Here is a 115343-nt window from a genome sequence, read left to right as displayed (position 1 = left end):
AGAAAAACAATTTATGATAAAGAAATGGTATTATTACACTAGTTTAATCGTTATTATTACATTTTTAACTTTGGGTTTCAAACCCTTTAATCTGGAAACCAAACCTTGGTTTTATACAGAAAAAACAGATGGATCGGAATACTTATTTCCATCTCTTGACAAAGATGATTATCCATCACAAACAAAATTAAATGCACCATTTACCGGAAATCGGCTAATTGGCTTTAAAGAAGCAATTGCTTTTAAAGAATCACAGGGAAAATACCGAAAAGTAAATTCAATTGGCTATATGGGAAAATACCAATTTGGTTCTAAAACCCTAAGATCTGTAGGTGTTCACAGTAACAAAGATTTTTTAAAAAATCCAGCCTTACAGGAAAAAGCGTTTATTGCTTTGTTATCTAAAAACAAATGGATTTTACGCAGGGAGATTGAAAAGTATGAAGGAAAAATCATTAACGGAATTGAAATTACCGAGTCGGGAATTTTAGCAGCAGCCCATTTAGGAGGTGCTGGTTCTGTAAAGAACTTTTTCAAAAACAAAGGGAACAGACATTTTAGAGATGCTTATGGAACCTCTTTGAGAAGTTACATGAAAGCATTTGGAGGTTATGATCTCTCTTATATTGAGGCAGATAGTAACGCAACAATTAACGACTAAGTATTAAAAATAAAATCCCGATAAAATTCGGGATTTTTTATGCAATCTACTTTTTAATCTATTAATATTTCTAAGATCTTTATAGCTGCCTCACTAATTTTTGTACCGGGTCCAAAAATAGCAATTGCTCCTGCATCGAATAAATATTGATAGTCCTGCGAAGGAATTACCCCGCCAACAATAACCATAATGTCTTCACGGCCATGTTTTTTTAACTCTTTAATAACTTGTGGAACTAATGTTTTATGACCCGCAGCCAATGACGAAATACCTAAGATATGGACGTCATTTTCAACAGCTTGTTTTGCGGCTTCTGCAGGTGTTTGAAATAAAGGACCAATATCAACATCAAAACCTACATCGGCATAACCTGTTGCCACTACTTTTGCGCCCCTGTCATGCCCGTCCTGCCCCATTTTGGCAATCATGATTCTTGGACGTCTGCCTTCTTGTTTTGCAAAAGTGTCAGCAAGCTGCTTTGCTTTTTCAAAATTTTCATCGTTTTTCATTGCTGCACTATACACACCACTAACAGATTTTATTTGTGCTTTGAACCTGCCAAAAACACTTTCGAGAGCATCACTGATTTCGCCTAAAGTTGCTCTGTTTCTGGCAGCTTCAATAGCAATTTCGAGTAAATTTCCGTGCCCGGTTTTAGCACAATGAATTAATTTTTCAAGTGATTGGTTTACTTTTTCCGTATTTCGGGTTGATTTTATTTCTTGAAGCCTTTCAATTTGTTGTTTTCGTACAGTTTGATTGTCAATATCTAAAATATGCAAAGGATCTTCTTTTTCTAACCTAAATTTATTTACACCTACAATAATATCCTGCCCGCTGTCTATTCTTGCTTGTTTTCTTGCAGCGGCCTCTTCAATTCTAAGTTTAGGAATTCCGGTTTCAATGGCTTTTGCCATGCCACCTAATTCTTCTACCTCTTCAATAAGCTTCCATGTTTTTTCAACCATTTCATTGGTCAGGCTTTCCACATAGTAACTTCCTGCCCAGGGATCGACTGTTTTGGTAATTTTAGTCTCTTCCTGTAAAAAAATCTGAGTGTTTCGTGCAATTCTGGCAGAAAAGTCCGTTGGTAAAGCAATTGCTTCATCCAAAGCATTTGTATGTAAGGATTGGGTTCCTCCAAAGGCAGCAGCCGAGGCTTCAATGCAAGTTCGGGTTACATTGTTAAAAGGATCCTGTTCCGTTAAACTCCATCCGCTTGTCTGGCAATGTGTTCTTAAAATTAATGATTTATCACTTTTGGGATTAAATTGTTTTACCAATTTTGCCCAAATCATCCTTCCGGCTCTCATTTTGGCAATTTCCATAAAATGGTTCATACCAATTGCCCAGAAAAATGATAATCTCGGTGCAAATTCATCAATGGTCATACCTGTTGATAGTCCGGTTCTGATATATTCTAAGCCATCTGCCAGCGTATAAGCCAGTTCGATATGAGCCGTTGCGCCCGCTTCCTGCATGTGGTATCCCGAAATTGAAATAGAATTGAATCTTGGCATTTTTTTGCTTGTGAATTCAAAAATATCGGCAATAATTTTCATTGAAGGTGTTGGCGGATAGATGTAGGTATTACGAACCATAAACTCTTTTAAAATGTCATTCTGTATGGTTCCTGAAAGTTTTTCAGTCGTAACTCCTTGTTCTTCTGCAGCAACGATATAAAAAGCCATAATGGGTAAAACAGCACCATTCATGGTCATGGATACTGACATTTCATCTAATGGAATCTGGTCAAAAAGTACTTTCATATCTTCAACAGAATCAATAGCAACACCTGCTTTTCCAACATCTCCCACAACTCTTTCATGATCGGAGTCGTAGCCCCGATGTGTTGGTAAATCAAATGCAATAGACAAACCTTTTTGACCCGCTGCTAAATTTCTTCTGTAAAAAGCATTGCTTTCTTCTGCAGTTGAAAATCCTGCATATTGTCGAATGGTCCAAGGTTTTTGTACATACATGGTTGCATAGGGACCACGGAGATTTGGTGCAAAACCTGCTCCAAAATCTAAAAACTCTAATTCCTCAATATCTTTTTCAGAATAGCTTTTTTTGATTTCGATTCCTTCTGCTGTAGTAAAGTGATCAATCGTTAATTCTGAATCATGGGATTTTTCATCAGATTCTTCACTTTTGAATTGTAATTTTATATGTTTAAGATCTTTTCTTATCATTGAAATGCTCTTTTAGCAATTTATAACTACTTTGAAAAAGATTACTCTTGTTCTAAACGTTCCTGTTCCAGTTTTTCTGCTAATCTTTTTTCAATTATAGGCGTAATCAATGTTTTTCTGGGTTTTATTTTTACAAAAGGAAACAGTTCTAAATCATGTTTCATTTTGTCTTCAGGGTTTGGATATTTATTCGTGCCTAATAAAACTTCTTTTTGAGTATCGAATAATTCCTGCTCTTTATTGGCACTTTCCTGAATTTTCTTTTTGATAGTACCATCATTCAAAAGTTTTAAAAAACCTCCATTGGATTCAATATCCTTAAATAGGGCGAGACTTTTTTCGGCAAGTTGAATAGTTAAACTTTCGATATAATAACTGCCATCAGCAGGATTATCCACTTTATCAAAATAGCTTTCGTGTTTTAAAATCAGTAATTGATTTCTTGCCAGTCGGTCGCCAAATTCATTGTCTTTATGGTACAAAGAATCGTAAGGCAAATTGGCAACAGCATCAGCACCTCCTAATATTGCCGACATGCATTCTGTCGTGGTGCGAAGCATGTTGACATTATAATCGTATATGGTTTTATTTCGTTTCGTTGGAGTAACCAATAAATGACAATCTAAATCAGGATTGTATTCGGAAGCAATTAATTTGAAAAGCATTCGCAGCGCACGGAGTTTTGCTATTTCAAAGAAATAATTTGTTCCTACAGCCGTCTGAAAGACAATTGGTTTCTTTAAGTTAGGAAAGAGATTCAGGTATTCATTTGCATGTGCAAGACTATAAGCGATTTGCTGGGTTATATTGGCTCCGGCATTTTGGTATAGGCCTGAATCGACACTTAGTAAAGAAAGATTTGTCGTGGCTTTTGAGATGTTTTTTAGGGTTTCAAAATTATTTTTATCATATGACACAAACCAGTTTCCTTCTCGGGCTAAATGCCCAATTGGATCTAAATTGCAATAAAAAACAGCTTTTTTTTGAATGGAAATAGTATCCAGTATTTTTACGAAATCGATTGAAATGAAATTGAAATTAAAGTAAACGATTCGGTTTTCTAAAGGAAGGTTTTCTAATAATTTTTGAATATCGATTTTTTCATTTTGAATGGTAAAACGTAAGCTTTCAGCGCCTCTGTCAAGAGAGTTTAAAGCTCTTTGAATGGATTTTTCAACATCGTAAACAAATATATTTTGGCAGATTTTGAAATTGGAAGCCTGCGTTTTTACTTCAGCAGTTTTATAATCTTCGTCGTAATGATAAAATGGTTTTACCTGAATGTCCTCCGGAGAATTCCAGATTACGGTTTTGTTGTAATCGGCACCATCCAGTTCAAACTGAATTTTTTGTTTCCACTGTTTGGATGAAATCGGAGTAAAATCGTCGAATAGGGTAGTAGCCATTTTGTGTTTCTAATTATTCTTTTTCCTGAATTGTATCGCCTTCAAATTTGATAATGTATATGTCTTCGCTGTCTTTTTTCATGAAATACTTTTCTCGGGCGTATTTCTCTATCTGTTCAGGATTTTTGAGCTGTTTAATCTGTTCCTGATCTTTTTTTATTTCTTCCTGATAATAGGTTTTATTGTCTTTAAGCTCATTAATCTGATCGTTTAAAAAGCGATGGTCGAAATAAGAGTAATTATCTAAAAATAGCATCCATACTATAAAAAACAGCAAGACCCAAACATATTTATTGCTTAGGAATCTGAACCAGGATTTATCTTTGTACGGATTTTTCATTTTAGTTTTTACTTTTAGCCCCGATAGAAGTGAAAATCCTTTTGTGCCGGTGTTCGGCACAAAAGATTGAAACGGATAGCGGGAAATAGCTCCTTATTTTTATGGAATAAATTTACGATAAAAATTATGAAATTCGCTGATTAATTACGGCACGAACTACATCAATTGCTACGGTATTGTATTTATCGTTTGGAATTATAATGTCGGCAAATGCTTTTGATGGCTCTATAAATTGCTCATGCATAGGTTTTAAGGTGTTTTGGTAGCGGTTTAAAACTTCGTCTATATCACGCCCGCGTTCTGAAATATCTCTCTTTAAACGACGAATTAATCTTTCATCAGAATCGGCATGAACGAAGATTTTGATATCGAACATATCCCGTAATTCAGGATTGGTCAAAATTAAAATCCCTTCAACAATCATTACTTTTCTGGGGTGAGTAGAAACGGTGTCGTCTGTCCTGTTATGCTGAATAAAAGAATAAACCGGCTGATCTATGGTTTCGCCTGCTTTTAATGCTTTAAGGTGTTTTACCAGCAACTCAAAATCAATAGCGCGTGGATGATCAAAATTGATTAAGGCTCTTTCATCAAAAGACAAATTATGGGTTTCTTTATAGTATGAATCCTGAGAAATTACACCTACTTCAGTGCCTGGTAATTCATTCATGATTTGATGTACTACAGTTGTTTTTCCGCTTCCTGTTCCTCCTGCAATTCCAATAATTAGCATAAATTTTGATGTTATAAATTGTTTCGCAAAAATAATAATTTAACTGAATCGCTATACATTTAAAATAATTTAACCATATAAGTAACATTAGTAAATTTAAGCTGTAAAATGTTTAAATAAAATGCTACTTAACTGAAATTATATTGCTTATATGATGAAAAATATAAAAAAATCCCGAAAGTAAAAACCTTCGGGATTTCGTGCAATCAGTATAGTTTTTATAAAATATTCTGAATTTAGTAAGCACTTGTAATTATTTATTCTTTTTTGCTTTTATCATCATTTCAAGCTGATCCCAAAGTTCTTCAGGAATTGCTTCTAATAAGTTGAATTGTCCTGCACCTTTTAGCCATTCGCCCCCATCAATTGTAATAACATCTCCGTTTACATAAGCTGAAAAATCAGATACCAGATAGGCTGCCAGATTTGCCAGTTCCTGATGGTCGCCAACACGTTTTAAAGGTACTTTTTTGGCCATATCAAATTTCTCTGCCAAATCTCCAGGTAATAATCTGTCCCATGCACCTTTAGTCGGGAAAGGTCCCGGAGCAATCGCATTAGAACGGATTCCGTATTTTGCCCATTCTACAGCCAGACTTCTGGTCATGGCCAAAACTCCTGCTTTTGCCGTAGCGCTTGGTACCACATAAGCCGATCCTGTCCAGGCATAAGTCGTTACAATATTTAAAATCGTTGCAGATTGTTTGCTGTCTATCCAGTGTTTTCCAAAAGCCAGTGTGCAGTTTTTAGTACCTTTTAATACGATATCTATAACAGTGTCAAATGCATTAGCAGACAAACGTTCTGTTGGGGAAATGAAATTTCCGGCTGCATTATTTAAAAGAACATCTACTTTTCCAAAAGATTTTAAGACTTGCTGAAGCATATTTTCGACTTCTTCATAATGCCGAACATCACATTGAAGCGGTAAACATTTCCCCCCGGTTTCAGCTTCCAGCTCTGCAGCAGTCGTTTTTAGCTTTTCTAAATCCCTGGAAGTAATCGCTACCTGAGCTCCCAATTCTAAAAAATATTTGGTCATTGCTTTTCCTAAACCGCTTCCGCCGCCTGTAACTACAATGACTTTACCTTTTAAAGCATCGTCCCTTAACATTTTATCTGTATAGCTCATACTTTTTTTATTTTACAAAATTAATTAATTTAAATAGGATGCATGCATAATATTGTTATAAATTTTTGAAAAACTTCATATTAGGCATATTTTTTTTGCTGCTGATTCGAGAGTGAAGTTATCTTTTGCGAAGCAAAAGCGTATTAATTTATGGTCTTTATGATCCGAATAGAAGGTTGAAATTGGAATTGCGGCAACACCATGATTTGTGATTAGTTTTTTGCAAAAAGTGACATCATCGTCGTTTGAAATTGCAGCATAGGAAGCAACCTGAAAATAAGTTCCTTCACAGGGTTTTAATTCAAATCGGCTGTTTTGAAGCAGTTTTTGAAAATAATCCCGTTTTTCCTGATAGAATTTCCCAAGTAAATTGACATCCACTATATCTAAATATTCACTTATTGCAGCTTGTGAAATACTGTTAACGCTAAAAACCAAAAACTGATGGACTTTTTTGATTTCTTTCATCAGATATTCAGGGGCAATGGTGTAACCAATTTTCCAACCGGTAATATGAAATGATTTTCCGAAAGAAGAAACCATTATGCAGCGGTCTAAAAGGAAACTTTTGGTATGTGCTGAAATATGCTTTTCTTCGAAAGTGATGTATTCGTAAACTTCATCTGACAAAACAATAATATCGGGATATTTTTCAAGAAGATTTTTTAGCTGTACAAAATCTGCTTCGGTCAGGATTTTTCCCGTTGGATTATGCGGATTGTTGATAATCATCATGCTGCTTTTTCCAGAACAGGCTTTTTCTATCTTTTCCCAATTTGGTGTATAGTCGTCATTTAATGCTACGCGGACTGGCTTAGCTTTGCAAAGTAAAACGGGAGATTCATAAGAGTCATAGCTTGGATCCAGAATAATGACTTCATCTTTTTCTTTTACTAAAGCCAATATAGTAGTAAAAATTCCCTGAGTGGCACCAGTTGTAACTAGAAGTTCGGTATCAGGATTTATAATTCTGTTATAAGAATTCAGAACTAATTTCGCAATCTTATTCATTAATGGTGGAAAGCCAGCCATTGGTGTATATTGATGCACATTTTCCTTTGCCAATCTCGCTATAATGTCTGTTAGTCTTTCATCAACAGGAAAATTTGGAAATCCCTGAGAAAGATTTATGGCATTGTATTCAGCTGCCATTTTTGACATTACTGTAAAAATGCTTGTGGTTACATTTGGGAGTTTACTCATAGAGAAGTTTTTTGATAAGAAACTTGTGAGTGAATTAGATGTAAATTAGTTGGCTAGATAATTTTATTTTATAGGATTGTTTACAAGAATAGGTGCAGAAAACAGAACTCGGACTAATTTACCATTTTGTTTTCCGGGAGTCCATTTAGGGGAATTATTTAGAACCCGAATCGCTTCTTCCTTAGTACCAAAACCGAGATCTCTTAGTACTTTGATGTCACTTAATGAGCCATCTTTTTCAACAATAAAAGTGGTGTATATCTTTCCTTTTAATGTTGTTTGATCTTTTGGTGGAGTAAAGTTCGTATTCAGAAATTTTTGAAGAGCATCATATCCTCCAGGAAATTGAGGTTGCTCATCTAAACCAGCTGTATTATAAATTGTATTTTCATCTTCAGGAATCTTTTTTTCGGTCTTCTTTGATTGAGAAAATACATTTTGGAGGCTGCAAATTAAAATCATAATTAAAAACTTTTTCATAGATGAATTGTTTGAAGTTAGTTTACATTTTATGAATAATAAAAATTGCAGGACGTTTATCAATGTCAATTTTCAACTTCTTCCAATCTGAAACTTTCATGGTTTTGATGAATTCCGTCGGCAACGTAATATCAGTAGCAATACACAGATGTGTTGAAGGATTTAAAATCTGCAAAAGATCTTCAATCAGTTTATTATTTCTATAAGGTGTCTCAATAAAAATCTGTGATTGGTTTTTATCCTGAGATAATTTTTCAAAATATTTTAATGCCGATTTCTTTTCATCTTTATCAATTGGCAGATAACCGTTGAAAGTAAAACTCTGTCCGTTCATTCCAGAAGCCATCATAGCCAATAGAATAGAAGAAGGACCAACTAAAGGCACAACCTGAATACCTTTTTCATGTGCCAGTTTTACAATCACAGCTCCGGGATCAGCAACCCCGGGACAGCCGGCTTCACTCATTAAGCCCATATTTTTTCCTTCTAATAAAGGTTTTATGAAGTCTAAATGTTCGCTCGCTTCAGTTCTTTTATTTAATGTAAAAAGGACTAAATCGGATTGTTTTTTCTGTGGTAAAACTGCTTTTATAGATTTCCTGGCTGTTTTATCATTTTCAACAATATAATAATCTATTAATTCAATACTTCTTTTTACGGTTTGTGGTAAAACGTCCATAGGGTCGCTTTCGCCCATGGTTGTTGGAATTAAATATAATTTTCCAGGAAGTTTCATATGTTAAGTATAGATTATAAAATAAAATACTTTTTCAATTAATGTAGTAATTAATAATTGAAAAAGTAAATTAAGAGTGTTTTTTGATAAGTTTTTGGGCTATTATTTCAGCAACTTCATCCAACATCTGATAGACATTGTCAAATCCGTTAACGGCTCCGTAATAAGGATCTGGAACGTCGACATTTTCGTCTGGAAATAATTCATTTAGAATCAGATTCACTTTGCTTTTGTGTTCCGGAGTTTTGGCAAGGTGCATGATGTCCCTGTAATTTGAATTATCCATTACGTAGATATAGTCAAATTCATCAAAATCAGAAGTCTTGAATTGTCTTCCTTTTTGATGGTCAATGCATAAACCATTTTTTTGGGCAACAGCAATTGATCTTTTATCAGGGGAATGACCCACATGCCAGGAGCCGGTTCCTGCTGAATCAACTATAAAATTTTCTTTTGGCAATTTGGATGCTAAAATGCCTTCGGCTAAAGGCGATCTGCAGATATTTCCCAAACAAACCATTAAAATTTTTACTGGCATGATGCGCGTTTATAGCGTTAATTTTTTGTTGATGTCTTCGACAAATTTTTTGAATTGTTTGTCTGTAGAAACTAAATTATCAACTGTTTTACAAGCATGTAATACGGTAGCATGATCGCGATCTCCAATTTGAGAGCCAATATTTGCCAAAGAAGCTTTTGTGAATTTCTTTGCAAAAAACATAGCCAATTGTCTGGCCTGGACCACGTGTCTTTTTCTGGTTTTTGACTGAAGGGTTTCAATATCCAACTGAAAATAATCAGACACGATTTTTTGAATATAATCAATAGAGATTTCTCTCTTTACATTTTTAACAAATTTCTCTACAACGCTTTTAGCTAACTCAATTGTTACTTCTTTTTTGTTAAAAGAAGATTGAGCAATTAATGAAATAATAGCTCCTTCAAGTTCTCTCACATTGGATTTGATGTTACGGGCAACATATTCAAGGATGTCTTCGGGCATTTCGACACCATCACGGTAAAGAATGTTTTTTAAGATCGAAATACGGGTTTCATAATCTGGCTGATGCAATTCGGCAGATAATCCCCATTTGAAACGGGATAACAAACGCTGTTCGATATCCTGCATGTCAACAGGAGCTTTGTCAGAAGTTAGAATTACCTGTTTTCCGTTTTGGTGTAAATAGTTGAAAATATGGAAAAACACATCCTGAGTACCTGATTTTCCTGATAAAAACTGAACGTCATCAATAATTAAAACGTCAATTAACTGGTAAAAATGAATGAAATCATTACGATTGTTCTTTTTTACGGAATCAATATATTGTTGGGTGAAAATCTCTGCAGAAATATATAAAACGGTCTTTTCCGGATATTTATCTTTTACTTCAACACCAATAGCATGTGCTAAGTGTGTTTTGCCTAGACCAACCCCGCCGAAAATCAATAAAGGATTAAAAGATGTTCCTCCTGGTTTATTGGCAACAGCCATACCTGCAGAACGGGCCAGGCGGTTTGAGTCTCCTTCAAGAAAATTGTCAAAACTGTAATTCGAGTTTAATTGCGATTCAATTTTTAAATTTCTAATCCCAGGAATTACAAACGGATTTTTAAGTTCCGGATTAAGGTTTTTAAACGGAGCATCCACTTCTTGTGGTTTCATTGGCACTCTGTTGGAACTTGGCAGCTGCTCGGTAAACGGCTGTTTGTTTCCATAAGTGTTTTCCATTTTAATTTTATAGAGTAACTTTGCGTTTTTTCCCAGTTCTTTGGTAAGCGCAACTTTCAATAATTTTACATAATGCTCTTCGAGCCATTCGTAGAAAAATTTACTTGGAACCTGAATATATAACGCGTTGTCGGTTAGCTCAACTGATTTGATTGGTTCAAACCAGGTTTTGTATGCCTGATCTTGAATATTGTCTTTTATAAAGGACAAACAGTTTTCCCATACTGATTGAGCAGTTTTAGTCATAAATTCAGATAAATTTTTTTTATTATTGATAAAGATTCTCCTAATAAAAGGGAGCAATTTAATTCCGTATTTCGGGATAACAAATATGTGAACAAATTTCTGTAAAAAAAAATATTTTGCTCTCTAATTTTATAAAATAATATTGTAAGAGGCTTGTGAAAATTAATTTTTTTTAATATATTAAATAATGAAAAATCATCAAACTCAGATACGTGTCCGCTACTCAGAAACCGATCAAATGGGAATCGTATATCATGGAAATTACGTTCCTTATTTTGAGATAGGACGCGTGGAATGGCTTAGAAACAAAGGGATTTCATATAAAAGTATGGAAGAAAGCGGAATCGGGCTGCCTATTGTTTCGATGCAGATAAATTATAAAAAATCGGCGCGATATGATGAACTTTTAACAATCCATACCACTTTCAAAAGTCAGTCTTCAGTCAAGATTGAATTTGACTGCGCAATCTATAATGAAGCGAATGAGTTATTAACAACGGCAGTGTTTATTTTGGTATTTATTTCGTTAAAAACAGGTCGGCCAACTGCTCCTCCGGATTATATTTTAGAATTATTTAAAACACTTGAATAATTGCTGAAACGAGGTGCGTTTTTATATCGATTTACATAATTTTTATATCGATTTCAAACATTAAATCAAAAGTGCTGAATATAGATTCAGCATTTTTTTTTCGGGTTTTTGTTATTATTTTGCCAATTGGCAGTCCGGAATTTTCATCAATTTCCATTTCCTGAGAAGTTATTTCGAGCTTTTTCTCCTTGATTACCCGCATTACCTTATTCATGTTTTTATAATCAAAAGAGATTAAAAAATGGACATCAATTGTTTTTTCGACAATTTCACAAATCTCAAGGGTCATTTGTGCAGTAGTTTTGTAAGCAGCTATTAATCCGCCAACCCCTAATTTTATTCCGCCAAAAAAGCGAACCACAACTACAAGGACATTGGTTAAACCAAAAGACTGGATTTGTCCATAAATTGGCGCTCCGGCTGTATTGCCTGGTTCTCCGTCATCATTTGCCCGATATGAAATTTTTGGTGCAGTACCAATTTGATAAGCATAACAATAATGTACAGCGTGGGGATGCTGCTTTTTTAACCTTTCAATAATTGGTTTTACTTCGTCCTCAGTTTCTATTGGAAAAGCATAGCCAAAGAATTTGCTTCCTTTTTCTTTAAATAATACTTCTTCAGATTCAGAAGCAATGGTTTGATAGGTGTCAATATATTCCAAAAGTACGGTTCTAAAGTATTTGCTTTTCAAATAAATCCACAACATCTTCCTTGCCAACTTGTAAATTCCAGACATGAAGTCCTAAAGCTGCAGCAGCATCGGTGTTTTCCTTTTTATCGTCAACAAACAAAGTTCGTTTTGGAGATAATTCGTGTTTGTTGATGATATATTGATAGGATTCCGGATTTGGCTTTCGTATTCCAATTTCAAATGAAAAATACACTTTTTCAAAACATTGGTAAAAATCCCTGTAAAAAGAGACTCCGCTTTTGTTTTCGAAAGTTGCAATATGGATGGAATCGGTATTGCTTAATAAAAACAGACGGTATTTTTTAGAAAGCATCTGGAGAAATTCTAATCGGTATAACGGAAAATCTGCTAGTACAGCATTCCATGCTTCCAGAATTTCTTCGATTGAGGCATTAGGAAGCTGTGCCTGAAAACCTGCCAAAAAATCATCATGCGAAATATCGCCGGTCTCAAATAACAGATTCAATCGGTCAAATTCAGAATTCCATTCGTTCATGCCTAATTTCTTTAGTCCCGAAATAGTGGCTTCTTTATCTAAATTGATGAAAATGTCTCCAAAATCAAAAATTATTGTATCAATCATAATTTCTAATATATGTTAATTCGTCGTTCTGAATATAGGTTTTGTTTGTGTTTTTCTTTTGAATAAACGGAGCTTTTATTCCTTTACTAAAAGTCGTTTTTCCTGTAAAAACGCGGGCTTCATCCCAAATATTCTGGTCAATGAAAGCCTGTAAAGTTTGTGAGCCGCCTTCGATAATAATGGACTGAATCTGATTTTGATGCAAAACAGCCAAAATTTGCGGTATTATATTTTGATTAAAATTAATTACTTCAAAAGTTGTATTTTCTGTTGGATGGGCAGTTTTAGATTTGGTAAAAACAATCGTTTTAACGCTGTTATAAAAAATAAAACTGTCTTTTGGAATTCTGTTGTTTTGATCCAAAACGATTCTTACAGGATTGTTCCCCGACCAGTCCCTGATATTTAATTTTGGATTATCATCAACTACAGTTTGAGTGCCAACCAGGATTGCCTGTTCTTCGCTTCTCCATTTATGAACCAATTGTCTGGAATAAGGATTGGTAATCCAAACAGGCTGGCGCTTCTGATCAGGTTGTTTTTCAGGCGCTAGAAAACCGTCGAGACTTTCAGCCCATTTTAAGATAATGTAAGGCCGCTTCTTGCTGTGAAAAGTAAAAAAGCGCTTGTTGAGTTCATGGCATTCATTTTCTAAAACACCAACAATTACATTAGAACCGGACTCGATTATTTTTTTTATTCCCTTTCCGGCAACTTTTTCGTTTGGATCGACAGTGCCCACAACCACATTTGGTATTTTATGTTCAATAATCAAATCACAGCATGGTGGTGTTTTTCCAAAGTGGCTGCAGGGTTCTAAGCTTACATAAATAGTAGCTTTTTTGAGTAACGATTTTTTTTTAACAGATCGAATCGCATTGACTTCGGCGTGGGGTTCTCCGGCTTTTTTATGCCAGCCTTCGCCGATAATTTTATCCTCGAAAACAATTACGCTTCCTACCATTGGATTTGGATATGTTGTTCCAAAACCATTTTTGGCCAGTTCGATGCAGCGTTTTATGTATTTTTCATGTATGTTCACATTGCAAAAGTAGTCATTTTTGAGTTTTAGTCTAATGTTAACAGCGGAGTTGTTAAACAATATCAAAAGTATGTTTATTTTTGTGGAAGGCAGAATAAATTTTAAAATGGAAAATTGGATTATCAGAGAAATTAAAAAGGAAGACAATCAGGCAGTTGCCCAATTAATAAGATGGGTTTTTGATGAAATGGAAATTCCGAAAACCGGATCAGCTTATGAAGATCCGTATCTGGATTTAATGTTTGAACAATACAGTAAGCCACAATCGGTTTATTTTGTGGTTGAGAACGAAGGTGAAATTGTAGGATGTTGCGGAATCGCACCTTTGGAAAATGGCGACCCGAAGATTTGCGAATTACAAAAAATGTATTTCTTGCCCAAAACCCGCGGATTAGGAATAGGAGGCAAAATGATCGAAAAATGTTTAGAGCATGCTAAGAACTTTGGTTTTGAAAAATGTTATTTAGAAACAATGCCTTTTATGCATGCTGCCCAAAAATTATATAAGAAGTCAGGGTTTGTGTATTTAGAGGCACCGTTAGGATGTACAGGTCACAATTCCTGCCCGGTCTGGATGTTGAAAGAATTGTAAAATAACACTGTAACAAAATTATTTCTCAATACTTATAGAAAGCAATTTAATTTAGCTAAAAAGCTTGAAATCCCCAATGAAAATCAAACAATACAGAACACAATTTATCAAGGAACTCTCTTCCTTATATGATGCTTACGAAGCTGAAAGTTTTTTTTATCTAATATTAGAAAACAAGTATAATCTTAGACAAATAGATTTGGCTTTGAATCATGAATTATCTTTTTCAGATGCGGATTTAGAGGTTTTGGAATCTTTTTTAAATGAATTGAAAAAAGAAGTTCCGATTCAGTATTTACTGGGGAAAACAAATTTTTATGGATTGGATTTTGAAGTCAATGAAAATGTTTTGATTCCAAGACCCGAAACAGAAGAACTGGTCGACTGGATTATTAATGAAAACAAGATTCTCGACAAAACTAAAAAACTTAAAATACTTGACATAGGAACAGGAAGTGGTTGTATTGCAATTTCACTGGCAAAGAATCTGCCAAATGCAGAAGTTTATGCTATGGATGTTTCGAAGAGGGCTATTGAAACGGCAAAAAAAAATGCAAGGAATAATAATGTCAAGATAATTTTTATACTTAAAAGTGTTTTAGAATTAGAAATCCTGAAATCTAATTTTGATATTATCGTTTCAAATCCGCCCTATGTCCGCCATTTAGAGAAGCAGGAAATTAAAAAGAATGTTTTGGATTACGAACCGCATCTGGCACTTTTTGTGGATGACAATGATGCGTTGGTTTTTTACAGGAAAATTGCTGAATTAGCTCAGAAAAGCCTTTTAGAAAAAGGGCAACTGTACTTTGAAATCAATCAGTATTTAGGAAAAGAAATGACTGAATTACTGGAAAAAATGAATTTTAAAAATATTGAATTGCGAAAAGATATTTATGATAATGATCGTATGATGAAGGCTACTATTTAAAGTCATTTATTATTCATCAGTTTGTCATTCCGTAGGAATCTATTATTCAAAAAGAGAATTCCAAAATTCTAAATTTGGATTCATTTCTTTTATTAAATTTAATTTCTTTTCCCGGGAAAGATTTTTAATTTCTTTTTCTCTTTCAATTGCTAATTGAATCCAGCTAAACTTTTCAAAATGAATTAAAAAGTGTGAATTATATTTTGAAGTAAAACTGTTGGGGTTTAGTTTACTCTTATGTTGTTGTAAGCGTAACTTTAAATTATTTGTAACACCTGTATATAAAACATTTCTGTTTTTATTAGTTAGGATATACACATAAAAAGTATAGATTCCTTCTGTATATTCAATCATTAGTGTTTAATAAAATAAGAATGAGATTCCTACGGAATGACAAACTGTGTGTGAAATTTTCAAAAGATAAAATCTGTGATTCTTTAGCCTATTCATAACGCAAAGCCTCAATAGGATCTAATTGCGAAGCTTTAATTGCGGGGTACAATCCGGAAACTATGGCAACCATAAAACTTGTACCAAAAGCTGCAAAAATTGCCATCCACGGAATCACGAATGCAAAACTCATTGCGGCTGCAAATGCGAAACCGATTAAGATTCCTAATACGATTCCGACTAAGCCGCCAATTTGTCCAATCAATAAAGTTTCGATAAAAAACTGAACAGAAATAGTAATTTTTGTTGCACCCAAAGCTTTACGGACACCAATTTCACGGGTACGTTCTGTAACCGAAACGATCATAATATTCATTAGGGCAATTGATGATCCAAGAATGGTAATGATACTGATAATCCAGGAAGCCCAGCCTAGATATTTAGTGATTCCGAGAATTCTGTTGATTAAATCGTCACTGCGTCCAATTCCGAAATTATTATCACGAACCGGACTGAGTTTTCGAACTCTTCGCATCGTACTGGTTGCATTATCAACAGCCTGGTCTAAAAGTTCTTTTTTAGAAACCATTACACTTATGGTATAGTTGATATTTGGTGCGGTAAATAAAGAACGCGCTACCTGAATTGGAATGAGAACACGTAAATCCTGACTGTTTCCAAAGGTCGATCCTTTTTCTTTTAAAACGCCAATAACTTTAAAACGCGCACCTCGAATCGAAATAATTTTATCAATTGGATTGACATCTTTTAATAAGCCTTTTTCGAAATCGGAACCTACTACACAGGAATACGTATTATTGTCAATATCAAACTGATTGAATGGGCGTCCTGAATTGATTTCTAATCCGGAGTTGCCTATAAAATGTTCGTCCACACCGACAATTGTAATTTCAGGATCTGTTTTTTGATCTGAATATTTGACTTCGGCTTTTGAAGTTGCTGTAAATGAAAGAGAAGTTTCGGTAAACGGGTATTTGTATTTGTTTTTAAAAGCGACAGCTTCAGGGTATGAAATAATCGGGTTGATGATTTCGCGTTCATTTCCGCCACGGTTTTTAACGGTATTTTCGTATTGATTAATGTTGAAAGTGTTCGCTCCCATAGATGCAAAATTAGTCGAAACCGTATTTTCAAGTGCTGTTACAACAGTCAAAATCCCAACCAAAGCTGTAATTCCGATAGCGATAATCAATACCGTAAGAATAGTTCGCAGCAATTGCGTTTTGATAGAACCAAAAGCAATCCGGATATTTTCTTTAAATAGTTTTAGCATCATGACCAATTTGACACGAAAATACGTTTTTTGTTACAAGTTTGTTTTCGAACCCGTATTATTTATTTTAAAAAGTAAGATATTTGCAGGCGATTAAATTTAAAGAAATAACATCAAAGGGTTTTTAGAATCACCAATTTAAAAAATAAAAAATCTGGAAACCTAAAATCTAATAATCTAAAAAAATGGCTTCAAAACCAAGCATACCACAAGGAACAAGAGATTTTTCACCTGCGGAGGTGTCAAAGCGTCAATATATTATTCAAACGATAAAAACTAATTTTGAGAAATTTGGGTTTCAGCCAATTGAAACGCCTTCGTTTGAAAATTCAGATACTTTGATGGGAAAATATGGAGAAGAAGGTGATCGTTTGATTTTTAAAATATTGAATTCGGGAAATTTTTTCTTCAATAAAAATAAAATTGAATTGCCGGAATCTTTAGAAGTGCTTCAGACTAATTCGGCAGAAACAATTAATCTTGATCAAAGAATAGAACTGAATAAATTTACAGGGAGAATTTCAGAAAAAGCACTACGTTATGATTTGACTGTTCCCTTTGCAAGATATGTTGTACAGCATCAAAATGAAATTGAATTTCCATTCAAAAGATATCAAATTCAGCCGGTTTGGAGAGCAGATCGCCCGCAGAAAGGACGTTTCAGAGAGTTTTTTCAATGTGATGCCGATGTAGTAGGTTCAAAATCCCTATGGCAGGAAGTAGAATTGGTTCAGTTATATGATACCGTTTTTACTGCTTTGGGTTTAGAAGGTGTGACGATAAAAATCAATAACAGAAAAATATTATCCGGAATTGCTGAGGTAATTGGAGCATCTGATAAATTAATCGATTTTACAGTAGCTTTAGATAAGCTTGATAAAATTGGTGAAGACGGGGTTAAAAAAGAAATGATTGAAAAAGGAATTGCTGAAGAAGCGTTGGTAAAAGTACAGCCTCTGTTTGGTTTTTCAGGAACCTTTGCGGAGAAAATCAATCAGCTTTCAGCATTATTAGCTTCGTCTGAAGAAGGTATGAAAGGTGTTGAGGAACTTAAATTTATTTGTGACAATGTTGCTGTTTTAGGCCTTTCAACCGCAATTTTAGATCTGGATGTAACCTTGGCCCGTGGACTGAATTACTACACTGGTGCTATTTTTGAAGTAGCAGCTCCAAAAACAGTTTCGATAGGTTCAATAGGAGGTGGTGGAAGATACGACGATTTGACGGGTATTTTTGGTTTGAAAAATATGAGCGGTGTTGGAATTTCTTTCGGTTTAGACCGAATTTATCTGGTTTTAGAAGAATTGCAATTATTCCCCGAAACAGTTGCTGCGACATCAAAAGCGTTGTTTATTAATTATGGAGATAAGGAGGCTTTGTATGCTTCGCAGGCAATCCAGAAATTGAGAAAAGAAAATATAAAAGTAGAGTTGTATCCTGACAATGTGAAAGTTGGTAAACAATTTCAATACGCAGACAAACGTTTGATTCCTTTTGCAGTAATTGCAGGAGATCAGGAAATTGCTTCAAATTCGTATTCGCTTAAAAATTTAGTAACAGGTGAACAGGTTTCAGTTGACTTTGAGGGATTGAAAAATGCGTTACTTGCATAAGCTGACAGTAAAGTGTTCTGTAACAGATTGAAGGCGGTATAATTGTCTTTTGATTGAATAAATTAGCACTCATCAGCTTAAATATTTTTAAAATCTACGTCAATTAATTTGCGGAACAGGAAAAAAACAGTTTATTTTGCGGCCTTAAGTTACGGGCGTAGTTCAAGGGTAGAATAGCGGTCTCCAAAACCGTTGATGGGGGTTCGAATCCCTCCGCCCGTGCAAATACAAATAGTAAATCGTAATTAAAATAAAAAAAAGCTTCGTCAATTTGATGAAGCTTTTTTTAATATAAGGTAAACTTGAATTAATAATTTATATAAGCCGAGGCTAACCCTTAAATTCAAACTTTGATAGGTTGTAACAATGATTTGGTTTCGGTCTCAAATATATAACAAACGAAAACGTAATAGTCTTAAAATTATATTAAATTTTTCTTTAAGAAATAGTGTCTTAGAGTGGAATCTAATTTTAAGAGTGACAATTTGACATTTTAGAAGATTTGGCAGTACTTTTGCAATCCAACAGAAACAAATAAAATGAAGTTTAAAAATATTTTTAAAAATAAAAGTAATATGACTACGGAAAATACAGAATTCGATCAGGAATTAGATGAATCAACTATAGAGAATAACGCTAATGGAGAGCAATTAATTGTTGAAGAATTAAGTGTTGAGGAGCAGTTAGCCCAAGACTTAGCTAAAGAAAAAGATAAGTTTTTGAGATTATTTGCTGAATTTGAAAATTACAAAAAAAGAACTTCAAAAGAACGTATCGACTTGTTTAAAACTGCCAATCAGGAAGTTTTACTTGCAATGTTGCCTGTTTTGGACGATTTTGACAGAGCTGCTGTGGAAATCAACAAATCTGAAGATGAAAACTTAAAAAAAGGTGTAGAGCTGATTCATGAAAAACTAAAAAGCACTTTAGTTGGAAAAGGCTTAGAACAGGTTGAAATTCAGGCTGGTGATGCTTTTAATGCAGATGTAGCTGAGGCAATTACACAAATTCCGGCTCCGTCTGATAAATTGAAAGGGAAAATTGTTGATGTTATTGAAAAAGGGTACAAATTAGGAGACAAAATTATTCGTTTTCCTAAAGTTGTTGTTGGAAACTAAAAAATGCAAATAGGAATTTCAGCTCATTTTTGGAATTTGGAATTTTAAAATTTGGGCACAAGCGCTAGCGAACTGGCGAAGCAATTTAAACCTAATTATGAAAAAAGATTTTTACGAAATACTGGGCATTTCAAAAAATGCTGATGCTGCCGAAATTAAAAAAGCATACCGAAAAAGTGCTTTAAAGTATCATCCGGATAAAAATCCAGGTGACAAAGAGGCAGAAGAAAACTTTAAACTTGCGGCAGAGGCTTATGAAGTTTTGAGTGATCCGCAGAAAAAAGCAAAGTACGATCAGTACGGTCATCAGGCATTTGATGGTTCCGGCGGATTTGGAGGTCATGGCGGTATGAATATGGATGACATTTTCAGCCAGTTTGGTGATATCTTTGGAGGCGGATTTGGCGGTTTCGGAGGCGGAGGCGGAGGTCCTCGTCGTGCTAAAGGAAGTAATCTTCGAATTAAGGTAAAACTGACTTTAGAAGAAATTGCAAATGGAGTTGAGAAAAAAGTAAAAGTAAAACGTAAAGTTCAGGCTAAAGGCGTTACCTACAAAACCTGCTCGACTTGTAACGGGCAAGGTCAGGTAATGCGTGTAACTAACACTATTTTAGGAAGAATGCAGTCTGCATCTACTTGTCCTACATGTGGTGGTTCTGGGCAAATTCTTGATAAAAGACCTTCTGAGGCTGATGCTCAGGGTATGGTTCAGGAGGATGAGACAGTATCAATCAAAATTCCTGCAGGGGTTACTGATGGAATGCAGTTGAAAGTGTCTAACAAAGGAAATGATGCTCCCGGAAACAGTATTCCTGGGGATTTAATCGTTGCCATCGAAGAGGTTGAGCACGAATTCTTAAAACGTGAAGGTGAAAATGTCCACTACGATTTGTACATCAGTTTCCCTGAAGCAGTTTTAGGAGTTTCTAAAGATATAGAAGCAATCAATGGAAAAGTTCGTATCAAACTGGAAGAAGGAATCCAATCTGGAAAAATCTTAAGATTAAAAGGAAAAGGTATTCCAAGTTTAAACGGATACGGAAACGGGGATTTATTAGTTCACGTAAACGTATGGACACCAAAAACCTTGAACAAAGAGCAAAGGCAATTTTTTGAAAATGCTTTAAATAATGAACATTTTGTTCCTAATCCTGAAAAATCTGAAAAATCATTTTTTGAAAAAGTAAAAGATATGTTTTCATAAACTATACTTTATAAATAACAAGTAATTATAAAACCCATTCTACTGTAAATTTAGAATGGGTTTTTTCTTTATTCTGACAAAGATTCAATACGAATTATTTACTTTTACAGGCGCAAAGCCAGAATAGTCAAATTGACGCAGAAAATCTAAAAAATCGCATGAGCAACTTACTAGAAGTCCATAAAGTAGTAAAACGATATGGTGACTATGTCGCACTTAATGAAGTTTCATTAAATGTCCCAAAAGGCAGTATTTACGGATTGTTAGGTCCAAATGGTGCAGGAAAAACGTCCCTCATCCGAATTATCAATCAAATTACCCTGCCCGATAGCGGTGAAGTTATTCTGGATGGAGAAAAACTACAGCCAAAACATGTGCAGACAATAGGGTATCTTCCGGAAGAAAGAGGTTTGTACAGTTCGATGAAAGTAGGCGAACAATGTTTGTATCTCGCACAAATGAAAGGGCTTTCTAAAACTGAAGCGAAGCAACAGCTTGATTTTTGGTTTGACCGCTTGGGAATTCAGGGTTGGTGGAACAAGAAAATTCAGGAACTCTCTAAAGGAATGGCGCAAAAAATTCAGTTTGTGGTTTGTGTTTTGCATAAACCAAAATTGTTGATTTTTGATGAGCCTTTTTCGGGTTTTGATCCAGTAAACGCCAATGTTATTAAAGACGAGATTCTGGCATTGAAAGAACAGGGTTCTACGATTATTTTTTCGACACACCGAATGGAAAGTGTTGAGGAGCTTTGTGATCATATTGCCTTAATTCATAAATCGAATAAATTAATAGAGGGAAGGGTTAGCGATGTAAAACGTGAATTTCGAACGAATAGTTTTGAAGTTGGAATACTGACCAATAATGTGGAAGGTTTGATGTATGATATTACTCAGAAGTTTACCGTTTCACAGGCTAATTTTAAATCTTTAAATGACGATTTGAAATTAAATATTCAGATTGGAAATGCAGCGCCCAACGAATTGTTGAATGTATTGACACAACGAGGACAGGTAACACATTTCGTTGAGAAAATCCCGGCTATAAACGATATTTTTATTCAAACTGTAACTGAAAATAAAAATTAAACTCCAATAATTAAATTCCAAATTCCAATTCTAAATGTATTCATTTAAAATCTGTGATTTAAAATTTGAAAATAAAAAATATAGATGAGTATAATTTCATTAATTATAAAAAGAGAATTTATTGCCAAAGTCCGTAATAAGTCTTTTGTTGTTATGACTTTTTTGAGTCCGGTATTATTTGTAGCAATTGCCGGATTTATTGGTTATCTGAGCTCTATGAAAGCTGAAACCAAAAGAATTGCGATTCATGATGAAACCGGACTTTTTGCTGCTGATTTTTTAAAAGAAAATAAAAAAGGAGCAGAATTTAGATACCTCAATTTATCTGAAATTGATGTAAAAGCTTTAAAAGACAGTATTACAAAAGAAAATTTCAGTGGATTAATTGTTATTCCTAAAACAAAAAATAACAAAGATTTAGAAACTAAAATTGAGTTCATTTCGAATAATAGTCCGAGTATTTCTTTTATTGAAAGTACTCAGGATATCATCGGAAATAAAATCACGAAATTAAATCTTGAAGAAGCTAAACTGGATACTTTGGCCATTCAGAAAGCGCAGTCAAATGTCAATATTCATTTGATTAAAGCTTCCGGAGAAGAAAGTTTGAAAGGCCTGAATGAAATTAAAATCGGAATTGGAGGTGCTTTTGGATATCTGATTATGATGTTTATTATCATATATGGAAATATGGTAATGCGAAGCGTAATTGAAGAAAAGACAAACCGAATTATAGAAATTATTATTTCATCTGTAAAGCCATTTCAATTGATGATCGGTAAAATTGTAGGGACTTCGCTTGCGGGCTTGTTACAATTTATAATATGGGCTATAATTGGCTTAGGATTGATGTTTGTCGCATCGGCATTTTTTGGAGTCAATGTTGGACCAACTGCAAGAGTTTCTCCTGAATTAATGCAAGCAGCGCAACATGAACTTTCAGGTTCTATACAAATGTATATCGCTGAATTATGGAATTTACCTATTGCCAGCATTTTAACCGGCTTTATAATTTATTTTATTGGGGGCTATTTTCTATATAGTTCATTTTATGCAGCGATTGGGGCAGCCGTTGATAATCAGACTGATTCGCAGCAATTTTTGTTGCCCATCATAATGCCATTAATCCTAAGCGTTTACATTGGTTTTTTTACAGTTGTAAATGACCCGCACGGAAGTGTTGCTGTAATTTTTTCAATGATTCCGCTTACGTCGCCAATTGTAATGTTAATGAGGCTTCCTTTTGGGGTACCCTGGTGGCAAATCGCAATTTCGGTATCATTATTGTTTGCTACATTTTTTCTTGTTGTGTGGTTTGCTGCCAAAATTTACCGCATAGGTATTTTAATGTACGGCAAAAAACCAACATGGAAAGAATTGTATAAATGGCTTAAGTATTAAAATTCCAAATTAATTGGTTTTTGGAATTTTTTAAAATTGAAAATTACGAAGTATGAGTAAGATACTAATTATAGAAGACGAAGCAGCAATCAGAAGAGTTTTGGTAAAAATTTTATCAGAAGAAAATGATTCGTATCAGGTGGATGAAGCTGAAGATGGTGTTGCCGGACTTGAAAAAATAAAAAACAACGACTACGATTTGGTTTTGTGTGATATCAAAATGCCAAAAATGGATGGTGTTGAGGTTTTGGAAGAAGTAAAAAAGGTAAAACCAGAAATTCCGATGGTCATGATTTCCGGGCATGGCGATATGGAAACTGCGATTCAAACGATGCGTTTAGGAGCTTTTGATTATATTTCAAAACCGCCGGATTTGAACCGCTTACTTAACACCGTTCGTAATGCTTTAGATAAAAAACAATTAGTAGTTGAAAATAAAATTCTGAAGAAAAAAGTCAGCAAAAACTACGAAATGATTGGGGACAGTGATTCTATTAATCATATTAAAGTAATGATTGATAAAGTGGCTCCAACAGAAGCAAGAGTTTTAATTACTGGGCCAAACGGAACAGGTAAAGAATTAGTAGCGCATCAGTTACACGAAAAAAGCGAGCGCTCTGCTTTTCCTTTAATTGAAGTAAACTGTGCTGCTATTCCGAGTGAATTGATCGAAAGTGAGTTGTTTGGACACGTAAAAGGAGCATTTACATCGGCAGTAAAAGATCGTGCGGGAAAGTTTGAAGCAGCTGATAAAGGAACCATTTTTCTGGATGAAATTGGAGATATGAGTCTTTCTGCACAAGCTAAAGTTTTGCGTGCATTACAAGAAAGTATGATTACAAGGGTTGGTGCTGATAAAGACATCAAAGTGGATGTTCGTGTCGTTGCCGCAACCAATAAAGATTTGAAAACAGAAATTGCAGAAGGTCGTTTCCGTGAAGATTTATACCATCGTCTGGCAGTAATTTTAATTAAAGTTCCGCCATTGAATGAAAGACGTGATGATATTCCGGCTTTGATTTCGCATTTTGCAGAAAAAATTGCTTCGGAACAAGGAAACGCAGTGAAAGTATTTTCGGCCTCAGCTATAAAATTATTGCAGGAATACGACTGGACAGGTAATATTCGTGAACTTCGAAATGTGGTTGAAAGACTGATTATTCTGGGAGGAAGCGAAATTTCTGAAACTGACGTGAAAATGTTTGCGAGCAAATAGTGATTTAATTTTTCAATCTGAAATCTAAAATCATAAATCTAAAATTTAGAAATGAAACTAAAAAAAATAAACGAGAAATTACAAGATGCCTTAATTGAGAATGGTTTAACAGAAGCAAACATATTGCAAATGGAAACTTTTTCGACAATTAAAAGCGGTGCAGACTGTATGATAATTTCTCCTGCGGGAACTGGTAAATCGACAACCATTGTATTGAATGTAATTCAGCAGTTAGCAGGTAAAAATGAAGAGTCTCCGCGGGCTTTAATCGTTGTTGAAGACAAAGAAAAAGTTCTGGCAATGGAAGCACTTTTTGAGAAATATGGTAAATATACCAACCTTGAAGTTTATGGAGTTCATGACAAAGGTGATATGGATTATGATAAAAACTACATTTCGACCGGAATTGATGTTTTAATAGGGACCCCAACAAAGTTGAATGATATGTTTAGTACCGCCGGTTACAATGTTAATCGTCTTAAAATGTTTATTCTAGATGATGCTGATCCGATTTTGAAACTACGTCATGAGCCAAAAATAATGCGGATTTCGAACAGTATCGCTAAAACACAGCGTCTTATTTTTGCAGAGACACTTACGGAACGCATTGAAATTTTAGCTGATAAAATGCTATTGGAACCTTATTTCTTTGATATGGATGAAGAGGGTGAAGTAGAGTTAGACGAAGAAGAGGATCAAATAGAAGAGTAGTAGAGCTTTTACGATATCCATGGAAATGATAAAAACACTTAAATTTTTAATGATTGTACTTTTAGCGTTCTTCGTTGTAATTTATTTGATTATTGTTTCTTATGTGTATTTCAATCAAATAGGAATGATTTTTCAAAATACTGCTCTTCCTAAAGAATATCAATTTGAATATCAGAGTAAATTTGAAGAGTTAAACATTAAGTCATTTGATGGTGTAAATCTTCATGGACTTTTATTTAAAGCAGAACATTCCAAAGGTTTGGTTTTTTATCTTCACGGAAACGCCGGGACACTTGAAACCTGGGGCAGTATTTCTAAAATTTATACTTCATTAGGATATGATATTTTTATTTTGGATTATCGAAGTTTTGGGAAGAGCGAAGGCAAAATAGAAAATGAAGATCAATTAAATAAGGATGTTGCAGCGGTTTATAAAGTAATGAAGCAAAGATATTCAGAAGATAAAATTATCATTACAGGTTATTCTATCGGTTCAGGTCTGGCTACAATTTTGGCTTCAGAAAACAAGCCAAAAGACTTAATTCTGCAATCTCCTTACTTTAGTTTTACAGAATTATCAAGCAGCAGAGTTCCATTTTTTCCTGACTTTATGAAAAAATTTCATTTAGAAACTTTTAGATATTTGCCAAAAGTAAAAGCGCCTGTTTATATTTTTCACGGAACTGACGATCAATTAATTCCTTTTGATAATTCTGTCCGGCTAAAGAACCTTTTAAAATCGAAAGCCAATTTTTATCCTTTGAAGAATCAGGGCCATGTGGGGGTAAATGAGAATGATGATTTTCAAAATCAGCTAAAAATAATTTTATAATAAAGAAAAAAAATAATAATAAAATACAATGTCATGGGATTAATGAAAGCATTTTCAGGAAGCGAAGTATTAGCACTTGCTTTGCAGGAAAGATTAGAAGCAGCTGGTGTAGAGACTGTAAAAAAAGATAATATCCAATCAGCAAGATTAGCTGGTTTTGGGCAAACCGATTTGGCTGTTGAAATTTTTATTCAGGAAACCGATTTTGCAAAGGCAAATCCAGTTATTGAAGAATTTAGAATGAGTATCTAAAATTTTTTTTTTTAAGTCTTAGTAATTTATTCAACTTTAAAACTAGGACTAAGGACTAACAACTAAAAAACAATGCAATATAAAATGTTAGTGCTCGACATGGATGATACCTTGTTGACAGATGATCATAAAATTTCAGATTTAAATAAAAAAGTACTTCTGGAAGCTCAGGCAAAAGGTGTTTATGTGGTTTTGGCTTCTGGCCGTCCAACATCTGCTATGACGGCTTTTGCTAAAGAATTAGAACTAGATTTAAACGACTCATATATTATTTCGTTTAACGGAGCTGTAATCAGTACGGTAAAAGATGATGTTATCTTATTTGAACAATGTCTGACGCCGGAACAAATTCATGATTTATACGATTACAGTGTAAAAATGAAAACGCATATTATCACGTATCTGGATGGTGAAATTATAAGTGAAACGGATTCTGAATATATCCAAATAGAAAAAGAAATTACCGGATTGCCGCATAATAAAGTTTCTAATTTTAAAGCAGCCGTTACAAAACCTGCGGTAAAATGCATCTTGCTGGAAGAACCTTCTTATTTAAAAGAAGTTGAGCAAGACTTAAAAGCGGCAATGCCACATTTGAGTGTTACTATGTCAAAACCATTTTTTCTGGAAGCAGCACAATACGGAATTGATAAAGCAGCAAGTATCAAAATATTGGCAGAGAAATTGAATATTCATCAAAGCGAAATTATTGCTGTTGGAAATGCAGGAAATGATCTCACTATGATAGAATATGCCGGTTTGGGGGTTTGGGTTGATAATGTAACACCTGAATTGCGAGACAGGGCAAATGTAATTGTAGCGTCAAATAATGATGATGGTGTTGCTGAGGTGGTAGAGCGCTATATATTGGTATGAAAATACAGCAATCTTAAGCAAAAAAAATCCGAAATTTAGTTTTAAATTTCGGATTTGTATTTTATAAATTCTTCGGAATTATTTTTTAGCTACAGAAACAAAATATTTATTTCCGTCACCCATAGTTAATTTTACGCGTTCATCACAAAGGTCGATTGCAAAACTGTCGCTTTCATAACAGCTGCAGGTGGTGTTTTTGTCTTTAGACATTTCAGTTTTACAGTTGTTATTTTTAAATGTTGCCAATTGTGGTGTATATAAACTTACCAAATCAGTAGAGGCGGTAACAAGCGAAATGATACTAGCAGAATTGGTATTTGTAATTCTGTAAACGATTCTGTCAGTATAATTAACTTCATTAACAACTACTTTTCTGATATAGGTATAAGCAGTAGATCCTTCTCCTGGCTCTTTAACTTCAAATTTAAATCCTACAGCACGTATGGCTATGTCAAATTTTTGTTGAGAGTTAAAACTGGCCCATGTTGTAAGTGTGCTGATTGTTGGAAACGGATTTGAACTTGCAGCAGGAGCGTTTGTTTGTGCCTGTACATTAAAAAAAGTTAAGAACATTAAGCAGATTGTGGGCAAAAATGCTTTCATATGGTTTTATAAGTTTAAAAATTTGCCTACTCTAAAATGGTTTTCGGCTTTCCCATTGTCTTTTTGAAAATTTTAAAACGTCGTAAATCGAATAATCTTATGTTCAGATTTAATTTTTTTTAATCAAATTTCGCTTTGTGAATTTAGGTTTAATATTTATCTCAGCAAAGGAAAAAGTAAGAAAAAATTAAATTCACAACTAATTTTATGTATTTAATCGGATTTATTTGCTTTTTGTCGATTTTTTCTTTCAAATTTGATTTTCCAACTTTAAACTTTTCTTCCAAAAAAATAACATCAATTTGAAGTCTTTAAAAAAAATACCTATCTCTTATTTATACAAAATGAATCTCTGTTTCGTTCAATCTGTTGATTTATAATATATTATTGATTTTATTATGAAGAAATTTGTGTGTAAATTTGCAAACTCTTCGATTGAAGATGTAAATATAATAATCTTACTACTTAAAACGTAGTGTATTCCTATGGAAAATAGAAAAAAAGTTGCTTTTTATACGCTTGGGTGCAAACTGAATTTTTCAGAGACATCTACAATTGCCAGAAATTTTAATGATGAAGGTTTTGACAGGGTAGATTTTGAAGAAGTTGCGGACATATATGTTATTAATACGTGCTCTGTAACAGAAAATGCTGATAAACAATTTAAGCAGGTCGTAAAAAAAGCAATGAAACTTAATGATAAGGCTTTTGTTGCCGCTGTAGGTTGCTATGCACAATTGAAACCTGAAGAATTAGCAGCTGTAGATGGTGTTGATTTGGTTTTGGGAGCTACTGAAAAATTTAAAATTACCGATTATATTCATGATTTAAGTAAAAACGACATGGGTGAGGTTCATTCATGCGAGATTGCTGAAGCCGATTTTTACGTTGGAAGTTATTCCATTGGCGATCGTACCCGTGCCTTTTTGAAGGTTCAGGATGGTTGTGATTATAAATGTACTTATTGTACGATTCCATTAGCACGAGGAATTTCAAGAAGTGACGCTTTAGAAAATGTATTACAGAATGCAAAAGAAATTTCGGCTCAGGATATTAAAGAAATTGTCCTGACAGGAGTGAATATTGGCGATTACGGAAAAGGGGAATTTGGAAATAAAAAACACGAGCATACTTTCTTAGATTTAGTACAGGCTTTGGATAAAGTGGAAGGAATTGAGCGTTTGCGAATTTCATCAATCGAGCCTAATTTACTTAAAAACGAAACAATTGAGTTCGTATCTAAAAGCCGTACTTTTGTACCTCACTTTCATATTCCCCTGCAATCTGGCAGTAATGATATTTTGAAATTAATGAAACGGCGTTATCTGCGTGAAGTGTATACAGACCGTGTAAACAAAATCCGTGAAGTAATGCCAGATGCGTGTATTGGTGTTGATGTAATTGTTGGTTTTCCGGGAGAAACAGATGAGCATTTCTTAGAAACATATCATTTTCTTAATGAAATGGATATATCCTATTTACACGTATTTACTTATTCTGAAAGAGATAATACTGAAGCAGCTGATATGCCGGGTGTTGTTCCTGCTAATGTAAGGGCAAAACGAAGTAAAATGCTCCGTGGATTGTCGGTTAAAAAACGCCGCGCTTTTTACGAAAGCCAATTAGGATCTAAAAGAACTGTTTTATTCGAAAGCGAAAACAAAGAAGGCTATATTCATGGCTTTACCGAAAATTATGTAAAAGTAAAAACACCGTGGAATCCTGAATTGGTTAATACTTTACAGGAAATTAATCTCACTAAAATTGATGAAGACGGAAGTGTTCGTCTGGAGTTTTTAAACAAACTGGCAGAAGTTTAATTCACAGAATATTGTCATTTCGACGTAAGGAGAAATCATACTAGAAGCTCCATGAAGTTTGGCTTCAATCTTTGTAGAGTCCCGCGTGCGATTTCTCCTTACGTCGAAATGGACATATAAAAACAAAAAAGTCCTTGATAAAGGACTTTTTTGTTTTTATAAAAAATTATTTCTCATTCTCTTCCGAAACCAATTTCAAAGAATTGATATAATCTGAATCAAATTCAATCACTCTTATTTTTTCTGGATTAAAACTGAGTTCACCTCCAAAAGAGCCTCTGATATCCAGGAAATCAATGGTCAGTATTTCTTCATTGACTTCAATAAGCTTACCTAAATAAACCGATTTAGGTGATTTTTTTACAATCTGAAAAATACCATATTTGTTGCTGATGTAGTGTAAGATGCTACTCAAATCTTTAATCGGGATAATATCTTCGGCATTTGTTTTTAAGCCTTTCAGGCGAATTACTTTTTCATTGAAAACCAGTTCTTCGTCTCTTTCGATTGCCTCAATGTTTTTGTTTTTTAAAATCACAAAGCCATCAAGTATAAAGTCGATTGGATTGTTTTTAAGCAAAATCCAGTCGTCTGAATAATCAATCAAGAAACCGGTAAAGATTTCTTTTTTATCTGTAAATGCAATTGAAACCAATTGTCTTAAATATTGTTCCATTTTATTTCTTTTTTAAATTCCGTGGGTCAAGTATCAAATTTCAATTTAAGATAAGTAAAAGAATTGGAATTTGGAATTTCAGTATTGGAATTTATATTTTAAATTAAGGATTAGTAGACCAGATACTGCTGTTTTTTATGAACACCCTACGGTTTAATTTCAGTTGAGCGATTATTAATTCGGCAATATCCTCAGACTGCATTACTTTTTCAGGATTTCCATCAGTAAGATTTAAATCTTTTGCCATATCAGTTGCAACCGTACTTGGTGTTAAGGCAGTGACCCGAATGTTGTGTTTTCTGAGTTCCTGCATCAAAGAATCGGTTAAGCCCAGAACGGCAAATTTTGATGCACTGTAAGCACTTGTCAATGCATTTCCGTTTAATCCCGCTGTTGATGAAATATTAATGATATCGCCTGTTTGTCTTTCAATCATATTAGGCAAAACAGCGCGTGTGGTATAATACGTTCCCATTAGGTTCACCTGAATAATTTTTTCCCATTCGGATGGTTCTAATTCCATAAATTTTCCAAAAGAAGCGATACCCGCATTATTGATTAAAATATCAATAGTTTTAAATTCAGCCAGGGCTTTTTCTACTGCTGTGTTGACAGAGTTTATGTCTGCAACATCTGCTGTTAGTGCTAATGACTTAACTCCAAAATTCTCAATTGTTACGGCTAATTGTTCAACATCCAATTGGGTTCTGGAAATTAGGATTACGTTTACGCCTTCTTTTGCAAGGGCAATTGCAATCGCTTTTCCAATTCCTTTACCAGCTCCTGTAATCAGGGCATTTTTATTTTTTAAGTTTGTCATGAGTTTTATTTTTAGAAATGCAGAAAGCATCTGTTCAGTACTACAAAAATACAGTTTTTGCGTAGCGAAAAGATGCTTTTTCTGTTTTCTTAATCTAAGTTTAACAGCTTTTGTTATTCTTTTAAAACCATGTCAATACACATTACGGCTGCCAGAATTAATTGTCTAAGTGGTGAATCAGCAGCTACTGTTTCTTCAATTTGCAATGCATAATTATCGGCACTGGTAAAAAATTCTTTGCCTAATCCTGCCCATTTTTTACTTACCTGAGCCAGCTGTTTGTTTTCGTGTGAGAATTTAAAGTCCCAGCCTGTCCATTTTCCCTGAAGGGTTGCAACAGGTTTTTCATTTTTGTCTAATATTTCGAATTTACCTCCAATAGAAAAGAATTTCTGTTTAAAAGTTCCAACTAATCTGTCTTTCTCATCAAATATTTCAACAGTAGAACGAAAAAATGCAATACCACGTTTTACTGAAATCAATTTTTCACCAGAAGCGGTAGTAATTTCAACATTAAAAGGTGTCATTCTTTTGTAATCCGTGAAACGTAATATTTTAGTAAAAATGCCTAAACTGTTTTCTCTGCAATGCATGATGATCTGATTATTCGCAGGATCATAAATGTCATAATTGTTTGAGGCTTTGAACATTCCGATATGTTCTTTTACAAGAAATAAATTTTGATTTAAGATTGGGTTCATGAAATTTTGTTTGAAATATAGTTTATATGTTTATTTAATTATTCTAATAAAAATTTAGCCTGAACTGAACTTGAAATCTTTATTTTTTCAAATTCAATATTACTCTCATAATTTAGACTCCTATTCCCATATATTTTTGAAGAGTAACCTCTTACTACGACTTCATTTAATTGTCCTGTAAATTGATTTGGCATATTTTCAAAGTTACTTATTTCAATGGCATTTCCAACTTTTTGATTTAAAGGTTTTGAAAAACTTTCAGCAGTCTGTTTTGCATTTAATATCGCCTTCCCGTTTATTAGGAGCTTAATCTTCTCTTCGTCTGTATTTTCTACCTTTTCAATTCGAACGTTTGAAATCCCGATTTCTTCCAGGCTTATAAAAACCTTTGCAGTTATATTAGCATCAGTAACTAAAACAGAATATGATTTTGATTTGAAAATATCAGTTTGTTTCAGAATGTAATTCTTAAAATTACTGGACATATAATTAAGACTAACATTTTTTTCTGTATTGATGCCAATTGATTCCAATTTCTGAATCATTTCTTTTTCTATTTCTTCGACAGATTTTTTGCCTTTAAAATCTTTTTCCATTAAAAGCACATTTATCCATATTTTATCTGGAATGACTAATGTGTCTGCTTTGCCGGAAACTTCAATAAAATGTTTATCTATTGGAGTTTTAGTTTGAGAAAATGAATTGATTGAAACAAGTATAAAAAGTGTTAAAAGCTTTTTCATAAGGTGAAATTTAAATGATTAATATTTTATTATAATTGATTTGTCTTATTGTTAATTCTTTTTGCTAATAATGACAATAACCCCATTGATTGCCTGATTTCCATAAATTAAAGTGGCATCATTACCTTTTAGAACTTTTATTTCTTCAATATCACTCGGGTTTATTTTAGAAAATTGGCTGGAGTTTATGATTTCTCCATCTAAAATATACAAAGGCTCTTTCAAAAGAGATCGGGAAGGAACGCAGATTCTAATTTGATTAGGAGAAACTGTTGGCTTAACACAATTTGAAGAAACTTTTATATCAGAAATAGTGTCTTTAGATTTAATGAAAGTTTTTGGTACAATTTTCATTTTTGCAAAATTATTTTCATGTTTTCTGGTGACAGTTTTTCCCTGCGCTTTTAATACAAAAGATAGAAGCATAGATAGGGCTAATGAAATAAGTTTTACGTTTTTCATGCAAGTAAATTTTAAATTTTTAAAATGTTTGTTCGCTATTTATTCAGAGCAGGTTTTCCAGTTTTAGTTGTGATGATAACAACTCCTTTTCTTCCTTTTTCACCATATTTTGAAGTAGCTTCCAGATCCTGAAGGATGGTAATGGATTTGATTTCCTGTTTGTTTAAAGGAGAGTAAGGGCTTGTGGGATTTTTTCCGAATAAATCATTTTCCGAATAATAAATCCCGTCAATAATGTACAAGGGTTCATCGAGAACAACCAGTGATTCCATGTTTTCCGGACTTAAATTAGGAAGTTCGTCCTGCATCATTTTATCTCTTTTTGAATCATCACTGTGTGCCATAGCGTTGCCGTTAAGTACAATCAATGGTGCTGCTTTTTTAGCTTTCTCCTCTTGTTTGTCAGCGAAGGCAGTTTTTGCAGATTCTCTTTGTATTGTTTTTGAATAATCTAAACTTTGATCAGCTTTGTCAGTTTCTGTAAAATCTTCTTCTTTTGAGTGTTCTGTTTCTGAAACTATGGGAGATGGCATAAAAACTGTATTGGGCGTAGTTACAATAACTTCGTTCAAACCATTTGTTTCCTTGTTTACGATATCCTGCTGTTTCTTAATCTGATTTTCTAAAATACGTTTGCCTTCTTCTCCTGAAATTATTTTAGGATCGTTTTCGATAACAGCATTGTCTTTTATTTGGTTTTGAATGGTCTCTTTTTTAGTTTTATTTACAACTGCTTTTGGTGTTTGAATTTCAGTGTTTTTATCTGTCTTAAAAAATTGAAAGCCAAGAGAAAGTAATAGCATAAAAGAAGCTGCAACTGCAATTTTCTTCCATAAGGCAATGGTTTTTTTGTCTTCTTTTTTGTCCAGTTTATCTTCTACACGCGACCAGATTTTTTCCATTCCCGGAAAATCTTTCTGTTCCGAGTTGTGTGCGGCTTCTTTGAATTTATCGAATATTTTATCGTGATTGTCCATGACTATTTTGCTTTTTGATAATACAATTTATTTACTAATTCCTTTAGCTTGGTTTTTGCCGCATTGAGCTGAGATTTTGAAGTACCTTCAGAAATATTCAGCATTGCGGCTATTTCCTTATGTCCGAAACCTTCAATGACAAAAAGGTTAAAAACCGTTTTACAGCCTTCCGGAATATGGTTTAATAAATTGAGTAAATCTTCTTCTTCTAATAGGTTGATCTCATCTGTAAAAGGTTGCGAAATGACTTTTACATCATCAAGATACATATTGAAATTGGTATTCTTTTTAATAGTGGCCAAACAGTGATTAACGGTAATTTTTCTGGCCCAGGCCTCAAAAGCTTTTTCTTCTTTGAGCTGGTCTAATTTTGTAAAGACAGTGTAGAAAGCATCAGCAAGTGCTTCTTCAATTTCTTCTTCTTTCTTTAGGTATCGTTTGCAAACGCGATATAATTTTGGAGCCATATGCTCATAAACCTGACGCTGGGCCTCACGGTTCATTTTTTTGCAGTTAGTAATTAGCGTTTCGTTTATCACAATTTTGGTCTTTAATTATAAAGAGAGCGAAAAAGGGAAAAAGGTTGGGACGAGGTGAAAAAAAATAAATGGTTATTTGTAGAGATGAACAGCCGTGTGTCTAAAATGCAATTGTTGTGCGAGTTTTTTGTGAATCTTTGTGTTATAATTTTACCGCAAAGATTCGCAAAGAAATTAGTAAAGGTGCGCAAAATAAATTTTGAAAGTTTTGTGTGTCTCTGAAGTCTTTCGTGAATCTTTGTGGAAAAGCTCTTTCACAAAAAAATACAAATTTCTACTTAACCGGCAAACTCAATTTAAAAATCTTCGTTTCTAATAAATCAGTATCATTATCCTCACAAAGCAAAAACTCGATTTTATTCTTTTCTTTTTTGTAGAGTGTCAAGCCTTCAAATTTATGGGTTGAAGTTATTTTTTGAGTAAAATCTATTTTCATGGTTTTAAGGTCTATTCTTCCTATAAAACTTCCCAGGACTTCGCCGTCATCATAAGTTGATTTGGTATTCTCGGCTGTTGATAGAAAATAAATTTTGTCTTCGACCAGGATGGCATCGGTAAAACTGGAACGGACACCTTTTATTTTTGGCAATTTGTAATTGACAGAAATCAGGGCAAATTCTTCACCAAGATTTTTGGCGTGAATCGTAAAAATGGTGTTTTTGTTGGAAAGGCCGTTGCCACGATTGAATAAATACCAGTTTTCGCCATCAAAAATAGCACCTTCAAGATTGAAATCTTCCGGTTTTATATCGCCGAAATTTTGCATGAGCGCGTATAAATCAACGAGATTGTTTTTTTGTAAAACGGTTTTTGATTTTAAATCAAATTCAATCATTTTGTTGCGGTTTTCAGTTGATCCTGAACCAAAAATATAAAGTGTATCGTTATGATGTGTTAACGATTCAAAATCCGGTTTTATGTTTTTTGGGATATTTTGCGATGGATTGTCAATTAGGGCATGCTGACTTAACTGTTTATTATGCATGTTGTATTCGTACAGAAATCCGCTGTTGTCGCCAATAACGTAAAGCGAATCATTATTGAGAAATAATCCTGATGCTGAGCCGATTCCGATGATTTGAAATAATATTTCTAATGTGAATTTTTCCATGAAATGCTGTTTTGATAACCATTTTGAGGTTATTTTTTATTTATTAATTCTAATGTTTTCTGATTAATAATTTGTTTTATTTTTTGAAGTTCATTAGTAGAAACACACCCTCCAACACTAATATATACTAAATTATTATCGTCAGTAATATTTTTGTTTTGCTTTTCTGCTTCATATGAGCTATCTAATCCACTGATTAGATATACTGGAATTCCTTCATTGTAGAGCAGAGTAGTAATTTCAATAGCTCTTTTTAATATAGCATTCTGAATATTTTTGATGTCTTTTGCGTATTTAAAACCAATAGTGCATTCTAATAGACTACAAAATGATATTGCTTTTAAGGGGATTTCATTTTCTGTTTCAGGAATTTGTTCTAAGTTGTCGAAACACTTGCCGTAAATTTTATGGTGAATTTTTTGGTCAGGATCATCATTTTGACTGAAGACCTGAATTCCTAATAAAAGTAAAAGTATTAGAAATTTTTTTTTCATCATGCAGATATAAAATTATTAAAATGAAATAGTTCTTTTAAAAACCAATGCCTAGCCCTGATTACTTCACTTAATTCTATTTAATCGGAGTTCAGTGAACTTCGTTTGCAATGAAAATACTTTGAAAAGAAAATGCATTTTTTCCTGACAGGACGAAGCGACCAGCGGAAGCTTTGTTATGGCTTTGGAAAAAGCAGTTTATTGATAAGTATTGTAATGGATAGCAGGAATATGCTTCGTAAAAATAGTATATTTATGATATAAAAAAATTAAAAATGAAAGCAATAGATCCAAAAGATTTTAAAGTTACAGATAAAATAAAATTGTCCAAAATTCCGACTCTGCTTGATGTTGAAGCGAGTGATGATGAAAAAGAAGAGAAACTGGATAAAGTACAGGCAAAACTCAGCGATCTGCAGGATGTGATGTATTCGCACAACAGATATGGTGTTTTGATCTGCCTGCAGGGAATGGATACGTCAGGAAAAGACAGTTTGATTCGGGAAGTTTTTAAGGAATTTAATCCGCGTGGAGTGGTGGTGCATAGTTTTAAAACCCCTAATTCTAGTGAATTAGAACATGACTATCTATGGAGACATTATATTGCTTTGCCGGAAAAAGGGAAGTTTGCCATTTTTAACCGTACACATTATGAGAACGTTTTGGTAACGCGTGTGCATCCGGAATATGTTCTCGCTGAGAACTTGCCAGGGATTAATTCGGTAGAGGACATTACGCCTAAATTCTGGAAAAAAAGAATTAAGCAAATCAATAATTTTGAAAAGCACATTACGGAAAACGGAACTATTGTTATGAAGTTTTTTTTGCATTTAAGCAAAGAGGAGCAGAGAGAGCGGTTATTGCGCCGTTTGGAAGAGGAAAAACATCATTGGAAATTTTCGCCGGGAGATTTAAAAGAAAGGGAACACTGGAAGGAATACCAAAAATATTATCAAGAGACGATTAATAAAACTTCAACTGATTATGCGCCATGGTACATAATTCCTGCAGATGACAAGGATATGGCGCGCTATATTGTAGCTAAAATTATCTTGGAAGAAATGCAAAAATATACCGATATTAAAGAACCGGAGCTTGATGATAAAGTTAAAGCTAATATAGAAATGTATAAAAAACAATTAGGAGAAAAATAATCAATATTATTACATTTCATTATGAGTAAAAAACTAAACCCGACAGATTGAGAAAGTCTGCCGGGTTTTACCAAAAAAAATAAAAATAAATTGAATTTAGTTTTTACAATTCAAAACCATAAGCTACACGAAGCCCAATTTGATTGGTTTTAAATTTGTTGTAATCTTCATATCTTAAACTAATATCAATATGTTTTCCAGCGTATCCAATACTTGGAGCCCACAAAATAGAAGTCTCATTATATCCGTTTGTTACAGCAAAGCCTGCACCTATTTCTCCCATAGCGTAGAACTGATCTTCCCAGAAGAAAGCTTTGAAACCAGCTTTTGCAGGAATAAATCCTAAATCTGGAGCATCATTACCAACAAATAAATTTGTAAAACCAGTTGTTAATGTTAATGAAGTTCTTTTAGATAAATCGTATTGAAGTCTCACATCACCTCCAAGAGCCCAGTCGTAGTCATCACCATCTGTTGGAATTCCAGCGCTGACACCAAATCCTAATTTAAATTTTTGATCGTAGTTTTCAATTTCTGTTGATTGTGCAGATGCTGTTTTTACAGATAACATTGCAAGGGCTGCAACAAATAAAATTCGGATGTTTTGTAAATTTTTCATGCATGTATTTTTTTAATTACTATGATGTAAAATTACTTTTGAGGTAGTGCTGAGTAGTTATATAATTTTGAAAAATCGTTATATAATGTGAATATGTTAAAATTTTGATATAGCTTTCTCTTCTGTTAACCCTTTATTTTATTGGGATTTAAAGTTTTTACATCAAAAATATTTCATAAGGTGTATTTTTAATTTTTGATTAAAATGTTAAAATTATGTAAGTATTTTTTTGCTTCTGAAGTGAAATTGATTAAAACTGAATATTTGAAGAGAATCAAAAGCATCTGTTTATCTTTGCAGGCTAAAAATAATGTAAAGTGAATTTAAAGCAATACACAAAAGAGTTCTCATACAATTTAAGGCTTGCATATCCAGTCATTTTAGGAATGGTAGGGCATAACTTAATTGGTATGGTCGATAATATAATGGTAGGCAAATTAGGAAGCACTGAGCTTGCAGCAGTTTCTTTAGGGAACAGTATGATTTTTATAGCAATGTCTTTAGGCATTGGATTTTCGACAGCTATAACACCAATCGTGGCTGAAGGAGATGCCGAGAAAAATGATAACAAAATTCGTTCTGCATTCCATCATGGCCTGTTTTTGTGTACCATTTTAGGATTAATGCTTTTTGGGTTAATTGTTTTGGCAAAACCAATAATGGAAATGCTGCATCAGCCTCAGGAAGTAATTATACTTGCCAAACCGTATCTGGACTGGGTTGCTTTCTCACTCATTCCGTTAATCATGTATCAGGGTTACAAACAGTTTGCGGACGGACTATCCTTAACTAAATATTCGATGTACGCCATGATTATGGCAAATGTACTCCACGTAGGTATGAATTATGTTTTGATTTACGGAATCTGGATTTTTCCGAAGATGGGGATTATAGGAGCAGCTATAGGAACTGTAATTTCAAGAATATTTTTAGTGATGTTCATGCACATTATGCTCTCCAGAAGAAATGATCTTAAACATTTCTTTAAAGATTTTAGTTTTGAGGAAATTAAGAAAGAAACAATAAAAAAAATAATTAGTATTGGTTTTCCTTCGGCAATGCAGATGCTTTTTGAAGTAGTATTGTTTACCGCTTCGATCTGGCTGTGCGGAAATATTGGAAGAACCAGTCAGGCGGCTAATCAAATCGCGCTGAGTCTGGCTTCTATGACTTTCATGTTTGCAATGGGTTTAAGTGTTACTTCCATGATTCGGGTGAGTAATCAGAGAGGATTGCAGGATTATAAAAAGTTAGTAATTGTGGCACGCTCAATTTTTTTACTGGCAATTATTATAGAAAGTGTTTTTGCCGTTTTGTTTGTGGCTTTCCATCAATTCCTGCCACATATTTTTCTGAATATGGAAAACACGATACAGCTTACAGATAATACAGAAGTTATTGCAATTGCTTCTAAACTATTATTAATTGCAGCCGTTTTTCAGATTTCCGATGGGATTCAGGTAGTTGTGTTGGGCGCATTGCGCGGATTGCAGGATGTAAAAATCCCTATGTACATTACATTTGTGGCGTATTGGATCATTGGTTTTCCTGTTTCATATTATTTAGCAGAATATACTCCTATGAAAGCAGCAGGAGTATGGGTTGGACTTTTGGCAGGACTAACTTCAGCTGCATTTTTTCTCTACATTCGCTTTAATTACTTAACCAAAAAATTAATCAAAAATTAAGTTTCAAATAACTACATTTGGAGCTTTAAAAAATAAATTATTATGGAATTACCAAAATTTTTACTTGGAGATAATACTGATTTTCCCGACGATATTTTTATCATACACCTTGATTACCCAAGATTTATCATCAATCTTAAAGATGATGAGGTAGAATTTCTGGAAGAAGCAGAAGATCTTGATGAAGCCGAATTAAATGCAGAAATGGAAAGCTTAATTGAAAAAGCAAATGATTTTTACGACCGTGAAATAAATCGTTACGAAGAGTAGAAATGCACTGCAGTAGAGACGCACTGCTGTGCGTCTCTACCTAAATATATCATTCAAAATTGTTAAATGAAAAAACTACGTTTTTTAAAACCGGTTTTAAATTTTATTTTAACCGGATTGCTAATTACTACCTTAAGCAGGATATTTTTATTTTTTATTTTTAAAGACAGGGTAGTAGAAACACCCAATTTCTGGTATATTTTTCCAATCGGCTTACGAATGGATTTAATTTTACTTTGTTATTTGTCTTTTCTGCCTGCGGTTTTAATTACCTTTTTGCCTAACAAATGGCTCAAGTTTACCAATTCATTTTTGGTAATTTATAGTTTTATATTCCTGTTTCTGATTCTTTTTGTAGAATTGGCTTCACCGGATTTCGTAAAACAATATGATACACGTCCGAATAAGATTTTCCTTGATTATCTGATTTATCCAAAAGAAGTTGTGGGGATGCTTTTAAAAAGTTATCTGACTTCTATTGTTGTTACTTTCCTGATTTTATGTACGGTTATTTATTTGGCATTCAAAAAAGGAAAACAATTTTTCCATACAATCGCCACAGATTATAAGTTCAAATTAATGGTTTTTCCTTTGGTGGCATTTTTATTGTTTTTCGGGGCTCGTTCAAGTCTGACTTCAAAACGTCCTATTAATGCCAGTAATGCAGTTTTTTCGACTGATCAGCTTACGAATACGTTGGGCTTAAATTCTTTTTACACCGTTGCCTTTGCTGCTTATTCGATTAAAAACGAAGGAAATACCAAGATGTACGGTAAAATGGATGAAGCAGAAGCGATTGCCCGTGTAAAGAAATATATGATTGCGGGACCAAATGATTTTACTGATGCAGAGATTCCTTTTCTACATGTACAGCAGCCTGATTCTGTTTTGAAGAAACCATACAATCTGGTTATATTTCTTCAGGAAAGTTTAGGTGCGGAATATGTTGGAATCCTGGGCGGAAAACCATTAACGCCTGAATTTGATAAATTATCGAAAGAGGGTTTGCTGTTCACGAATTTGTATTGCACAGGAACAAGAAGTGTTCGCGGAATAGAAGCGGTTGTGACCGGTTTTTTGCCTTCACCATCAGAAAGTGTAGTAAAATTAGGGAATTCTCAACAAGGTTTTTTTACTTTGGCGGATGCCTTAAAGCATAAAGGTTACGATACGAGCTTTATCTATGGCGGAATGGCGAATTTTGATAATATGGCCTCATTTTTTAACGGAAATGGTTTTGAGGATATTGTAGATCAGACAGATTTTGAGTCAGATGGAAATAAATATGTTTTCAAAGGAACCTGGGGTTATTCTGATGAAGATTTAGTGACCAAGGCAAATAATTATTTTAAGTCAAAAGGAAATAAACCTTTTTTTTCATTAATGTTTTCAACTTCAAATCACGAGCCATTTGAATATCCGGCAGGAAGAATCAAACCGTATGATAAAAAGCCTGCAACAGTTAATAATGCCATGAAATATGCTGATTTTTCTATCGGGAAATTCTTCGAAATGGCTAAGAAAGAACCGTATTTTAAAAACACGATTTTTATTGTAATTGCCGATCACAATACGAGAACCTACGGGAAAAATTTAGTGCCGATTAATAAATTTCATATTCCGGCATTTATTATGGGACCGGGAGTTCCAAAAGGAGCTGTTTATAACAGACTGGCAAGTCAGATCGATATTCCGCCAACATTATTGGGATATTTAGGAATTCCGTTTGAAACGCCGATGGTTGGGCGCAATTTGAATAAATTAGATCCAAAAGTGCAAGGAAGATCGATTATGCAGTTTAATGATATCAATGCATTTAGGGTTGAAAATCAGGTGGTGATTATGCAGCCAAATTTGAAACCCCTGCAATTCGAAATTAAAAATGATACAACATTAGTTCCTGTAAAATTAAACGAAGAATTAGCAAAAGATGCCTTAGCACATGTTATCACTGCGGGGAATTTATATAAACAAAATAAGTACAAGCTTAGGGATACAAAAAAATAGGTTTGAATTTATTTATAAAAAAGCTGTTAGGTGTAATTTCATACTTAACAGCTTTTTTTTGTATTAAAATTCAAACGAAAAGGGTAACAAAAAATAATTTAATTGATATATACTAAATTAAAAGGCGTAACCCGAAAAGCCAACGATAGAGTAGGGGCAATTAAATTATTTATTATGAAAACTTTACAACAAAAAAGAAAAGTTGAGGTATTAAAAGTGCTGTTAGTTTTTCTCTCTGCCGCTTTTTTTATGAGCTGTAACAACGAATCTGTTGAAGATCAAAACCCTGAATTGTCAAACACAGAGCAGCAAAACCAGCCAAACACTAAAAGATATTTGCCTCACTATGAAGGAACTATTGTACGGGCTTGGGGGGCACATAATATTGATTGCAGCCAGCCAGAAGGGTTTTGTAATTTTGTTCGTTACGATTGGATAACTTATGGCTTTGCGAAACCAGACCCTGAAGGAACACCAGTACGTGTTACAAATGAAAAAGGAAATTTTGTGATGGAAATTCAAAAAAGTGCTTTGACTGAAGAACATAAAAAAGTGCTATTACGAAATGGAAGAGTTTATCTAATACCTGAAGGACAAACTATACAACCGGAATTAGTTAAATCCCTAAAATTCAATTCAGACATTTTAGTTCCTGGTAAATATGCTATTCAGGAAAGTGAAGAAGCTTATACCATTTCGATTAATGTGAAATAAATGAATTTAAAAAGCAATTATACGCTTTTTTTATATTTATCCAATAAAAGCTGAGCGGCTGCAAAAGGTGATATTTCATTATTTTGCACCGCTTTTTTATTTTGTTCCAATAATGAAATAATTTCAGGCTGATTGTAGAAATTTTGTTTCAACTGTTCGTTAATGGTTTCGATCATCCAGAATTGGTTTTGTTCGTTTCTTTTTTCCTGAAAGAATCCGGTTTCTTTAGTCATTTCAAAATAATCCAGAATGCTGTTCCAGACATCCGAAATTCCTTCTTTTGTAATAGCACTGCAAGTGGTTGCTTTAGGCAGCCAGTTTGACTTTTTTGGAGGAAATAAATGTAGCGCACGATTAAATTCAGCTTTTGCATGATTGGCTTTGTTGATGTTATCGCCGTCTGCTTTATTGATAACGATGGCATCTGCCATTTCCATTATGCCTCGTTTAATGCCCTGAAGTTCATCACCAGCACCTGAAATTTTCAATAATAAGAAAAAATCGACCATGCTGTGAACGGCAGTCTCACTTTGACCAACTCCCACAGTTTCAATAATTATGTTGTCAAAACCTGCTGCTTCACATAAAATAATGGTTTCTCTTGTTTTGCGGGCAACACCACCTAAATTTTCTCCGGAAGCACTCGGACGGATAAAAGCATTTTCGTTTTTTACTAAATTTTCCATTCGGGTTTTATCTCCTAAAATACTGCCATGAGAAATAGTACTGCTTGGATCAACGGCTAATACAGCAACTTTTTTTCCTAATTCAGTCAAAAAAGTCCCCAAAGCTTCAATAAAAGTGCTTTTTCCAACACCGGGAACACCTGTAATTCCTATTCTAATCGATTTGTTGGCATTGGGTAAACATCCTTTAATAACTTGATTTGCTTTTTCAATATGTTCTGGGTTTGTACTTTCGATTAAAGTAATAGCACGGCTGAGAGATGTTCGGTTTCCGGAAAGTATTCCTGAAATCAGTTCTTCTGCGGATGGCTGTTGCCTGCGTTTGTTCCTGATTTGAATGATAGCCGATGCATTGGTGATTTCGGGAGATGAAATTCCAGTCTTTTCATTTAAACTGTCGGCCTGCTTATTTGAACTTGACAAAATATTTTTTTTGTATTGTAAAAGTACTGAAAACAAAAACAGTTTCAAAAGCAGAAAATTGCATTGGAAACTGTTTTTTGTTAAAACACGAATTCATTTTCTCACGTTTAAATTCGTGCTAATTTTTGAAATCTGTGTTTGATTAATATGCTGCAGTAAATCGAACCTGATGGTGTTTTGGAGTTTCGATTTCATCAGCAATTACAACCGCTAAATCTTCTACAGATAGAATACTTCTTTGTTCCTCATTAAAAACAGGATTTTCCAGACCTAAACGGTATTTTCCTGTTCTTCCTGTTTTAGTTCCTGCATGCATTTCAATTGCAGGGCTAAAAAAGGCCCAGTCTAATTCTTTTTCTTCTTTAATCGTTTCTAAATAATGTCTGGCAGCATTGGCACCATCATAAATTTCTTTAGGAAAATCAGGAGTATCAATAAGCTGTACCCCTGGAGCAACATATAAACTTCCAGCACCCCCAATTGTAATAAATCGTTTTACACCAGATTTTTTAACTGCATCCTGAATTGCTTTTGAACCTTTAATCGAATCTTCATAAATATTCGGATTTGCCCAACCCGGATTAAATGCATTAATAACGGCTTCATGTCCTTTTAAAATTTCAGACAATGCATCTGCATCATAAATATCTGCAGCGATCCAGGTTGCATTTGTAGTGTCTTTTGGTGTTCTTGCGATAGCAGTAATTTCATGCTTTCTGTCTGCTAATTCATTTAAGATAGCTGTTCCAACGAAGCCAGTAGCTCCAATAAGTGCAATTTTCATAGATATATAAATTTATTTAGTAATAAAAAAAGTTACAGTTTTGTTTAAAAAAAATGTTTTAAAATTGAGCTGAAAAATCTTCCAATGAAATACCTTCCAGCTGTTCACAGACCTTTTGATTCATTTCAGAATACAAAACATCAAGGTTCTGATTGATTTTTTTTCCAACAGGACAATCCGGATTGGGCTGGTTTTTGGCATAACCTAAACCGATATTCTCAAAAGTCATTTCAAATATTTCTTTTAAACTAATATTCGAAGCCGCTTTTGATAATTTTGTTCCTCCGTTTTTTCCTTCCTTGCTTTCTACAATATGATGCGCTTTTAGGTTTGCTATTTCTTTTCTGACCAAAACCGGATTCAGGTTCATACTTCCAGCAATAAACTCCGATGACAAATAATCATTCGGGAATTTAGTGAGCAAGGTTAAGATGTGAACTGATATAGCAAATTTGCCTGAAATCATACTGTAATAAATTATGTTACAAATTTAAATCATTTTTTAGAACAAAAACTAATTTTAACTAAAAATTAATTTAGAACAGTAAAACTATAAAAATGAACAAAACGAAAATACACATTATTAAAATCAATGATGTGCATTCTCCTGGTTGACTATTTTGATTTTCGGATTTTTTATAGTCGAAAAATATACCCAGGAAATAAAAAGAAGCTGCATAGGTATTCTAACCCATAAATAGGATACGCCTTCGCCAGTGTAGTCGGCAGTTCGTAAGTTAACATTGTGAATTGCGGCATAAACATTAGCAGGGAATAGTAAAATGTAAAATAAAATAAGCAGTTTTCCGGTTATGACTTTGGTCGTGGGAAGCAGTATTCCAATTGCTGCGATTAACTCTATAACGCCTGTAAAAATTACAATCACCTCTGGCCAGGGTAAAAAAGGAATCATCATTGTCATTCCTTTAGTAAAAACAAAATGACCTATAGCGGTAAATACAAGCATAAGTGCCATAGCAACTCTGCCTGAAAATCTAAGTTCAAGACGTTTGCTTGTTATCCAAATAATAAGTAATGTAAGCGTAAAAGCTCCAAAGAGCACAATTAAGGTTTCCATATCTTTTTGATTTATTATACAAAGTTGCATACTAATGAAACCTAAAACAATGAACCTGGGTTAATAAATGCGTTTTCGTATTCGGCTTAAAGCTTGTGGAGTAATACCAATATAGGATGCAAGGTATTTTTGAGGTATCTTTTGAATTAATTGAGGCTGCTCTGTGAATAAGTTGCGATATCGTTGTTCTGCTGACTCGTTCAACAATGATAGTTCTCTTTTTGATTTTTTTAGAAATAATCCTTCGCTCGCTAACCTTCCAATTGTATTACCAATTTCAGTCAGCGCATAAATGTCCTGAAGATCATTGTGAGAAATGCGCCAAAGTATTGTGTCTGCAAGAGTTTCAATAGTGTACTTTGCGGGGAATCTGGTAATGAAAGAATCATAACCACTTACAAATTCGCCATCAAATCCAAAAGTAAATGTGAGGTCTTTGTTTTCTGAGGGGACATAAAATCTAACGATTCCTTTTTCTACAAAAGAAAGATAATTTTCAACATGACCAGTTTGGAGTATAGCTGTTTTCTTTGGAAATTCCTGACGGATGAGTTTTGAGGAAAAGGTATTCCAGTCTTCATCAGAGAGTTTTACCATTCGTTCGAAATTATCTCTTATTTGCTGCATTACTTTAGAGTTATAGATTAAAAGTAACAAAAAACTTAAAGGAGTGCTATAATTTGTTTACCTGAACAGCAAATAAAACCCTATTTTTGTAATCAGGCATTGATATGAACAACTTTATTTTAATATTTATCTTTTTATTTTTAGGATTGCTTTTGCAAAGAGTAAAAGGATTTCCGTCTAATATTTACAAGGTTTTAAATAAAATTGTCATTTATTTATGCCTTCCTGCCATCACTTTATATCATATACCAAAAATTAAATGGAGCAACGAATTGTTGTTTCCCATAGGAGCGGGTTGGATTACTTTTATTCTTGCATTTGTATTTTTTCATTTTTTAGGGAAGAAATTAAAATGGTCTAATAAACTAATTGGCTGTCTGATCCTAACTGCGGGATTAAGCAATTCGTCATTTTTAGGTTATCCCATAATTGAAGCTTTATTTGGCAAAAAAGGTTTAGAAACTGCTGTTCTGGTAGATCAGCCCGGAACATTTGTGGTTGTTTCAACATTAGGTGTTTTTGTAGCAGCATTTTATTCTAAAGGAAGCCCCGATACTTGGAGTATTATCAGAAAAATAGTCCTATTCCCTCCGTTCATAATGTTTGTTCTTGCTTGTTTGATGAATGTTTATGACTATGATTTAGATTTGGATATCCAATCCATATTGTTAAAAGTGGGAAGTTTTGTAACACCTCTCGCTTTATTATCTGTCGGATTACAACTCAATTTTGACCGAAAAAGCCAGCATTGGAAATTTTTGCGGCTTGGACTTTTCTTTAAGCTTATTCTGGTTCCGTTTGTCATATTAGTATTATATGTTTTTATTTTCAATCAGCATTCAGAGCCTATTAAAATTACAATTATGGAAACCGCTATGGCACCCATGATTACAGGCGCAATCTTAGCTTCGACTTATGGCTTGAAGCCAAAATTAAGCAGTATGATGGTGGGTTTTGGGATTCCGGTTTCGTTCTTAACCCTTGCTATTTGGTACTTTATCATTAATTTTATATAAATTTTGATGGCTAATTTGTTTTACCGGATATGAGTTCATCTACCCAAACGGCTGACATCGATAGCTGTATTTGTTAAACGTTTGAATACTTATTAAAATAAAAAAACGAAGCAGTGTAGTCATAATTCTACAGTAAATTTATTGTTTATAAAGTCATAAATAGGAGTTTGCCCATCTTCATAAAAAGTTTTTTGCGCTAGCTCCTGAACATCATTTGTAGATAAGAAGGCCATTATTTTACCATCTTTGAAATTTAAATTTTGTCCAATTTCAGTCAATTCAAACACTTTTGAATTGACTGAAATAGTAACAGGATAATTAAACGCCTTATTCGCTTGTGCATCGGTAAAACTTATATTTTTATGTTCTTTATTGGAAATATATGAGGCTCCATTTTTTTTGTTATGGAGCATCAGGGATAAATCATTGTCTATAATTGTTATTTCAGATATTGTTTTAACCATAATCTATGATGTATTTCTCTTTTTCGTTGTCAAATGAATGAAACGTTATTTATAGGACTCTTTAAATTTTCGCTCACTTATATACAGTCTTTTATTAACCGTTTCTAAAGGTTTATTATTGAAGAATACTTCATAACCGCTATTATCTTCGCTTATTTTTATCTGAATTTCATTATCTCCGGTATTGTCATTTTTAAACTGTTCGTTGGTTTTTTGCGAATCAAAAAAAACTCTGCCTTCAAATTTTTCTCCTTTGCCTGTTTCCCAAAAAAAAGTAATTGCCCTTGGGATAGCCCTTTCTCGTTTAGCAGGGTTTAATGATATAGGTCGAACTGCAATTTCAGATTCTGCATTAAAGTATTGAGTCATGACTTCAAAAAGTCGGAAATTTGGTTTTGTAGAAGTTATTACAGGACGCCAAACATATTTTTTACGGTAATTATCCCATTTTGCAGGGCTCGTATCTGGAATCATTCGGGTGTTTCTTATTTGCTGTCTTGAAACTGTGATTTTAGTTGAAAATAATTTGTCCTCTAATGCTTTGTCGTCTTTTACAGCTTCTGCCTGATAACGCCCCAGTTCTTTTTGAGTTGCACCATACCGCAGCCAAACCACAACCATTCCTTTTGGTCCAAAGCCAAAAATTAAATCACGAAATTCTGTATAAGCTCTTTGATCGAATTTTCTCTCATATACATATTCTTTCAGATCTTCGTTATATTCTGAATCTTCATTATTGCAATAAAATCTTTTGGTTAAATCCTCCATTGTAGCCACAGGAAAATCTACATTCAAGCGGTAAAAGGTATCTTCATATTTAGCATAATAGGTAATATCTGCCCCAATAGGGGTACCATACTGTTCTGTCCAGGAAGCGTGTGAGTCTCCCCATTCTCCTGAAGAACCTCCATACGGGAACGAAGCCCCTCCCTCTTCCATGGTTTTTATTTTATCATAAACGGGTTCTATTAAATATTTATCCTCAGGGTGGCACATTTCTACGTGAAATTGTGGTAATTCTTTTTTCATTTGACAACTAATTAATTGGGTAAAAGCAACAGCTACTAAACTACAATGTGATATTAATTTCTTTATTTTAGCCATGATGTATTTCTCTTTTTCTATATTTTTGTTCCAAGGCGCCTTCTTTAGACGGTGCCTGACTTTCGCGTGTTTCCAGTCCAAATTTATTGGCTTTTACGGACCAGTGTAAGTATTCGTTTCGTAAGGTTTTTAAATCCTCGGGATTTATATAATCCAGATACGATATTTGTCGTAACTCATTTAAGTATTCCTGATCTAATGTTGGTTTGTTCCTTATATAATCATTTCGTAAATCACTGCAGGATTGCATGTAATCCATTAACTGATTGTAAACTCCCTGCAAAAAAGGATTGTTTATTTCGTGTTTCTTTTCAATTTTAGTAGTGTCATATTTCACCCCAAAATAACCGGAGAAAAAGAACATTTTTTTTAGTGGTATTTTGTTATAGATGTTGCGTAGACTTTTTCTTGTACCTACAACGGTATAGAATGTTTCGGAATCATCAACGCTTCCTTTTTCTTCTGTACCTAAATCTGAATCCCTAAGAATGCCTGCAGTAATTTGATAGGGTTTATACCACCCTTCATTAATTACTATTTGTCTAAATTTTTCAATTTCATTATCCGTATCATGAATTACCCTGTTGTACACTGATTCTCTTTTGTAATACAAAACAGAAACTTCGTCTTCGAGATCATTATAAGCACCGCCTATGTCACAATGTACGCCTGGAAGGGTATATTCTAACCCATTTAATCCTGCACTGGTAATATCAGTAAGGTCAAAATTTTCGCGGTATTCATCATCGGCCGAAAGCTGAAAAACAAAATGTGAATTTTTAATGGCATTAAGATCTAAATCGCTTACATCATTGCCATGATAAATCCCGTAAGAAGCAACAGTATCATAAAGTCCTGTAAAATTGAATTTAATTTTTTTTGGATTAATTTCGTTTTTTAATAAGCAGGCTGCAAAATAGCCGTGTTTGTCTAATATAGGGCTGTAAGGTACCTTAAACCTAAAATATGCAGTTTCCATTCCCTGGTAGCTATGAGGTGTATTTACCGTTATGTTGTTCTCCCGATCTGTGTTAAAAATAATAGCAGGACTATTGGCAACATGCAAAAAATGTCTGGCAGCTGCCGCACCACGGCTAAAACCAAAAACATTTATTTTTAATTCATCGATTTGTTTTGTTTTGTATTGTTGTTTCGAAATTTTTTTCCCAGCTTCAACACAAGCCTTAACTACTTTCGCCATTACCCCTCTATCGCCCATACCCAGGGCAACATCCGGAAAAATATCATCACTCTCTTTATCAAAAGTTCCTATTCCTTCTATATAAATTTTTTCTTGAAAAGGAACATCAGTAGCTACGGTATCATAACCTCGTGCGACGTTCGAGAAATCATTGGTATAACTATCGTCTTTATGATTCGATTCTTTATAATTTTTACCTTCTATTGTATTGGTTTTATTATTTTGTGTACCATCAAAAAAAATATTTAATGTAATGGTAATACTGTTACCCATAGAATCAGCAGGATCCAAAGGCTCATAATCGTGATGAAAAATGCCATCTTCACCACCGTGCCAATTATTGTTTTGAGCAGCAATAAAGTCTATTACCCTCGGTTGCGCGTATATCAATATTGTCTGTTGCGGTCTTTTTTAAGGTACCATCAATAATTCTTGTAATACTCATGATTAACCGTTTTTAGATATTTCTCCGCTATGGTTATTTACATTTTTGGTACCTCGTACATTGATACTTTTTTCGGTACTATTTAAAAACACTTCCTTGGCCATTTCTTTAATGTCTTTACTCTCTGTTTCTTTATTTCCTTTTATCCATTCAAACATACTTCCTACAACATTTAAGGTAAAATTTATCCCGATAGAAATAATTTTTGAACCTGTAATCGTTTCGGTATGATTTCCGCCAGTGGTGTCCATTTTATTTGCACCAACATTTGTGTTCATGTTTTGTCCGGCATTCATGTTAATATTCTCACCAGCATTAAACGTCATGTTTTTAGGCGCATCAAATTCGATATTACCTTTTCCATCCATTGTATAGCGGTTTCCACTTGGGTCTTCTATCAAAATACTTCCTTCAGCATCATTAAAAACTATTTTTGTACCTGATCGTGTGTGAATTACTTTTTTATCGTTTTCTCCTGAATTATATCCCGAACTTTCACTTCCGTTATATTGTGTTCCTAAAACATATGGTTTCTGGGCATTTCCTCCTTCAAATCCTACCAGAACTTCTTCATCAATTTCGGGAATAAAATAAAAACCTTTTCCTGATCCAGAGTGTGGCTGTACCATACGAATCCAGTCGCTTGTAGTGCTTCCGTTTGCCCAATTGAACTTCACTTTTACACGTCCCAATCCTTCAGGGTCATTATTGTCTTTTATCTTCGCTGGCTGTGTTTCAGCTTTGGCAAATACATGTACATCTGTATAATATGGTGCCCCAACATCGGCCGGGATTGCTTTGAAGTTACAGGAATAATTGCCGTGTACCTGCGAAATATGTGTTACTTCTATCACAATGAGTTCATGTTCTACGGTTTGGTTTACTATGGTAAAAACCTGCCCAAGTCCTAATGGGAAATAAGACATGCCGCCATAATATACACTATTTGCATCACTGCCTGCAGTTTGCAGTTTGACCATTTCTTGTATTTCTTCGCTGTTTTGAGCATTGGCTGTGTAAGCTCCAATACTCAGTTCTGCCTGTGTAACGGTTCCCTGATTATGACCGACGATTGACGAGAAACTATCCTTACTGCCTGTAGAGGTTCGGGCAGAAGCATTACGAATATTGGCTGCAAGGGTATAATCATAACCTCCCAATGAAATTTTATGCGAAGCCATATTGGCCTGTATTTTAAAACTATGTAACGAAGCTCCGTTGATGAGTTTTATATTACTGGATTTGGTCTGTCCAAACTGCATTCGCATTCCGTCAAAATAAAACCATTGTCCGTATCGTTTGGCTAATCTTTTTAAAAATTCAAAATTCGTTTCATTATACTGTGCCATACATTTGAATTCCTGAAGATAAGTCGATTTTATAGAATCTCTCTGGTAAAACTCTCCTGGTCCTTCTGCTAAAATACTCAGTACGATATCATCCATGCCAAACTGTTGAAACGTTCTTGATTTTTTCATATCATCCAGAACTATGCTATGACTTATGCCTTTTACGTGTAGTCCTACCGCACTGCCGTGAAGATCAACAGAGGAAAGTTCTGTAATGATCCCTTTGCTCATCAACTTAATTCCGGTAAGGCTTTTAAAGGTAAAAATAACTTCATCACCCAGATAATCCCTCAAAGCTTTTGCCTGATCTGCCGGGTTTATTATCGCTTTGCCTGTATATTGCCAGACAAATGAAAAATGATGATGATCTGCCATTTTTTGATTTACCTCTAAATCATAATAAACAACATTTTGGGTAAAACTTCCTATAGTAATATGAACTTGTTCTGAGAAATGTGACATATAAATATGTTTTTGCTTTTTGGATTAGATATTATTTGAAGGTAATTTTAAGTGCTTTGTATGTAAAAATAATCTGGCAAACCTATATTTTCTAGAAGCCCTTTACAATACCCACTTTTAGTGATATTCGAAAAAATGCAGGAAAATCAAATTAAAAATATTCAAAACCCTTTTTAGTAAGAATTGTATGTTTTTCTGAATATGAGATACATTGCTGATAAAACCAGCATAGAGTATGTTTATTATTATAAGTTCTTATTTTGCTTTTAATTGGAGTTCTCCCTTATTTCGTTCTAATATCCAAAAGAAAAATAATATTAATTTTAAATTGATAGAAAAAGTAGAGTTTAGTTTTTTTTAATTATTTTTTTGAGTAATTTTAGGGGAACTAAAAAAATATAATTATGTCAACATTACGATTAGGCGATATAGCACCCGATTTCCAGGCCGAAACAACACAAGGGACAATTAATTTTCATGAATGGTTAGGTGATTCATGGGGTGTTTTATTTTCTCACCCTGCCGATTTTACTCCGGTTTGTACCACTGAATTAGGAACTGTAGCCAATTACGTTCCTGAATTTACAAAAAGAAATACTAAAGTTATTGCTTTGAGTGTTGATGGCTTGGATTCCCATAAAGAATGGATTAAAGACATCAATGAAACGCAAAATACAGAGGTCAATTTTCCAATCATTGCAGACGAAGATAAAAAAGTAGCAAATTTGTATGATATGCTGCACCCAAATGCAAGCGATAAATTTACAGTGCGTTCTGTTTTTGTAATTGGGCCTGATAAAAAAATCAAACTGACTTTAACGTATCCGGCTTCGACAGGAAGAAATTTTGACGAATTGCTTCGTGTTATAGACAGCTTACAGTTAACTGCAAACTATAGCGTAGCTACGCCGGCAAACTGGAAAGACGGACAGGATGTGGTAATCGCACCGGCAATTCCGGATAGTGATATTCCGGCAAAATTCCCAAAAGGCTATACACCAATCAAACCGTATTTGCGTTTGACGCCACAGCCTAATAAATAAGCTTTTCTTTAGCTTCAATAATAAGGTGCTAAGTTTCGGAGATTTTTTTATGATCCTGGAAAATTAGCACCTTAACTATTCATGGAACATTTTAGGGAGAAAATCTTAGAAAACTTATGAGATATTAGCTTCTAAGAGGCTTTTTCAACAACTCAGCCATTTTTTTCTTATCTCCAACTACCCATATAATATCGTTTAGCTGTAAAATTAAACTGGATTCAGGATTTAGAATTCGGTTTCCGTTTCTCTCGATTCCCACTACCATTCCACCGGTTTTACCTCTAAACTGTCCAATGCTTTTTTCTGTAAACTCGTCATTAGAAACTTCGAGCTGGCGCAGCACAATTTCTGATTCTTGTACATTTTTAGGAGCTTCAATTTCATTCTGGGTCAGATATTTATTAAATTCAGTAATCTGAGCATCGGTACCAATGACACAAATTTCATCACCTGGGAATAAACGCTCGGTTTTAGTCGGAATTGCAATTGTGATTTCACCGCGTCTTATGTAAGCAATATTGATTCCCATCTGCTCACGGATATGCAGTTCTTCTAATGTTTTTCCGGCCAGGTTTGATTCTTTTCCAATTTCAAAAATAGACATGTGTCCGTCCCATGGCATTAAATTGGCATATCTTCTGTCTATCTTTTTATTTTCACGATCATTTAAATTCTTCAAAAAGTGATTTTCAATTTTATGATATTGCTCGTTTAATTTTTTAGGGAATATCTGGTAAGCAGCAATGGCAATAATCAAGGCAACAAAAGCAACTGTTGGCGAAAAGAATATATTTAATAAAAATCCAACAAAAAATAATCCAATACTCATTCTGATTAAGATTAGCATCAGGAGAGCCCCGCGATATTTACGTTCTTCCCATAATCTTTCAACTTCGTCCACTTTGACACGGCGCAGTGAAAGTGCCCATAAAAACGGAGCAATTATAACTAAAGTCAATAAAGCTGCTAATGTATTTCCAAATCGGGTATCAGCTACTGAAGGTGCCACAAATTTAGATGACAATAAAATGATTGCGGTAATAATTATCGTATGAAGAATAATTTGTGTTATCGAAGAACGCAGTACAATTTGCCAGGTACTGACCGATTTAATTGCCTGAGCATTTACACTGTAACGATTGATGTTTTTGACCCATTTTTTCGGCATTTTTTGTTCTAAAGCATGAGCGAACGATTCTGAATACTTAATTAAAAAAGGCGTGGTAAAGGTTGTAATGGCAGAAACGGCTACAATTATGGGATACAGGAAATCGCTTGTAACTTTTAGTGTCATCCCAAGTGTAGCAATTATAAAAGAAAATTCCCCAATTTGGGCAAGACTCATTCCGGTTTGAACCGATTGTTTCAAAGGCTGACCGGATAATAAAGCCCCAAATGAAGAACTCAATGCTTTTCCAAAAATAGTCACTAGTGTGATAATCAAAACCGGAAGTGCAAAGTCAACTAATGTTGCAGGATTAATTAACATTCCTACAGACACAAAGAAAACTGCTCCGAATAAGTCTTTAACAGGCTGAATCAAATGTTCAATTTTTTCTGCCTGAGTAGTTTCGGCAATAATAGACCCCATTATAAAAGCACCTAATGCAGGAGAAAAACCAACATTTGCAGCAAAAATCACCATCATTAAACACATGGCCAGTGAAATGATCAGCAGCATTTCATCTGTTAAAAGATGTTTAGCTTTTTTGAGAATGGTTGGGATAATAAAGATTCCGCCCAAAAACCATATAATTAAAAAGAATATCAATTTTAAAACAGATTGCAGTAAAGCACCACCTGAAACTTCATTACTTACAGCTATGGTAGATAACAAAACTAGCATCAGAATTGCAACAATATCTTCAACAATAAGAGCCCCGAAAACAATTCCAACGAACTTTTTTCCTTTAACACCTAATTCATCAAATGCCCTGATGATAATTGTTGTAGAAGAAATCGAAAGCGTAGCCCCAAGAAAAATACTGTCCATTTTTCCCCAGCCCATCCATTGTCCGACACAATAACCTATGAGTGTCATAAACATAATCTGCGTTATGGCCGTAATAGATGAGGTTCCTCCAACCTTCATTAGTTTTTTAAAACTGAACTCAAGTCCTAAACTAAAAAGTAAAAATATGACTCCAATTTCTGCCCAGACTTCGACACTTTTCATGTCGGTTATTGAAGGGAAAAAATCAAAATGGTTTCCAGCTAAAAAACCAGCAATCAGGTATCCTAAAACCAGAGGCTGTTTCATTTTTTTAAAAATAAGTACAGCAATTCCGGCAGTCATCAGGATTAATCCCAGATCACTGATTAAAGGTTGTAAATGGTGTGTAGTTTCAGCAGCGGCGTTTAAGGCAATCATATAAAAGGCAATATTTTTCAGGAGCTTAACCCAGCTTTCCATTTCAAGCTTTTATTCAAAAACGCTATTTTTTAAACAGTTTCAGTAGCTTCCGCTGGTCGCTCTGTACCTGGAAAAAAATATGGTTTTTTCACAAAAGGCTTTTCATTTCAAATGGAATTCACTGAACTCCTATTAAAAATAAAAGTTAAGTGAAGTAATCTGGGCTAATACTCGGTTTAAATAAAAAAAGCTATCCGGATAAAGATAGCTTTTTTTGAGAAAATATTTTAGGTTTTATTTTAAATTCCTGTATAATTGCTAGGGGTAATAGCCATTAATTCTGCTCTTATCGAATCAGAAACTTCTAAAGTTGCAATAAAATTATGAATGGCATTTTTATCGATTGCTTCATTGGTTCTTGTTAAGCCCTTCAACGCTTCATAAGGATTAGGATAGGCTTCACGACGCAGGATGGTCTGGATTGCTTCTGCAACAACTGCCCAGTTCTTTTCTAAATCTTCGGCAAATTTACTTTCGTTTAAAAGTAATTTGTTCAAACCTTTCAAAGTAGCTTCAAAAGCAATAATAGTATGTCCTACAGGAACTCCGACATTTCTTAAAACAGTACTGTCAGTTAAGTCACGCTGTAATCTTGAGATTGGTAATTTAGCAGCCAAATGTTCGAAAATAGCATTGGCAATTCCTAAGTTTCCTTCTGAGTTTTCAAAATCAATTGGGTTTACTTTATGCGGCATTGCTGATGATCCAATTTCTCCTGCTTTGATTTTTTGCTTGAAATAATCCATTGAAACATACGTCCAGATATCACGGTCTAAATCGATAATGATATTGTTGATTCTTTTTAAACCATCAAAAAAAGCAGCAAAATGATCGTAATGCTCGATTTGAGTAGTTGGGAACGAATGCTGTAAACCTAAGCCGGTTTCAACAAATTTAGTTCCAAACTGTTTCCAGTCAATTTGTGGGTAAGCTACGTGATGTGCATTAAAATTTCCTGTTGCTCCTCCAAATTTCCCCGCAAACGGAATATTGAACAACAAACGCATCTGCTCTTCTAAACGCTCTACGAAAACTAAAATTTCTTTTCCTAAGCGGGTAGGAGAAGCCGGTTGTCCGTGCGTACGTGCCAACATTGGAATGGCTGCCCATTCCACACTTAATTCTTTCAATTTTGCAATTAAAGAAACTAAGGTTGGCATGTAAACTTGTTCAAAAGCTTCTTTTGTAGAAAGCGGAATGGCCGTATTGTTAATGTCCTGGGATGTTAATCCGAAGTGAATGAACTCTTTGTATTGAGACAAACCTAATTTTTCAAAAGCATCTTTGATAAAGTATTCCACCGCTTTTACGTCGTGGTTGGTTACTTTTTCAGTTTCTTTAATCCAAAGTGCATCTTCAGTAGAAAAATTCTTGTAGATATTACGAAGGCTTTCAAATAAATCAGAATTTATGCCCTGTAATTGCGGCAGCGGAATTTCGCATAAAGCAATAAAGTATTCCACTTCAACTAATACACGATACTTTATTAAAGCTTCTTCAGAGAAGAAAGGTGCTAAATTTTGGGTTTTACTTCTATATCTTCCGTCAATTGGTGATATAGCATTCAATTCGTTTAGAGTAGTCATCGTTATGTTGTTTTTTCGAAAGGTGCAAATATAAGGTATTGTTAAAACTTCTGAAAATTACTGAAGCTATTATTATCGCTTAAATTATGGTTTTGAAAATTTTATCCCAAATCGTAAAATAGAAACCATAATTATGCGATTCGTTTTTATGATGATCATTGTGGAATTTTGTAGTTGAGATCCATTTTGTAAAAGAGTTTCTATACCAAAAATCCGGAAATATGTCTGTCTTTAAATGACCAAATATGCCGTACGACAAATTTAAAATAAGGTAAATAATGATGCTTAAAAAGTTGAACTTTAAAATCGTAATTAGAAACAGCCAAATCATACCAAAGCCTAAAGTTTCAACAGGATGCAGTACATAAAGGCTGTAAACACTGGTATCAACATGTGTGTGATGAAGCCTGTGAATAGGGTTAAACCATTTTAAGCGATGCACCAGAAAATGAAAACAGAACATAAAAAAGTCCATTAAGACAATCAGTAGCAAAGTATCAACTACTAAAGAAACAATTGATTCTGAAAAATCTATTTTCAGGATTTCTAAACGATACATTTCAAACCCCATTATTGTTATAAACGTATTGCAAATGAGAGTTGAAAATATCCATTTGCGATCAGACTTTTTTAAAACGGTATTCTCCGGTTCGATTATTCGTCCGATTAAAACCGAAATAGAAATTAAAACTAAGTTTTCAATCAGGAAGAAAACAGACAGAGAAACCAGATTGAATTCTGCTAATTGCTGCAGCCAGCTTTCAAAAATCATTTTATCTTTTCTAAATTCAATAGTTTATCTCTTAGATCTGCTACTCCTTCTGAAGCAAATTTTGCAATCGTTTCAACTTTGTTTCTAATATTCGGAATTGCAATTGGCTTCGGATCAATATAAAAAACCGGTGTAATACTATAGGTGTAACTTATCAGACCGGCAGCAGGATAAACCTGCAGGGAAGTTCCGATTACGGCAAAATAATCAGCGGTTTCGGTTATGGCAATCGCTTCTTCAAGTGCAGGAACATCTTCGCCAAACCACACAATATGCGGGCGGAGCTGGTGTCCGTTTTCATCCAGATCACCCGTTACTAAATCTTCAGTCCAGTCTAAAATCAAATCACGATTTTTGGTACTTCTGACTTTTAGCAATTCTCCATGCAAATGTAGAACTTTAGAACTTCCGGCTCTTTCGTGTAAATCATCAACATTTTGAGTGATGATGTAAACATCAAAATCTTTTTCTAATTCGGCTAAAATTTTGTGTCCTAAATTAGGCTCGACTTCTATAAGCTGTTGGCGCCTTTTATTATAAAAATCTAAAACGAGTTCCTGATTTTTATGCCATCCTTCGGGAGTGGCTACTTCCATTACGTCATGGCCTTCCCATAATCCGTCGCTGTCTCGAAATGTTTTGATACCGCTTTCAGCACTTATTCCGGCTCCGGTAAGCACCACTAATTTCTTTTTCATTATTGTTGCAATTATTTAGGTAATTGATTCACTTCTAATATCCGTACCATTGTTGGTTCAGACTTTGCCAGACCTTCTCCGTCAACCTGATTTACATTTTGAAGAAAGATATGAAGTTTTTTTTGCTTTTCCCAAAGTGTAATATCATAATTAGGTTCCCATTCGCCTATTGCGGTTGAGGTTAAATCGGTTACTTTCCAATTGCTTTCTTTATTTAAATTCGTGTAAGCCATTGAAACTTTGTTTTCTCTTTCGCTGTCTCTAAAAAGAAGGTACAAATAGCGGTTTTTTCCTTCTTCCTTAAGTAATAAATCAGGTCTGGAAATCGGGATTTTTTTGGTACCGCCACCTCCCAGAGAAAAAGAAGCTGTTCGAAAACCGGTATTTGATTTTTTCCAGCTACCATTTTCTAAATAAACAATCTGAAACTGCGGAATATTATTTTCGCTCCAATAATTAGCGATATAAGGGTTTCCGTTTTCATCAGCCGTCATCGAAGTTTGGTTGATCAAACTCGATTTTTCCGGAATTTTCCAGGCAATTTCTGCCGATGTGAAAGTTATTGGTAAATTATATTTTTCTCCATTTGATTTTTCCCAAGTCAAACCGCCATCAAAAGAACGGGCATAACAAATATCGTGATTAGTCGAAACATCCCAGCTTTCTCTCCAAACCCATGAAAGATGTATGGTGCCTTTTTTATCTACTTTGGCTTGCCAGTAAGCACTTCTTTTGTCTTCACCGTTTAATAAATTGCTTTGAATTTGTGACCATTTTTTGTCTTTTAAAGCATAGGAATTAATAATCATATTACCTCTTCCTGAAGATCCTGAACGATAAAAAAACAATAAATTTCCGTTTGGTAAATTATAAAATTCAGGATACGTCACTTTTTGTTCGGCAATACCGGTCATTGATTCTTCTCTGTCCAAATCTAAACTTAAGGGTGATTTGCTTTTCGCATATCTAAGTTTTGTGTCGTGATGATCCCAGCTTACATGAAGATATCCATCTCCGTCTACAGCAATACTAATACTGTTATGTGCATCTTTTGAATTACCGGAATAAGGTGTTTTTACGATTTCCCAGTTAGCAGAATTTAGTTTTCTTTTGCCTAAAACTACTGAACCATCTGCGTCATAATAAGCTGTGAACTGAAGATCTTTAAAAGAAGTTACAGCATTTTTTCTGAATTTAACGGTATTAACAGAATTATTGCTCCAGCCATAGCCGACTGGAATTTCTTTTGATGATTTTGTTGCACAGGCAAAAAGGGTAAGAGATAAAGCAAATAGAATACTCTTGTATAAAGACTTGTTCATTCAGGTTATTTTTATGAGGCGGTTAGTAATTAGTAAAAGTAACCGATTTTAATAATACTATCAATTAAAGCATACCAGTTTTGGATTGCAGGGCTTTAGGTCATTTTTTCGATATGATAAAATATTACTATTTTTGCGCCAAATAAAACCAAAATGATTGATTTAGATTACCTCGCTTTTCTTGAAAATATACTAACTGATAACCGTAAGGAACGATTTCTGCATGTTCTGGAAAACCGTACCAAACATTTTACAGTTGCAGTAGAAGATGTGTACCAAATGCATAATACAAGTGCTGTAATGCGCAGTTGTGAGGTTTTCGGAATTCAGGAATTGAATGTTATCGAGCAGCGTTTTGGGAAACGAATTGATAAAGAAATTGCTCTTGGAGCCCAGAAATGGGTTGATATCAACAGATTTGATTCGGTTGCTGGGTGTCTTTCAGATTTAAAAAGCAAAGGCTACCAAATTATTGCAACAACGCCTCATGAACAGGACTGCATGCTGGAGGACTTTGACATATCAAAACCAAGCGCATTATTTTTTGGTACAGAAAAAGAAGGATTGTCTGCAGCAATTATGGACAATGCCGATGGTTTCCTGAAAATACCAATGGTTGGTTTTACCGAAAGCCTGAATATTTCGGTTTCTGCGGCTATTATAATTCAAAACCTAACCAACAGACTTCGAAGATCAGATATAAAATGGCAGTTGTCTGATGAAGAGATTTTAGAAAAGCGTTTGGATTGGGCGAAAAACTCCATAAAAGATATTAAGCGTATCGAAGCGCGTTATTACGAGGAGAATTCCCGATAAATTTTCTAAATACGGATTCCTGCAAGGTTTTTAAAACCTTGTAGGTTTGTTATGTTGTTGGTTTAAATACCTACAAGGTCAAAAAAGACCTTGCAGGAAATAAAATGGCGCTATCTCTTTAAGAAAAGAATAAATCCAAGAATACTCACAACCAAAATGGTTAATGCAGCCAAGGCCATCGTCAGGTCACGGATATTTTTTCCAGCCCAGTCCATAAATAAAAATTTGTGAAGGATGGCAAAAGAATACCCTTCAGCCCGGTCTGAGTTATTGATAACCGCAGCTAATCTTGATGTTGAAGTTTCGATAAAGTAAGTTGTTTTTTCAGGTGTGTCATACGCTAATTTTACGACCGGAAGTCTTTTATTGACAAAACCGTATTCTCTGCTTTCAAAGTCATTCAAAACTTTTGATTCCAATAATTTTATATTTTCAAATGAAGGCTGAGAATCATCTTCTGACGTATCAATCATTTCGCAGCACGAAGCTTTTGGTGCCCCATCGGTAAAATAATAAGCTAGAAATTCGGCATATTCTAAATCCAGGTTTGGCGCAATTTTATTTGTTGTTGCGTTGATGTAAATGACTTCAGACTTTTGATCTTTACTTTTATTCCATTTAGAATCTGATTTTGGTTTTTTGAATTTTTTTGTTTCTTTTTCAACCAACTGACAACGATAATAAATTGTGTCGTTTAGTGTAATAATGCTCATGTTTTGAAAACGATTCCAGTCTAAATTGAGCTTGTTATTGGCTCCGGGAATTTCTTTGGTTTCAAAAGTAGGTTCGTAAACCATTTGTGATAAAGTATAAGGCTCCCATTTTGTAGTGGCATGATAAGCACCGCTAAAAGCAAAAGTCAATGTAAAAAGTGAAACCCAGATTCCGATTTGGCGATGGTATTTTCGGAGTCCTTTTTTAGGTTGTACACTATCAGTTTTTTTAAATTGTTTCCACAGTAAACCGTAAATTAAGATTCCGCTCAGGGCAGAAAAACCAATAATTGAGAGAAGGAAAATCATGGTAATGATTCGGACACTGTTGTTTGAAATGGCATCTATAAAGGACCAGTTATGAAAAGTGTCGAAAAACCAGATAAACCATTGTCGTGAAGCCGGATTGTAAGTGGCCAGTTTTCCGGAAGAAGTTTCTACATACACTTCCATAGTATCCGGACGATCAAAACTCAATTTATAGACAGGTAAATAACGGTTTACATATTTGTATTGCGAATTAAATTCCGTTACAATTTCGCTCTCTTTTATGGTGCTTTTTTGATCATCCAGAAAATATCTGGATAGCCATTCGGCATATTTCTGATCTCCGTTTTCTAGTTTCTCAGCTGTTGCCGCATCAAAATACCATAACTCGCCAATTATCGTTTTAAGCTGGTAATACGTTTTATTGTTGAAGGAAATAATTCTGAAATTTTTGAATTGTGTCAGTTCATTTTTCTGTAAAACTTCCTGAATCGAAAACTGCAATTGATTTTTATTAATAGTTTGCTGTTCCAGTTTGTCATGGGCAATTTCAGGTTTAAAAAAATGCGCCATAAACGGATGCATCAAACCTGATAATGTCCAGAAAATTACCGGAATAATTGTAATTAAACCAATAGCACGATGCCATTTGTACATATGCTGTTTGATTTTCTTTACGATTTTAGAATCCTTCTTTTTGGATTTTTTGGCTGTTATTTCTTTACTCATTGTTCCGTTTTTTAGCCCCGATCGAAGTGGTATCCTTTTGTGGTGGGGTTCGCCACAAAAGATATAGCGTAGAGCGGGATTAGCTTCTAAAAATTATTTTTTTAATGATAAATTATATTGTATTCCGAATACAAATGTTCTTGGTGCTGCCGCTGTGTAGGTTGGCTGAGCATTTGCTACGTTCGTTCTCGAAACATTATAGGCGTATAATTTGTCAGTTAAGTTCATTACGTTTCCATACACTTCTATGCTTTTCCATTGGTAACCAATTCTGGCATTGAATAAATTATAGCCGTCATATTTTACAGTATTAATCTGATCCTGATAATAACTGCCTACAAGCTGCCATTCGATGGAAGTTCTTAAGTTTGGAAGCCAGTTCGGGTAATAACTTAACTCTGAATTACCTGACCATCTTGGAGCAGCCGGCATTTCTTTTCCGTTTAAATTCTGTACCGGATCTGACGGCTTGTCTGAAAGTTTAAAATCGATATAAGTATGCTGTGCGTAAGTTCCGCCAAGACGAATATTCAATTGTTTAGAAGGTCGGTAGGAAGCACCAAACTCAATTCCTTTATGACGTGTTTCTCCGGCTGAACGATAATCGGTTGAGTTATCAGGCAGTTTAATACTTAAAAGTTCGTTTTTACCTTCCATATAATAGAAAGCATAGTCAAAATTTAATTTATTTTGAAAGAAGGAAAGCCATCCGCCAATTTCATAGTTCTCGAAATCTGCCGGTTTTAAGTTGTAATAAAACTCGGCAGGAACGCCTGTTGAACCGCCAGTTCCAGGTTTAGCCCTGAAAATTGAAGTGATTCCCGGAGGTGCGAAACCTTGTGAATAGTTACCGTAAAAGCCAGCAAAATCAAAAGGGTTATAATTGGCTCCGGCTTTAAAAGTCATTTTGTCATAGACTTTGTTTCCGGCAGAATTGTCCAGGGAATTCTCATAATCTATTTTCATGTTGTCATAGCGCCCTCCAAAACTAATAACTAATTTTTCAATTGGGTTAAAACTCAATTGAGCATATTGGGCATAGTTGTAAATATCAGCCGAATAATCAGCTAATTTTGAGTCTGGATGCTCGGCAATAATTTCGTAGGAATCTACCGTTTGTTTTCCGGCTTCTCCCGGATTTAGATTAGCTTTTAAATCGATAACATATGACCAGTAGGTAACAGGGGAATAATCATGAAGAGCTCCTGCAACCAGTTTAGTATTCAGGAATTCAAACTTTTGAGTATGCTGTCCGATTGCTCCATAACTCTTGAAGTTATTTGAATTGACTTCACCTTTTGCAGTTGTAGGATTTACAGCCTGATTCCATTTGATTCCGTAAGAAGGATTTTGGCCTAATTTGTTATCGCGTAAATAAGCGGTAATGTAGCTGCTTGAATTGCTGTTCCAGTCGTGCTCTAAAGTTAGTCGGGTTCTTAAAGCATCCGATTTTCTGTATGTAAAATCAGTAGTGCTTTTATAAGTTCTGTTATTGAAAGCTTCCTCGTTAACACTTCCGCTCATATCCGAATAATATTTTCCATACATGGTATTGCTGATCAGTCGGGTAGAAGGTGAGATGTTGTAATCTATTCTGGCATTCAGATTGTCTTTGTTATAATCAGAATACGTCATCCAGCCATTTTCCTGTAAACTCGATATTCCGGCAACATGAAAACCAACTTTTCCAATAGTAGCACCACCGGTCGCCTGAAATCTTCTGTAACCATAATTATCGGCCTGAATTCCAAATTTAAATTCGGGATCAAGAGGTGGTTTTAGCGAAATTAAATTGATAGTTCCGCCCACAGCTTCAGAACCATATAAAGAAGAAACCGGGCCTTTTACCACTTCAATACTTTGTAGGTTAAACTGATTAATCTCTAATAAAGCATTGTGATTGAAAATTCCCATGGGGCGAATGGGCAGACCGTCTTCCAGATATAAATAATAGGCGTTGGTTGTCATCGGCTGACGAATCGACATCATATGCTGTTCGTTTCCTAAATTGACCATGAGAACTCCCGGTGTTTTGTTTATGATTTCGTAAACCGCAGTAGCTTTGGCTTCGTTGATGGTTTTGGCTGTCAGTTTACTAATAGCAACAGGTGTTTCTTTACGTAAAGTTGCGGTACGATTTGCAGTTATAAAAACGTTTTCAAGTTCTTGTGACTTGGTTGTATTCTGTTCTGTTTTATTTTGTGCAAGCACACATTGCCCTATAATGAATAGGGTAAGGTATATTTTTTTCATTTTAAATGATATAAATTTTAAAAAGTAATGTCTTTTCCTGAAGTTTAAAACAAGAAAAAGTCTTCTCAATTTTTTAATTGAAAAAGGATGCTAAAATTTATATAAAACAGGATGGAGGATGAAAAGTATTATTGGAAACCGAAATAGGTTTCGCATCAAAAGAAGCAAAAAGTTGTATTGCTGATTCGATTGGTGTAATTAATTTGAAATTAGCTATTGGTGAATTTTGAATGTAAACAACTTCAACTTTTTCTTTCAGGTTGTTTTGAATCTTTTTTTCGTTGTCGGCATATTTCTTCAGACTTTTTTGAAGTTCACATCGGCCGTTACACGAATTAAAGATCATTTTGCGCTGAACACAAATGGTTTTTGCAATTTCTTCCTGATTTAATTTGAATGAGGTATAAACAAAGAAACTGCCAAAAGAAGGAACTAATAGCATGCAGGAAAGAAATAGGATGAGTAACTTTTTCAAAATTTGTTTCTTTAATTTAATATTTTAAAGCGTGTAATTTAAATTTACACTCCATCTGTAATTGGCTTCGATTTTACCATTCGATAAATTTTGGTTAACAGGGAGCATCGTATTTATACCAATTGAAAATTTATCTTTTCCGGCTTCGATACCAAATTTTCCAAACAAAATATCCCCGGCTGTATTGGGTAAATCCAGTCCGTGTTGTTTATTGGTTTGGTAAACTTCGCCAGCAAGACCGGCTTGTGGAACCAGTTGAAAATCGTCAAAATCAAATAAATAAAATATGGTAGCAGCATAATTAAACTGATCGCCGTATTGGTAGTTTTTGCTGTTTTCGGTTTTAAAAATATAATTTAAAGTAGTATTTAAACCTATTTTTTTTCGGTTAACGACATATTCAGACACCACAGAATAGTCCCAACTTCCGGTGCCTAACTGAAAACTCTGGTTGATGCTTCCCAGATTATTCGCTTCTGTAAATTTACCAGTCGGGATTTTAATTCCCGCTCCAATATTTATTTTATGGGTAAAAACGGCACTGTCCTTTTTAGTTTCATAAAGTTTGTACAATCCCATAATAGTAACATCTCCCAATCCTTCAATGCTTTCGGTTCCTGCGGTTAATTCTCTTTCATGGAAATGATACGGGACCAGTGCCGAAATCTGGATTTTTTCGCTAACAGGAATCCTTGCCCAGGCCTGAACCGTATTGAAATTTTCATCAATCCACGGAGAATTGGCAAAAATCCCGTCCCGGCTCGTATAACTTTGTTTGAAATATCTTAAACCAACAAAATTATTATTCAGCATCGAACTAAATCCCATACTTCCGCCACTTGCCGAACACCCACAGGCATCACAGTCAAAGTTTTCGAACAATAAACGCTTAAAGGTAAATATCGAAGTACTGTCTTTTTCTGTAAAACTAAAGGCTGATAAACTAACTATCAGGGTACAGATTACTATTAAATTTTTCATTTTAATTGTTTTTAGGAGCTAATCCCGCTATTCGTTCCAATCTTTTGTGCCGAACCCCGGCACAAAAGGATTTTCACTGCTATCGGGGCTAGGGTTCTGGTTTTCATTATATATTTAGAATTCAGAAAAACGTTTGTCCGTTAAATATTCATGATCGGTTAACGTTTTAAGAAAAGCTATTATTTGTTTTTTATCGGTCTCAGAAAGTGTGATTCCAAATTTTCCGTTTTGTTTTAAAATCGGGTCAAGTGTATTTGAGTTTTCAATTCCGGACGCATAATGATCTAAAACGCCTTCAAGAGTTCCAAATCTTCCGTCATGCATGTACGGTCCTGAAACTTCGACATTTCGTAAACTAGGGACTTTAAATTTGTAATAATCACTTACCAGTTCAGTTACTCTGTAGCGTCCAACATCATTAACAGCCTGATTTACTGCGAGGCCGTTGTTTCTAAACGAATTATCCGTTTGTAAATCGGTTGCGTGGCAGGAAGCGCATTTAGATTTAAATAAATCGTAGCCTGCTAATTCATCCGTGGTGAAAGTACCACCCGATTCATTTCGTCTGTATTTATCAAATTTTGAATTGGATGAAATGATCATTACCATAAATTGAGACAACGCTTTCAGCATGTTTTCGGTGGTGATCGCGCCGTCGTCAAATGCCTGACCAAAGAGTTTTTGATATTCCTTGTCGGCTTTCATCATTTTTAGGATGGCATTCAGATCACCATTCATTTCGATAATACTCGTCAGCGGAATAATGGGTTGTAAATCTAAATGATCTGCTGCTCCGTCATACATAAAAATGCTTTGATAGGCTAAATTCTGAATAGGTGGTGTGTTTCGTGTGCCCTGAGCATTATCAACGCCATGGCTCACCGTGTGTCCGTGGTGCGTAAAAGCGTTGGCCTGAATATGGCAGAATCCGCAGGAAACAACGCCATCAGATGCTAAACGCCCATCATAAAACAACTTTTTTCCTAGTTCGAAGCCTTTTTCCGTTGGCGGATTTAAGGCAATATTATATGCCAGATCCGGAAAGTTGGATGGAACTTTAAATTCCAGCGGAATATTTACATATTCATCTTCCTGATCTGTACAGCTCCATAATAATGAAAGTATTAAAAGGAGAAAATATTTTATCTTCAACATGATACTATGGTTTTAAGAAGCACAAGAGTTCCGGATTAGCCCCGATAGAAGTGAAAATCCTTTTGTTTTTTTCTTTAAAAAACAAAAGATTGAAACGTATAGCGGGACATTCGTCTGTGCAACCGAAAGTCTTGTGCTCCTGAAAATAAAATTAATCGTTGTGTACGTGGTCAATTTTGAACATCGCACGGATGTTTTGGGTAATCAGCGGTAAGTTTGCCCCGCCCATAATCATGGCGCCCATTCCTCCCATATTGTTGTCTGAAAGTTTGATTTTGTTTTGGCCGTCAATAATTTTAGAAAGATCGGTAACAATGTGTATGGCAGGCGTGATGTCAGAACGAACCAATGCTTTTGTAGGCAAGTCCAAAGTTACGTCGGTATAATTATAATCGGTTCCGGTTTTTCCGGTGTGAATCATAAACGGTGTAGGATTTTCAACCGTGGCTGAGGTAAATGTTCCTTCGAAAGCAAGGAATTTATAGCCTGCTGCCCATGACCACATTAAATCAGCAGCATCTGCCTGAGCCAGAAAATCGCCCTGACCTGAAGCACCTAATTTCCATTGTTCTTCATCAACCCCAATTCCGAATTTTACTTTTACGTAATCTCCGGCCGGAATGTCAGTCAGTTGAAATTGTTGACCGGCAGCAGTAGATTCGTCAGCAATAAAATAACTTTTACTTTTTGGGTAAGTTAATGTTGTACCATCTGCTTTTGTGAAAACTACGTTGCTGACAATATATTTTACAAGGCTGATTTTTAAAACTTCATTGTTAGAAGTTGTATTGCCCTGAGTATTTAAAATAAGGTCGTTTGCACCGTAAGCATTGTCAAATTTTAAAGTGATGTTTCCATTTCCGGTTACTGCATTGTTGTCATCATCATTAGAGCAGGAAAATAAAGATATAGAGAGTGTTACAATAGCTAATGCTTTGTATAAAGTATTTTTCATTTTAAGAATTTTATATAATTTAATTAAATTTTGGATGTGCCTAAACACATTTCATTGCTTATTCAAACAATGAAAAATGATTTCAGTTTTGAAAATGAAATCGTATTTAAAAATTATATAAAATAGGATGGAGGATGAAACAGAACATTTGAAACCGAAATAGGCTTCTCATCGAAATTAGCATAAAGTTTTGCTTTTAATTCGATTGGTTCTATTAACTTAAAATGACTTACAGGTGAATTTTGAATGTAAACAACTTCAACTTTTTCTTTGAGGTTGTTTTGCATCTTTTTTTCATTGTCGGCATATTTCTTAAGACTTTTTTGAAGTTCGCAACGACCGTTACAGCTATTAAAAACCATTTTTCGCTGAACACAGATGGTTTTTGCAATTTCGTCCTGATTTAATTTGAATGAGGTGTAAACAAAGAAACTGCCAAAAGAAGGAACTAATAGCATGCAGGAAAGAAATATGATCAATAACTTTTTCAAAAGTTGTTTCTTTGTTTCGTTTGCAAAAATACATTTTATTCGTTTTAGAAAGAACAAATATTATTTTTTTTGCATAAAAAAATCCCCAACTACTTTTGTAATTGGGGATATAGAATGTATTACTTTAGAAATTGTTATTTCACAAGAACCCAAGTGCCATTAGCAATTAGGCTTTCTGCTTTTTTAAATTTCATTGTTTCCGTTTTTCCTGTAGCAACTTCCTGAACCGTTACAGTGTCATTTCGGTTAATTTTTGGCATATCCCTAACGATAGTTTCCGTAACCTGACGCTGTTGTGTTTCTCCAGCTTCACGATTAATATCTTCGCTGTTAGGAATTTCATCTTTGCTTAATTTGAAATTTTCTTTTTGACGAACTTCTCTTGCTTCGTGAATTTCAGGAACGTTTTGAGCAGGCAAATCACCTTTGAATAAGAATGAAATAACTTCTTTATTTACGTTATCCAACATTCCTCTAAACAAATTGAAAGCTTCCAGTTTATAAATAAGCAATGGATCTTTTTGTTCGTGAACTGCTAATTGAACAGACTGTTTCAATTCGTCCATTTTGCGTAAGTGCTTTTTCCAGGCTTCATCAACAATAGAAAGTGTAATGTTTTTCTCGAAATCAGAAATCAACTGAGCACCTTCGCTTTCATAGGCTTTTTTCAGATCTGTAACAACGTTTAAAGTTTTGATTCCGTCTGTAAATGGAACTACAATTCTTTCGAAATGATTGTTTGGCTCTTCAAAAACGCCTTTGATAATCGGGAAAGCTTCTCTGGCACTTCTTTCTGTTTTTTCTGTATAGAAAGCCAAAGCTTCTTTGTACACTTTTCCGGTGATTTCGATTTCAGATAATTTAGAGAAATCAGTTTCAGCAATCGGAGACGTGATTCCGAAGAAACGAATTAAATCAAATTCAAAATTTTTGAAATCGTTATTTACTTTGTTTTGGTCTACAATCAATTCGCAGGTATCATAAAGCATGTTGGCGATATCCAGTTTCAACCGCTCTCCGAACAATGCGTGACGACGACGTTTGTAAACAACTTCACGCTGAGAATTCATTACGTCATCATATTCTAATAAACGTTTACGAACACCAAAGTTATTTTCTTCTACTTTTTTCTGAGCGCGTTCGATAGATTTTGTCATCATAGAATGCTGAATTACTTCTCCTTCTTTCAGCCCCATTCTGTCCATTACTTTCGCAACTCTTTCAGAACCAAATAAACGCATTAAGTTATCTTCAAGAGAAACATAGAATTGAGAACTTCCTGGATCTCCCTGACGACCAGAACGACCACGTAACTGTCTGTCAACACGACGGGAATCGTGACGCTCTGTACCAACGATTGCTAAACCGCCTGCAGCTTTTACTTCCGGAGATAATTTAATATCGGTACCACGACCAGCCATGTTTGTTGCGATAGTTACAACACCGGCTTTACCGGCTTCTTCAACGATTTGTGCTTCCTGCTTGTGCATTTTAGCATTCAATACGTTGTGTGTGATTCCTCTCATTTTAAGCATACGGCTTAATAATTCTGAAATCTCTACAGAAGTTGTTCCAATCAATACGGGTCTTCCTGCTTTTGATAATTCGGTAACGTCTTCGATTACGGCATTGAATTTTTCACGTGTTGTTTTGTAGATGTAGTCTTCCTTGTCATGTCTTGCAATTGGACGGTTGGTTGGAATTTCAACAACATCCAGTTTGTAAATCTGCCATAACTCACCCGCTTCAGTAACAGCAGTACCTGTCATACCAGCCAATTTGCTGTACATTCTGAAATAATTCTGTAATGTAACGGTTGCAAAAGTTTGAGTAGCAGCTTCGATTTTCACGTTTTCTTTAGCTTCGATTGCCTGATGAAGACCGTCTGAATAACGACGTCCGTCCATGATACGGCCAGTTTGCTCATCGACAATCATAATTTTGTTGTCCATGATAACGTATTCTACATCTTTTTCGAATAGAGTATACGCTTTTAAAAGCTGTGTCAGCGTATGGATACGCTCACTTTTTACACCAAAATCCTGAAACAGTCTTTCTCTCGCTTCAGCTTCAGCATCTTTATCCAGTTTTTGTTTTTCGATAGCAGCAATTTCAGTTCCAATATCCGGTAAAACGAAGAAATCCGCATCAGTATCTCCTGATAAATATTTGATACCATTATCAGTTAATTCTACCTGATTGTTTTTCTCTTCAATCACAAAATACAAAGCTTCATCCACTTTGTGCATTTCACGATTGTTGTCCTGCATATATTGATTTTCAGTTTTTTGAAGCAATTGTTTAATTCCTTCTTCACTTAAAAATTTAATTAATGCTTTATTTTTAGGTAAACTTCTGTAAGCTCTTAACAATAAGAAACCACCTTCTTTAGTATTGCCTTCTTTGATTAATTTTTTAGCTTCAGCTAAGAAACCATTCGCTAACTGACGCTGTTGTGCAACTAAGTTTTCGATTTTTGGCTTCAATTCGTTGAATTCGTGGCGATCTCCCTGAGGAACTGGTCCAGAAATGATAAGCGGTGTTCTGGCGTCATCAATTAGTACAGAGTCAACCTCATCGACAATAGCAAAATTGTGTTTTCTCTGCACTAAATCGCTTGGTGAGTGCGCCATGTTATCTCTTAAGTAATCGAAACCAAACTCGTTGTTGGTTCCGTAAGTGATATCAGCATCGTAGGCTTTTTTTCTGGCTTCAGTACTTGGCTGGTGGTTATCGATACAATCAACAGATAAACCGTGGAATTCGAATAAAGGCGCTTTCCATGTGCTGTCACGTTTTGCTAAGTAGTCGTTCACTGTTACTAAGTGAACTCCGTTTCCTGTTAAAGCGTTTAAGTAAAGTGGAAGAGTAGCTACCAAAGTTTTACCTTCTCCCGTCTGCATTTCGGCAACTTTACCTTCGTGCAAGACCATACCGCCAATCAGCTGCACATCATAGTGAATCATGTCCCAGGTTATATCTTTCCCTGCAGCATTCCATTTGTTAGCCCAGATTGCTTTATCGCCTTCAATCGTAATATATGGTTTTGCAGCAGAGAATTCGCGGTCTTTTGCAGTTGCAGTAACTTCAATGTGTGAATTCTCTTTGAAACGACGAGCCGTTTCTTTTACAACAGAAAATGCTTCAGGAAGTAATTCCAATAGCGTTTTTTCTGAAATTTCATAAGCTTCTTTTTCAAGAGCATCTATTGCATCATATAGGTCTTCTCTTTTATCGATGTCTTCAATCTTTTCAACCTCCGCTTTAAGCGAAGCAATTTTAGCATCTTTTTCAGATCTCGCTTCTTTTATTTTATCTTTAAAGTAAACGGTCCTGCCTCTTAATTCGTCGTTTGACAGACTCATTAAAGGGGCTTCGAATGCTTTAATTTTATTTAAGTAAGGTTGTAAAGCTTTAACATCTTTCTGTGATTTATCACCTACAAAGACTTTAATAATACTGTTTATAAAACTCATGATTTATTGTATTTCTATTTTATGTAAAATAATGTGTATTTGAACCAAAAAAAAAGCCTCTGTGATGAGACTTTTTCATTTGGTTTATTTTTTAATATTCATCCTCATTCCAAAGATAATCTTCGTCTGTTGGATAATCAGGCCAAATTTCTTCCATTGATTCATATATCTCTCCCTCGTCTTCAATCGACTGTAGGTTTTCCACTACTTCTAAAGGAGCTCCTGCTCTGATAGCGTAGTCAATAAGTTCGTCTTTGTTAGCAGGCCACGGTGCATCACTTAAATAAGATGCTAATTCTAATGTCCAATACATCTGTTGTCGATTTAGTTTGTGCAAAAATAAATTTTTTACTGAAAAAGACAAGTAAAAAATGATTTATTTTAATAAAATTTAAGAACGTTTCTGGTGAATTCCAAAAATTAAATTACAAAACCCAAAAAAAAGCTCTGATAGTTGGAATTTGGGATTTCAAAAATTGGAATTTAAAGAAAATTTATTTCCTCGGAATCCATTTCACTTCCTCCGCTTTAAGGTCAGACGACAACTTCCGTGCCAAGACAAAAAGGTAGTCAGAAAGTCGGTTTAAGTAGCTAATTGTGATTTCCGGTACAGGTTCATTATGGCTTAAATGTACTGCTAATCGTTCTGCACGGCGGCAAATACAACGCGCAATATGACAATGTGACACTGCTGTGTGACCGCCTGGTAAAATAAAATGAGTCATTGGTTTTAGGCCTTCCTCCATTTTATCTATTTCATTTTCCAGTAATTCAATATCAGAATCAATTATGCCAAGGTTTTGTAATCTGAGTTTGCCGTTTTTCAAAACTTCTTTTTCCTGAGGGGTTGCCAAAATGGCACCGATAGTGAAAAGCCTGTCCTGAATTTCTATTAAAATTGACTTATAATGAGAATCGATTTCCTGATCACGAATTAATCCTATATAGGAGTTGAGCTCATCAACGGTTCCATAACTTTCAATTCTGATATGGTCTTTTGGGACACGGGTTCCTCCAAAGAGGGCAGTTGTACCTTTATCGCCTGTTTTGGTATATATTTTCATTTTTTAGAAGCTAAGATTCTGTGATACTAAATTTTTTTGAAGATAGTCTAAATTAGAAATCTATAATTATTTTGATGTATCGCTTTCGATCAGGCCATCCCGTAAACGAATAACACGGTGTGCATAAGCCGCAATATCTTCTTCGTGAGTAACCAGAATTACAGTGTTTCCCTGAGCATGAATATCGCCAAAAAGCTTCATGATTTCTACAGAAGTTTTACTATCTAAGTTTCCTGTTGGCTCATCTGCCAGAATGATAGAGGGTTTGTTTACTAATGCCCGGGCAATAGCAACACGCTGTCTCTGTCCTCCTGAAAGCTGATTGGGCTGATGGTCCATTCTGTCTGCAAGATTTACTTGTTTTAAAACTTCAGTCGCGCGAACAACTCGTTCTGATTTAGGATGTCCGGCATAAATCATTGGCAAGGCAACATTGTCTAATGCAGTAGTTCTTGGGAGAAGGTTAAAGGTCTGGAAAACGAATCCGATTTCTTTGTTTCTAATTCCGGCCAATTCATCATCACGCATCTGGCTAACGTCTTTTCCATTCAAAATATAGCGTCCTGAAGTTGGAGTATCTAAGCAGCCCAGTAAGTTCATTAAAGTAGATTTACCTGAACCTGACGGCCCCATTAAAGCTACATATTCTCCTTTATTAATTTCTAAATTAACACCTTTTAAGACATACACAATTTCATTTCCAAGTACAAAATTTCGCTTAATGTCAGTTATTTTAATTAATGGATTTGCCATTTCGTTTTACAATTTTGGATTTAAAAGTACAAAACACTTTTTAATAAAAAGTATAAGTAGTTTAGAATCACATTTTGTTACAAGGCATCTTTATTAATAATCTAATTATTAGGTTTGATATTATTACAGTTTTTTTAATAAATTTTATATAATTATCATTATTTATGATGTTTTATATTTTTAAAAGATATTTAATTTTAAAAACATGATAATAATGTAATTTATTTTGTTTTTATGTGGAGTAAATTTGGATATCTAATAATTAAATAATCAAAATTATGAAAAACATACAACTTTTATCAGGTATTGTATTAATTGCATTAGGTTTTACATCATGCAAAGACGAAAAACAAGAACAGGCAAAAAAGAAAATTGATTCTTATGTAGCATATGTTGATTCAGTAAAAAATGTAGCAGAAGAGGATTTGAAAGCTGACTGGAAAGATGTTGAAGCTGAATATGAAAGAAGAGCAGAAAATGCACAAGCAGCTCTTGCTGATCTTAAGGATAATACTGCTGAAACTGAAAAAATCAATGAAAGTAAAATTAAATACGAAGAGTTTAAAAATCAAATGGCTGCTAAGCTTGCGCCTGAGGTAACTCCGAAACAAAAATTGCGTAATTCATTATTTGGAGAAGGAAAAATAGGTGACGATATGAGTTTTGCATGGGTAAATGCTAAAAACATTCTTAGTGTTTACGATCAATTTGTGAATACTGTACAAAATAATAAAGACAGCTACTCACGTGAAGACTGGGATGAAATCAAGTTAATGTATGAAGCGCTTGACAGCCGTAAAAATACAGTTGAAAAAGAAGGTTTGACAGCTGAAGATAATCGAAAAATTGCCGGCTTAAAAATAAAATTTGCACCAATGTATACTGTAAACAGAATGGGCGCAAAATCTGAAGAAAACGCAGCAGCAAAAAAATAGGTTAGTTAGGTTTATTTTAGTTTTGAAAATGACAATCAGAAATGGTTGTCATTTTTTTATGCCCGAATTATAAAATGTTCTTTTTCCTGCTCGTGCCTGAAAAATACAAATCCCCATTGAAAAGTATCTATTGTCACTTTTACTTTTGGATGTTTTTTTATGGTTTCCCAGGCTTCTTCCATTTCAGAAGACCAATGAATATCATCAAAAATCCAAACAGAATCGTTGTCGATTGTTGGCAGTAAAAGGTCGAAATAAGCTAAAGTCGCTTTTTTAGAATGATTTCCATCAAAATAAATTAAATTCCAATCACAAATGTTTGCTGATCCATCTTTCAGAAATTTGCTAAATTCTGAATTCACAAAGTCAAAATTAAAATCTGGAAATTGTTTATTAAATAAATTTTTCGCGACTGATTGTGTATTTTGACAACCTTCAAGGCTAAGCAAAAAAGATTCTTTATTTCCCAATGCAATAGATGAACTCGCTAATCCTAAAGAGGTTCCAATTTCTAAAACATTTTTCGGCTTAAAATAATTGGTAACTCGAAATAACAATTCTGCTCGCTTTGGCGAAATTCCAGCTGTTTGTGCAATTTTAGAAATTTGTCTTCTATTGGTTTTAAAAACTCTAGAACCTGCTCCAAAATCAGTTACTTCAATGAAATTTTTATTTCCTATAAGCGCTTTTCTATATTTTTTTAGAATTGCATATTCAGGTTTGCTTTTCTTATCGTAAAAACATTTTGTCAGTAAATTAAAAACAAACGGCGAATGAACGGCATGTTCGTTTTTAGAATGCCAAAGAAACTTTAGATATGATTTTATTTGGAACAGCATTTTTAGTTTTTCAATATTGGCTCAATTCATATAATAGAGCCAATATTGATATATAATTTAGTTGTTTACTGAAATTAATTTAACATCAAAAATAAGTACAGATCCTCCCGGAATCCCTCTGTAATCATAAGGTCCATATCCCAGATGCGATGGGATCAAAAGAATACCGCTGCCACCTGTTTTAAAATAAGGAATTCCTTCTGTCCAGCCCTGGATTACTTGTTTTAAACCAAACGAAACCCCTTCAGGTTTTCCCTGATCGAAGACAGTTCCGTTAGTGTAATATCCTTTGTAAATTACTGTAACGTTAGAAGAAGCTGTTGGTTGTGTTCCTTCGCCAGGCTCATTAATAACATAATACAAGCCTGAACTGGTTTTTTGAGCTGTTAAATTATTTTTGGCAATGTAATCGGTAATTTCTTTGTCATTTTCTGCCATAAAGTCTTTAGGCGGTGTATATGAATCATTTTCAGGACTTAGGCATGAAAAAAGTGTGAAAACCAATAGGGTAGATAAAAGTTTTTTCATTTTATATTTGTTTAGTTGATATTACAATGTTGTATTTTGATGGATTATTCCTTGAATTATCCTTCTATTTTAGCAGAAAGCTCAAACCAGCGTTCCTCTTTCTGTTCTATCTTATTAATGATATTTTGTAATTCGTTTCCTTTTTTCTCAATATCGGCATCAGCAACTTTTCCGTCAGAGAATAATTGTTCGATTTTGGTTTTCTCAATTTCTAAATCTTTTATTTCCCGTTCAATTTTTTGATACTCTTTTTGTTCATTAAAGCTTAAATTTCCAGTCGGATTATTTTGTTTCCAGTCTTTCTTTTCGGCTTTGTTTTCTTCTTTCTGGGCAATATCGGCGCCGTCTTCATAAGCACGGAAATCAGAGTAGTTCCCTGGAAAGTTTTCTATTTCTCCTTGTCCTCTGAAAACAAATAAATGATCGACAATTTTGTCCATGAAATAACGGTCATGCGAAACCACAAGCAGACATCCGGGATAATCTAAAAGGAAACTTTCTAAAACATTCAAGGTTACAATGTCCAAATCATTTGTTGGCTCATCCAGAATTAAAAAGTTTGGATTCTGAATCAAAACAGTACATAAATAGAGACGTTTTAATTCGCCACCGCTTAATTTTTCGACATAGTCATATTGTTTTTTTGCATCAAAAAGAAAACGTTCCAATAATTGTGAAGCCGAAATCATCCTGCCTTTGGCAAGCGGAATGTATTCGCCATATTCTTTAATGATATCAATAACACGCTGACCTGGTTTTGGATTGATTCCGGATTGCGTATAATAGCCAACTTTTATAGTGTCACCTTTTACAACACGACCACTGTCTGGTGGAATTGTTCCTGTCAGCAGGTTTAAAAATGTTGATTTTCCTGTTCCGTTTTTACCAATAATCCCGATTCTTTCCCCACGCTGAAAATCAAAACTAAAATTATCCAGGATAACCTTGTCTTTAAATTTTTTAGAAAGTTTATGAAGCTCAATAATTTTGCTTCCCATTCTTTCCATATTAATTTCAAGTTCGACTTTATTTTCCTTTCTTCGGCTTTGGGCTTTTTCTTTTATAATGTAGAAATCATCCTGGCGCGATTTAGATTTGGTTGTCCTGGCTTTTGGCTGGCGGCGCATCCATTCTAATTCTTTTACAAATAAGTTTTTAGCTTTGTCAACACTGGCATTTTCAGACGTAATTCGTTCTTCTTTTTTCTCTAAATAGTACGAGTAATTTCCTTTATATTGGTATAATTTTCCATTGTCTAATTCCAAAATCTCGTTGCATACGCGTTCTAAAAAGAAACGGTCATGCGTTACCATAAAGAGGGTAATGTTTTCTTTAGCAAAATAACTTTCAAGCCACTCAATCATTTCAAGGTCTAAGTGGTTGGTTGGCTCATCCAAAATCAATAAATCCGGTCTGTTAATTAGAATTATAGCAAGTGAAAGACGTTTTTTTTGTCCTCCGGAAAGATTTTTTACTTTAAGTTTGAAATCTTCCAGTTTTAATTTGAATAAAATTTGCTTGTATTGTGTTTCAAAATCCCAGGCATTATGCTGGTCCATTCCGTCAAAAGCTTTTTGATAAGCTTCTTCGTCTTCCGGGTTTTCAAGTGCTTTTTCGTAAGCTTCAATTATTTTAAGCGTTTCATTATCAGAAGCAAAAATACTTTCTTCGATAGTCAGTTCGTCCTGAAGATTATTATCCTGGGAAAGAAACGCCATCCGGATTCCTTTTCTTAAAACTACCTGCCCGGTATCTGGCTCATCCAAACCGTTAATAATGCTCATGATGGTTGTTTTTCCGGAACCATTTTTAGCTATAAAAGCAATTTTTTGATCTTTGTTAATTCCGAATGAGATGTTGTCAAAAAGTGTTCTTTCACCAAATGATTTTGATATATTTTCTACAGATAAGTAATTCATGTTGTTAGGTTGTTTAAAATCAAATAGTTGTAATGTTTTTAAACATACAGGTCTCTAATTTGTCTTTAAAAGACTGATTTTTTTCTATTTAAGCGGCAAATATACCCTTTTGAACGTAACAAAAAAAGATAGCGCAAGGCTATCTTTTACTTTGAATCTTTAATTACTTAAATTACACAAATTTTTCGATACCATAAAAAATGATAACTGTATAAATTGCTGATTACTTATTTGTTATTTTATTTTATCAAAGGCCTGTTGCAGATCTGCTTTGATATCATCAATGTGTTCAATTCCGACAGATAATCTAAGCAGTCCAACGAATACCCCTGCTGCTTTCTGCTCCTCAGTGCTTAACTGCTGATGTGTTGTGGCCGCTGGGTGGATAATCAGGGATTTTGTATCGCCCACATTAGCTAAATGACTGATCAGTTCTAAGCTGTCAATAAAGTCATCTGCTTTTGTCACATCACCTTTTATTTGAAAGGAAAGAACAGCACCGTATCCTTTTTTAAAATATTTCTGTGCATTGGCATAACTTGGTGAACTTTCAAGTCCCGGATAATTTACTTTCTCCACCTGAGGATGTGCTTCCAGCCATTTCGCAATTTCTAATGCGTTGTCAACATGACGCTGGACACGAAGGGATAAAGTTTCCAGTCCCTGGATCAACTGAAAAGAATTGAATGGAGAGATAGCAGGACCAAAATCGCGAAGTCCCTCCACGCGAGCACGGATAGCGAACTGAATATTACCAAATGGGCTGTTTACACCAAATACATCGGAGAAAACCATTCCGTGGTAACCCTCTGAAGGTTCTGAAAATTGTTTGAATTTTCCATTGCCCCAATTATAAGTGCCTCCGTCAACAATAATACCGCCAATACTTGTACCATGACCGCCTATCCATTTTGTTGCAGATTCAACCACTATCGAAGCGCCATGCTCTAAAGGCCTGAATAAATAGCCTCCAGCTCCAAATGTATTGTCAACAATCAAAGGAAGATCATGTCTTTTAGCAACATCCGCAATTTTATCAAAGTCCGGGATATCATAACTTGGATTTCCAATTGTTTCGAGATATAATGCTTTTGTGTTTTCATTAATCAGAGACTCAAAAGCTTCAGCAGTTGTCTCATTTGTGAATTGAACTGTAACGCCGATTCTTTTGAAGGCTACTTTGAATTGATTGTAAGTACCACCGTAGATATTGCTGCTGGATATAAAATTATCTCCGGCTTCTAAAATGTTGTTCAACGCTATAAATTGTGCCGCCTGACCAGAGGCAGTTGCCAATGCAGCAACACCCCCCTCTAAGGCTGCAACACGTTTTTCGAAAACATCAGTTGTTGGATTTTGAAGCCGGGTGTAAATATTTCCAAATTGCTTCAGTGCAAACAAGTTGGCGCCATGCTGGGCGTTTTCAAATACATAGGAGCTTGTTTGATATATTGGTACTGCCCTTGATCCTGTTGTAGGATCCGGAATCTGTCCTGCATGAATCTGAAGTGTTTCGAATTTTTTTGAATTTTGGGTTGATGACATTTTTTTATATTTAATAGTTAGAAAATTCTCAGTTATATAAAATGTGAAGATATTGACTGCCAACACTAGTTGTAGTGCAATTTACGACTTTTGATAAATTACTTTAGCAATTCTGAATCTAATTGTAATTTTTGCGTTATCTGGCCAAATTTCACTTTTACAATAATCGTTATTTACCCCGACATATCCCCTGAAACACACTTTTTTAAACTTAATAAAGAAAGTTTTATTGTTTGCGAAATGTAGCAACATACCTTAGCAACGCAAATTAATTCACAAATAATATTTAATCAGTATTACCTGAAGTCAGGTAATTTTTTAATGTATATAGCTTATAATTAGTTGTTTATGATTACGCAAAACAGTCTTAATATTTAAAATACAATATTTTTCTTACTTTTGTGTTGCGTTTTAAATTTGATTAAGCATAATTGATTGATTATAAAATAATTACAAATGAAAAGAAAACTACTTATCGGATTGCTCTGCCTTTTTAGCACTCTATCACTATTTGCCGAAACAAACAATTTAAATATTCCTGTACCAGATTCTGAATATCAGGCATTGGTAGATTTCTATAAAGCAACAGGTGAATCTAACTGGAGTAATAAGTGGAATACAAGAGAAAATAATCTCCATGAAGTTGCCTGGTACGGTATAACACTCGAAAATGGGCATATTATAGGTATTAATCTAAATAATACAAGTGGGATATCCGGTACAATTCCTGCTTCTTTCGGGAATTTAAAATACCTTAAAACACTTTCACTGTACGGAGGAAGTTATGGAAAAGATTTAAATACGACTGATTTAAGTGTTTTTTCAGGGTTAGAAGAACTGGAAACTCTTGATTTACGATATTGTAAATTAAAAGGAAACATACCTGCATCATGGAATAAGCTAAAAAAACTTAAAACATTGTATTTGAGTGAAAATGCTATTACAGGTTTCGCACCCGAATTTGGTGAACTCACAAGTTTGGTTACAGTTGATTTGTCCGGAAATCAAATTCAGGTTCTTATAAAAGAGGTAGAAAATTTAGCAGCATTGACTTCTTTAAATCTTGCGAATAATAAACTTAAAACAATTGTTGGTTTATTAAAAAATCAGGTGAGTCTGGAATTAAATTCTCAACAAGTAAATATTGAGAATTTGATTTATAAAGGTGTTGATCTAAAGATTGATAATCTCCCAAACGTTATGCTGTATAACAAAACCAAAAGTGATTTTTCAGCAAGAAGGCAATATATCGTTTATGTGCGGGGTAGCCAGATTGGAACCGCCATAACGGTTGCAGAAGATGGCAGTTTAACGATTCCTTCGTCCTATCTGGCAAGTATAAAAAGTGGCGACGAAGTCTATTTGTACCAGCAATATGACGGTATTGATGGCGGCGCATATTACAGCCGTTTTTATTTGTCTAATATAAAGGTAAGCCAGCCGGCAGTATCTGCAATAGAATATCAGGCATTGGTTGATTTTTATAATGCCATGAACGGCAACAACTGGAACATCAAATGGGATGTAAATGAAAATAATCTTAATGAAGGTGCATGGAATGGTTTAAGCATTGAAAACGGGCATATTACAGGAATTAATCTTAGTAACACCAGTAATGTTTCCGGGGCAATTCCGGCATCTTTCGGGAATTTAAAATATCTTAAAAATCTTTCGCTTTATGGTGGGAATTATTCAAAAAACCTGGGCACTACAGATTTAAATGTGATTTCAGAATTGCAGTCTCTGGAAACCATTGATTTAAGATATTGTAAGATTACAAGTGCGGTCCCGTCTTCATGGAGCAAATTAAAAAAACTAAAAACGATGAATCTGGGTTACAATTCCATTACGGGATTGCCCGAAGAAATTGGCGAAATCGAAAGTCTGGTTACACTGGATATGACTTCAAATAAAATACAGGCCATTCCTGTTTCGACAGGGAATCTTGAAAATTTAGTGACTCTAAATTTATCTTCCAACCAAATTGGAGTTTTGATTAAAGAACTGGAAAACATTAATACTTTAAAAACAGTAGATCTTTCTGCTAATAAAATTTCGACTATTCTGGCATTGTTGAATGCTCAGGTTTATCTTGAACTCAATTCGCAAAGCATCAGTATGGAAAACTTTATTTATAAGGGAACAGATGTTAAGGTTGAAAATTTTCCGAATGTCGTTTTATACAACAGAACCAAAAATGATTTTTCGTCAAGAAGAACTTTTAATTTGTATTTGCGGGGAAGCCAGGTTGCTACAAATCTGCAGATGCAGCCAGATGGAAGTCTTACTATTCCGGTAAACTATCTAGGGTCGCTAAAATCAGGGGACGAATTGTATTTGTACCAAAATTACGACGGATCAGGAGGTTCGTATTATACTAAAATTTATTTCCCTGATTTAAAAGTAGATCAGCCTACAATTCCTGATGCAGAATACCAGGCTCTGGTTGATTTTTATAATGCAATGAATGGCGCCAACTGGACCAATAAATGGGATATTACCCAAAATAGTCTTCACGAAGGCGCCTGGTTTGGGGTAAGTATTGAAAACGGCCACATCACAGGATTAAACCTGAGCAATAATTATGGCGTTTCAGGAGCAGTTCCGGCTTCTATTGGTAATTTAAAATACCTGAAAAACCTTTCCCTTTATGGTGGGAATTACAGCAAAAATCTAAGCACTACAGATTTAAATGTGTTCTCTGAATTAGAGTCCCTGGAATCCCTGGATTTGAGATATTCTCAAATTAAAGGTGATATTCCTGCAACGTGGGCGAATTTAAAAAAGCTGAAAACAGTTTATTTAGGGTATAACAATCTTACAGCTTTACCGGAAGAAATAGGAGCAATGGAAAGTCTGGTTACGCTGGATATTGCATCAAATAAAGTAAAAGCAATTCCGGTATCTATAGGAAATTTGACCAATTTGGTAACGCTTAATTTATCTTCGAATTTAATAGAAGTTTTGATCAAGGAGCTCGAAAATATCACCACTTTAAAAACAATAGATCTTTCAAGTAATAAAGTTTCAACTATTGTGGGTTTACTAAATTCTCAGGTATATCTTGAACTGAACTCGCAAAGCGTAAGCAAAGCCGGTTTTATTTATAAAGGAGCAGATGTTAAGATAGAAGATTTTCCAAATATCGTTTTATACAACAGAAACAAAAATGATTTTTCGTCAAGAAGAACCTTTAATTTGTATTTACGCGGAAATGTAGTTGTGAATAATTTGCAAATGGCAGAGGATGGAAGTATTCTTATTCCGGCAAAGTATCTGGCTTCCTTAAAAACCGGTGATGAATTGTATTTGTATCAAAATTACGACGGATCTTCGAGTTCGTATTATTCAAGGGTTTATTTTACAGATTTAAAAGTGGATCAGCCCAAAATTCCGGATGTAGAATATCAGGCACTTGTTGATTTTTATACCGTAATGGGCGGTACAAACTGGAACAATAAATGGGATGTTTCTGCAAATAATTTACATGAAGGGGCATGGTATGGAGTAAGCATCGAAAACGGACATATTACGGGATTAGACCTAAATAATAATTATGGTGTTTCTGGCGCAATTCCGACTTCTATTGGCGATTTAAAATACCTAAAAACACTTTCCTTATACGGCGGTAATTATGGTACCAATTTAAGCACTACAGATTTAAATGTTTTATCAGAGTTAGAATCACTGGAATATTTAGACTTAAGATACACCAAAATTAAAGGTGACATTCCATCATCGTGGGGTAAACTCAAAAAGTTAAAAACTTTATATTTAGACCATAATGCACTTACAGCTTTGCCTGCACAATTTGGCGAAATGGAAAGTTTGGTTACCGTTAATTTATCAGGAAATCAAATAAAAGCAATTCCGGCTTCTACAGGTGATTTAACAAATCTGGTAACTCTTAATTTGTCTTCAAATCAAATTGAAGTTTTAATTAAAGAATTAGAAAAATTAACCGCTTTAAGAACTTTGGATTTATCAGGCAATAAAGTGGCAACAATTTTAGGATTATTATCCAGTCAGGTTTATCTGGAAATGAACTCACAAACTTTAAGTATTGCAAACTTTTTATATGAAGGAACAGATGTAAAAGTAAGTAATTTGCCAAATTCGGTTTTGTACAACAAAGCTTCGAATGATTTTTCGGCACAAAGACAATTTAGATTGTATGTAAAAGGATCTCAGGTTGGAAGCAATTTAACCGTTGCCGGAGACGGAACAATCACAATTCCTGCAGATTATCTGGCAACTTTAAAAACCGGGGATGAACTCTATTTATATCAGCAATATGATGGCGCTCAGGGTGCAGCTTATTATTCTAATATTTATTTTACAAACGTAAAAGTAGATCAGCCAAAAATTCCGGATACTGAATATCAGGCTTTGGTTGATTTTTACAATGCAATGGGGGGCAATAACTGGAACAACAAATGGATAACAGCTGAGAATAATTTGCATGAAGGTGCCTGGTATGGAGTAAGCATTCAAAATGGGCACATTACCGGACTTAATTTAAATAATACCTCAAATGTTGCAGGAGCGATTCCGGTATCTTTTGGAAACCTGAAATATTTAAAAAACCTTTCTTTATATGGTGGAAGTTATACGAAAAATTTAAGCACAACAGATTTGGGAATTCTTTCCGGATTGGAAGCTTTGGAGTCTTTAGATGTAAGGTATGCGAATTTAAAGGGCGTAATTCCATCTTCATGGAATAAGTTACAGGCTTTAAAAACTTTATATATCAGTAACAATACTATTGAAGATATAAGTGAAGTTGTAGCCGCTTTACCACTTTTAAAAACGGCTGATTTCTCTTATCAGACTATTACGATTCCAACGATAGAAGTTGGGGCAAATGAATTGGTAATAACACTTCCAACATTAAGCACGTTTTTATTTAGTTCAAATGGCGGTGTTATCAACAACAAAAATAATTTTACGCTTTTTATTAATGGTGTAAACAAAACATCGAATTATTCGAACAGTGAAGGAAAACTGATTTTTAAGGATATTGCGTTGTACGGAATTAAATTAACTGACAAGCTTAGGATTGTGCAGAACGACGGAACTGCTCAGGGAACTTCCATAAATTATACACAAGTTGTGTTTGGAAAACCATTGACAGACGAGGAATTTGAAATCCTGAAGAAAATCTACGCCAGTACAAATGGTGCACAATGGACTCAAAAATGGGATATCAGTCAAAATAAACTGCATGAAGTAAGCTGGTACGGCGTTGGCACAAGAGATGGTCACGTGGTGTCGTTGAGTCTGGCAGGAAATAATCTTTCGGGAACGCTTCCGGCAGAATTGTCTGATTTGGCATATCTGGAAACTTTGAATTTACAAACAAATGCGATAACAGGTTCCATTCCGGCAAACTTAGGGAATCTTCAAAATTTAAAAACGATAAATTTACAATCCAATAAATTCGAGGGGACTTTACCAAATTTATCAGGAATTTCAGGATTGAAAAAACTATCTGTTTCAGGCAATTTATTCAAAGGAACTATTCCCGGACATTTGAATGATTTTATCAACATCGAACAAATCGATCTTTCGAATAATAGTTTTGATGATTTAGAAAAACCATTTACTTATAATCCCGATCTTGTTTATGTAAACCTTAGAGGTCAGATTATTGCAAAAGATGAATATTTGTATTTGCGAGGCGATGAAATAGTGGTTGATCTTCCATCAATAACAACTTATAATGAAGAAGACCAGGATTTCAGTGGAAAATATTTGTTTGAACTACAAGCCAATAATTTCAAAATATCCGAAGCAACGGCAGTAGATAACACACTTACTTTTCAAAATATTGCCATTTCGGGTATTCCGGCCGGAGCCAAAATTACGATTTGGCAAAGAACAGGAACTTCACAGGGAACGTATTTACAATTCAAAGGAGTTGCCGACGGTTCTGAAACGCCTTTAATCGAAACAGAATACAATGCCTTGACAGCATTTTTTCAAAGTGCCGGAGGAACAGGCTGGAAAGAACCATGGGACATTTCTTCCAATAATCTTCACGAGAAGAAATGGAAAGGTGTTATTACGAATGACGGACATGTGATTTCTATAAGTCTGACAGATAATAATCTTACTGGAAATATCAGTCCAGAATTAGGCAAGTTTACAGAATTGCAAAATCTTACTTTAAATCGTAATAAGCTGACAGGAACGATTCCGGAAAGCGTAACTAAAATTACAAAATTAAAAACAGTTGATCTTTCTGAAAATGAACTGACGGGAATTGAAACAGCATTTGCGGTAAACGTAACTATTAAAATGGATCGTCAGAAAATTAATTTGGGAGAATTGCCCTTAACCTTAAACGCGACAATTACAGACAGAAAAATAAATCATTACGATCATACAAATTCGTTGTTTAATGCAACGCAATCGTATAATATGACACTTAAAGATTATTTCCAGATGGTTACAATTCCAGAGGACGGAATAAAACTGACCAGTATTTTAAGCGAATGGAATGTACCGAATAATCAGACTTTAGAACTGAGACAAATTGCAGGTTCAGCCAGAAATAGTGTATTAACTTATACAATTACCTACAGAGAAGGTGATGCGAATCTGGACGGAATTGTGAATATTCTTGATATACAATCTTCATTGAATTATACGCTAAGCCAAAAACCAAAATTCTTTAATTACGGTGCTGCAGATTTAAACAAGGATAAAAACCTGAATATTCTGGATATCATTTCGCAGATTAACAAAATTCAGGAAGGAACTCAGGAGAAAAAAGCGAACACAAGCAAATTGGCTTCAACGGAAAATACGGTTTTAAGTATTGAAAATAATACGTTGTTTATCGAAAGTGAAACCAATTCTGTGGCAGCATTTGATATTCGTTTGAAGGGAATTTCGAAAACGCAGGTAACAGAATTACTTTCTGCAATTGGATATACCGCATCAATTGCTGAACAAAATGGTGAAGTAAGTATTATTGGTTTTTCGATGGATAAAATCTTGTCCGGCAAACAGGCGATTGCAAAGCTGACTCCAAATGCAATAATTGTTTCGGCTATGATTTCAGATAATGAAGCAAACGAACTTCGTTATAAAATCATTGGTAATAATTTGGGAGTTGATGATTTTGATTCAGAAAAAAACAATACAGTTGTAAACTATCCGAATCCGTTCAGGGAACAGACTACAATACAATATCAACTAGAAGAAAACGCAGACAAAGTATCGCTGATAGTTTACGATATCAAAGGTCAGATTGTTCGGGTGCACGAAAATTTAGAAACTTCGAAAGGAAAACATGAACTGAACTTTTTACGAAAAGACCTTTCTTCAGGGATTTATTTTTACGCAATTGAAATACAAACTTCTTCAAGGCCGAGACGATTAACTGGAAAAATGATCATACAATAAAATGAACGAAATGATATATAACAAACCCGAACCCATGAAAATTAAACTTTTTCTTGTATTTATATCTTTATTTTTTGCAACGCTTACTTTTGGACAAAACAGCCTGAAAGTGCTAAACACAGCTGCCGGACCAGGAGATAAGTCCAAAATAATAATTGACCTTACAAACGCAGCTGAAGTTGTTGGAGCCGAATTTACACTGACCGTTCCGCAGGGATTACTGGTTTCTGAAAAAGAAGGCAAAATCATCGAAAGCAGAAAAGGCGATCATGCCATTTATGTCAATATCGAAAAGAATAATCCACAAAATTACCATTTTATCATTCTTTCGCTTACAGGAGAATCTTTTAAAGGAAATAGTGGTGCCTTATTAGAAATACCTATTGAAATACCTTTAAATTATACAGAAGGCCAAACGTACAATCTGAGTCTTTCCACGGCTGTTTTAAGTTCTAAAAATGCGGTTGATATTGGTTCAAACCATACAAACGGGATACTAACAATTGCAACGGCACAATTTCCGGATTTAACCATTTCTGGTATAATGGCAAGTGAAACAAAAATCACTCCCGAAGGAAAAATTACGGTTGCATGGAACGTTGATAATATCGGAGAAAAAATTGCTTCTGGCGGATGGATAGAACAAGTTAGTATAGTATCTGATGCGACAGGTTTAGAATATAATCTGGGAACGGTTTTGTACAATGAGGATTTAGACAAAAAGAAATCCGTAAGCAGAAATGCGACTTTTAATCTGCCTAAAGTTTTAGGAATTGACGGAAATGTAAAAGTCAAAATTAACCTGATTGCCAATACTTCGGTAAAAGAACCAGAAAGTTTAAAAGCCAATAATAAAATTACGGCTACGAATGCTATTGTCTTAGAAAAAGTATTGTTCTTAACTTTAGACAAGAAAAGTATTGCCGAAAATTCGACAGAAGTTATTCGTGCAACCTTAACGCAGAGCGGCGACAGAAGCACGGATAAAACCTATGATATTCTAGCATCTCAATTGGGTCAATTAGGATTTGATGCAACAGTAAAAATTGCAAAAGATCAATCGTCTGTTGTGTTTTACATTAAACCAACAGATAATATGGTAACTGACGGAAACAGAATTGTAAAATTAACGCTGTCGGGAAATGATTATACACCAGTTTCTGATGATATCGAAATTATTGATAATGAATTTTCGCTCATAACGTTAACGCCTTCAAAAGTTTCTGCAACAGATGGTGATCTCATTACGGTCACTTTAGAAAGTGATTTTGCGAAAAGTACTGATACAAAATTTACGATTTCGGCAGACCAGAATTCACGTTGGACTGTTCCGGCAGAAATTGTACTTCCTGCGGGAAGCAAAACATTTTCTTTCGATATAAATGTAAAAAATAATAAAATTCCTGAAGCCACGGTAACTGGAAAAGTGACTTTGAGAGCTGAAGGTTTTCAGGCAGGAAATACAGAAGTTGTTTTAAAAAGTTCCAATATTCCGGGTTTTGAACTGGAAATAAGTCCAACAACAATTTCAAAAGCCGATGGCGTTTATGCGACTTATGCCACCATTAAACGTTTAGACAAATCGGATATTGCGACCAATATTCGTTTAAAACCAAGTATTGCAAACGCCTTGATTTTGCCGGATGTTATTGATTTTCCTGCCAATGTTAATCAGAAAAAATTTAATATTGGTGCGATAAACAACGGAATTGTAGATGGTACGAAAACGGTAAACGTTGCCGCCGAAGTGTATATTTCATCCTGTAATTGTACCGTTCCAGCCGGAAGCGGTGGAAGTACAATCAGCAAAAACATCACTATTCTGGACAGTAATGGACCAACTTTAATCCTTAAAGCAAATCCATCAACGGTAAAAGCAGGGGCAGAGAATGTAGCCAAAATTACAGTTGCCAGAAATACGGTCGATACATCAACACCAATTGTAGTAAAGCTATCAAGTGATTCACCAACAATTGTTACAATGCCTGCAACTGTCACAATTCCGGTTGGAAGTGAAAGTACAGAAGTTTGGATAAGCACTAAAATTGATGTAACAAAAACAGGCGATCAAACGGTACGTTTAGCAGCCGAAGCCGACAGTTTTGCATCTGGTTTTTCGTGGATATTAGTTACAGATCAAAATAAGCCTGACGCTATCATTAGCTCCGTAAATACGGTATCTGAAACGGGCGGAGGTGAAAATATCGAAATTGAGGTGACGGTAACCAATCAGGGATTTGCTTCTTTTACCAAAGGATCAAAGGTTGAATTTTTTCTTTCGAAAGACAAACAGGTTAAAAACGGAATTCTTTTATCCAGTATTGATGTTACTAATGATATTGAATCAGGAAAAGGCATTAACCTAAAACAATCGGTTAAACTGCCGCAGCAGGCGGGTAATTATTTTATAATTGCAACGGTTAACCGTGATCAGAAACTAAACGAATTATCCCTTGCTAATAACGAAACTTTTGCTGCGATTAAACTGAACGCCAGTTATTCTGCAATTGCAGCGGTAACAAAAACAGTGTATAAATCGGCAGAGATCGTTCACATTACAGGATCGGCAAAAATGCTGAACAATTCGGCAGCAGCAAATAAAGAAGTAGAAATCACCATTGCAAACGGAACTTTTGTTCGCTCGTTTATCGTAAAAACAAATGCATCAGGAAATTTTGCTTACGATTTTGAACCATTAGAAGCAGAAAGCGGACATTATGCTTTGAGCGCAGGATATCCGGGGACTGTTAATGCAACGCAGGCAGAATTTGATATTGTTGGTTTTGAATGGACTAATAAACCAACAGATTTTTTAAAGTGGGATGTTGTTACACAAACGCCTTATAAGGGAGAATTCAGATTAAAGAATAATACTAAAACGACATTAACTAACATAAAAATTGAACTTCCAGCAGATGCCGGATTTACAATTCAAACTGATCCTTTAACCTTGTCTGCAGGACAGGAAAGTATTTTATCCTATATGATTCTGACAGATAAAGCTTCGGCAGAACAAAAATATTACAACATCAATTTTACGATTTCATCAGATGAAGGAGCAAAACTGGCCGGACTGGCTTTTTATCATTGCAAGGCGCAATCGGCAAAATTAATTGCAAATCCGGTGAGCATCAATACCACGATGATTAAAGGCACTTCTCGTTATTATGAACTTTCTGTTTCAAATTCGGGAGGTGTAAATGCAGAAAATGTTAAGGTTGATTTGCCAAAACTAGACTGGATGAAATTAAAAAGTCCGCCTGTTATTGAAAAGATTGCACCAAATGAAATTGTCAAAATAATACTGGAATTAGCACCAACAGACAAACAGCAGTTAAATGTACCCTTATCAGGAAGTTTGGCGCTGAATCCTTCAAACGGGGGCGGAATTAGTATTCCTTTTAAAATAGAAACTGTTTCTGAATCTACAGGTTCTTTATTGATCGATGTGGTTGATGAATATACCTATAACACCGAAAAAGCTCCACATTTAAAAGGAGCAAAAGTAGTAGTTCGTCATCCTTTTTCGGGGGTTATTTTAGCAGAAGGAATTACAGATGATAACGGAATTTTCCAGACTCCGCAAATTCCTGAGGGTTATTATACCGTAACGGTAACGGCAGATAAACATGACTCTTACCAAAATAATTTACTAATAGATCCGGGAAAAGTAACGACACAAAAAGTATTTATTTCTTATCAGGCTGTAAGTTACGAATGGGTAGTTAAGCCAACAGAAATTGAAGATCAGTACCAGTCAGATTTGGTGGTGAAATTTGAAACAAACGTACCAAAACCTGTAATTGTAATTGATATTGATAATCCGGTTTTAAATCTAAATGTAGGCGAAAGCAGAATGAGTTATGTTACTGTCACCAATCACGGATTAATCGCCTTATCAAATGTGAAGGTAAATATAGACAGTCAGGGAGATTTCAACTTTAAGCTAATGATTGAAAAATTTGATGTTTTAAATCCTAAAACCTCAATTATTATTCCGGTGCTTATTACAAGACCTGTATCCAGTTCGAAAAGTGCCAGTGCCAATCAAACCTGTAGTTATAATTTAATTACAAAAGGAACTTATGTTTGCGAAACAGAGCAGGACATTGCGGCATTCAAACCGTATTACGTATTGACCTGTTCTACTCCAAGTGCACCGACAACCGGAGGCGGAAGTCCTAATTTTAACGGTGGTGGATTTGGGCCTTTAATTCCAATAGGAAATGCTTTTGGCAACATCATCACGGCACTTCCTACAGTGTGTGATAATCCTTGTATTACGTCAGTAATAGGAATGGTGTTTGGTTGTGTACCTGTTCCGGCTTTAAACGTTGCCGGATGTCTTTTAGGGCTTGCAACCGTAAACGGAGACGGAGTAAACCAGGCAATTGCGCTTGGTGGATGTATTCCGGGACCTCCGGGCTGTATTTTTGGTATGGTATCAGTACTTAAAACCTGTATTTATGATGTGGTTTCGTCAGGTAAATCGGCTAATAATAGCTTTTTAGATACGATGTACAATGATTTTTATATCATGGACAATGCGCAAAATGCATTAACAAACAGATTAAAGGCATATCTGGGCAACGACAGAATATTACAAAGCACCTATTTTCATGCTTTTATGAAAGAAGTTTCGATTAGTCTTGATGCTCAAAAAGACTTTACAGCTGCAGATGTTGCCAGAATAAAAGCGAATCTCTCCGGCAGTGATATTACCAATCAGGAAATAGATAATTTCTGCAGCAGATGGAATAAAACAGTCGAAGCATGGAATAAAGGTATCAAAATTCCTAATGTGCAATATCCAGACATCATCAATAAAAACGATATTGAAGAATACGACAGGACAAGAAAAATTTTAATCGATCACTATCAAAAAAGAGGTTTTATTTCTGCAGAAGAAATGTACAATAAAGATATGGCTGATATCAAAGAATATACAGATGAAGCCGCTTCTAAATCATCAGTTTGTGCTACAGTAACGGTTAAATTTTCTCAGAAAGTAACGATGACCAGAGAAGCTTTTGAAGGAACTTTAACGATGAACAACGGCAGCAGCGGCAACACAATCAAAGACATTAATTTAGACTTATTGATCAGAGACGAGGCCGGAAATGATATGACGCATTTGTTCCAAATCAACAAAGACGCTTTCCTGAGCGGAACCGGACTTGTTGGCCCTCAAAGCAGTAAAGCAGGGACCGTTATTTTTATTCCAACCAAAGAAGCAGCACCAACTGTGCCAAAATCATATTCTTTTGGCGGAACATTATCCTATACAGATCCAGGTACTGGTGATAAAGTGACGGTTCAATTATTTCCTGTAACACTTGAAGTAAATCCAAGTCCCGACTTAGTAATGCATTATTTCATGCAGCGTGATATTTTGGGAGATGATCCTTTAACGGATAAGGTCGAGCCAATCGTTCCTGCTGAAATGGCCTTGTTAATTAAAAATGAAGGTTACGGAATTGCTAAAAATGTTCAGGTAGAATCTGTTCAGCCGGAAATTATAGAAAACAAAAAAGGGCTTTTAATAGATTTTGAAATTGTTGGAAGCAACTTCAACAATGAACCAAAACAATTAGGTTTATTGAATGTTGATTTTGGAAATATTGAGCCTCAGAAAAATGCTTTGGGACAATGGTGGTTTACTAGTTCATTGCTTGGACATTTTGTTGAATACGATCTTCAAATCAAACATTTAAGCAGTTACGGAAACAAAAACCTAAGCCTGATTAAAGCATCATATGTTCACGAATTGATAAAAAGCGTAAAAGCGTATCAGGCAGGACATGACAACGTTGGCGATTTCTTAGTAAATGATATTGCAGATACAAAAGATACTCCGGATGCCATTTTTTATTCAAATGGAGAAAGTGATGAGGTTTATAAAGTAAACACTGGGACAGTCTCTAATGTTATTACACCAAGTCAGTTAACGACGACTTTAACCATGAATTCCTCTAAAACAGGATGGAATTACGGTAATTTGGCAGATCCGGGATCTGATCGATACAAGCTTGAAAGAGTAGTGCGAATAAGTGATAAACTTGAATTACCGCTGGAAAATTTCTGGCAGACATTTGTAACGTTAAAAGACGGATTAGAACCCAAATACGAGAACAATCTTCACTTTCTTGATAAAATATCAGGATTAGAGAAATACACACTTTATTATACACCAATAAATACAAATGTCCCAAAAGTAATTTCGTTTGGGAATATCCCTTCGACCATTACAAAAGTGCTGGAATCTGTTCAGGTGAACTTTAATAAAGCGATTGATCCGAATACTTTTACATCGCAAAATATTACTTTAATTCACCAGGGCAAAAAACTAAATTTTGATGATAGTCTGATAGGAAAAGTGAACGATTCTACTTTTGTTTTAAATACAAAAACTATTGCAATTGCCTCAGGCTATTATGAATTAACCGTGCAATGTGCAGGTATAAAAGATCCGGAAGGAAATGAAGGAAATGAAGGGAAAAGTGTTTCGTGGATTCAGATAATTGGTGAACTGGGAATTGTCCAGTTTAAGAACGATCAAACACAATCACAGTCTTTAAATAGTGTTGAAATTCTGTTTAATAAACCAGTTAAACCAGCACAGTTTACAAGAGACAAATTGAAATTAAACGGAAATGCACTCGATAATATTTCGATTGTTACGGATGATAATCTGAAATATACTATTGTTGGATTAAGTGAATATAACAAAGAAAACGGTGATTATGAATTGACAGTGGATTTGCCTTCGATAAAAGCAGAAGACAATACACAGGGATTAATCGTACAGTCTCAAAAATGGAAAGTAGATATCCTGCTTCCCGAAGTGAAAAGTTTTACACCACAATATCAGGGTGCTGTTAACAGTCAAAACGTAACAGAAATGTTGGTTACTTTAAACAAACCATTAAATACTTTTGATAAAAATTGGGTAAATTTATTTAAAGGGAGTTTGAATTTGAATGCCATTGTTAGCGTAACAAAACAAGATGATTTACATTATGTGATCTCTGGTTTGGGAGCATATACACAAACTGCAGGAGGTTATAAAATTGTAATTGATCAGTTTAATTTCCTGGATCTTTCGGGGAATTTCGGAAGCGGAACTTCAAGTACAAACTGGACGGTGAAATTTGACAAACCACTTAAGCCGACAAACCTTAGCGTAACGCCGGACAGAGGAATTTCAACATCAGATAATATAACATCGGGCAACGATTTGCAAGTTGCGTTTACCACAGTTGAAAACAAACAAAATGTAGAATTGTATGTAATAACGCCCCAAAGCAGAATTTTAGTGAGCAAACAATATCAGGAAACGCCGAAAGAAATCTTTATTCCCATAAATGGATATAGTGGTAAAAATACTTTTGAAGCCATTGCTTATGACGAATTTGGAAACTCAAGCGACGTAGTGCAGATAGAAGCATATCTGGATAATGTTGATCTTGGTGCTGCAATTTCTCCTTTAAGTTTAAACAATACCTGTTCAGAAACCGATGCGTTAGCCGTAACATTTGACAGTGAAATTACTGCTTCGGCATTTACAAAAGATGCTTTATTAGTCAAGCAGGGAGGAATTTCTGTTTCGAATGAAAAACTGACTTTGACTAAAATTTCGGATAAAGAATTTGAAATTAGTGGAATCGAAAAACTAAGCGGAGATCATACGTTTGGAATTGATTTATCAAAACTGAACAAAAAATCGAGTGGTTTACAAGGAAAAGGAATCGTTTATAAAAATGTAGAATCTTCTACTATTTATGCAGAAATAAGCGGTGACCTTATTATTACCGAAGCAAATTCTATTACCACCTATACAGCAACGCAGAATATGGGGACATATCAGTGGAATGTAACAGGCGGTGAAATTTTGGAACAAAAAAATAATACTGTGACCATTAAATGGAATGAAAAGGGAATCCAAAATCTGTCACTTTCATATTCAACATCAGCATCTTGCAACAAAACGATTTCTATAGAAGTAAAAGTTGATGCAACGTTGTCAATTGATACTCCAGTTGATAGCAAAAACGGTTTGATTATGTTTCCGGTTCCAAACAACGGAACCTTTACTCTGGCATTGTCAGGTAACGAAGGATTTTTTAAATTAGCAATATATGATATAAATGGCCGGGCTGTTTACAAGCAGGATAAGGTAGAACTTTCGGATAGTATAAAAAGTACTATTTATACAAATTTAAAGTCAGCGGGAATATATTATCTCATCGTACATAACAGTGAGAAAATGTACAAAGTTAAATTTCTCATTAAATAGAAATTATGTAATAAAGGGATGAGCATTATTGCTCATCCCTTTATTATTATGTTATAAGGAAAAGTTGGAAATCAACATTATTCAATCCCTTTCTATTAACAGTTCTTATTTGAGAAGTGATTCAGAGGACATAATTTTAGAAAAGTAACCTGTTATGATTCCATTATCGAATTATTTATTAATATATGAATTCAGTATTGAACTTAGATCGAAATAATGTATTTGTTGTCTGATATTGAGAATAGGTTTTCTAATTAGAGCTTCGTTGGTTAAATAGTAATGTAAACCATCTTCAGTTGTGATTCCTTCTACTTGATGAAAAGAAAGTTTAAGGTTTATTTTTCGTTTGTTTCCTGATAGAAAATCATAATTTTTGAAATCGTACAAGAGATATATGAAAGGTTTTCCTTTTGTTGAATAACCACAAAGTGCAATTAGGTTTTTTGATTCTAAGTAAGTAGCGCCTGTAACTAACCCTCTTGAATCTAATGTTTCTTTTAATTGTGCTGTGTGATTTCCGGGTTTATTTGGTAAACTATAAATACTGGTTTTTGATGACTTCCATTTTTTTGTAAACAGATAAATGCTGTCTTTTATGATAATAAAAGCTTCGCAATCAAAATCAGTTGTGTTTGCTTTTTTTTTATCAAAGTCGGTTTGATCAGAGTAAGAAAAAGAAATTGTTTCAATGATTGGGTCTTTTTCTAAAAATGTTTTTTTTTGTATTTTAAGAATCTTTAGGTCAGTTCTGTTTCCGGAATAATTATTTCCAAAATCCCCAATATAGATATACGAACTGTCTTGCGAAATCTCTTCCCAGTCATGATTTATAGCATTTTTCAGAATTATTCTTTTTTTAATTTTTCCTAATGAGTCTAATCCGTAAATAGTTTTATCATGATCATCGTTGTGAGTCCATAACAAATGGTCAAAAGCAATAAGCCCTGATGTTTCTTTAATAGAATCATTCAAAAAAAATGAATATTCAGGTTTTATGTTGATTTTTTTGTACAAGCAACTTCCATCGTTTAGAGTTGCATTAGGATTGTAATTTTTTGAAAGAGGATCTGTACATCCTAGAATTTGACTATAAGTTGTAAAACTGAAAAAGAGTAAAATAAATAAATATTCTTTCATAATAACGATGCAATAAACTTAAATTTTAAAAGTTATCCTTTAGGTATTTGTTGACAATTTATAAATAATTACAAATTATTGTCTAAAAGAAAATTATTACCACCCAAGATATTGTCAGAAATTTAACGCTAAAAAAACGAATATGATTTTTTTAAGTTCTTAAATTAAGTTAAATTTATTTTTTGATTTAAATTTCAAAAATGACTATAATTTGTAATGGTTTGTATGTAATTGATAATGAGATTAATGTATTTTTGTATAAGCATTGTTCATTTTACAGCGGTGTTTTTAAGTATATAATTTAAAAAATGTCAATACATTTGCACAAATTTTATATTATTTCTAATTCTTAAATATGGGGGTTAGACTAGCGAAGCTGTATATCAAAGGTATTTATTTTCAAAATTACAGGGAAAAAATACTGTTATAAATTTTTAAAATTATAATTTTGATTTTAACATTTAGAAATTATAATTTGTTTTTAGAAAATTGTAAATGTGATGATAATTGCGCTAAATATGATATATGAAATGTATAAATACTGAGAAGAATAACTTTAAAAATAATTATAAATAAAAAATCCCAAAATTACCTGACTTATGAAAAAAATATTTTTAGCCTTATTATTAATTACGACAGTTTCACAGGCACAATATAGATTAAGATACGACAAACTTTTTATGGAAGTAGGAGTAGGAATGGCTGTTCCCTTAACTCAAATTTCACCGTCTGGAGAAAACAGACCGTTAGCATTGGTTCATGGTCAGGGAGGATTCCGTTATATGTTTAGTGAGAATGTAGGTGTTATGGGGTTATTAAGTTTTGATCAGTATAATTATGGAAATCAAAAGAGTGATCAGTTAATAGGAAGTGCAGAACTTTGTTATAATTTGGGCAATCTTATTGAATTGTCAAGAAACACAGGAGGACAATTTGGATTACTGGTTCATGCAGGAGCAGGTGCAGGAGTAATGTCAAGCAAATATTTCAATCGCGATAAGATAGGCGCTTTACTGATTGGTGCAAGACCTTATGTTTTTATAAATGAAAAAGTTTCCTTTTTTGCAGATCTGACTTACAAATCTACGTTATCACAAAAAATTTATTACAATGGTAGTTTGATTGGAAAAGATATAACAGGGAGTAATCTTGGGCTTACTTTTGGTTTTATGGTTGCTTTGGGGCAAAACCGTTTCCATGCAGATTCAGCATATTAGGCGAAAGAATTGTTAAAATATTTTCACATAAAAGAATCATGAAAATAGGAATTACTTTTAGCGCCTTTGATTTACTTCATGCGGGACATATTACAATGCTGGAAGAGGCTAAGCGTCAATGTGATTATTTAATTTGTGCATTACAAACAGATCCAACATTAGATCGTCCGGAAAAGAACAGACCAACTCAAACTGTAGTAGAACGTTACATTCAATTAAAAGGGTGTAAGTTCGTCGATGAAATTGTTCCTTATGCAACAGAACAGGATTTAGAAGATATTTTGAGGTCTTTTAAAATTGACGTACGAATTTTAGGAGACGAATACCGGGAAAAAAACTTTACCGGCCGTGAATATTGTGAATCAAAGGGAATTGAATTGTATTTTAATACCCGGGATCATCGTTTTTCAAGTAGTGGGTTGCGAAAAGTAGTAGCAGAAAAAGAAGCATTAAAGGTAATTTAAATAAAATGAAAAGTAACACAAAAATTTATATTGCAGGCCATAAAGGAATGGTGGGGAGTGCAATTTGGAGAATACTTGCTGACAAAGGATTTACAAATCTGATAGGAGTTTCGAGTAAAGAACTTGATCTTCGAAATCAGCTGGCAGTTCGGGATTTTATAGCTAAAGAAAAACCCGAAGTAATTATTGATGCGGCGGCAAGAGTTGGTGGGATACTAGCTAACAATGATTATCCTTACCAGTTCATTATGGAGAATATGCAAATCCAGAATAATCTGATCGATTCGGCTTTACAAAATAATATAGAAAAATTTATCTTTTTGGGGAGTTCATGTATTTATCCAAAATTAGCACCGCAGCCTTTAAAAGAAGACTATTTACTAACTGATACTTTAGAGCCTACAAATGAATGGTATGCAATTGCCAAAATTACAGGTGTAAAAGCATGTCAGGCTATTAGAAATCAATTTGGAAAGGATTATGTGAGTTTGATGCCTACCAATTTATATGGGACACACGATAATTTTGATTTAAACACCTCTCATGTCTTACCGGCAATGATTCGTAAGTTTCATGAAGCTAAAGAAAATAATCATGCTCCTGTAACACTTTGGGGCAGCGGTACGCCAATGCGTGAGTTTTTATTCGTAGATGATATGGCTCAGGCTGTTGTTTTTGCTTTAGAGAACAAATTACCTGATTATTTATATAATGTTGGAACAGGTGAAGATTTAACCATTAAGCATTTGGCAGAAACCATTCAAAAGATTACAGGCCATACAGGAGAAATTATCTGGGACTCAACAAAACCAGATGGAACGCCCAGAAAATTGATGGATGTTTCAAAAATGCATAATTTAGGATGGAAGCATAAAATAAATTTAGAAGAAGGAATCCAAAAGACGTATAATTGGTTTTTGGAAAATAAAGATGCTTTTAAACAAGTAAAAATGTAGTTTTAGATTAATAAAAGTTAGGAATTAAGAATGTAATATATTAACTTGAAAAGAAAATGTAACTAAAAAAACAATAAATGAGTACACAAAAAGTAGCCCTTATAACAGGAATCACGGGTCAGGACGGATCTTATTTAGCAGAATTATTATTAGAAAAAGGATATCAGGTACACGGAGTTAAAAGACGTGCATCTTCTTTTAATACACAGCGAATTGATCATATTTATCAGGATCAGCATGAATCACATGTAGATTTTAAGTTGCATTATGGAGATTTGACAGATTCTACTAATATTATTCGAATAATTCAGGAAGTACAGCCTGATGAGATTTATAATTTAGGTGCGATGTCTCATGTAAAAGTATCTTTTGATTCTCCTGAATATGTAGCAAATGTGGACGGTATAGGTACTTTAAGGATTTTAGAAGCAGTAAGGATTTTGGGATTATGTGAAAAAACCAGAATTTATCAGGCTTCTACTTCAGAGCTTTATGGTGGTATGGCAGAAAATAAAAATGAAAAGGGTTTCTATGATGAAAACTCTCCATTTTATCCGCGTTCTCCATACGGTGCTGCTAAAATTTATGGTTTTTGGATAACAAAAAATTACCGCGAAGCTTATAACATGTTTGCCTGTAACGGTATTTTGTTTAATCACGAATCACCAAGACGTGGTGAAACTTTTGTTACCCGAAAAATTACTATGGCAACAGCAGCTATAGCAAAAGGAAAACAGGAATGCCTTTATCTGGGAAACCTAAATTCACAAAGAGACTGGGGACATGCAAAGGATTATGTCGAAGCAATGTGGAGAATTTTACAACAAGATACACCAGAAGATTATGTAATAGCAACAGGAGTTACAACTTATATTAGGGATTTTGTAATCATGGCTTTTTCAGAAATTGGAGTTACATTGACTTTTGAAGGAGAAAACGAAAATGAAGTGGCTAAAGTAGCATCTTGTAATAATCCACTTTATCAGTTGGAAATTGGTAAGGTAGTAGTGCGAGTAGATCCGGAATATTATCGCCCGACAGAGGTAGATTTGCTAATTGGAGATCCTACAAAATCAAAAACAAAATTGGATTGGAAGCCTCAATATGATTTGGCTGCTTTGGTGAAAGAAATGGTCGAGAGTGACCTTAAAATAATAGGATAGTTCTGAAATAATTATAAAAAATATCTATATAAAATACTTGTTCTTTATATTTTAAAAAGAATAGAATTACACTAAATTAAATTGTCGCACAACAAAACTATAGCAAAGAATACTTTCTTTCTTTATTTTAGGATGCTCCTAACAATGGGAGTGCAATTATATACATCACGTGTAGTTTTAAATGTATTGGGTATTAATGATTATGGTATCTATAGTGTTGTAGGTGGAGTTGTAGCACTTTTTGGCTTTTTTAATGCTGCAATGTCATCAGCTACTCAAAGATTTTTAGCAATTGATATAGGAAAAAATGATAATCATAAGCTTAATAAAACTTTTAATACAACACTCATAATACATGTTTGTATCGCTATCCTGGTTTTTATCGTTGCTGAAACGTTTGGATTATGGTATTTAAATAATAAATTAAACTTTTCAGTAAACAGAGTTTATGCGGTAAGCTGGTTGTATCAATTTTCAATCTTTAGTGCCCTTATAGGTGTAATTCAGGTGCCATTTAATGCATTAATAATTGTTAAAGAAAAAATGAAAGTTTATGCATTAATGAGTATAGTTGAAGTTACTTTAAAATTATTAATTGTGTATTTTTTACTAATTGTAAATTTTGATAAACTCATATTGTATTCTATACTCATTTTTGCAGTTAGTTTATTGATAGGGGCAGCCTATTGTATATTTTCATTTAGAAATTTTCCAGAAACTAAATTTAAATTTTACACTGACCTGAAGTTTTATAAAGAGCTTTTTTCTTATAGTGGATGGAATCTATTTGGTAACATTGCTGGGGTAGCTAAAGGTCAGGGAACTAATGTTTTGTTGAATTTCTTTTTTGGAACAGTTGTAAATGCCGCATATGGAATTATGTCTCAAGTGCAAAGTGCAGTAAGCCTATTTGTTACAAATTTTCAGTTGGCGGTTAATCCGCAAATTTACAAGAGTTATGCTCAGGGAAATATAGAACAAATGCAAAAGCTGATTTTTCAGGCATCAAAATTTTCATATTTTCTAATGTTTATAATGGTTTGTCCGATAATATTCAATATAGATTTTATATTAATTTCCTGGCTAAAAAAGCTGCCACAGTTTACAGTAGTTTTTATTATTTTTATTTTAATAAATTTATTGATAGAATGTCTTTCAGGGCCTCTTATAACAGGGTCTCTTGCAACAGGAAAAATAAAGTGGTACCAAATTGTTGTTGGGAGTACATTATTTTTAAATCTTCCAATTAACTATATAGGCTTTACAAATTCATTCGGGCCAACATTTTTTTTGTATACCTCTATTACGCTGTCTGTTGTCACATTAGTATTAAGATTGGTTTTTTTAAAGAAGATGATTAATTTAGATATTTTATCATTTTTAAATAATGTAATTGTCCCGGTATTATTTGTTTCCTTCATCAGTCTTCTTGTATTATATTGTCTTTACTTATACTTAGGACAATCAACAAATGTTTTTGAATGTTTGTATGTGACATCTATTATAATAATCATTAATTTTTTGGTAATATTTTTCGTAGGATTACGAAAAAATGAGAAAGCTGCAATATTTAATTTGATTAAAAATCAATTAAAAAAATAATGAAAACTTACAAAAACTCTATTTTTAATAATAATTTATGTACTGGATGTGGAGTCTGCATTTCTGAATCTAAAGGCGATTTAAGAATGGAATGGGATGAGTTTGGATTTTTAGTTCCTGTGGCAACAAACAATGATATATCTAATGATGTTCTTAAAGTGTGTCCCTTCAATTCTAACCCCGAGGAAGAGGTAAAGGATGAAGATAAATTAGGTGAAATTTTTCTTGAAAATTCAACCAAGTATGATGATAAAATAGGGCATTTTGAGAACTGTTATGCAGGTTATAGCATTCAACACAGGGAAACATCTTCTTCAGGTGGTATCGCAACATATATATTTGAAGAATTACTTAAGCAAAAAATCGTAGATCATTTATTTATTGTTAAAGAGATAGAAGGAACATATGAATATCAGTTGTTCAACAATCCTGAGGACATTAAGGCTGTTTCAAAAACTAGATATATTCCAGTTACTCTGGAGAAATTATTTTTACAAATCGATAATATTGAAGGTAAAATTGCGATATCTGGCGTGGCATGTTTTATTAAAGCGATCCGTCTTAAACAGCATTATCATCCTCAACTTAAGGAAAAAATCCCATTCTTGGTAGGTATCATATGCGGAGGTTGGAAAAGTAGATTTTTTACTGATTTCTTAGCTCAAAAGTCAGGGATTAATAGTGATTATCGCAATCAGGAGTACAGAATAAAAGATAATAAAAGCACTGCTTTAGATTATTCGTTTGGAGCTTACGATAATAATTCTAAGTTTCACGAAATTAAGATGTCTACTGTTGGGGATATGTGGGGTACTGGCTTATTTAAAGCATATGCTTGTGAATTTTGTACAGATGTGCTTACAGAATTAGCTGATATTTCGCTGGGAGATGCATGGCTACCTGAGTATCGTTCTGATGGAATGGGCAATAGTGTAATTGTTACACGTAGCTTTATTGCTGATGATTTGATAAAAAGTGGGGTGCAGAGAGGGGTACTTTCTGTTGTTTCGATAGCAAAGGAAAGAATTATTGAATCTCAAAGTTCTAGTTTTAAACACAGGCAAAACGCAATAGAATTTAGAAAGAAATTAGCTGTGACAATTGGCGAAAAAAAATTGCCATATTTTAGAAAACGAGTATCTAAATCAATTAGCTTTATGTATGCATTAGTTCAGATACAAAGGTTAATAACGAGAAGAAAAAGTTTAGAATACTGGAAAAACAATCCAAATTTAAACACTTTTAATCATAAAATGAAGAATAAACTTATGGTATTGTCATTTCTAACAAAAGCTTGTCGTAAGCTAAAAGGGTGATATAGCTTTTATTATAAAAATTTATTACAAAGACTTTATAAGGTGATAACAAAACCACAGCATAAAAACTAAATATGAGAATAGGGATTTTAACGCTTCCTTTGCATAAAAATTATGGAGGAATACTACAAGCTTATGCTCTCCAAAAGTATTTGAATAACATGGGGCATGAAGTAATTCTGTTGGACAGACAATGGAATAAGAACTATTTGGATCATTTGAAAGAAATAATAAAAAGAATATTTTTTAGAAAAAAAATAAATATCGAAAAAGAGATAGGAAAGCACACTTCATTTTTCATCAATAAATATTTTAATAAAACTAAAATATTAAATTCAGAAAGCAAGTTAAAGAATGCAGTTGATAAACTTAATCTGGATGTTGTGATTGTAGGGAGTGACCAGGTATGGAGATTGGAATATACAAAGGCTTTTTCAATGAACTATTTTTTCGATTTCTTGAATGAATCAGAAATTAAAAAAATGTCATATGCCGCTTCTTTTGGTGAAGATACGTGGGGACATTCTGAAAAAATCACAACACAAATTTCGGAATTGTTATCAAAATTCAATGCGATTTCTGTAAGGGAAGATTCTTCAATTCAGTTGTGTAAAGAAAATTTTGATGTTTTAGCTGAACATCATATTGATCCGACTATGTTATTAGAAATTGAAGAATATATTAATTTGGTTAATATAGAAAAAGAGCCAAAAAGCAATGGGGATATTTTGGTGTATATGCTTGATATTGACAATGATAGACAAAAAACAATAGATACAATTGTAAATCACATAGGAGGAGTTTTATTTTCTGTAAATGTCAAGTCTGTAAATTCAAATGATAAAATTGAAGACAGAATATACCCTCCTGTTACCTCGTGGTTAAAAGGATTTCAAGACGCTAAATTTGTAATTACAGATTCTTTTCATGGAACAGTTTTCTCAATACTGTTCAATAAACCTTTCATTGCTTACGGAAATCCAGGTAGAGGCTTGTCCCGCTTTAAATCGCTTTTTAGGATGTTTGGTCTGGAGCATAGATTTATACTTAAACATGATGATTTAAATATTAGCCTTTTGAATGATGAAATTGATTGGCATGACATAAATTCCAGGTTGTCGGATTATCGTTTAAATTCAAAAGAGTTTTTTAAAAAAAATATTTAGATTTTGAATATGGTTCCGCAAATATCAGTAATAATTCCGCTTTATAATAAAGAAGATTCTATTAAAGCGACAGTTGATTCAGTTTTAAACCAAGCATTTAAAAATTTTGAATTACTAATAATCGATGATGGATCAACAGATAATAGCCTAAAAGTTTTATCTGAATTTGATGATGATCGAATTAAAATTGTAACTAAAAAAAATGGTGGCGTTTCTGAAGCAAGAAATTATGGTGTAGAAATTTCGAGTACTGAATATATCTTTTTTTTAGATGCTGATGATATCATTTCTGATTTTTGCTTATCTGTTTTCATTGATTTGATAGAAAAATATAAAAATGCATCAGTTTTTGTTGCCAACTTCAAAGTTATAAACCCAGATCAAACGGAATATATATATTGTAAAGGTAGAGAAGAGTTTTTAGTAAAGAATAATTTTAAAGCTTTATGGGATACGACAGTATTTCCTCGTACAGGATCAATGGTAGTTAAAAAAAGTTGTTTTCTGGAGGTTGGCTTTTTTAATACGGATATAAGTTTATACGAGGATTTAGAGTTAATTCTTAGGTTATTCAGGATTTATAAAATTGCTTACTCTCCCAAAATTGTTTTAAATTATATATGCGAGTTCAACACATTAAGTAAAAAATTATCTCCACTGAAAAGAGAGTTTTCATATTATGCAGATTATCAGGATAAAGGTTTTTACGAGAAATTGATAATTTCTGAAGTCATATATAAATCATACAAGAAAAGAGTCAAGTATAAAGACACTGAAGCTTCTCAGTTTTTAAAAAATAAGTTTAATAATTTCTACATATATATAATAATTGCTTTTTTATCTAGAAAAAAAATCAATTTTATAAAAAAAGTGAATGCTAAATTTTTCAATATAAAATAATCTATGTTTATATATATATTAAAGTTTATGTTTAAAGATTTATATTTAAATATAAAACAGGCTATAATAAATTATAAGGTTAAGAAAAAAAATCCAACCTTAAAATGGTCAGGAAATGTTAAAATCAATAATTGTAAATTTGGACGTTATAATTTTTTATTAAATGCAATTGTAACAAATTCAAGTTTCGGGGATTATTCATATGTTGCTAAAAATACTTCTGTCAATAATTGTAAAGTTGGTAAATTTTGTTGTATTGGTCCCAATGTTCAAATTGGATTAGCAGAACATCCTGTAAAAGATTTTGTTTCTGTTCATCCTGTATTTTATAGTGATACTTCCAGAATGGGTTATACTTTTGATAAAAAATCTTATTTTAAAGAATATAATGATACAATAGTGGGAAATGATGTATGGATTGGTGCTAATGTAATTATAAGGGGTGGAGTTAAAATTGGTGATGGAGCAGTAATTGCTTCCGGATCTGTTGTAAGTAAGGATGTTGAAGCTTTTACTATAGTTGGAGGTGTGCCAGCTAGAGAAATAAAAACCAGATTTGAAGATGACGAAATTGCTTTTTTAAAGGAATTTAAATGGTGGGATAAAGAGACTGATTTTTTAAAAAATAATTATTTTTTGTTTCATAATATTGAAAATTTGATGAATAATTTTAGAATAGATTATGCAAAGAAGTTGTAACTATATTTACAAAAGTATAATGTTTGTCTTAGGAATAAAGTAAAGCTTTAATAGTGTATAATAATCTATTGTAGTGATAAAATTTTAGGAGCAAATCCTGCTAAATTTATAAGGAAGATAATTAATGAATAATAGAATAATATATGATTCAGCTATAACTGGTCATCATTCAGAATATATTTCACATTTGGTAGATTATCTTTTGAAGTCTGAATCAAAAGAGATTTTTTATTTTATTGTGTCAGAGGAATTCAAGATTCAGTTTTTTAATATTGTTGATAAAACCAAGGGCAATCCTTCAATTGTATGGGAATTTATTCCAAAAAAACAATGTGATTTTTTTCAAAGCTTACCACTATATAAGCGTTCATTTAAAGAACTGGCAATAGTGGACTCGTATGCTAAAAAATTTAACGCCCAAAAAGTTCTTTTGCTTTATTTTAATATTTTTCAATTAGCTTTAATTTTTAAAAGGTACAGTTTTGAAATAAGCGGAATTTTATTTTTGCAATTTTATCGAATGCAAAAAAATACGTTTTCTGAGAAATTAAAGTATTATCGAAAATATTTAATAACAAAATTATATAGCAGAAATTCAAAAATTAAGACAGTTTTTGTACTAAATGACGATAAAACAACTGCTTTTTTAAATAAAAAGTTTAATACGAATAAATTTAAAATGCTTCCAGATCCAATACCGCAATATGATCAAGAAGCAGGATTTAATTTATACGAATATTATAAAATTCCTCAACACAAAAAAGTTTTATTACATCCTGGAGCAATCGATCACAGAAAAGGCACCTTTGAAATCATTGAAGCTATTGATTTGTTGCAAGAAAATGAAACTGGGGAATATGCTATTTTAATTGTGGGTAGAGCTAAGCCTGATGTTGAAAAACTTATCTTAGAGAAATTAGCAGTATTAAAGAATACAAACTTCACTATTGTTTTTGATAATTCTTTTGTGTCAAACGAACGGTTAAAATCACTTTTTATGCAATCTTTTGCAGTATTAATGCCTTATAAAAACCCGGAAGCTTCAAGTGGGATTTTAGGGCATGCTGCTAGTTTGAATAAATGTGTAATCGCTCCATACAATGGTTTGATTGGTGATATAGTTAAAGACAACAAATTAGGATTGCTAATTAATAAACCCACTGCAGTTGATATTGCAAGTGGTATTGAATTGCTGTCTAATTGCATTGTTAATAGAGATTTATCTTCTGATTTTGTAGCTAAGCATAGTAATGTCTTTTTTGCAACCACCTTACTTAAGTATTTAAAATGAGAATAAAGAAATTTTGCACTTATTTAGGTATTTCATTAAGTATAATTGGAGTTCCACTGGGAATGTATTGTAATTTTTTATATCCTTTTACTGAGTGGTCTCCAATATTCATGTTTGCTTCTGTAGTTTTAATAATTTCTTATAGAAATTTACTTTTAGGGAAACTGCCTTCTTACAACAAGACATTTACCTTAATTATTATCTTACAGGTACTGATGTTAATATATGGAGTATTTTCAAATGAACTAACTTCACAGTTTCTCAGTTTTCATCTTTATGTCCTTGCTCTTATTATAGCTTTATCTAGCAATGACAATAACTCTAATTACAATAGTGTTATCTTAATTACTTTTATTATTTCTTGTATATGTACTTGTTTTGGAGCATTTTTTATGTGGAAAGGTCTTATTTCTGGAGAAGAAGCTTGGGAGCTTAAGCAAGATAATGAAAATTATGCACTTGAAGCTTTTACTGCCGCTAACGGAGCAATAATTAATTTTGTTTGTATTCTTTGTCTGAATCTTAGAAATAAATTACTAAAAGTACTATTACTATTATTTTCAATCTTAGATATTTATGTAATATTTATGTCTACTAAGAGGACACCAATATTTGTTTTGCTATTGATTATTGCCTTATATTTATATAAGACGGGTATTATAGATAAAAAAATATTTATTAAGTCATTTAAGATTTTTTCACTTCTTATTATTTTATTATTGATAGCCTATATTAATATTGGTGAACTTCAAAAATTATTAGATAAATTTAGTTTAGATTTTTATAATGGAGTGCTTAATATTTTAGGAGATACGGACGTAAAAGATTCTACTGGATCTGCAATTTCTCGTTATAAATCTAGAGAATGGGCATTTAATTACATTAGTAATGAGTTTGTTTTTTTTAACTATATTGTGGGTGGCGGATATATGATAAGATGGATTGATAACCCTCTATTACAATCTTATTTGGATATGGGTATAACCGGATTTATTTTGTATCTATATATTGTTGTAATTTACCCTATAAAATCTTTTTTTAAATTAAAAAATACGATTTCATTATTTGCCGTTCTATTATGTATTTATAATGTTGTATCGACTTACAGTTCAGGCCATCCCTATGCATATATTAAATATGTTCCCATAGTTTTTCTAGCCTTTATTATGAACTTAAAAAATAATGGATTAATAAAAAATATCAATTATTCAAAAATTAAAGTAGAATAATAAAATAAAGATTTTAGACTTAATTATTATTGAGAATTTTATGCATAAATCAGCAATCATTTACCACTATTTGGCATTGTATCGATTACCCATTTTTCAACAGTTGATGAAGTCAAAAAAAATTGAGTTTACTATTTATTCTGGAATTGATAGTGAGATAGACATTAAAAAGATAGATGTTTCCCTATCAATTTTGCCAATAGATAGTGGTGGTTTACGATGGAAATTTTTGAAAAATAAATGGCTCTTTAAAAATAAATTTTTATGGCAATTTGATCTAATAAAAGTTGTTCTTTCTGAAGATTATGATTCTTTTATTTTTTTAGGTTCACCATATCATATTTCTACATGGATCGCGGCAATGATAGCTAGATTAAGAAGAAAGAAGGTCTTTTATTGGATGCATGGTGTTTATAAAGATAAAATTACCTTAATTGATTATTTGAAACTTTTTGTTTTTTATAAAATAGCTAATGGATTTTTTTTATACGGTAACAGATCATTCGAAATTTTAAATAAGTATAGAATTAAGCCAGCAGAAAACATTAATATAATATATAATTCTTTAGATTATAAAAAAAGTTTTGAATTTAGAAAAGAAATTGAACAAATAGAAATATTTGATTACCGAGTTAAATACTTTAATGATAAAACTACACCAATTATTGTTTTTATTGGCAGGCTAAATTATACTAAACGACTTGATATGTTAATAGAAGCCCAAGATAATTTAAGGAATAAGTATAAAAAAAACTTTTTTAATATACTTATAATTGGTGATGGTGAAGAAATGTTAAATTTAGTTGAACTATCCAAAAAAAAAGAAGTTAGAAAAAAATATTTCTTTTTTAGGGGCTATTTATGATGAAGAAATAAATAGTCATGCATTAATGTATGCAGATCTTTGTGTTACTCCGGGCGAAGTAGGTTTAACAGCAATACACAGTTTGTCATATGGAACTCCTGTAATTTCACATGATAATTTAAATCTTCAAATGCCAGAGGTAGAGTCAATTATTAAGGGTGTTAATGGAGATTTGTATAAATACAATAGTATAGAGAGTTTGTCTCAGGTTATTGATAGTTGGTTGTCGGAAAACCCAATTAAAACTCAATCAATTGCAGAGGATTGTTATGCAATTATTGATAAATTCTATAATCCAAATAATCAATTAAAAATTTTTGAATCGGTTTTGTTAAATAATAAAATTTCATAAATGAGTATTATTTTAAAATTAAAAGAGCATGATGCTTTAGCTCTTTCATATCGATTTTTTAAACGCCTTTTTGTTAGATATGTATATGGATTAAAACATGTTCACCAAACATTTAATATAGGCGGAAATTGTAAAATAAGTAAAGATTTTGTGGCAAATGAATATACTTATGTTGGAAATAATTGTTTGATTTATCCTGGTGTCTCAATTGGTAGATATAGTATGTTGGCACAAAATGTACAGATAATTGGGGCAGATCATAACTATGATATACCAGGTCTACCAACCACATTTTCTGGTAGACCAATATTAAAGAGAACTATTATAGGACGAGATGTTTGGCTAGGGGCTAATACAATTGTAATGGTTGGTGTGACTATAGGTGATGGAGCAATAATTGCTGCAGGTTCAATAGTTACAAAAGACATACCGCCATTTTGCGTGTTTGGTGGCATACCAGCAAAATTTATAAAAAAGAGATTTTCTTCTGATGAAGATGAATATCATCATTCCCAGATGTTAGATGGGCCTATACTTAAAAATGTAAGAAATAAACCTATCAAATTAGAATCTAATGACAAATTCTAATATATCACATACCAGACTTGATCAGTTTGATCCAAGTGTTGGTCTTAATAGGGGTGTTTCAAAATACAAAGAAATATTTTGGTATATAATCAAAATGTTCTTTTTTCTTTCAGCATTACCTTACCCTTCGCAATTTAAATGTTCTTTATTACGTTATTTTGGTGCAACAGTTGGAGAAGGAGTAATAATTAAGCCTAGGGTAAATATTCACTTTCCATGGAAATTACAAATAGGTAATAGTGTATGGATTGGTGAAGAAGCATTTTTGCTAAATTTTGAGTTTTTGAAAATTGGTAATAATGTCTGTATCAGTCAGCGGGCATTTTTGTGTGGAGGAAATCATGATTACAAAGTGCCTTCTATGCCTTATAGAAATGGTATAATAACTCTTGAGGATGGATGCTGGGTAGGGGCAAATGTTTTCGTAGCACCTAATGTGATTATCGGTTTAGATACAGTTGTTATTGCAGGAAGTGTGGTTACTAAACCTTTAGAACCAAATAAGATTTACGGAGGAAATCCTGCTAAATTAATTAAAGATCGTTGGTAAATTTATAAATATGAAAGTTTCCATAATTACAATTTGTTATAACCGCCAAGAAACTATAGCAGCTGCTGTAGAGAGCGTTTTAAATCAGGATTATAAAAATATTGAATACATTGTTGTAGATGGTAACTCATCAGACGGAACTAAGCAAATTATTGAATCCTATTTAGATCGAATTTCCAAATATGTATCAGAACCGGATAAAGGAATGTATGATGCAATTAATAAAGGATTAGCCATGGCAACAGGAGATGTAATAGGATTAATGCATTCTGATGATGTCTTTTATGATACAGGTGTTGTTTCTAAAATAGCAGAAATTTTTAAGAATAATTCTGATATTGATGCGATATATGGAGATGGTATTTATGTTACAAATGATGATCAGCAGAAAATAGTACGTAACAGAATTGGTGGTGATTATGATTATAAAAGATTAAAATCAGGATGGTTGCCGCTGCATCCTACAGTTTATATTAAAAAATCCGTTATAAACAAATATGGGTATTATAATTTGGACTTTAAAATCGCCTCAGATACAGAATTTTTATTGCGCTATTTATTCAAATACAAAATAAATATCACTTATCTCAATACCTATATAGTAAAAATGAGAATGGGTGGGTTAAGTACCAATTATAAAAGAGCTTTTGAAGTCTTAATAGAAGATTATAATATATATAAGTATCATAAGTTATCGGGAATAAAAGTTGTTTTTCAAAAAAAGTTCCTTGCTTTAATGCAATACATAAAAAAATAAATATACTTTATGAAGATTTTAGATACTTTATCACGCCATCGCCTCTCGCGTTATTTCAAACTTTTTTTTGTGGTGTGGGATGTAATACTTTTAAATTTTGCAATAGTATTGTCTTCGTGGGTTCGGTTTGGTAATCTGGACAAACTTTACCTTAAAGAAGTGCAGACCGTTTCTTTTCTAACCAACTTGATATGGATAGCGTTGTTATTGCGTAATGATTCTTATCGAATAGTAAGAGTAGAGCCATTGGAGTCTATTTTGAAAAGAACTACTAAAAAGTTTGCTTTTCACATTGCTATAATTGCTTTTTTTGTGCTGTTTTTAAAATATTCACAAATTTCCAGGCTTCGATTATTATACTTTTATGCTTTTTTCTTTGTTTTATTAATGTTGTCCCGTTTTTTATCTATGGAGCTTCTAAAATATATCCGTGCAAAAGGATATAATTTTAAAAATGTAATTATAGTGGGGGCAAATGATACTGGCGAACGAATGCGTAAAACATTATCAAAAGATTTAACATATGGTTATCGTTTTTTAGGTTTTTTTGATGAAAAAATAGATCCATTTGCTTTCATTTCTTCACCGGTATTAGGGGGATTTGAAGATGTAGAAAAATATTTAATCACTAATCATGTAGATGAAGTGTACGTAGCATTGCATATAGATAATGTTAGCGTGATCAGTAAACTCATAAAAATTTGCGAACACCACATGGTTCGTATTAAGTTTATTCCAGACTTTCAGTTATATACAAAATCAAGTAAAGTAGAAATTTCATTTTACGAAAACACACCTGTTTTAATGTTTCGAAGAGAGCCTTTGGAATATACCGTTAACAGGTTACTTAAAAAGGGATTTGATATTGTTTTTTCTTTAGGGGTCATACTTCTGATTTTTCCGTGGTTGTTTCCAATAATAATGATTCTGATTAAAATAGAATCTCCCGGACCTGTGTTTTTTAAACAGGAACGTTCAGGCCGTGATAATGAATCCTTCTTTTGCTGGAAATTTAGAAGCATGAGGGTTAACAAACAGGCAGATAAATTACAGGCAGAAAAAGGAGACTCACGCATTACCAAAATTGGTGCTTTTATTCGTAAAACGAGTATAGATGAGTTACCTCAGTTTTTTAATGTATTTTTGGGCGATATGTCAGTAGTAGGCCCGCGTCCACATATGGTCAATCATACTAAACAATATACTGATCTGATTGAGAATTATTTGGTACGCCAATATGCAAAACCAGGTATTACCGGGTGGGCCCAGGTAAATGGTTACAGAGGCGAAACCAGGGAACTTATTGATATGGAAAACAGAGTTGAACATGATATTTGGTATATCGAAAACTGGAGTATATTGTTGGATATTAAAATTATTATTAAAACAGTTATTAATGTATATAAGGGAGAAGAAAATGCATATTAAAGCTTTTTTATTAATTAAAAATACTTAACTTCAATAAATAATCACGACAATTGAATTGATATTTCAAGTACTTCAGAAAAAGCTAAATGTTAATTAATTATTGTCCTATAAATCTACACTTCTAATGAATTTTAATTTTTTTAAACTTATACAGAAATCTTTATATGTTTTAATAGTTTTATTATTTTTTTCATGTGCTTCTAAAAAGAAAATTGTTTATTATCAAAATATAGATGGTATTACTACTTCTAATTCTATTTCTTATGAAGTTAAAATACAACCAGATGATTTACTTATGATAATAGTTTCTGCTGAAGATCCTGAAATTGCGATTCCATTTAATTTAAATTCTGCCGCAGTGCCGAATCCTTCTAATTTGCAGGCTTCAGTTGGGCAACAAGTTATGCAGTTTTATTTGGTAGATAGTAACGGAAATATTGAATTCCCTGTTTTAGGAAAATTACATGTGGGAGGAATGACAAGGACAGAAGTGTTACAGTCTTTGAAGGATAAAATAGGTTTTTATATTAAGAATCCAATTATTAATATGCGAATTATGAACTTTAAGATTTCGATACAGGGAGAGGTTAATATTCCTGGTACATATTCAATCGAGTCTGAGAGAATTACATTGATTGAAGCTTTAAGTAAGGCAAAAGATTTAACCATTTACGGTAAAAGGAATAATATTCTTGTTATACGTGAAATTAATGGCGCGAAATCATTTAATAGGGTTGATATCACAAAGGCAGATTTTATAAATACTCCTTTTTACTATTTGGCGCAAAATGATATTGTGTATGTAGAACCTAATAATACTAAAGTGAATGCCTCGGCCGTAGGACCTAATACTTCTGTTATTATATCAGCAATTTCTATTTTAATATCACTTTCTGTTCTGCTATTTAAATAAAAAATAAACAAAGACATAAAACAATGCAAGATTTTTATAATGAGCCTTTAGAGGATGAGATAAGTGAAGTGAATCTTCGGGAACAATTTGATAAATATTTAATTCATTGGAAATGGTTTATTTTAAGCGTTATGCTTTGTTTGATCTTATCATTTTTATACTTACGCTACACTACACCAAGTTATGAAGCAAGTACTTCTATATTGGTGAAGGATGAAAAAAAAGGAGGGATGCTTTCAGAATTATCTGCTTTTTCTGATTTAGGCCTAAGTGGTGGTTCAGTTAATAATGTTGATAATGAGATTGAAATTTTAAAGTCAAGGACATTAGTTGAATCAACAGTCAAAAAACTCAATTTGAACATTAGTCTTTTAGTTGAAGGAAATGTAGTAGATCGAGATATTTACGGAGCTAGCCCAATTAGTATTGATTTCCTCAATAAAACCGAGCTATTCGATGAAGCTAATGTAACTTTAAAATTAGATTTATTATCTAAAGATAGTTTTTCCTTAGAGAATGTAATTATGGATGAAACTATAGTAGAAAATGTTATTTTGTCATCAAAAAAACAATTTAAATTTGGTGAAAAAATACCCACAAATATAGGCGTGTTAATTATAGGTAAAACCGCATTTTACAAACAAAATAATGTTTTGAACAATAAGCCAATTAGAATTAATATTCGTCCACTTGAGAGTGTAACGGCAAACTTTAGAAAAAGTTTAAAAGTAGAATCTATAAGCAAGACAAGTAGTGTAGTTAATGTATCTATAACAGATCCTGTTCAGAAAAAAGCTGAGGATTTTCTGGATAATATGATACAAATATATAATGAAAATGCTGCTGAGGATAAGAATTTTATTTCTGAAAACACATCTAAATTTATTTCTGAACGTCTGGCATTGATTACACAAGAATTAGACGGCGTAGAACAGGATGTAGAAAGCTTTAAAAAATCAAATCAGTTAACAGATATTGAATCTGAA

The 115343-nt window shown here is 33.7% G+C and carries 101 protein-coding genes and 1 tRNA gene (1 of these 102 only partly in view); 46 read left to right on the top strand and 56 right to left on the bottom strand.

Annotated features, from left to right (window positions below; genetic code table 11):
- Positions 1-13 precede the first annotated feature (13 nt).
- Complete coding sequence (locus tag K8B81_RS12275) at positions 14-661, top strand: peptidoglycan-binding protein LysM (protein ID WP_223681840.1); 648 nt, start codon at positions 14-16, stop codon at positions 659-661.
- 53 nt (positions 662-714) lie between these two features.
- Here the strand turns inward: K8B81_RS12275 and scpA are convergent, their stop codons facing one another.
- The 10 genes from scpA to dnaA form a co-directional block, all read right to left on the bottom strand.
- Complete coding sequence (gene scpA, locus K8B81_RS12270) at positions 715-2856, bottom strand: methylmalonyl-CoA mutase (RefSeq protein ID WP_223681838.1); 2142 nt, start codon at positions 2854-2856, stop codon at positions 715-717.
- A 41-nt stretch (positions 2857-2897) separates the two neighbouring features.
- Positions 2898-4262, bottom strand: a complete 1365-nt coding sequence (locus tag K8B81_RS12265) for a methylmalonyl-CoA mutase subunit beta (RefSeq protein ID WP_223681837.1) — start codon at positions 4260-4262, stop codon at positions 2898-2900.
- 13 nt (positions 4263-4275) lie between these two features.
- Positions 4276-4602, bottom strand: a complete 327-nt coding sequence (locus tag K8B81_RS12260) for an FtsB family cell division protein (protein ID WP_223681836.1) — start codon at positions 4600-4602, stop codon at positions 4276-4278.
- Positions 4603-4726: 124 nt separating this feature from the next.
- A complete protein-coding gene (gene udk, locus K8B81_RS12255; protein ID WP_223681835.1) occupies positions 4727-5335 on the bottom strand; it encodes a uridine kinase in 609 nt (202 codons plus the stop codon).
- 253 nt (positions 5336-5588) lie between these two features.
- Positions 5589-6467 (bottom strand): SDR family oxidoreductase, encoded by an 879-nt coding sequence (locus tag K8B81_RS12250; RefSeq protein WP_223681832.1) that lies wholly within the window; start codon positions 6465-6467, stop codon positions 5589-5591.
- Between the two features lie 75 nt (positions 6468-6542).
- A complete protein-coding gene (locus K8B81_RS12245) occupies positions 6543-7670 on the bottom strand; it encodes a methionine aminotransferase (protein ID WP_223681831.1) in 1128 nt (375 codons plus the stop codon).
- Between the two features lie 63 nt (positions 7671-7733).
- A complete protein-coding gene (locus tag K8B81_RS12240) occupies positions 7734-8150 on the bottom strand; it encodes an energy transducer TonB (RefSeq protein ID WP_223681830.1) in 417 nt (138 codons plus the stop codon).
- 22 nt (positions 8151-8172) lie between these two features.
- The gene (locus K8B81_RS12235) at positions 8173-8886 is read right to left on the bottom strand and encodes an SAM-dependent methyltransferase (RefSeq protein WP_223681829.1); all 714 of its coding nucleotides are present in this window, start codon (positions 8884-8886) and stop codon (positions 8173-8175) included.
- Positions 8887-8956: 70 nt separating this feature from the next.
- Positions 8957-9424, bottom strand: a complete 468-nt coding sequence (locus tag K8B81_RS12230; protein WP_223681828.1) for a low molecular weight protein-tyrosine-phosphatase — start codon at positions 9422-9424, stop codon at positions 8957-8959.
- A 9-nt stretch (positions 9425-9433) separates the two neighbouring features.
- Positions 9434-10861 (bottom strand): chromosomal replication initiator protein DnaA, encoded by a 1428-nt coding sequence (gene dnaA, locus K8B81_RS12225; RefSeq protein WP_223681827.1) that lies wholly within the window; start codon positions 10859-10861, stop codon positions 9434-9436.
- A gap of 187 nt (positions 10862-11048) precedes the next feature.
- Here dnaA and K8B81_RS12220 point away from each other — a divergent pair, with 187 nt between their 5' ends.
- Positions 11049-11453 (top strand): acyl-CoA thioesterase, encoded by a 405-nt coding sequence (locus tag K8B81_RS12220; RefSeq protein WP_223681826.1) that lies wholly within the window; start codon positions 11049-11051, stop codon positions 11451-11453.
- Between the two features lie 31 nt (positions 11454-11484).
- On the opposite strand, the gene K8B81_RS12215 is transcribed toward K8B81_RS12220, so the two are convergent.
- From K8B81_RS12215 to ribD, 3 genes are read right to left on the bottom strand one after another with little or no spacing between them, the layout of a single operon-like run.
- Positions 11485-12117, bottom strand: coding sequence for an IMPACT family protein (locus K8B81_RS12215; protein WP_223681861.1), 633 nt, complete (start codon positions 12115-12117; stop codon positions 11485-11487).
- A gap of 10 nt (positions 12118-12127) precedes the next feature.
- Positions 12128-12730: an HAD family hydrolase gene (locus K8B81_RS12210; RefSeq protein WP_223681824.1), complete on the bottom strand. Its 603-nt coding sequence runs from the start codon at positions 12728-12730 to the stop codon at positions 12128-12130.
- Complete coding sequence (gene ribD, locus K8B81_RS12205) at positions 12723-13772, bottom strand: bifunctional diaminohydroxyphosphoribosylaminopyrimidine deaminase/5-amino-6-(5-phosphoribosylamino)uracil reductase RibD (RefSeq protein ID WP_223681823.1); 1050 nt, start codon at positions 13770-13772, stop codon at positions 12723-12725. The genes K8B81_RS12210 and ribD overlap by 8 nt, the downstream gene beginning before the upstream one ends.
- A gap of 106 nt (positions 13773-13878) precedes the next feature.
- On the opposite strand from ribD, the gene K8B81_RS12200 reads away from it, so the two are divergent.
- Entirely contained in the window at positions 13879-14364 is a 486-nt protein-coding gene (locus tag K8B81_RS12200; RefSeq protein ID WP_223681822.1) for a GNAT family N-acetyltransferase, read from the top strand.
- 76 nt (positions 14365-14440) lie between these two features.
- Complete coding sequence (gene prmC / locus K8B81_RS12195; RefSeq protein WP_223681821.1) at positions 14441-15295, top strand: peptide chain release factor N(5)-glutamine methyltransferase; 855 nt, start codon at positions 14441-14443, stop codon at positions 15293-15295.
- Between the two features lie 42 nt (positions 15296-15337).
- On the opposite strand, the gene K8B81_RS12190 is transcribed toward prmC, so the two are convergent.
- Both K8B81_RS12190 and K8B81_RS12185 read right to left on the bottom strand, forming a co-directional pair.
- On the bottom strand, positions 15338-15649 hold the full coding sequence (locus K8B81_RS12190; RefSeq protein ID WP_223681820.1) for a GIY-YIG nuclease family protein: 312 nt from the start codon (positions 15647-15649) through the stop codon (positions 15338-15340).
- A gap of 88 nt (positions 15650-15737) precedes the next feature.
- The gene (locus K8B81_RS12185) at positions 15738-16982 is read right to left on the bottom strand and encodes an ABC transporter permease (RefSeq protein ID WP_223681819.1); all 1245 of its coding nucleotides are present in this window, start codon (positions 16980-16982) and stop codon (positions 15738-15740) included.
- A gap of 182 nt (positions 16983-17164) precedes the next feature.
- On the opposite strand from K8B81_RS12185, the gene hisS reads away from it, so the two are divergent.
- From hisS to K8B81_RS12130, 11 genes are all read left to right on the top strand, one after another.
- On the top strand, positions 17165-18592 hold the full coding sequence (gene hisS, locus K8B81_RS12180; protein WP_223681818.1) for a histidine--tRNA ligase: 1428 nt from the start codon (positions 17165-17167) through the stop codon (positions 18590-18592).
- A gap of 151 nt (positions 18593-18743) precedes the next feature.
- A tRNA-Trp gene (locus tag K8B81_RS12175) sits at positions 18744-18814 on the top strand.
- A 317-nt stretch (positions 18815-19131) separates the two neighbouring features.
- Entirely contained in the window at positions 19132-19710 is a 579-nt protein-coding gene (locus tag K8B81_RS12170; RefSeq protein ID WP_223681817.1) for a nucleotide exchange factor GrpE, read from the top strand.
- 97 nt (positions 19711-19807) lie between these two features.
- On the top strand, positions 19808-20914 hold the full coding sequence (gene dnaJ, locus K8B81_RS12165) for a molecular chaperone DnaJ (RefSeq protein WP_223681815.1): 1107 nt from the start codon (positions 19808-19810) through the stop codon (positions 20912-20914).
- 158 nt (positions 20915-21072) lie between these two features.
- Positions 21073-22002, top strand: coding sequence for an ABC transporter ATP-binding protein (locus K8B81_RS12160; RefSeq protein ID WP_223681813.1), 930 nt, complete (start codon positions 21073-21075; stop codon positions 22000-22002).
- An 84-nt stretch (positions 22003-22086) separates the two neighbouring features.
- The gene (locus K8B81_RS12155) at positions 22087-23403 is read left to right on the top strand and encodes an ABC transporter permease (RefSeq protein ID WP_223681812.1); all 1317 of its coding nucleotides are present in this window, start codon (positions 22087-22089) and stop codon (positions 23401-23403) included.
- A 52-nt stretch (positions 23404-23455) separates the two neighbouring features.
- A complete protein-coding gene (locus K8B81_RS12150; RefSeq protein ID WP_223681811.1) occupies positions 23456-24619 on the top strand; it encodes a sigma-54-dependent transcriptional regulator in 1164 nt (387 codons plus the stop codon).
- Between the two features lie 51 nt (positions 24620-24670).
- A complete protein-coding gene (locus tag K8B81_RS12145) occupies positions 24671-25330 on the top strand; it encodes a DEAD/DEAH box helicase (RefSeq protein ID WP_223681810.1) in 660 nt (219 codons plus the stop codon).
- A 49-nt stretch (positions 25331-25379) separates the two neighbouring features.
- Positions 25380-26162, top strand: a complete 783-nt coding sequence (locus tag K8B81_RS12140; RefSeq protein ID WP_223681808.1) for an alpha/beta hydrolase — start codon at positions 25380-25382, stop codon at positions 26160-26162.
- Positions 26163-26195: 33 nt separating this feature from the next.
- Positions 26196-26414, top strand: a complete 219-nt coding sequence (locus tag K8B81_RS12135) for a putative signal transducing protein (RefSeq protein ID WP_223681806.1) — start codon at positions 26196-26198, stop codon at positions 26412-26414.
- Positions 26415-26486: 72 nt separating this feature from the next.
- Entirely contained in the window at positions 26487-27290 is an 804-nt protein-coding gene (locus K8B81_RS12130; protein ID WP_223681804.1) for a Cof-type HAD-IIB family hydrolase, read from the top strand.
- A gap of 78 nt (positions 27291-27368) precedes the next feature.
- On the opposite strand, the gene K8B81_RS12125 is transcribed toward K8B81_RS12130, so the two are convergent.
- Positions 27369-27893 (bottom strand): hypothetical protein, encoded by a 525-nt coding sequence (locus K8B81_RS12125; protein WP_223681802.1) that lies wholly within the window; start codon positions 27891-27893, stop codon positions 27369-27371.
- Positions 27894-28378: 485 nt separating this feature from the next.
- On the opposite strand from K8B81_RS12125, the gene mtaB reads away from it, so the two are divergent.
- Complete coding sequence (mtaB, locus tag K8B81_RS12120) at positions 28379-29713, top strand: tRNA (N(6)-L-threonylcarbamoyladenosine(37)-C(2))-methylthiotransferase MtaB (protein ID WP_223681801.1); 1335 nt, start codon at positions 28379-28381, stop codon at positions 29711-29713.
- A 166-nt stretch (positions 29714-29879) separates the two neighbouring features.
- On the opposite strand, the gene K8B81_RS12115 is transcribed toward mtaB, so the two are convergent.
- From K8B81_RS12115 to K8B81_RS12075, 9 genes are all read right to left on the bottom strand, one after another.
- The gene (locus K8B81_RS12115) at positions 29880-30389 is read right to left on the bottom strand and encodes a hypothetical protein (protein ID WP_223681799.1); all 510 of its coding nucleotides are present in this window, start codon (positions 30387-30389) and stop codon (positions 29880-29882) included.
- Between the two features lie 103 nt (positions 30390-30492).
- Positions 30493-31209 carry a 3-ketoacyl-ACP reductase gene (locus tag K8B81_RS12110; RefSeq protein WP_223681798.1) on the bottom strand — a complete coding sequence of 239 codons (717 nt, stop codon included), beginning with the start codon at positions 31207-31209 and terminating at the stop codon, positions 30493-30495.
- Positions 31210-31322: 113 nt separating this feature from the next.
- Complete coding sequence (locus K8B81_RS12105; RefSeq protein WP_223681797.1) at positions 31323-31910, bottom strand: LURP-one-related/scramblase family protein; 588 nt, start codon at positions 31908-31910, stop codon at positions 31323-31325.
- A 38-nt stretch (positions 31911-31948) separates the two neighbouring features.
- Positions 31949-32653: an SIMPL domain-containing protein gene (locus K8B81_RS12100; RefSeq protein WP_223681796.1), complete on the bottom strand. Its 705-nt coding sequence runs from the start codon at positions 32651-32653 to the stop codon at positions 31949-31951.
- A 51-nt stretch (positions 32654-32704) separates the two neighbouring features.
- Entirely contained in the window at positions 32705-33115 is a 411-nt protein-coding gene (locus tag K8B81_RS12095) for a TonB-dependent receptor (RefSeq protein WP_223681795.1), read from the bottom strand.
- Positions 33116-33150: 35 nt separating this feature from the next.
- On the bottom strand, positions 33151-34092 hold the full coding sequence (locus tag K8B81_RS12090; protein WP_223681794.1) for a hypothetical protein: 942 nt from the start codon (positions 34090-34092) through the stop codon (positions 33151-33153).
- Positions 34093-34094: 2 nt separating this feature from the next.
- Positions 34095-34595 carry an RNA polymerase sigma factor gene (locus K8B81_RS12085; RefSeq protein ID WP_394370721.1) on the bottom strand — a complete coding sequence of 167 codons (501 nt, stop codon included), beginning with the start codon at positions 34593-34595 and terminating at the stop codon, positions 34095-34097.
- A gap of 310 nt (positions 34596-34905) precedes the next feature.
- Positions 34906-35742, bottom strand: coding sequence for a DUF6929 family protein (locus K8B81_RS12080; RefSeq protein ID WP_223681793.1), 837 nt, complete (start codon positions 35740-35742; stop codon positions 34906-34908).
- Positions 35743-35771: 29 nt separating this feature from the next.
- Positions 35772-36239 (bottom strand): hypothetical protein, encoded by a 468-nt coding sequence (locus K8B81_RS12075; RefSeq protein WP_223681792.1) that lies wholly within the window; start codon positions 36237-36239, stop codon positions 35772-35774.
- A gap of 272 nt (positions 36240-36511) precedes the next feature.
- On the opposite strand from K8B81_RS12075, the gene K8B81_RS12070 reads away from it, so the two are divergent.
- Complete coding sequence (locus K8B81_RS12070; protein ID WP_223681791.1) at positions 36512-37390, top strand: PPK2 family polyphosphate kinase; 879 nt, start codon at positions 36512-36514, stop codon at positions 37388-37390.
- Positions 37391-37493: 103 nt separating this feature from the next.
- On the opposite strand, the gene K8B81_RS12065 is transcribed toward K8B81_RS12070, so the two are convergent.
- The gene (locus K8B81_RS12065) at positions 37494-38009 is read right to left on the bottom strand and encodes a putative porin (protein WP_223681790.1); all 516 of its coding nucleotides are present in this window, start codon (positions 38007-38009) and stop codon (positions 37494-37496) included.
- 317 nt (positions 38010-38326) lie between these two features.
- Here K8B81_RS12065 and K8B81_RS12060 point away from each other — a divergent pair, with 317 nt between their 5' ends.
- The 4 genes from K8B81_RS12060 (at position 38327) to K8B81_RS12045 (ending at position 42688) form a co-directional block, all read left to right on the top strand.
- Complete coding sequence (locus K8B81_RS12060; protein ID WP_223681789.1) at positions 38327-39697, top strand: MATE family efflux transporter; 1371 nt, start codon at positions 38327-38329, stop codon at positions 39695-39697.
- Positions 39698-39739: 42 nt separating this feature from the next.
- Complete coding sequence (locus K8B81_RS12055) at positions 39740-39967, top strand: hypothetical protein (RefSeq protein WP_026727980.1); 228 nt, start codon at positions 39740-39742, stop codon at positions 39965-39967.
- A 66-nt stretch (positions 39968-40033) separates the two neighbouring features.
- Positions 40034-41974, top strand: coding sequence for an LTA synthase family protein (locus K8B81_RS12050; protein ID WP_223681788.1), 1941 nt, complete (start codon positions 40034-40036; stop codon positions 41972-41974).
- A 174-nt stretch (positions 41975-42148) separates the two neighbouring features.
- Positions 42149-42688, top strand: coding sequence for a hypothetical protein (locus K8B81_RS12045; RefSeq protein ID WP_223681787.1), 540 nt, complete (start codon positions 42149-42151; stop codon positions 42686-42688).
- A 17-nt stretch (positions 42689-42705) separates the two neighbouring features.
- Here K8B81_RS12045 and meaB read toward each other — a convergent pair whose 3' ends face one another.
- The 5 genes from meaB to K8B81_RS12020 form a co-directional block, all read right to left on the bottom strand.
- Positions 42706-43797, bottom strand: a complete 1092-nt coding sequence (meaB, locus tag K8B81_RS12040; RefSeq protein WP_223681786.1) for a methylmalonyl Co-A mutase-associated GTPase MeaB — start codon at positions 43795-43797, stop codon at positions 42706-42708.
- 142 nt (positions 43798-43939) lie between these two features.
- The gene (locus tag K8B81_RS12035) at positions 43940-44581 is read right to left on the bottom strand and encodes an NAD(P)-dependent oxidoreductase (protein WP_223681785.1); all 642 of its coding nucleotides are present in this window, start codon (positions 44579-44581) and stop codon (positions 43940-43942) included.
- A 58-nt stretch (positions 44582-44639) separates the two neighbouring features.
- Entirely contained in the window at positions 44640-45047 is a 408-nt protein-coding gene (locus K8B81_RS12030; protein WP_223681783.1) for an RrF2 family transcriptional regulator, read from the bottom strand.
- Positions 45048-45170: 123 nt separating this feature from the next.
- The gene (locus K8B81_RS12025) at positions 45171-45659 is read right to left on the bottom strand and encodes a DoxX family protein (protein ID WP_223681781.1); all 489 of its coding nucleotides are present in this window, start codon (positions 45657-45659) and stop codon (positions 45171-45173) included.
- Positions 45660-45719: 60 nt separating this feature from the next.
- Positions 45720-46286 (bottom strand): Crp/Fnr family transcriptional regulator, encoded by a 567-nt coding sequence (locus K8B81_RS12020; protein WP_223681780.1) that lies wholly within the window; start codon positions 46284-46286, stop codon positions 45720-45722.
- Between the two features lie 104 nt (positions 46287-46390).
- On the opposite strand from K8B81_RS12020, the gene K8B81_RS12015 reads away from it, so the two are divergent.
- Positions 46391-47302 carry an AEC family transporter gene (locus tag K8B81_RS12015; RefSeq protein WP_223681779.1) on the top strand — a complete coding sequence of 304 codons (912 nt, stop codon included), beginning with the start codon at positions 46391-46393 and terminating at the stop codon, positions 47300-47302.
- Between the two features lie 119 nt (positions 47303-47421).
- On the opposite strand, the gene K8B81_RS12010 is transcribed toward K8B81_RS12015, so the two are convergent.
- The 4 genes from K8B81_RS12010 to K8B81_RS11995 form a co-directional block, all read right to left on the bottom strand.
- The gene (locus K8B81_RS12010) at positions 47422-47766 is read right to left on the bottom strand and encodes a hypothetical protein (RefSeq protein WP_223681778.1); all 345 of its coding nucleotides are present in this window, start codon (positions 47764-47766) and stop codon (positions 47422-47424) included.
- A 45-nt stretch (positions 47767-47811) separates the two neighbouring features.
- Positions 47812-48795: a DUF2931 family protein gene (locus K8B81_RS12005; RefSeq protein ID WP_223681777.1), complete on the bottom strand. Its 984-nt coding sequence runs from the start codon at positions 48793-48795 to the stop codon at positions 47812-47814.
- A gap of 67 nt (positions 48796-48862) precedes the next feature.
- Positions 48863-50461: a phospholipase effector Tle1 domain-containing protein gene (locus K8B81_RS12000; RefSeq protein ID WP_223681776.1), complete on the bottom strand. Its 1599-nt coding sequence runs from the start codon at positions 50459-50461 to the stop codon at positions 48863-48865.
- A 57-nt stretch (positions 50462-50518) separates the two neighbouring features.
- Positions 50519-52327 carry a type VI secretion system Vgr family protein gene (locus K8B81_RS11995; protein WP_223681774.1) on the bottom strand — a complete coding sequence of 603 codons (1809 nt, stop codon included), beginning with the start codon at positions 52325-52327 and terminating at the stop codon, positions 50519-50521.
- A 404-nt stretch (positions 52328-52731) separates the two neighbouring features.
- Between K8B81_RS11995 and K8B81_RS11990 the strand changes: the two genes are divergently transcribed.
- Entirely contained in the window at positions 52732-53370 is a 639-nt protein-coding gene (locus tag K8B81_RS11990; protein ID WP_223681771.1) for a peroxiredoxin, read from the top strand.
- Between the two features lie 124 nt (positions 53371-53494).
- Here K8B81_RS11990 and K8B81_RS11985 read toward each other — a convergent pair whose 3' ends face one another.
- From K8B81_RS11985 to K8B81_RS11965, 5 genes are all read right to left on the bottom strand, one after another.
- Positions 53495-55741 carry a cation:proton antiporter domain-containing protein gene (locus K8B81_RS11985; protein ID WP_223681857.1) on the bottom strand — a complete coding sequence of 749 codons (2247 nt, stop codon included), beginning with the start codon at positions 55739-55741 and terminating at the stop codon, positions 53495-53497.
- Between the two features lie 281 nt (positions 55742-56022).
- Positions 56023-57369: an adenylosuccinate lyase gene (gene purB / locus K8B81_RS11980; RefSeq protein ID WP_223681769.1), complete on the bottom strand. Its 1347-nt coding sequence runs from the start codon at positions 57367-57369 to the stop codon at positions 56023-56025.
- A gap of 79 nt (positions 57370-57448) precedes the next feature.
- Positions 57449-58141 (bottom strand): sterol desaturase family protein, encoded by a 693-nt coding sequence (locus tag K8B81_RS11975; protein WP_223681767.1) that lies wholly within the window; start codon positions 58139-58141, stop codon positions 57449-57451.
- Positions 58138-58839 (bottom strand): SIR2 family NAD-dependent protein deacylase, encoded by a 702-nt coding sequence (locus K8B81_RS11970; protein ID WP_223681765.1) that lies wholly within the window; start codon positions 58837-58839, stop codon positions 58138-58140. Before K8B81_RS11970 ends, K8B81_RS11975 begins: the two co-directional genes overlap by 4 nt.
- A gap of 11 nt (positions 58840-58850) precedes the next feature.
- Positions 58851-60161: a BNR repeat-containing protein gene (locus K8B81_RS11965; protein WP_223681764.1), complete on the bottom strand. Its 1311-nt coding sequence runs from the start codon at positions 60159-60161 to the stop codon at positions 58851-58853.
- Positions 60162-60314: 153 nt separating this feature from the next.
- Here K8B81_RS11965 and K8B81_RS11960 point away from each other — a divergent pair, with 153 nt between their 5' ends.
- The gene (locus K8B81_RS11960) at positions 60315-60977 is read left to right on the top strand and encodes a TrmH family RNA methyltransferase (protein WP_223681762.1); all 663 of its coding nucleotides are present in this window, start codon (positions 60315-60317) and stop codon (positions 60975-60977) included.
- 110 nt (positions 60978-61087) lie between these two features.
- On the opposite strand, the gene K8B81_RS11955 is transcribed toward K8B81_RS11960, so the two are convergent.
- The 11 genes from K8B81_RS11955 to K8B81_RS11905 all read right to left on the bottom strand — a co-directional run bounded on the left by K8B81_RS11955 (position 61088) and on the right by K8B81_RS11905 (position 74289).
- Positions 61088-62686, bottom strand: a complete 1599-nt coding sequence (locus tag K8B81_RS11955; protein WP_223681760.1) for a PepSY-associated TM helix domain-containing protein — start codon at positions 62684-62686, stop codon at positions 61088-61090.
- Between the two features lie 93 nt (positions 62687-62779).
- Positions 62780-64939 (bottom strand): TonB-dependent receptor, encoded by a 2160-nt coding sequence (locus tag K8B81_RS11950; RefSeq protein ID WP_223681758.1) that lies wholly within the window; start codon positions 64937-64939, stop codon positions 62780-62782.
- A gap of 97 nt (positions 64940-65036) precedes the next feature.
- Positions 65037-65414, bottom strand: a complete 378-nt coding sequence (locus tag K8B81_RS11945) for a hypothetical protein (RefSeq protein ID WP_223681756.1) — start codon at positions 65412-65414, stop codon at positions 65037-65039.
- A gap of 24 nt (positions 65415-65438) precedes the next feature.
- Complete coding sequence (locus K8B81_RS11940) at positions 65439-66395, bottom strand: transporter (protein WP_223681754.1); 957 nt, start codon at positions 66393-66395, stop codon at positions 65439-65441.
- Between the two features lie 114 nt (positions 66396-66509).
- The gene (locus K8B81_RS11935) at positions 66510-67550 is read right to left on the bottom strand and encodes a cytochrome-c peroxidase (protein ID WP_223681752.1); all 1041 of its coding nucleotides are present in this window, start codon (positions 67548-67550) and stop codon (positions 66510-66512) included.
- A gap of 151 nt (positions 67551-67701) precedes the next feature.
- Positions 67702-68505: an MbnP family protein gene (locus K8B81_RS11930; RefSeq protein WP_223681750.1), complete on the bottom strand. Its 804-nt coding sequence runs from the start codon at positions 68503-68505 to the stop codon at positions 67702-67704.
- 113 nt (positions 68506-68618) lie between these two features.
- Positions 68619-68996 carry a hypothetical protein gene (locus K8B81_RS11925; RefSeq protein ID WP_223681748.1) on the bottom strand — a complete coding sequence of 126 codons (378 nt, stop codon included), beginning with the start codon at positions 68994-68996 and terminating at the stop codon, positions 68619-68621.
- Positions 68997-69130: 134 nt separating this feature from the next.
- Complete coding sequence (gene secA / locus K8B81_RS11920; RefSeq protein WP_223681746.1) at positions 69131-72472, bottom strand: preprotein translocase subunit SecA; 3342 nt, start codon at positions 72470-72472, stop codon at positions 69131-69133.
- Positions 72473-72563: 91 nt separating this feature from the next.
- Positions 72564-72785, bottom strand: coding sequence for a DUF2795 domain-containing protein (locus K8B81_RS11915; RefSeq protein WP_007138072.1), 222 nt, complete (start codon positions 72783-72785; stop codon positions 72564-72566).
- A gap of 181 nt (positions 72786-72966) precedes the next feature.
- On the bottom strand, positions 72967-73536 hold the full coding sequence (locus K8B81_RS11910; RefSeq protein ID WP_223681744.1) for a cob(I)yrinic acid a,c-diamide adenosyltransferase: 570 nt from the start codon (positions 73534-73536) through the stop codon (positions 72967-72969).
- 66 nt (positions 73537-73602) lie between these two features.
- Positions 73603-74289, bottom strand: a complete 687-nt coding sequence (locus K8B81_RS11905; RefSeq protein ID WP_025572795.1) for an ABC transporter ATP-binding protein — start codon at positions 74287-74289, stop codon at positions 73603-73605.
- Between the two features lie 278 nt (positions 74290-74567).
- On the opposite strand from K8B81_RS11905, the gene K8B81_RS11900 reads away from it, so the two are divergent.
- Complete coding sequence (locus K8B81_RS11900) at positions 74568-75224, top strand: DUF6565 domain-containing protein (protein ID WP_223681742.1); 657 nt, start codon at positions 74568-74570, stop codon at positions 75222-75224.
- A 56-nt stretch (positions 75225-75280) separates the two neighbouring features.
- Here K8B81_RS11900 and K8B81_RS11895 read toward each other — a convergent pair whose 3' ends face one another.
- The 4 genes from K8B81_RS11895 to K8B81_RS11880 all read right to left on the bottom strand — a co-directional run bounded on the left by K8B81_RS11895 (position 75281) and on the right by K8B81_RS11880 (position 80055).
- A complete protein-coding gene (locus K8B81_RS11895; RefSeq protein WP_223681740.1) occupies positions 75281-76063 on the bottom strand; it encodes a class I SAM-dependent methyltransferase in 783 nt (260 codons plus the stop codon).
- A 57-nt stretch (positions 76064-76120) separates the two neighbouring features.
- Complete coding sequence (locus K8B81_RS11890; protein WP_223681738.1) at positions 76121-76591, bottom strand: FKBP-type peptidyl-prolyl cis-trans isomerase; 471 nt, start codon at positions 76589-76591, stop codon at positions 76121-76123.
- Between the two features lie 56 nt (positions 76592-76647).
- A complete protein-coding gene (locus K8B81_RS11885) occupies positions 76648-78510 on the bottom strand; it encodes an ABC-F family ATP-binding cassette domain-containing protein (protein ID WP_223681736.1) in 1863 nt (620 codons plus the stop codon).
- 234 nt (positions 78511-78744) lie between these two features.
- Positions 78745-80055, bottom strand: coding sequence for an O-acetylhomoserine aminocarboxypropyltransferase/cysteine synthase family protein (locus K8B81_RS11880; RefSeq protein WP_223681734.1), 1311 nt, complete (start codon positions 80053-80055; stop codon positions 78745-78747).
- Between the two features lie 456 nt (positions 80056-80511).
- Between K8B81_RS11880 and K8B81_RS11875 the strand changes: the two genes are divergently transcribed.
- Both K8B81_RS11875 and K8B81_RS11870 read left to right on the top strand, forming a co-directional pair.
- Positions 80512-87468, top strand: coding sequence for a leucine-rich repeat domain-containing protein (locus K8B81_RS11875; protein ID WP_223681732.1), 6957 nt, complete (start codon positions 80512-80514; stop codon positions 87466-87468).
- 34 nt (positions 87469-87502) lie between these two features.
- A complete protein-coding gene (locus tag K8B81_RS11870; protein WP_223681731.1) occupies positions 87503-95764 on the top strand; it encodes a CARDB domain-containing protein in 8262 nt (2753 codons plus the stop codon).
- A 171-nt stretch (positions 95765-95935) separates the two neighbouring features.
- Here K8B81_RS11870 and K8B81_RS11865 read toward each other — a convergent pair whose 3' ends face one another.
- Entirely contained in the window at positions 95936-96901 is a 966-nt protein-coding gene (locus K8B81_RS11865) for a T9SS C-terminal target domain-containing protein (protein WP_223681730.1), read from the bottom strand.
- A 599-nt stretch (positions 96902-97500) separates the two neighbouring features.
- Between K8B81_RS11865 and K8B81_RS11860 the strand changes: the two genes are divergently transcribed.
- From K8B81_RS11860 to K8B81_RS11775, 19 genes are all read left to right on the top strand, one after another.
- Positions 97501-98118 carry a hypothetical protein gene (locus K8B81_RS11860; RefSeq protein ID WP_223681729.1) on the top strand — a complete coding sequence of 206 codons (618 nt, stop codon included), beginning with the start codon at positions 97501-97503 and terminating at the stop codon, positions 98116-98118.
- Between the two features lie 38 nt (positions 98119-98156).
- Positions 98157-98582: an adenylyltransferase/cytidyltransferase family protein gene (locus K8B81_RS11855; RefSeq protein ID WP_163400491.1), complete on the top strand. Its 426-nt coding sequence runs from the start codon at positions 98157-98159 to the stop codon at positions 98580-98582.
- A 5-nt stretch (positions 98583-98587) separates the two neighbouring features.
- Entirely contained in the window at positions 98588-99538 is a 951-nt protein-coding gene (locus K8B81_RS11850; protein ID WP_223681728.1) for a GDP-L-fucose synthase family protein, read from the top strand.
- A 77-nt stretch (positions 99539-99615) separates the two neighbouring features.
- A complete protein-coding gene (gmd, locus tag K8B81_RS11845; RefSeq protein ID WP_223681727.1) occupies positions 99616-100701 on the top strand; it encodes a GDP-mannose 4,6-dehydratase in 1086 nt (361 codons plus the stop codon).
- Positions 100702-100782: 81 nt separating this feature from the next.
- The gene (locus K8B81_RS11840; RefSeq protein ID WP_223681726.1) at positions 100783-102303 is read left to right on the top strand and encodes an oligosaccharide flippase family protein; all 1521 of its coding nucleotides are present in this window, start codon (positions 100783-100785) and stop codon (positions 102301-102303) included.
- Positions 102303-103619, top strand: a complete 1317-nt coding sequence (locus tag K8B81_RS11835) for a Coenzyme F420 hydrogenase/dehydrogenase, beta subunit C-terminal domain (RefSeq protein WP_223681724.1) — start codon at positions 102303-102305, stop codon at positions 103617-103619. Before K8B81_RS11840 ends, K8B81_RS11835 begins: the two co-directional genes overlap by 1 nt.
- A 74-nt stretch (positions 103620-103693) precedes the next feature.
- Entirely contained in the window at positions 103694-104785 is a 1092-nt protein-coding gene (locus K8B81_RS11830) for a polysaccharide pyruvyl transferase family protein (RefSeq protein ID WP_223681723.1), read from the top strand.
- Between the two features lie 9 nt (positions 104786-104794).
- Positions 104795-105685, top strand: a complete 891-nt coding sequence (locus K8B81_RS11825) for a glycosyltransferase family 2 protein (protein WP_223681722.1) — start codon at positions 104795-104797, stop codon at positions 105683-105685.
- 27 nt (positions 105686-105712) lie between these two features.
- The gene (locus tag K8B81_RS11820; protein WP_223681721.1) at positions 105713-106384 is read left to right on the top strand and encodes a CatB-related O-acetyltransferase; all 672 of its coding nucleotides are present in this window, start codon (positions 105713-105715) and stop codon (positions 106382-106384) included.
- Positions 106385-106508: 124 nt separating this feature from the next.
- Positions 106509-107675, top strand: a complete 1167-nt coding sequence (locus K8B81_RS11815) for a glycosyltransferase (RefSeq protein WP_223681720.1) — start codon at positions 106509-106511, stop codon at positions 107673-107675.
- Positions 107672-108904: a hypothetical protein gene (locus K8B81_RS11810; protein WP_223681719.1), complete on the top strand. Its 1233-nt coding sequence runs from the start codon at positions 107672-107674 to the stop codon at positions 108902-108904. Before K8B81_RS11815 ends, K8B81_RS11810 begins: the two co-directional genes overlap by 4 nt.
- 106 nt (positions 108905-109010) lie before the next feature.
- Entirely contained in the window at positions 109011-109769 is a 759-nt protein-coding gene (locus K8B81_RS20970; RefSeq protein ID WP_262902720.1) for a glycosyltransferase, read from the top strand.
- Positions 109708-110121 (top strand): glycosyltransferase, encoded by a 414-nt coding sequence (locus K8B81_RS20965; RefSeq protein ID WP_262902719.1) that lies wholly within the window; start codon positions 109708-109710, stop codon positions 110119-110121. The genes K8B81_RS20970 and K8B81_RS20965 overlap by 62 nt, the downstream gene beginning before the upstream one ends.
- On the top strand, positions 110122-110709 hold the full coding sequence (locus K8B81_RS11800; RefSeq protein WP_223681718.1) for an acyltransferase: 588 nt from the start codon (positions 110122-110124) through the stop codon (positions 110707-110709).
- The gene (locus K8B81_RS11795; RefSeq protein WP_223681716.1) at positions 110696-111259 is read left to right on the top strand and encodes a WcaF family extracellular polysaccharide biosynthesis acetyltransferase; all 564 of its coding nucleotides are present in this window, start codon (positions 110696-110698) and stop codon (positions 111257-111259) included. Before K8B81_RS11800 ends, K8B81_RS11795 begins: the two co-directional genes overlap by 14 nt.
- Positions 111260-111269: 10 nt before the next feature.
- The gene (locus K8B81_RS11790) at positions 111270-112016 is read left to right on the top strand and encodes a glycosyltransferase family 2 protein (RefSeq protein WP_223681714.1); all 747 of its coding nucleotides are present in this window, start codon (positions 111270-111272) and stop codon (positions 112014-112016) included.
- Positions 112017-112025: 9 nt separating this feature from the next.
- Positions 112026-113444: an undecaprenyl-phosphate glucose phosphotransferase gene (locus tag K8B81_RS11785; protein ID WP_223681712.1), complete on the top strand. Its 1419-nt coding sequence runs from the start codon at positions 112026-112028 to the stop codon at positions 113442-113444.
- A gap of 124 nt (positions 113445-113568) precedes the next feature.
- Positions 113569-114357, top strand: a complete 789-nt coding sequence (locus K8B81_RS11780; protein WP_223681710.1) for a polysaccharide biosynthesis/export family protein — start codon at positions 113569-113571, stop codon at positions 114355-114357.
- A gap of 23 nt (positions 114358-114380) precedes the next feature.
- A protein-coding gene (locus K8B81_RS11775) for a GumC family protein (protein WP_223681708.1) crosses the window boundary here: on the top strand, positions 114381-115343 show its 5' portion. The gene runs 1431 nt beyond the window's last position; only the first 963 of its 2394 coding nucleotides appear in the window; its start codon is at positions 114381-114383; the stop codon falls past the right edge of the window.

The sequence above is a fragment of the Flavobacterium hibisci genome, from assembly GCF_020026925.1.
GTDB lineage: Bacteria > Bacteroidota > Bacteroidia > Flavobacteriales > Flavobacteriaceae > Flavobacterium > Flavobacterium hibisci.
Note: the sequence above shows the minus strand (reverse complement) of the source record. Positions and strands in the feature narration are given on the sequence as shown.

Coding starts and splice junctions, on each gene's coding strand:
- K8B81_RS11905 (WP_025572795.1), bottom strand. CDS start 74,289: ATGGCAAATCCATTAATTAAAATAACTGACATTAAGCGAAATTTTGTA.
- K8B81_RS12135 (WP_223681806.1), top strand. CDS start 26,196: ATGGGATTAATGAAAGCATTTTCAGGAAGCGAAGTATTAGCACTTGCT.
- K8B81_RS12235 (WP_223681829.1), bottom strand. CDS start 8,886: ATGAAACTTCCTGGAAAATTATATTTAATTCCAACAACCATGGGCGAA.
- K8B81_RS12030 (WP_223681783.1), bottom strand. CDS start 45,047: ATGATTTCAGGCAAATTTGCTATATCAGTTCACATCTTAACCTTGCTC.
- K8B81_RS11820 (WP_223681721.1), top strand. CDS start 105,713: ATGTTTAAAGATTTATATTTAAATATAAAACAGGCTATAATAAATTAT.
- mtaB (WP_223681801.1), top strand. CDS start 28,379: ATGGAAAATAGAAAAAAAGTTGCTTTTTATACGCTTGGGTGCAAACTG.
- K8B81_RS11825 (WP_223681722.1), top strand. CDS start 104,795: ATGGTTCCGCAAATATCAGTAATAATTCCGCTTTATAATAAAGAAGAT.
- K8B81_RS12260 (WP_223681836.1), bottom strand. CDS start 4,602: ATGAAAAATCCGTACAAAGATAAATCCTGGTTCAGATTCCTAAGCAAT.
- K8B81_RS11935 (WP_223681752.1), bottom strand. CDS start 67,550: ATGTTGAAGATAAAATATTTTCTCCTTTTAATACTTTCATTATTATGG.
- K8B81_RS11790 (WP_223681714.1), top strand. CDS start 111,270: ATGAAAGTTTCCATAATTACAATTTGTTATAACCGCCAAGAAACTATA.
- K8B81_RS12145 (WP_223681810.1), top strand. CDS start 24,671: ATGAAACTAAAAAAAATAAACGAGAAATTACAAGATGCCTTAATTGAG.
- K8B81_RS11960 (WP_223681762.1), top strand. CDS start 60,315: ATGATTGATTTAGATTACCTCGCTTTTCTTGAAAATATACTAACTGAT.
- secA (WP_223681746.1), bottom strand. CDS start 72,472: ATGAGTTTTATAAACAGTATTATTAAAGTCTTTGTAGGTGATAAATCA.
- K8B81_RS11950 (WP_223681758.1), bottom strand. CDS start 64,939: ATGAAAAAAATATACCTTACCCTATTCATTATAGGGCAATGTGTGCTT.
- K8B81_RS12160 (WP_223681813.1), top strand. CDS start 21,073: ATGAGCAACTTACTAGAAGTCCATAAAGTAGTAAAACGATATGGTGAC.
- K8B81_RS12100 (WP_223681796.1), bottom strand. CDS start 32,653: ATGAAAAAGCTTTTAACACTTTTTATACTTGTTTCAATCAATTCATTT.
- K8B81_RS12070 (WP_223681791.1), top strand. CDS start 36,512: ATGAAAGCAATAGATCCAAAAGATTTTAAAGTTACAGATAAAATAAAA.
- K8B81_RS20970 (WP_262902720.1), top strand. CDS start 109,011: ATGAAGTCAAAAAAAATTGAGTTTACTATTTATTCTGGAATTGATAGT.
- K8B81_RS12230 (WP_223681828.1), bottom strand. CDS start 9,424: ATGCCAGTAAAAATTTTAATGGTTTGTTTGGGAAATATCTGCAGATCG.
- K8B81_RS11965 (WP_223681764.1), bottom strand. CDS start 60,161: ATGAACAAGTCTTTATACAAGAGTATTCTATTTGCTTTATCTCTTACC.
- K8B81_RS12220 (WP_223681826.1), top strand. CDS start 11,049: ATGAAAAATCATCAAACTCAGATACGTGTCCGCTACTCAGAAACCGAT.
- K8B81_RS12275 (WP_223681840.1), top strand. CDS start 14: ATGATAAAGAAATGGTATTATTACACTAGTTTAATCGTTATTATTACA.
- K8B81_RS11785 (WP_223681712.1), top strand. CDS start 112,026: ATGAAGATTTTAGATACTTTATCACGCCATCGCCTCTCGCGTTATTTC.
- K8B81_RS12110 (WP_223681798.1), bottom strand. CDS start 31,209: ATGACAAACTTAAAAAATAAAAATGCCCTGATTACAGGAGCTGGTAAA.
- gmd (WP_223681727.1), top strand. CDS start 99,616: ATGAGTACACAAAAAGTAGCCCTTATAACAGGAATCACGGGTCAGGAC.
- K8B81_RS11780 (WP_223681710.1), top strand. CDS start 113,569: ATGAATTTTAATTTTTTTAAACTTATACAGAAATCTTTATATGTTTTA.
- K8B81_RS12090 (WP_223681794.1), bottom strand. CDS start 34,092: ATGGACAATCACGATAAAATATTCGATAAATTCAAAGAAGCCGCACAC.
- K8B81_RS11870 (WP_223681731.1), top strand. CDS start 87,503: ATGAAAATTAAACTTTTTCTTGTATTTATATCTTTATTTTTTGCAACG.
- K8B81_RS12065 (WP_223681790.1), bottom strand. CDS start 38,009: ATGAAAAATTTACAAAACATCCGAATTTTATTTGTTGCAGCCCTTGCA.
- udk (WP_223681835.1), bottom strand. CDS start 5,335: ATGCTAATTATTGGAATTGCAGGAGGAACAGGAAGCGGAAAAACAACT.
- K8B81_RS12210 (WP_223681824.1), bottom strand. CDS start 12,730: ATGATTGATACAATAATTTTTGATTTTGGAGACATTTTCATCAATTTA.
- dnaA (WP_223681827.1), bottom strand. CDS start 10,861: ATGACTAAAACTGCTCAATCAGTATGGGAAAACTGTTTGTCCTTTATA.
- K8B81_RS11835 (WP_223681724.1), top strand. CDS start 102,303: ATGAAAACTTACAAAAACTCTATTTTTAATAATAATTTATGTACTGGA.
- K8B81_RS12150 (WP_223681811.1), top strand. CDS start 23,456: ATGAGTAAGATACTAATTATAGAAGACGAAGCAGCAATCAGAAGAGTT.
- K8B81_RS12250 (WP_223681832.1), bottom strand. CDS start 6,467: ATGAGCTATACAGATAAAATGTTAAGGGACGATGCTTTAAAAGGTAAA.
- K8B81_RS11865 (WP_223681730.1), bottom strand. CDS start 96,901: ATGAAAGAATATTTATTTATTTTACTCTTTTTCAGTTTTACAACTTAT.
- K8B81_RS12265 (WP_223681837.1), bottom strand. CDS start 4,262: ATGGCTACTACCCTATTCGACGATTTTACTCCGATTTCATCCAAACAG.
- K8B81_RS12095 (WP_223681795.1), bottom strand. CDS start 33,115: ATGAAAAACGTAAAACTTATTTCATTAGCCCTATCTATGCTTCTATCT.
- K8B81_RS12050 (WP_223681788.1), top strand. CDS start 40,034: ATGAAAAAACTACGTTTTTTAAAACCGGTTTTAAATTTTATTTTAACC.
- prmC (WP_223681821.1), top strand. CDS start 14,441: ATGAAAATCAAACAATACAGAACACAATTTATCAAGGAACTCTCTTCC.
- K8B81_RS11875 (WP_223681732.1), top strand. CDS start 80,512: ATGAAAAGAAAACTACTTATCGGATTGCTCTGCCTTTTTAGCACTCTA.
- K8B81_RS12015 (WP_223681779.1), top strand. CDS start 46,391: ATGAACAACTTTATTTTAATATTTATCTTTTTATTTTTAGGATTGCTT.
- K8B81_RS12140 (WP_223681808.1), top strand. CDS start 25,380: ATGATTGTACTTTTAGCGTTCTTCGTTGTAATTTATTTGATTATTGTT.
- K8B81_RS11860 (WP_223681729.1), top strand. CDS start 97,501: ATGAAAAAAATATTTTTAGCCTTATTATTAATTACGACAGTTTCACAG.
- hisS (WP_223681818.1), top strand. CDS start 17,165: ATGGCTTCAAAACCAAGCATACCACAAGGAACAAGAGATTTTTCACCT.
- K8B81_RS11810 (WP_223681719.1), top strand. CDS start 107,672: ATGAGAATAAAGAAATTTTGCACTTATTTAGGTATTTCATTAAGTATA.
- K8B81_RS12105 (WP_223681797.1), bottom strand. CDS start 31,910: ATGAACCCAATCTTAAATCAAAATTTATTTCTTGTAAAAGAACATATC.
- K8B81_RS12020 (WP_223681780.1), bottom strand. CDS start 46,286: ATGCAGCAAATAAGAGATAATTTCGAACGAATGGTAAAACTCTCTGAT.
- K8B81_RS12025 (WP_223681781.1), bottom strand. CDS start 45,659: ATGGAAACCTTAATTGTGCTCTTTGGAGCTTTTACGCTTACATTACTT.
- K8B81_RS11895 (WP_223681740.1), bottom strand. CDS start 76,063: ATGCTGTTCCAAATAAAATCATATCTAAAGTTTCTTTGGCATTCTAAA.
- purB (WP_223681769.1), bottom strand. CDS start 57,369: ATGACTACTCTAAACGAATTGAATGCTATATCACCAATTGACGGAAGA.
- K8B81_RS11800 (WP_223681718.1), top strand. CDS start 110,122: ATGAGTATTATTTTAAAATTAAAAGAGCATGATGCTTTAGCTCTTTCA.
- K8B81_RS12130 (WP_223681804.1), top strand. CDS start 26,487: ATGCAATATAAAATGTTAGTGCTCGACATGGATGATACCTTGTTGACA.
- scpA (WP_223681838.1), bottom strand. CDS start 2,856: ATGATAAGAAAAGATCTTAAACATATAAAATTACAATTCAAAAGTGAA.
- K8B81_RS12170 (WP_223681817.1), top strand. CDS start 19,132: ATGAAGTTTAAAAATATTTTTAAAAATAAAAGTAATATGACTACGGAA.
- K8B81_RS12035 (WP_223681785.1), bottom strand. CDS start 44,581: ATGAAAATTGCACTTATTGGAGCTACTGGCTTCGTTGGAACAGCTATC.
- K8B81_RS12240 (WP_223681830.1), bottom strand. CDS start 8,150: ATGAAAAAGTTTTTAATTATGATTTTAATTTGCAGCCTCCAAAATGTA.
- K8B81_RS11795 (WP_223681716.1), top strand. CDS start 110,696: ATGACAAATTCTAATATATCACATACCAGACTTGATCAGTTTGATCCA.
- K8B81_RS11985 (WP_223681857.1), bottom strand. CDS start 55,741: ATGATTGCCTTAAACGCCGCTGCTGAAACTACACACCATTTACAACCT.
- K8B81_RS11885 (WP_223681736.1), bottom strand. CDS start 78,510: ATGAATTACTTATCTGTAGAAAATATATCAAAATCATTTGGTGAAAGA.
- K8B81_RS11890 (WP_223681738.1), bottom strand. CDS start 76,591: ATGAAAAAACTTTTATCTACCCTATTGGTTTTCACACTTTTTTCATGC.
- K8B81_RS12005 (WP_223681777.1), bottom strand. CDS start 48,795: ATGAAAAAAGAATTACCACAATTTCACGTAGAAATGTGCCACCCTGAG.
- K8B81_RS12080 (WP_223681793.1), bottom strand. CDS start 35,742: ATGGAAAAATTCACATTAGAAATATTATTTCAAATCATCGGAATCGGC.
- K8B81_RS12115 (WP_223681799.1), bottom strand. CDS start 30,389: ATGGAACAATATTTAAGACAATTGGTTTCAATTGCATTTACAGATAAA.
- K8B81_RS11915 (WP_007138072.1), bottom strand. CDS start 72,785: ATGTATTGGACATTAGAATTAGCATCTTATTTAAGTGATGCACCGTGG.
- K8B81_RS11815 (WP_223681720.1), top strand. CDS start 106,509: ATGAATAATAGAATAATATATGATTCAGCTATAACTGGTCATCATTCA.
- dnaJ (WP_223681815.1), top strand. CDS start 19,808: ATGAAAAAAGATTTTTACGAAATACTGGGCATTTCAAAAAATGCTGAT.
- K8B81_RS11855 (WP_163400491.1), top strand. CDS start 98,157: ATGAAAATAGGAATTACTTTTAGCGCCTTTGATTTACTTCATGCGGGA.
- K8B81_RS11910 (WP_223681744.1), bottom strand. CDS start 73,536: ATGAAAATATATACCAAAACAGGCGATAAAGGTACAACTGCCCTCTTT.
- K8B81_RS12010 (WP_223681778.1), bottom strand. CDS start 47,766: ATGGTTAAAACAATATCTGAAATAACAATTATAGACAATGATTTATCC.
- K8B81_RS11880 (WP_223681734.1), bottom strand. CDS start 80,055: ATGTCATCAACCCAAAATTCAAAAAAATTCGAAACACTTCAGATTCAT.
- K8B81_RS12245 (WP_223681831.1), bottom strand. CDS start 7,670: ATGAGTAAACTCCCAAATGTAACCACAAGCATTTTTACAGTAATGTCA.
- K8B81_RS11830 (WP_223681723.1), top strand. CDS start 103,694: ATGAGAATAGGGATTTTAACGCTTCCTTTGCATAAAAATTATGGAGGA.
- K8B81_RS12200 (WP_223681822.1), top strand. CDS start 13,879: ATGGAAAATTGGATTATCAGAGAAATTAAAAAGGAAGACAATCAGGCA.
- K8B81_RS12155 (WP_223681812.1), top strand. CDS start 22,087: ATGAGTATAATTTCATTAATTATAAAAAGAGAATTTATTGCCAAAGTC.
- K8B81_RS11990 (WP_223681771.1), top strand. CDS start 52,732: ATGTCAACATTACGATTAGGCGATATAGCACCCGATTTCCAGGCCGAA.
- K8B81_RS12190 (WP_223681820.1), bottom strand. CDS start 15,649: ATGATTGAATATACAGAAGGAATCTATACTTTTTATGTGTATATCCTA.
- K8B81_RS11940 (WP_223681754.1), bottom strand. CDS start 66,395: ATGAAAAATTTAATAGTAATCTGTACCCTGATAGTTAGTTTATCAGCC.
- K8B81_RS12045 (WP_223681787.1), top strand. CDS start 42,149: ATGAAAACTTTACAACAAAAAAGAAAAGTTGAGGTATTAAAAGTGCTG.
- K8B81_RS11900 (WP_223681742.1), top strand. CDS start 74,568: ATGAAAAACATACAACTTTTATCAGGTATTGTATTAATTGCATTAGGT.
- K8B81_RS11970 (WP_223681765.1), bottom strand. CDS start 58,839: ATGAAAAAGAAATTAGTGGTGCTTACCGGAGCCGGAATAAGTGCTGAA.
- K8B81_RS11850 (WP_223681728.1), top strand. CDS start 98,588: ATGAAAAGTAACACAAAAATTTATATTGCAGGCCATAAAGGAATGGTG.
- K8B81_RS12055 (WP_026727980.1), top strand. CDS start 39,740: ATGGAATTACCAAAATTTTTACTTGGAGATAATACTGATTTTCCCGAC.
- K8B81_RS12125 (WP_223681802.1), bottom strand. CDS start 27,893: ATGAAAGCATTTTTGCCCACAATCTGCTTAATGTTCTTAACTTTTTTT.
- K8B81_RS11995 (WP_223681774.1), bottom strand. CDS start 52,327: ATGTCACATTTCTCAGAACAAGTTCATATTACTATAGGAAGTTTTACC.
- K8B81_RS12185 (WP_223681819.1), bottom strand. CDS start 16,982: ATGATGCTAAAACTATTTAAAGAAAATATCCGGATTGCTTTTGGTTCT.
- K8B81_RS11975 (WP_223681767.1), bottom strand. CDS start 58,141: ATGATTTTTGAAAGCTGGCTGCAGCAATTAGCAGAATTCAATCTGGTT.
- K8B81_RS12085 (WP_394370721.1), bottom strand. CDS start 34,595: ATGAACCGTGAGGCCCAGCGTCAGGTTTATGAGCATATGGCTCCAAAA.
- K8B81_RS11955 (WP_223681760.1), bottom strand. CDS start 62,686: ATGAGTAAAGAAATAACAGCCAAAAAATCCAAAAAGAAGGATTCTAAA.
- K8B81_RS11930 (WP_223681750.1), bottom strand. CDS start 68,505: ATGAAAAATACTTTATACAAAGCATTAGCTATTGTAACACTCTCTATA.
- K8B81_RS12075 (WP_223681792.1), bottom strand. CDS start 36,239: ATGATGAAAAAAAAATTTCTAATACTTTTACTTTTATTAGGAATTCAG.